The organism is Sphingomonas sp. Leaf242 (assembly GCF_001422045.1).
Taxonomy (GTDB): domain Bacteria; phylum Pseudomonadota; class Alphaproteobacteria; order Sphingomonadales; family Sphingomonadaceae; genus Sphingomonas.
Genome location: NZ_LMLW01000008.1, coordinates 474297 through 587502, shown reverse-complemented (window position 1 = coordinate 587502; position 113206 = coordinate 474297). Strand labels below are relative to the sequence as shown.

Annotated in this window: 109 protein-coding genes and 2 tRNA genes (2 of these 111 only partly in view); 68 read left to right on the top strand and 43 right to left on the bottom strand. The window is 66.4% G+C overall.

The genetic code is table 11. The annotated features are described in order from the left end of the window. Positions 1–434 carry the 3' portion of an RlmE family RNA methyltransferase gene (locus ASF09_RS10665; RefSeq protein ID WP_056053985.1) on the top strand. It extends 238 nt beyond the left edge of the window, so 434 of the gene's 672 nt are visible here — the last part of the coding sequence; its start codon lies off the left edge, out of view; it ends in the stop codon at positions 432–434. A 204-nt stretch (positions 435–638) separates the two neighbouring features. Here the strand turns inward: ASF09_RS10665 and ASF09_RS10660 are convergent, their stop codons facing one another. Then, positions 639–968, bottom strand: coding sequence for a PilZ domain-containing protein (locus ASF09_RS10660; RefSeq protein ID WP_056053983.1), 330 nt, complete (start codon positions 966–968; stop codon positions 639–641). Positions 969–1288: 320 nt separating this feature from the next. On the opposite strand from ASF09_RS10660, the gene sucC reads away from it, so the two are divergent. The 4 genes from sucC to ASF09_RS21075 all read left to right on the top strand — a co-directional run bounded on the left by sucC (position 1289) and on the right by ASF09_RS21075 (position 5696). After that, positions 1289–2491 carry an ADP-forming succinate--CoA ligase subunit beta gene (sucC, locus tag ASF09_RS10655; protein ID WP_056053980.1) on the top strand — a complete coding sequence of 401 codons (1203 nt, stop codon included), beginning with the start codon at positions 1289–1291 and terminating at the stop codon, positions 2489–2491. 245 nt (positions 2492–2736) lie between these two features. Beyond that, positions 2737–3483, top strand: coding sequence for an electron transfer flavoprotein subunit beta/FixA family protein (locus ASF09_RS10650; protein ID WP_056064107.1), 747 nt, complete (start codon positions 2737–2739; stop codon positions 3481–3483). A 90-nt stretch (positions 3484–3573) separates the two neighbouring features. After that, positions 3574–4503 carry an electron transfer flavoprotein subunit alpha/FixB family protein gene (locus tag ASF09_RS10645; RefSeq protein ID WP_060526168.1) on the top strand — a complete coding sequence of 310 codons (930 nt, stop codon included), beginning with the start codon at positions 3574–3576 and terminating at the stop codon, positions 4501–4503. A gap of 431 nt (positions 4504–4934) precedes the next feature. Further along, positions 4935–5696 carry an energy transducer TonB gene (locus ASF09_RS21075; RefSeq protein ID WP_060526167.1) on the top strand — a complete coding sequence of 254 codons (762 nt, stop codon included), beginning with the start codon at positions 4935–4937 and terminating at the stop codon, positions 5694–5696. Here the strand turns inward: ASF09_RS21075 and ASF09_RS10635 are convergent. Continuing rightward, positions 5682–6812 carry an acyltransferase family protein gene (locus tag ASF09_RS10635; protein ID WP_235529788.1) on the bottom strand — a complete coding sequence of 377 codons (1131 nt, stop codon included), beginning with the start codon at positions 6810–6812 and terminating at the stop codon, positions 5682–5684. The genes ASF09_RS21075 and ASF09_RS10635 overlap by 15 nt on opposite strands. 95 nt (positions 6813–6907) lie before the next feature. On the opposite strand from ASF09_RS10635, the gene ASF09_RS10630 reads away from it, so the two are divergent. Continuing rightward, a complete protein-coding gene (locus tag ASF09_RS10630; RefSeq protein ID WP_060526166.1) occupies positions 6908–8149 on the top strand; it encodes a dipeptidase in 1242 nt (413 codons plus the stop codon). Between the two features lie 161 nt (positions 8150–8310). On the opposite strand, the gene ASF09_RS10625 is transcribed toward ASF09_RS10630, so the two are convergent. The 5 genes from ASF09_RS10625 to ASF09_RS10605 all read right to left on the bottom strand — a co-directional run bounded on the left by ASF09_RS10625 (position 8311) and on the right by ASF09_RS10605 (position 13347). Beyond that, positions 8311–9546, bottom strand: coding sequence for an MFS transporter (locus ASF09_RS10625; protein WP_235529787.1), 1236 nt, complete (start codon positions 9544–9546; stop codon positions 8311–8313). 1 nt (position 9547) lies between these two features. Next, a complete protein-coding gene (locus ASF09_RS10620; protein WP_060526164.1) occupies positions 9548–10552 on the bottom strand; it encodes a histone deacetylase family protein in 1005 nt (334 codons plus the stop codon). 91 nt (positions 10553–10643) lie between these two features. Next, the gene (locus ASF09_RS10615) at positions 10644–11201 is read right to left on the bottom strand and encodes a 2'-5' RNA ligase family protein (RefSeq protein ID WP_060526163.1); all 558 of its coding nucleotides are present in this window, start codon (positions 11199–11201) and stop codon (positions 10644–10646) included. Positions 11202–11418: 217 nt separating this feature from the next. After that, entirely contained in the window at positions 11419–12984 is a 1566-nt protein-coding gene (locus ASF09_RS10610) for a lysine--tRNA ligase (RefSeq protein ID WP_060526162.1), read from the bottom strand. Between the two features lie 57 nt (positions 12985–13041). Continuing rightward, positions 13042–13347, bottom strand: coding sequence for a hypothetical protein (locus ASF09_RS10605; protein WP_056053958.1), 306 nt, complete (start codon positions 13345–13347; stop codon positions 13042–13044). A 291-nt stretch (positions 13348–13638) separates the two neighbouring features. Between ASF09_RS10605 and ASF09_RS10600 the strand changes: the two genes are divergently transcribed. Continuing rightward, on the top strand, positions 13639–16338 hold the full coding sequence (locus ASF09_RS10600) for an ATP-dependent DNA helicase (protein ID WP_060526161.1): 2700 nt from the start codon (positions 13639–13641) through the stop codon (positions 16336–16338). 8 nt (positions 16339–16346) lie between these two features. Then, positions 16347–16883 (top strand): SixA phosphatase family protein, encoded by a 537-nt coding sequence (locus tag ASF09_RS10595; protein WP_060526160.1) that lies wholly within the window; start codon positions 16347–16349, stop codon positions 16881–16883. 262 nt (positions 16884–17145) lie between these two features. On the opposite strand, the gene ASF09_RS10590 is transcribed toward ASF09_RS10595, so the two are convergent. Further along, on the bottom strand, positions 17146–17670 hold the full coding sequence (locus ASF09_RS10590; protein WP_060526159.1) for a YceD family protein: 525 nt from the start codon (positions 17668–17670) through the stop codon (positions 17146–17148). Next, positions 17667–18173, bottom strand: a complete 507-nt coding sequence (locus ASF09_RS10585) for a ubiquinol-cytochrome C chaperone family protein (RefSeq protein WP_235529786.1) — start codon at positions 18171–18173, stop codon at positions 17667–17669. The genes ASF09_RS10590 and ASF09_RS10585 overlap by 4 nt, the downstream gene beginning before the upstream one ends. 144 nt (positions 18174–18317) lie before the next feature. Between ASF09_RS10585 and ASF09_RS10580 the strand changes: the two genes are divergently transcribed. The 6 genes from ASF09_RS10580 (at position 18318) to ASF09_RS10555 (ending at position 25009) form a co-directional block, all read left to right on the top strand. Next, positions 18318–18827, top strand: a complete 510-nt coding sequence (locus ASF09_RS10580) for an outer membrane protein assembly factor BamE (RefSeq protein WP_121885801.1) — start codon at positions 18318–18320, stop codon at positions 18825–18827. 236 nt (positions 18828–19063) lie between these two features. After that, positions 19064–20494 (top strand): glycosyl transferase family protein, encoded by a 1431-nt coding sequence (locus tag ASF09_RS10575; RefSeq protein WP_060526158.1) that lies wholly within the window; start codon positions 19064–19066, stop codon positions 20492–20494. After that, positions 20491–21504: a hypothetical protein gene (locus ASF09_RS10570; RefSeq protein ID WP_060526157.1), complete on the top strand. Its 1014-nt coding sequence runs from the start codon at positions 20491–20493 to the stop codon at positions 21502–21504. The genes ASF09_RS10575 and ASF09_RS10570 overlap by 4 nt, the downstream gene beginning before the upstream one ends. A gap of 43 nt (positions 21505–21547) precedes the next feature. Beyond that, complete coding sequence (locus ASF09_RS10565; RefSeq protein ID WP_056053938.1) at positions 21548–22462, top strand: sulfite exporter TauE/SafE family protein; 915 nt, start codon at positions 21548–21550, stop codon at positions 22460–22462. 56 nt (positions 22463–22518) lie between these two features. Beyond that, a complete protein-coding gene (locus tag ASF09_RS10560) occupies positions 22519–23238 on the top strand; it encodes a TIGR02186 family protein (RefSeq protein ID WP_060526325.1) in 720 nt (239 codons plus the stop codon). 76 nt (positions 23239–23314) lie between these two features. After that, entirely contained in the window at positions 23315–25009 is a 1695-nt protein-coding gene (locus tag ASF09_RS10555) for an ATP-binding protein (RefSeq protein ID WP_060526156.1), read from the top strand. Between the two features lie 523 nt (positions 25010–25532). On the opposite strand, the gene ASF09_RS10550 is transcribed toward ASF09_RS10555, so the two are convergent. Next, positions 25533–27038, bottom strand: coding sequence for a M23 family metallopeptidase (locus tag ASF09_RS10550; RefSeq protein WP_060526155.1), 1506 nt, complete (start codon positions 27036–27038; stop codon positions 25533–25535). A gap of 198 nt (positions 27039–27236) precedes the next feature. Between ASF09_RS10550 and ASF09_RS10545 the strand changes: the two genes are divergently transcribed. The 6 genes from ASF09_RS10545 (at position 27237) to ASF09_RS10520 (ending at position 33003) form a co-directional block, all read left to right on the top strand. Next, positions 27237–29729, top strand: a complete 2493-nt coding sequence (locus tag ASF09_RS10545) for a helicase-related protein (RefSeq protein WP_060526154.1) — start codon at positions 27237–27239, stop codon at positions 29727–29729. Further along, entirely contained in the window at positions 29722–30030 is a 309-nt protein-coding gene (locus tag ASF09_RS10540; protein ID WP_060526153.1) for an RNA-binding S4 domain-containing protein, read from the top strand. Before ASF09_RS10545 ends, ASF09_RS10540 begins: the two co-directional genes overlap by 8 nt. 278 nt (positions 30031–30308) lie before the next feature. After that, a complete protein-coding gene (gene fdxA / locus ASF09_RS10535; protein ID WP_031393648.1) occupies positions 30309–30650 on the top strand; it encodes a ferredoxin FdxA in 342 nt (113 codons plus the stop codon). A 202-nt stretch (positions 30651–30852) separates the two neighbouring features. Continuing rightward, complete coding sequence (locus tag ASF09_RS10530; RefSeq protein ID WP_056053923.1) at positions 30853–31386, top strand: CarD family transcriptional regulator; 534 nt, start codon at positions 30853–30855, stop codon at positions 31384–31386. Between the two features lie 122 nt (positions 31387–31508). Then, on the top strand, positions 31509–32240 hold the full coding sequence (locus tag ASF09_RS10525) for a head GIN domain-containing protein (protein ID WP_060526152.1): 732 nt from the start codon (positions 31509–31511) through the stop codon (positions 32238–32240). 37 nt (positions 32241–32277) lie between these two features. After that, positions 32278–33003 (top strand): GIN domain-containing protein, encoded by a 726-nt coding sequence (locus ASF09_RS10520; protein WP_162237248.1) that lies wholly within the window; start codon positions 32278–32280, stop codon positions 33001–33003. A gap of 264 nt (positions 33004–33267) precedes the next feature. Here the strand turns inward: ASF09_RS10520 and ASF09_RS10515 are convergent, their stop codons facing one another. Together ASF09_RS10515 and mgtE are read right to left on the bottom strand one after the other, a co-directional pair. Continuing rightward, positions 33268–33672, bottom strand: coding sequence for a DUF1489 family protein (locus ASF09_RS10515; protein WP_060526150.1), 405 nt, complete (start codon positions 33670–33672; stop codon positions 33268–33270). A 31-nt stretch (positions 33673–33703) separates the two neighbouring features. Further along, positions 33704–35113 (bottom strand): magnesium transporter, encoded by a 1410-nt coding sequence (mgtE, locus tag ASF09_RS10510; protein WP_060526149.1) that lies wholly within the window; start codon positions 35111–35113, stop codon positions 33704–33706. Positions 35114–35221: 108 nt separating this feature from the next. On the opposite strand from mgtE, the gene ASF09_RS10505 reads away from it, so the two are divergent. Then, positions 35222–35680 (top strand): peptidylprolyl isomerase, encoded by a 459-nt coding sequence (locus ASF09_RS10505; protein WP_060526148.1) that lies wholly within the window; start codon positions 35222–35224, stop codon positions 35678–35680. Positions 35681–35801: 121 nt separating this feature from the next. Here the strand turns inward: ASF09_RS10505 and ASF09_RS10500 are convergent, their stop codons facing one another. Continuing rightward, positions 35802–36686, bottom strand: coding sequence for a LysR substrate-binding domain-containing protein (locus ASF09_RS10500; protein ID WP_060526147.1), 885 nt, complete (start codon positions 36684–36686; stop codon positions 35802–35804). Between the two features lie 281 nt (positions 36687–36967). Between ASF09_RS10500 and ASF09_RS10495 the strand changes: the two genes are divergently transcribed. Together ASF09_RS10495 and ASF09_RS10490 are read left to right on the top strand one after the other, a co-directional pair. Beyond that, positions 36968–39241 carry a CDC48 family AAA ATPase gene (locus tag ASF09_RS10495; protein WP_060526146.1) on the top strand — a complete coding sequence of 758 codons (2274 nt, stop codon included), beginning with the start codon at positions 36968–36970 and terminating at the stop codon, positions 39239–39241. Positions 39242–39408: 167 nt separating this feature from the next. Beyond that, positions 39409–39699 carry a hypothetical protein gene (locus ASF09_RS10490; protein WP_060526145.1) on the top strand — a complete coding sequence of 97 codons (291 nt, stop codon included), beginning with the start codon at positions 39409–39411 and terminating at the stop codon, positions 39697–39699. A 102-nt stretch (positions 39700–39801) separates the two neighbouring features. Here the strand turns inward: ASF09_RS10490 and ASF09_RS10485 are convergent, their stop codons facing one another. The 3 genes from ASF09_RS10485 to ASF09_RS10475 form a co-directional block, all read right to left on the bottom strand. Continuing rightward, the gene (locus ASF09_RS10485; protein WP_060526144.1) at positions 39802–40596 is read right to left on the bottom strand and encodes a DUF72 domain-containing protein; all 795 of its coding nucleotides are present in this window, start codon (positions 40594–40596) and stop codon (positions 39802–39804) included. 121 nt (positions 40597–40717) lie between these two features. Further along, positions 40718–40792: transfer RNA gene (locus ASF09_RS10480), tRNA-Gly, on the bottom strand. Positions 40793–40983: 191 nt separating this feature from the next. After that, positions 40984–43953: a TonB-dependent receptor plug domain-containing protein gene (locus ASF09_RS10475; protein ID WP_060526143.1), complete on the bottom strand. Its 2970-nt coding sequence runs from the start codon at positions 43951–43953 to the stop codon at positions 40984–40986. Positions 43954–44312: 359 nt separating this feature from the next. On the opposite strand from ASF09_RS10475, the gene ASF09_RS10470 reads away from it, so the two are divergent. The 7 genes from ASF09_RS10470 (at position 44313) to ASF09_RS10440 (ending at position 52733) form a co-directional block, all read left to right on the top strand. Then, entirely contained in the window at positions 44313–45110 is a 798-nt protein-coding gene (locus ASF09_RS10470) for an ImuA family protein (RefSeq protein ID WP_060526142.1), read from the top strand. Continuing rightward, positions 45079–46548 carry a Y-family DNA polymerase gene (locus ASF09_RS10465; protein ID WP_235529806.1) on the top strand — a complete coding sequence of 490 codons (1470 nt, stop codon included), beginning with the start codon at positions 45079–45081 and terminating at the stop codon, positions 46546–46548. The genes ASF09_RS10470 and ASF09_RS10465 overlap by 32 nt, the downstream gene beginning before the upstream one ends. Further along, a complete protein-coding gene (locus ASF09_RS10460; protein ID WP_060526141.1) occupies positions 46545–50075 on the top strand; it encodes an error-prone DNA polymerase in 3531 nt (1176 codons plus the stop codon). The genes ASF09_RS10465 and ASF09_RS10460 overlap by 4 nt, the downstream gene beginning before the upstream one ends. A 324-nt stretch (positions 50076–50399) precedes the next feature. Beyond that, positions 50400–51296 (top strand): tetratricopeptide repeat protein, encoded by an 897-nt coding sequence (locus ASF09_RS10455; RefSeq protein WP_060526140.1) that lies wholly within the window; start codon positions 50400–50402, stop codon positions 51294–51296. Next, entirely contained in the window at positions 51293–51934 is a 642-nt protein-coding gene (locus tag ASF09_RS10450) for an LON peptidase substrate-binding domain-containing protein (RefSeq protein ID WP_060526139.1), read from the top strand. Before ASF09_RS10455 ends, ASF09_RS10450 begins: the two co-directional genes overlap by 4 nt. After that, on the top strand, positions 51931–52119 hold the full coding sequence (locus tag ASF09_RS10445) for a Trm112 family protein (RefSeq protein ID WP_060526138.1): 189 nt from the start codon (positions 51931–51933) through the stop codon (positions 52117–52119). The genes ASF09_RS10450 and ASF09_RS10445 overlap by 4 nt, the downstream gene beginning before the upstream one ends. Then, positions 52119–52733 (top strand): DUF2238 domain-containing protein, encoded by a 615-nt coding sequence (locus ASF09_RS10440; protein ID WP_060526137.1) that lies wholly within the window; start codon positions 52119–52121, stop codon positions 52731–52733. The genes ASF09_RS10445 and ASF09_RS10440 overlap by 1 nt, the downstream gene beginning before the upstream one ends. On the opposite strand, the gene ASF09_RS10435 is transcribed toward ASF09_RS10440, so the two are convergent. Beyond that, entirely contained in the window at positions 52723–53937 is a 1215-nt protein-coding gene (locus ASF09_RS10435; RefSeq protein WP_060526136.1) for a UbiH/UbiF/VisC/COQ6 family ubiquinone biosynthesis hydroxylase, read from the bottom strand. The two genes, ASF09_RS10440 and ASF09_RS10435, sit on opposite strands and share 11 nt — an antisense overlap. A 143-nt stretch (positions 53938–54080) precedes the next feature. Here ASF09_RS10435 and ASF09_RS10430 point away from each other — a divergent pair, with 143 nt between their 5' ends. The 6 genes from ASF09_RS10430 (at position 54081) to ASF09_RS20595 (ending at position 61526) form a co-directional block, all read left to right on the top strand. Continuing rightward, positions 54081–56393 carry a DNA translocase FtsK gene (locus ASF09_RS10430; RefSeq protein WP_060526135.1) on the top strand — a complete coding sequence of 771 codons (2313 nt, stop codon included), beginning with the start codon at positions 54081–54083 and terminating at the stop codon, positions 56391–56393. 220 nt (positions 56394–56613) lie between these two features. Then, on the top strand, positions 56614–57999 hold the full coding sequence (locus ASF09_RS10425) for a carbohydrate porin (protein ID WP_060526134.1): 1386 nt from the start codon (positions 56614–56616) through the stop codon (positions 57997–57999). Between the two features lie 220 nt (positions 58000–58219). Continuing rightward, positions 58220–58849, top strand: a complete 630-nt coding sequence (locus ASF09_RS10420) for a LolA family protein (protein WP_060526323.1) — start codon at positions 58220–58222, stop codon at positions 58847–58849. A gap of 342 nt (positions 58850–59191) precedes the next feature. Continuing rightward, complete coding sequence (locus ASF09_RS10415) at positions 59192–59974, top strand: exodeoxyribonuclease III (RefSeq protein WP_060526133.1); 783 nt, start codon at positions 59192–59194, stop codon at positions 59972–59974. Further along, a complete protein-coding gene (gene ribA, locus ASF09_RS10410; RefSeq protein WP_060526132.1) occupies positions 59971–61017 on the top strand; it encodes a GTP cyclohydrolase II in 1047 nt (348 codons plus the stop codon). Before ASF09_RS10415 ends, ribA begins: the two co-directional genes overlap by 4 nt. Before the next feature lie 32 nt (positions 61018–61049). Next, a complete protein-coding gene (locus ASF09_RS20595) occupies positions 61050–61526 on the top strand; it encodes a YdcF family protein (protein WP_060526131.1) in 477 nt (158 codons plus the stop codon). Positions 61527–61734: 208 nt separating this feature from the next. On the opposite strand, the gene ASF09_RS10400 is transcribed toward ASF09_RS20595, so the two are convergent. Next, a complete protein-coding gene (locus tag ASF09_RS10400; RefSeq protein ID WP_060526130.1) occupies positions 61735–62409 on the bottom strand; it encodes an HAD family hydrolase in 675 nt (224 codons plus the stop codon). Then, positions 62406–63080 carry a YggS family pyridoxal phosphate-dependent enzyme gene (locus tag ASF09_RS10395; RefSeq protein ID WP_060526129.1) on the bottom strand — a complete coding sequence of 225 codons (675 nt, stop codon included), beginning with the start codon at positions 63078–63080 and terminating at the stop codon, positions 62406–62408. Before ASF09_RS10395 ends, ASF09_RS10400 begins: the two co-directional genes overlap by 4 nt. 22 nt (positions 63081–63102) lie before the next feature. Between ASF09_RS10395 and ASF09_RS19800 the strand changes: the two genes are divergently transcribed. After that, positions 63103–63660 (top strand): thiamine phosphate synthase, encoded by a 558-nt coding sequence (locus ASF09_RS19800; RefSeq protein ID WP_235529785.1) that lies wholly within the window; start codon positions 63103–63105, stop codon positions 63658–63660. A gap of 131 nt (positions 63661–63791) precedes the next feature. Here the strand turns inward: ASF09_RS19800 and ASF09_RS10390 are convergent, their stop codons facing one another. Further along, a complete protein-coding gene (locus ASF09_RS10390; protein ID WP_200912557.1) occupies positions 63792–64499 on the bottom strand; it encodes a hypothetical protein in 708 nt (235 codons plus the stop codon). A 312-nt stretch (positions 64500–64811) separates the two neighbouring features. On the opposite strand from ASF09_RS10390, the gene ASF09_RS10385 reads away from it, so the two are divergent. The 4 genes from ASF09_RS10385 to holA are packed head-to-tail and all read left to right on the top strand — an operon-like array spanning position 64812 to position 69490. Then, entirely contained in the window at positions 64812–65243 is a 432-nt protein-coding gene (locus ASF09_RS10385) for a DUF3576 domain-containing protein (RefSeq protein ID WP_056053843.1), read from the top strand. A 10-nt stretch (positions 65244–65253) separates the two neighbouring features. Then, positions 65254–67947 (top strand): leucine--tRNA ligase, encoded by a 2694-nt coding sequence (leuS, locus tag ASF09_RS10380; protein WP_060526128.1) that lies wholly within the window; start codon positions 65254–65256, stop codon positions 67945–67947. Further along, positions 67944–68474 (top strand): LPS assembly lipoprotein LptE, encoded by a 531-nt coding sequence (gene lptE / locus ASF09_RS10375; RefSeq protein WP_060526127.1) that lies wholly within the window; start codon positions 67944–67946, stop codon positions 68472–68474. Before leuS ends, lptE begins: the two co-directional genes overlap by 4 nt. Further along, positions 68471–69490, top strand: coding sequence for a DNA polymerase III subunit delta (holA, locus tag ASF09_RS10370; RefSeq protein ID WP_060526126.1), 1020 nt, complete (start codon positions 68471–68473; stop codon positions 69488–69490). Before lptE ends, holA begins: the two co-directional genes overlap by 4 nt. 279 nt (positions 69491–69769) lie before the next feature. Here holA and ASF09_RS10365 read toward each other — a convergent pair whose 3' ends face one another. From ASF09_RS10365 to ASF09_RS10340, 6 genes are read right to left on the bottom strand one after another with little or no spacing between them, the layout of a single operon-like run. Next, complete coding sequence (locus ASF09_RS10365; protein ID WP_060526125.1) at positions 69770–70669, bottom strand: ParB/RepB/Spo0J family partition protein; 900 nt, start codon at positions 70667–70669, stop codon at positions 69770–69772. Continuing rightward, on the bottom strand, positions 70666–71448 hold the full coding sequence (locus tag ASF09_RS10360) for a ParA family protein (protein ID WP_055874932.1): 783 nt from the start codon (positions 71446–71448) through the stop codon (positions 70666–70668). The genes ASF09_RS10365 and ASF09_RS10360 overlap by 4 nt, the downstream gene beginning before the upstream one ends. Then, complete coding sequence (gene rsmG / locus ASF09_RS10355; protein WP_060526124.1) at positions 71445–72065, bottom strand: 16S rRNA (guanine(527)-N(7))-methyltransferase RsmG; 621 nt, start codon at positions 72063–72065, stop codon at positions 71445–71447. The genes ASF09_RS10360 and rsmG overlap by 4 nt, the downstream gene beginning before the upstream one ends. Beyond that, complete coding sequence (mnmG, locus tag ASF09_RS10350; RefSeq protein ID WP_060526123.1) at positions 72062–73897, bottom strand: tRNA uridine-5-carboxymethylaminomethyl(34) synthesis enzyme MnmG; 1836 nt, start codon at positions 73895–73897, stop codon at positions 72062–72064. The genes rsmG and mnmG overlap by 4 nt, the downstream gene beginning before the upstream one ends. A gap of 54 nt (positions 73898–73951) precedes the next feature. Continuing rightward, positions 73952–75229, bottom strand: a complete 1278-nt coding sequence (gene mnmE / locus ASF09_RS10345) for a tRNA uridine-5-carboxymethylaminomethyl(34) synthesis GTPase MnmE (protein WP_060526122.1) — start codon at positions 75227–75229, stop codon at positions 73952–73954. A 7-nt stretch (positions 75230–75236) separates the two neighbouring features. Continuing rightward, a complete protein-coding gene (locus tag ASF09_RS10340; RefSeq protein ID WP_056053820.1) occupies positions 75237–75470 on the bottom strand; it encodes a DUF6489 family protein in 234 nt (77 codons plus the stop codon). A gap of 56 nt (positions 75471–75526) precedes the next feature. Here ASF09_RS10340 and ASF09_RS10335 point away from each other — a divergent pair, with 56 nt between their 5' ends. Then, entirely contained in the window at positions 75527–75997 is a 471-nt protein-coding gene (locus ASF09_RS10335) for a methylated-DNA--[protein]-cysteine S-methyltransferase (RefSeq protein WP_060526121.1), read from the top strand. Further along, complete coding sequence (locus ASF09_RS10330; RefSeq protein ID WP_060526120.1) at positions 75994–76695, top strand: dienelactone hydrolase family protein; 702 nt, start codon at positions 75994–75996, stop codon at positions 76693–76695. Before ASF09_RS10335 ends, ASF09_RS10330 begins: the two co-directional genes overlap by 4 nt. 182 nt (positions 76696–76877) lie before the next feature. On the opposite strand, the gene ASF09_RS10325 is transcribed toward ASF09_RS10330, so the two are convergent. The 4 genes from ASF09_RS10325 to hemE all read right to left on the bottom strand — a co-directional run bounded on the left by ASF09_RS10325 (position 76878) and on the right by hemE (position 80841). Beyond that, positions 76878–77597, bottom strand: coding sequence for a TerC family protein (locus tag ASF09_RS10325; protein WP_060526119.1), 720 nt, complete (start codon positions 77595–77597; stop codon positions 76878–76880). Between the two features lie 231 nt (positions 77598–77828). Continuing rightward, on the bottom strand, positions 77829–79085 hold the full coding sequence (gene rho / locus ASF09_RS10320) for a transcription termination factor Rho (RefSeq protein ID WP_031395107.1): 1257 nt from the start codon (positions 79083–79085) through the stop codon (positions 77829–77831). Between the two features lie 266 nt (positions 79086–79351). After that, entirely contained in the window at positions 79352–79813 is a 462-nt protein-coding gene (locus tag ASF09_RS10315) for a CopD family protein (protein ID WP_060526118.1), read from the bottom strand. Further along, positions 79810–80841: a uroporphyrinogen decarboxylase gene (gene hemE, locus ASF09_RS10310; RefSeq protein ID WP_060526117.1), complete on the bottom strand. Its 1032-nt coding sequence runs from the start codon at positions 80839–80841 to the stop codon at positions 79810–79812. The genes ASF09_RS10315 and hemE overlap by 4 nt, the downstream gene beginning before the upstream one ends. Before the next feature lie 346 nt (positions 80842–81187). On the opposite strand from hemE, the gene ASF09_RS10305 reads away from it, so the two are divergent. The 11 genes from ASF09_RS10305 to ASF09_RS10255 all read left to right on the top strand — a co-directional run bounded on the left by ASF09_RS10305 (position 81188) and on the right by ASF09_RS10255 (position 88660). Then, on the top strand, positions 81188–82021 hold the full coding sequence (locus ASF09_RS10305; RefSeq protein ID WP_060526321.1) for a pyruvate, water dikinase regulatory protein: 834 nt from the start codon (positions 81188–81190) through the stop codon (positions 82019–82021). Further along, positions 82018–82608, top strand: a complete 591-nt coding sequence (locus ASF09_RS10300) for a Maf family protein (RefSeq protein WP_082444227.1) — start codon at positions 82018–82020, stop codon at positions 82606–82608. Before ASF09_RS10305 ends, ASF09_RS10300 begins: the two co-directional genes overlap by 4 nt. 245 nt (positions 82609–82853) lie before the next feature. Further along, positions 82854–83666, top strand: a complete 813-nt coding sequence (locus ASF09_RS10295; protein ID WP_060526116.1) for a shikimate dehydrogenase family protein — start codon at positions 82854–82856, stop codon at positions 83664–83666. Next, a complete protein-coding gene (gene coaE, locus ASF09_RS10290; protein ID WP_060526115.1) occupies positions 83663–84238 on the top strand; it encodes a dephospho-CoA kinase in 576 nt (191 codons plus the stop codon). Before ASF09_RS10295 ends, coaE begins: the two co-directional genes overlap by 4 nt. A 15-nt stretch (positions 84239–84253) precedes the next feature. Beyond that, positions 84254–84946, top strand: coding sequence for a DNA polymerase III subunit epsilon (dnaQ, locus tag ASF09_RS10285; RefSeq protein ID WP_060526114.1), 693 nt, complete (start codon positions 84254–84256; stop codon positions 84944–84946). A gap of 60 nt (positions 84947–85006) precedes the next feature. Further along, a complete protein-coding gene (gene hpf / locus ASF09_RS10280) occupies positions 85007–85606 on the top strand; it encodes a ribosome hibernation-promoting factor, HPF/YfiA family (protein ID WP_056053797.1) in 600 nt (199 codons plus the stop codon). Between the two features lie 101 nt (positions 85607–85707). Beyond that, complete coding sequence (locus ASF09_RS10275) at positions 85708–86175, top strand: PTS sugar transporter subunit IIA (protein ID WP_060526113.1); 468 nt, start codon at positions 85708–85710, stop codon at positions 86173–86175. A gap of 137 nt (positions 86176–86312) precedes the next feature. Then, on the top strand, positions 86313–86780 hold the full coding sequence (locus ASF09_RS10270; RefSeq protein ID WP_060526112.1) for a PaaI family thioesterase: 468 nt from the start codon (positions 86313–86315) through the stop codon (positions 86778–86780). Next, the gene (locus tag ASF09_RS10265; RefSeq protein WP_060526111.1) at positions 86777–87103 is read left to right on the top strand and encodes a DUF1491 family protein; all 327 of its coding nucleotides are present in this window, start codon (positions 86777–86779) and stop codon (positions 87101–87103) included. The genes ASF09_RS10270 and ASF09_RS10265 overlap by 4 nt, the downstream gene beginning before the upstream one ends. A gap of 375 nt (positions 87104–87478) precedes the next feature. Then, positions 87479–87916, top strand: a complete 438-nt coding sequence (locus tag ASF09_RS10260; RefSeq protein ID WP_231420586.1) for a cell wall hydrolase — start codon at positions 87479–87481, stop codon at positions 87914–87916. A 234-nt stretch (positions 87917–88150) separates the two neighbouring features. After that, positions 88151–88660 carry an MmcB family DNA repair protein gene (locus ASF09_RS10255; RefSeq protein ID WP_060526319.1) on the top strand — a complete coding sequence of 170 codons (510 nt, stop codon included), beginning with the start codon at positions 88151–88153 and terminating at the stop codon, positions 88658–88660. A 141-nt stretch (positions 88661–88801) separates the two neighbouring features. On the opposite strand, the gene ASF09_RS10250 is transcribed toward ASF09_RS10255, so the two are convergent. Further along, entirely contained in the window at positions 88802–89410 is a 609-nt protein-coding gene (locus ASF09_RS10250) for an ankyrin repeat domain-containing protein (RefSeq protein WP_060526109.1), read from the bottom strand. 79 nt (positions 89411–89489) lie between these two features. On the opposite strand from ASF09_RS10250, the gene ASF09_RS10245 reads away from it, so the two are divergent. From ASF09_RS10245 to ASF09_RS10235, 3 genes are read left to right on the top strand one after another with little or no spacing between them, the layout of a single operon-like run. Continuing rightward, positions 89490–90083 (top strand): SCO family protein, encoded by a 594-nt coding sequence (locus ASF09_RS10245; protein WP_060526318.1) that lies wholly within the window; start codon positions 89490–89492, stop codon positions 90081–90083. Further along, on the top strand, positions 90080–90514 hold the full coding sequence (locus ASF09_RS10240) for a YcgN family cysteine cluster protein (RefSeq protein WP_055874881.1): 435 nt from the start codon (positions 90080–90082) through the stop codon (positions 90512–90514). The genes ASF09_RS10245 and ASF09_RS10240 overlap by 4 nt, the downstream gene beginning before the upstream one ends. Positions 90515–90529: 15 nt before the next feature. Continuing rightward, positions 90530–91204 carry a M48 family metallopeptidase gene (locus ASF09_RS10235; RefSeq protein ID WP_060526108.1) on the top strand — a complete coding sequence of 225 codons (675 nt, stop codon included), beginning with the start codon at positions 90530–90532 and terminating at the stop codon, positions 91202–91204. Here the strand turns inward: ASF09_RS10235 and ASF09_RS10230 are convergent. The 6 genes from ASF09_RS10230 to ASF09_RS20305 form a co-directional block, all read right to left on the bottom strand. Further along, on the bottom strand, positions 91180–93345 hold the full coding sequence (locus ASF09_RS10230) for a transglycosylase domain-containing protein (protein WP_060526107.1): 2166 nt from the start codon (positions 93343–93345) through the stop codon (positions 91180–91182). The two genes, ASF09_RS10235 and ASF09_RS10230, sit on opposite strands and share 25 nt — an antisense overlap. 45 nt (positions 93346–93390) lie before the next feature. After that, entirely contained in the window at positions 93391–93801 is a 411-nt protein-coding gene (gene msrB, locus ASF09_RS10225; RefSeq protein WP_056053779.1) for a peptide-methionine (R)-S-oxide reductase MsrB, read from the bottom strand. Positions 93802–93855: 54 nt separating this feature from the next. Next, positions 93856–94944, bottom strand: coding sequence for an NAD(P)/FAD-dependent oxidoreductase (locus ASF09_RS10220; RefSeq protein ID WP_060526106.1), 1089 nt, complete (start codon positions 94942–94944; stop codon positions 93856–93858). Next, entirely contained in the window at positions 94923–95615 is a 693-nt protein-coding gene (locus ASF09_RS10215; RefSeq protein ID WP_060526105.1) for a methyltransferase domain-containing protein, read from the bottom strand. Before ASF09_RS10215 ends, ASF09_RS10220 begins: the two co-directional genes overlap by 22 nt. Continuing rightward, positions 95612–96700: a type III polyketide synthase gene (locus ASF09_RS10210; protein ID WP_060526104.1), complete on the bottom strand. Its 1089-nt coding sequence runs from the start codon at positions 96698–96700 to the stop codon at positions 95612–95614. The genes ASF09_RS10215 and ASF09_RS10210 overlap by 4 nt, the downstream gene beginning before the upstream one ends. 192 nt (positions 96701–96892) lie before the next feature. Then, on the bottom strand, positions 96893–97069 hold the full coding sequence (locus ASF09_RS20305) for a hypothetical protein (RefSeq protein WP_156359310.1): 177 nt from the start codon (positions 97067–97069) through the stop codon (positions 96893–96895). 379 nt (positions 97070–97448) lie between these two features. Between ASF09_RS20305 and ASF09_RS10205 the strand changes: the two genes are divergently transcribed. The 6 genes from ASF09_RS10205 (at position 97449) to ASF09_RS10180 (ending at position 106312) form a co-directional block, all read left to right on the top strand. Then, complete coding sequence (locus ASF09_RS10205; RefSeq protein WP_056053772.1) at positions 97449–97910, top strand: hypothetical protein; 462 nt, start codon at positions 97449–97451, stop codon at positions 97908–97910. 355 nt (positions 97911–98265) lie between these two features. Then, positions 98266–99270, top strand: coding sequence for a hypothetical protein (locus ASF09_RS10200; RefSeq protein ID WP_156359309.1), 1005 nt, complete (start codon positions 98266–98268; stop codon positions 99268–99270). A gap of 11 nt (positions 99271–99281) precedes the next feature. Next, entirely contained in the window at positions 99282–99755 is a 474-nt protein-coding gene (locus ASF09_RS10195) for a DUF11 domain-containing protein (RefSeq protein ID WP_060526102.1), read from the top strand. A gap of 50 nt (positions 99756–99805) precedes the next feature. Next, positions 99806–100951, top strand: a complete 1146-nt coding sequence (locus tag ASF09_RS10190) for a DUF11 domain-containing protein (RefSeq protein ID WP_060526101.1) — start codon at positions 99806–99808, stop codon at positions 100949–100951. Between the two features lie 69 nt (positions 100952–101020). Then, the gene (locus ASF09_RS10185) at positions 101021–106036 is read left to right on the top strand and encodes a DUF11 domain-containing protein (RefSeq protein WP_235529784.1); all 5016 of its coding nucleotides are present in this window, start codon (positions 101021–101023) and stop codon (positions 106034–106036) included. A gap of 18 nt (positions 106037–106054) precedes the next feature. Beyond that, the gene (locus ASF09_RS10180) at positions 106055–106312 is read left to right on the top strand and encodes a hypothetical protein (RefSeq protein WP_060526100.1); all 258 of its coding nucleotides are present in this window, start codon (positions 106055–106057) and stop codon (positions 106310–106312) included. A 118-nt stretch (positions 106313–106430) separates the two neighbouring features. On the opposite strand, the gene ASF09_RS20705 is transcribed toward ASF09_RS10180, so the two are convergent. From ASF09_RS20705 to ASF09_RS20300, 4 genes are all read right to left on the bottom strand, one after another. Next, positions 106431–106583: a hypothetical protein gene (locus tag ASF09_RS20705; protein ID WP_165886441.1), complete on the bottom strand. Its 153-nt coding sequence runs from the start codon at positions 106581–106583 to the stop codon at positions 106431–106433. Between the two features lie 94 nt (positions 106584–106677). Then, positions 106678–106764: transfer RNA gene (locus ASF09_RS10175), tRNA-Leu, on the bottom strand. A 161-nt stretch (positions 106765–106925) separates the two neighbouring features. Then, positions 106926–107702, bottom strand: a complete 777-nt coding sequence (locus tag ASF09_RS10170) for an MJ0042-type zinc finger domain-containing protein (RefSeq protein ID WP_060526099.1) — start codon at positions 107700–107702, stop codon at positions 106926–106928. Then, the gene (locus ASF09_RS20300) at positions 107699–107872 is read right to left on the bottom strand and encodes a hypothetical protein (RefSeq protein ID WP_156359308.1); all 174 of its coding nucleotides are present in this window, start codon (positions 107870–107872) and stop codon (positions 107699–107701) included. The genes ASF09_RS10170 and ASF09_RS20300 overlap by 4 nt, the downstream gene beginning before the upstream one ends. On the opposite strand from ASF09_RS20300, the gene ftsE reads away from it, so the two are divergent. From ftsE to ASF09_RS10150, 4 genes are read left to right on the top strand one after another with little or no spacing between them, the layout of a single operon-like run. Further along, positions 107855–108583, top strand: coding sequence for a cell division ATP-binding protein FtsE (gene ftsE / locus ASF09_RS10165; RefSeq protein WP_056054749.1), 729 nt, complete (start codon positions 107855–107857; stop codon positions 108581–108583). The two genes, ASF09_RS20300 and ftsE, sit on opposite strands and share 18 nt — an antisense overlap. Next, entirely contained in the window at positions 108580–109479 is a 900-nt protein-coding gene (locus ASF09_RS10160; RefSeq protein ID WP_327196570.1) for a cell division protein FtsX, read from the top strand. The genes ftsE and ASF09_RS10160 overlap by 4 nt, the downstream gene beginning before the upstream one ends. Further along, complete coding sequence (locus ASF09_RS10155; RefSeq protein WP_056053750.1) at positions 109476–110012, top strand: YdcF family protein; 537 nt, start codon at positions 109476–109478, stop codon at positions 110010–110012. The genes ASF09_RS10160 and ASF09_RS10155 overlap by 4 nt, the downstream gene beginning before the upstream one ends. Continuing rightward, positions 110009–110689, top strand: a complete 681-nt coding sequence (locus tag ASF09_RS10150) for a lysophospholipid acyltransferase family protein (RefSeq protein WP_060526098.1) — start codon at positions 110009–110011, stop codon at positions 110687–110689. Before ASF09_RS10155 ends, ASF09_RS10150 begins: the two co-directional genes overlap by 4 nt. A 159-nt stretch (positions 110690–110848) precedes the next feature. Here ASF09_RS10150 and ASF09_RS10145 read toward each other — a convergent pair whose 3' ends face one another. Next, entirely contained in the window at positions 110849–111757 is a 909-nt protein-coding gene (locus tag ASF09_RS10145) for a prephenate/arogenate dehydrogenase family protein (RefSeq protein ID WP_060526097.1), read from the bottom strand. Then, a complete protein-coding gene (hisC, locus tag ASF09_RS10140; RefSeq protein ID WP_060526096.1) occupies positions 111757–112854 on the bottom strand; it encodes a histidinol-phosphate transaminase in 1098 nt (365 codons plus the stop codon). The genes ASF09_RS10145 and hisC overlap by 1 nt, the downstream gene beginning before the upstream one ends. Positions 112855–113128: 274 nt before the next feature. On the opposite strand from hisC, the gene metX reads away from it, so the two are divergent. Then, on the top strand, positions 113129–113206 hold the beginning of the coding sequence (metX, locus tag ASF09_RS10130) for a homoserine O-acetyltransferase MetX (protein WP_443024989.1). The gene runs 1089 nt beyond the window's last position; only the first 78 of its 1167 coding nucleotides appear in the window; the start codon lies at positions 113129–113131; its stop codon lies off the right edge, out of view.

Here is a 113206-nt window from a genome sequence, read left to right as displayed (position 1 = left end):
TGATTCGGCGGCGGATTCCCAAGGCTGCGGTGGTCGGGATCGACTTGCTGCCGGTCGATCCGATCGAAGGCGTGACGATCTTCGAGATGGATTTCCTCGACGATGCCGCACCGGGCAAGCTGATCGAGGCCTTGGGCGGCGCGCCGGATCTGGTGTTGTCCGACATGGCGGCGAACACGGTCGGACATCCGCAGACCGATGCGCTCAGGACGATGGCGCTGGTCGAGACCGCTCTGCATTTTGCATGCGAGGTGTTGGAGCCGGGTGGCACGTTCGTATCGAAGGTGTTCGCGGGAGGCGCCGATTCGGAGCTGGTCGCGGAGATGAAGCGCAACTTCAAGACGGTGAAGCACGCCAAGCCGCCCGCGAGTCGCAAGGGGTCGGTGGAATGGTTCGTGGTCGCGCAGGGGTTTAAAGGCCGAGACCCAAAATAGCGCAGCTATTTCGGATAAGTCGAAAGCCCGGCCAGCGTCGCACAGCGACGACTGACGACGTGGCTTTGCCACGGCGCGACCTGCTTTGCTCTGCTTCTTTCGACAAGGCCGCCGGCAAAGCCGTCGTCGGATGGGATCGCCAACGCGACCCACCGGCCGAGCCAGCGATTGCGCGTTCGCGCATCGGCTCGGGCGTCGCCGAGCCTATCGCTGGCTTAGCGCAACAATATGATCGAACACTGCCGGATGCAGCGGCTTGGCAAACGCGCAGCCATATTTGAACTTGTCGCGCCACGCCACGACCGCCTCCAGCGCGGCGAGTCCCGGCAGCGTCAGCCACACCACCGTTCCCGGCCAGAGCGTGAAGCTGGTTTCCGCGCGAAACCCCGAGAGCGACAGGTCGGTGACCTCGATCTCGAACCGTGTCTGACCACGATCGCGCAAATGCGCCCGCATCTTCACCGCTTTGCGGAGCGACTGACGGAGCTCTTCGCTGGTCAGATCGTGGGGCAATGGAGTCGCAGGCTGTGTCATGCGAGGATAATGCCCTGAAAAGGGTTACTTTTATGCAAACGCGATCGCACGCCGAACATATCTGCGTTTTAGCGATACTTCTGGGCAATCTTAGGACGTCACGATCGAAACGCGACATAAAGCTTGAGCTGTAGCTAGGGCTAACGCGGCCAACGCCGGCACCCAAAAACTACCTAAAACTCAATGCGCATGGTTAGACAAGCCAGTCTATTGCGAACGAGACGCAAGTGCATATGCCTTAAGGGTGGATTTGCAGCCCGCCCTGTGCTTTACGCCCAACCAATTCCCGAGTTTCCTAAAAATTGCGTGGAGCCTTCCCGATGAACATCCATGAATACCAGGCCAAGGAACTGCTGGCCAAGTTCGGCGTCCCCGTGCCTGCCGGTTTCGCGGCACTGACCGTCGAGGAGGCCGTCGAGGCCTCGAAGAAGCTTCCCGGACCGCTCTATGTCGTCAAGGCGCAGATCCACGCCGGCGGCCGCGGCAAGGGCAAGTTCGTCGAGCTCGGCCCCGATGCCAAGGGCGGCGTCCGCCTTGCCAAGACCGAGGACGAGGTTCGCGCGGCCGCGACCGACATGCTCGGCAACACGCTCGTCACCATCCAGACGGGTGACGCGGGCAAGCAGGTCAACCGCCTGTACGTCACCGACGGCGTCGACATCGACAAGGAATTCTACCTCGCGCTGACGCTCAACCGCACCACCGGCCGGGTGATGATGGTCGTCTCGACCGAAGGCGGCATGGACATCGAAGCCGTCGCGCACGACACGCCCGAGAAGATCCAGTCGATCGACATCGACCAGGCGACCGGCTTCATGCCGCATCACGGCCGCGCCGTCGCTGCCGCGCTGAAGCTGACCGGCGATCTCGCCAAGCAGGCGGCGAACACCGCATCGAAGCTGTATGACGCGTTCATGGGCACCGATGCCGAGCAGATCGAGATCAACCCGCTCGCGGTCACCAACGACGGCAAGCTGATGGTGCTCGACGCGAAGGTCGCGTTCGACGGCAACGCGCTGTTCCGCCACAAGGACCTGCTCGAACTGCGCGACGAGACCGAGGAAGATCCCGCCGAGCTCGAGGCGTCTAAGTACGACCTCGCCTACATCAAGCTCGATGGCGACATCGGCTGCATGGTCAACGGCGCCGGCCTGGCGATGGCGACGATGGACATCATCAAGCTCAACGGCATGTTCCCGGCCAACTTCCTCGACGTCGGCGGCGGCGCCAACAAGGAGAAGGTGACGGCGGCGTTCAAGATCATCCTCGCGGATCCGAACGTGAAGGGCATCCTCGTCAACATCTTCGGCGGCATCATGAAGTGCGACATCATCGCCGACGGCATCGTCGCCGCGGCGAAGGAAGTGAACCTCTCGGTGCCGCTCGTCGTCCGCCTCGAGGGCACGAATGTCGAGAAGGGCAAGGAGATCCTGGCCAATTCGGGTCTCGCGATCGTTCCGGCGAACGATCTCGGCGATGCGGCGAAGAAGATCGTCGCGGAAGTGCAGAAGGTCGCGGCGTAACCGCTGTCGACCTCGCATACTGATTCTGCGAAAAGAGGGGCTCGGACGGAAACGTCCGGGCCCTTTTTCGTTGATGTCGTAAGCTACTTGGCAGGTGGTCCGATCGGCATCTCGCCGTGACGCTACGGCATAGCGATGTTTCCATACCGGACTTGCGAAAACGACGCGAAACCGCCATCTGTCCGGCCAACGCCGCCGGGTAACCAGCGGGCGAAACGAATAGATTCACCTTGGAAGGAACCCCGATGAAGGTGCTGGTGCCGGTCAAGCGCGTGCTTGACTACAACGTGAAGCCTCGCGTGAAGGCGGACGGAACGGGCGTCGATCTGGCGAACGTCAAGATGAGCATGAACCCGTTCGACGAGATCGCGGTCGAAGAAGCCATTCGCCTCAAGGACAAGGGCGTCACCGAGATCGTCGTCGTCTCGATCGGCGAGCAGAAGAGCCAGGAAACGCTCCGCACTGCGCTCGCGATGGGTGCAGACCGCGCGATTCTCGTCGTCAGCGAGACCAAGGTCGAGCCGCTGGGCGTCGCCAAGATCCTCGCCAAGATCGTCGAGGAGGAAAAGCCCGACCTCGTGATCCTCGGCAAGCAGGCGATCGACGACGACAACAACCAGACCGGGCAGATGCTCGCCGGCCTCCTGAACTGGGGTCAGGGCACGTTCGCGTCGAAGGTCGAGATCGCCGACGGTTCGGTCAACGTGACGCGCGAAGTCGATGGCGGCGCGGAGACGGACACGCTCAAGCTGCCCGCGATCATCACCACCGATCTTCGCCTCAACGAGCCGCGCTATGCCTCGCTGCCGAACATCATGAAGGCGAAGTCGAAGCCGATGGCGCAGAAGACGCCGGCCGATTTCGGCGTCGACGTGACGCCGCGCCTGACCACGCTGAAGGTGGTCGAGCCCGCCAAGCGCTCGGCCGGGATCAAGGTCGCCGATGTCGACGCGCTGGTCGGCAAGCTCAAGGAAATGGGCGTCGCCAAGTAATCTCCCGTTCGCCCTGAGCGAAGTCGAAGGGCATGCCCCATGGACTTCGACTTCGCTCAGCCCGAACGGAATTTTGGAAAAGGTTTTGTCATGAAGACATTGGTTTGGGTCGAACATGACGGTCAGGCCGTCAAGGATGCCACGCTGTCGGCGGTTACGGCCGCATCGCAGCTCGGCGAAGTCCATCTGCTGGTCGTCGGCCAGGGCGTCGATGGCGTCGCTGCCGCGGCTGCGAAGATCGCTGGCGTCGGCAAGGTGCATGTCGCGGACGACGCGGCATTCGCGCATGCGCTGGCCGAGAACGTCGCGCCGCTGATCGTCGAGCTGATGGCCAGCCACGATGCGTTCGTCGCGCCGTCGACCACGCATGGCAAGAACATCGCCCCTCGCGTGGCAGCGTTGCTCGACGTCATGCAGATCAGCGACATCCTGTCGGTCGAGAGCGAAGACACGTTCACGCGGCCGATCTACGCAGGCAATGCGATCGCGACGGTGCAGTCGACCGACGCGAAGAAGGTCATCACGGTGCGCGGCACGGCATTCGCCAAGGCCGCTACCGAGGGTGGTTCGGGCGAGATCGAGGCGGTCGCATCGACCGGCGACAAGGGTCTGTCGACCTTCGCCGGCTCGGAGATCGCCAAGAACGAGCGCCCCGAACTGACCAGCGCGAAGATCATTGTCTCGGGTGGCCGCGCGCTCGCTTCGAGCGACCAGTTCCACGCGATGATCGATCCGCTGGCCGACAAGCTCGGCGCCGGCGTCGGCGCATCGCGCGCCGCGGTCGACGCAGGCTATGCGCCGAACGACTATCAGGTCGGCCAGACCGGCAAGATCGTCGCCCCGGAAGTGTATGTCGCGGTCGGCATCTCGGGCGCGATCCAGCATCTTGCGGGGATGAAGGACTCGAAGGTCATCATCGCGATCAACAAGGACGAGGACGCGCCGATCTTCCAGGTCGCGGACATCGGCCTGGTCGGCGATCTGTTCAAGATCGTGCCGGAATTGACGGCGAAGCTGTAGGCGAATGCCGCTGCGCGGGCGAAGCCTCGCGCAACAGCAAGCCCGGCCGGCGGCGCTGCAGCGCCGACCGACGACGCGGGATTTACTCCCGCGTCGCGCGCCACGAACGGGCGGTGTGACTTCGGTCGTACCGCCCGTCCAGTGTCTACCGAACGTACAGGTCGGCCGACGTCGAACCGATACGCTTACAAACCGCGGTCTATCTGACCCAAGTGAGCACCTCCCCGGCGAAGGCCGGGGCCCAATTGGGAAAAGGAGGTAACGGCGGGCGGTCCTTCGTTACATCGACCTTTCCACTTGGACCCCGGCCTGCGCCGGGGAGGTGCATCTGTCGAAGCGGGATAAGTACCGAACACGTCCGGAGTACTGAGATCGTCATCGCGCCCTCATGCGCAGTTGCCGCACAATGCCCGCCTCCCCAATTATCCAGCATGTACGGCGTCCACTCGAACCCGCGCGACCGCCTGATATCCGCCGTCGGCGCCGCGACACTCTGCGCCGTCATCGGCTACGCGCTGATCCTCGGGCTCGGCGTCAGCATTCCCACCGCTATCCCCGACGCGCTGAAGACGTTCGCGGTTAGCCCGAAATCCCCTCCACCGCCGCCGCCCGAAAAGATCGTCCCCCGCCCCGCGAAAAGCTACCGTCCCGAAGGTGCGGCGTCCCCCGCGAACCTCCGCTCGAAGGCGACCGAACTCGTCGTCCCGAAGCCGATCGTCCCCCCGATCGTTCCACCGCCCCCGGTTATCGCCACGCTGAACCCAGGCCCCGGCAACGACGCCACGACGGGCGCCGCGCCCGTCCCCGGACCCGGCACGGGCGCAGGCGGCGAGGGGACCGGCACCGGCAGCGGTCGCTCCGGGAGTGGCGACGGCGACGGTGGCGACGAGACTCCACCCCGTCTTTTGAAAGGTCGCTTCAAGAACAAGGACTTCCCCAACGCCGAAGCCGTGATCGGGGCGGGCGGGGTCGTCGGCGTACGCTACACCGTCGAGACCAACGGCAGCGTCACGCACTGCATGGTCACGCGCTCGAGCGGCAATGCGGTGCTCGACGCGACCACCTGCCGCCTGATCGAACTGCGCTTCCGCTACCGCCCCTGGCTCGACGCCACCGGCCGCCCGGTGCGCTCTACCGTCGTCCATAACCAGGAATGGGTGAACCAACTCGATCCGCCGTCACGCGGTAATTGAAGCCGATCGCCCCAGCCGCCCGCCACTGAGCACCCGCGCGACGGTCGGCGAGAGCGCCATCAGCACTCGCCCCAGCACGACCGTGACGCCGAGCACCAGCAACGGCTGGACCAGCAGATATACCGGATACAGCCCCGCCCCCAGCGCGCCGGTCGCCAATCCGATCACCGGCCCGAACAGCCACAGCAGCACCAGGTGATCGCAGAATGCGAGAAACCCGTAGCGCTCAATCCCGCGCAACCGGTCCGCAACGTCGCTCCCCGCCAAGCCCCAGGCCAGCCGCCAGAACAGCACCGCGGAGGCCAATCGAAACACGATGTCGAATGCCGCCATCAGATGCGGATGTGCATCGAAGAACGCGTTCCCGAGCAGCGCGGTCCACAGCCGCGGCGCGATCAGTACGGCGAATGGCAGCGCGCATAGGGCGACAGGCCACCCCGCCACCCGCTCCGCCACGCCAGATCGCCGCGCGGCGATCCCAGCGGTGAAGAAGAGCAGTATCTGCGGTCGCAGCAACAGCGGAACGTGCACACCGGACACGCTCCACACCACCGCGATCAGCGCGACCACCGCCAGCCACGCGCTCGACGCGCGTACCAGCAGCGGCGCGATCATCATGCAGACGAACAGATCGCGCAGGAACGGCATCTGCACGTTGATATCGTCGGCATGCACCATCGGAACGAGTTCGTTCAACGTCCATCCGATACTCGACGGCGTGGGCGCCTTCAGATCGCCGAACGTCGCCGCCGCCCCGACCAGCACCAGCGCGATTGCGTTCCATAAGACCATCGGCAGCAGGATCGTGCGCGCCTTGCCACGCAGGAACGCGCCGTACGGTTGCCTCGTCGCGGTCGACACGACCAGCCAGCCCGAAATCATCCCTAGCAACGGCACCGCGCTCCGTCCGAACACTTCGCCGAGCAGCGTTCGTAGCACCGCCTGCCAGCTGAACGCCACCGCAGCCAGTTCTTCCGCGGTGCGCCCGGTCCAGGCGTGAACGTAGACGATCCCCATGATGCCGATCAGCCGCGCGATCGCGATCGCAGTGGACAGGCGCGCGTCGTTGGTCCGGGCACTGCTGCTGGCGCCTATATCGATCGATCTGGTGCTCAAGTCTGCTACTTCGCTCTGGTTCGGCGCGGCGTACCCGGCTTGTCGCGCGCGAACACCTCCTTCAGGATGAAATGGACGTTACGGGGGACCAAGAGATGATCGCCGCCTTCCTGCTCATCGCCGCGCAGTCGAGCCCGGCCGCTGCGCTCGACCCGAAGATCGCGCGGCGTGTCGAGCGTGTGCTGGAGCGCAGCCCAGTGATCGACGGTCATAACGACCTCGCCTGGGAGATACGCGAGCTGCACGACGCGAAGGTCGAGGTGGTCGATCTTTCCGTGGACACCGCGCGGCTGCCGAACCCGTTGCAAACCGACATTCCCCGCCTGCGCGAAGGTCGTGTCGGCGGGCAGTTCTGGTCGGTCTACATCCCTGCCGATGCGCCGCGCGCGGTCGAGATGACGCTGGAGGAGATCGACATCGTCCACCGCTTCGTCGCAGCGAACCCGGCGACGTTCGAACTCGCCACTACCGCCGCGGACATCCGTCGGATCGAGAAGGCGGGGCGGATCGCCTCCCTGATCGGCGTCGAGGGTGGGCACCAGATCGATGGGCGGTTGTCGGTGCTGCGCCAATATCGCGCGCTCGGTGTGGCGTACATGACGCTGACGCACGGCAAGAGCCTGAACTGGGCGGACAGCTCGACCGATGCACCGCGCGCCAACGGGCTCAGCGATTTCGGGCGGCAGGTGGTCGCGGAGATGAACCGGATCGGGATGATAGTCGACGTCGCCCACGTCTCGGACGCAACGATGGCGGCGGCTTTGGCGGCGACCAAGGCGCCGGTGATAGCGTCACACTCCAGCGCACGGGCGATCGCGGATGCGCCGCGGAATATCCCCGACGACCTGCTCCGCGCGATCGGCGCGAACGGGGGCGTGGTGATGGTGAACTTCTATCCGTCGTTCCTGGCGGGCGAGTGGCGCGCCTGGGATCTCGCACGCTCTGCCTATGCGAAGTCGGTCGGCGTGCCCGCGAACGTCTACGGCGCGAAATCACCTGCGCCTCTGGTAGCGTGGGACGCGGCGCATCCGGAGCCGCAGGTCACCGCCGCGACGGTCGCCGATCATATCGAGCATATCGCGAAGATCGCCGGTCACGATCATGTCGGTATCGGCGGCGATTTCGACGGTATCCAGGGAACCGGGCCGATCGGTCTAAAGGGCGTCGACGGTTATCCGCTACTGTTCGCCGAACTGGCGCGGCGCGGGTGGAGCGATGGCGATATGGCGAAGCTGTCCGGCGGCAACGTCCTGCGCGTTATGGAACGGGTCGAAGCAGTCGCTAAGAGCATGGCGGGTATGCCGCCCATCGACGCGACCGACGTGGCGTCTCGGTAGAGCGGGCCCGTTCCCAAGTCTGAACGAAGCCGGACTTCTTCTCCCCTCCCTGGAAGGGAGGGGGCGGGGGTGGGTCGGGTTCCGCGAATTCCAGTGCTGGTGACTCAAACTGGCCAACCCACCCCCAGCCCCTCCCTTCCAGGGAGGGGAGAACCTATCGATCAAGGATCCGGCATCCGCTGCGGCACAGGCGGCTCGACCATCAGCGGCGGCACCGTCCGCAGCACCAGCCCGATCACCAGCGCGGCCACGCCGAGCAACAGGCAGAACGCCGTCACTCCCGGCCAGCCGGCGTGAGTCCAGGCGAACCCGCCGGCGGATCCGAGCACGCTCGATCCCATGTAATAGAAGAACAGATAGAACGCCGCCGCCTGCCCACGCGAGCCGCCGCCGCCTGCAACCTGCGCGCGCCGTCCCACCCAAGCGCTCGCGATCGAATGCGCGCCGAAGAAGCCGATCGTCACGACCGCGATCCCTGAGATTACCAGCACCAGCGGCGTCATCGCGGTCAGCGCGACGCCGGCGATCAGCAGCACGACGGGTATCCAGAAGACCTTCCGCCGCCCGAGCTGTCCCGCCAGCGTCCCGAACTTCGCCGAACTGACGGACCCGAGAACATACAACAGGAATACTGCGCCGACCGCCGCCTGGCTGAGGCCATAGGGCGGGCTCATCAACCGGAAGCCTGCATAGTTATAGATCGTGACGAACACGCCCATCAGCAGGAACGCCTCGACATACAGCAACGGCATCGCGCGATCGGTGAACAGCGCGCCAGCACTCCGCAACAGCGCGCCCGGTCGTCCGACGCTTGGCGTGAAATTGCGCGAGAGCGGCGCGAGCCGGCGGAATGCCTCCGCCATTGCGAGGCCAGCGACGCCGACCGCAGCGAGCGCCCAGCGCCAGCCTTCGAGATCGGCGACGATGCTGACGACCAGTCGCCCGGCCATCCCGCCGAGCGCGCTGCCGGCGATATACAGCCCCATCGCCGCGCCGACCGAGCCCGAATCGACCTCCTCAGCGACATAGGCCATCGCTACCGCCGGCACGCCCGCGAGCGCGACGCCGGTCAGGAACCGCAACAGGAGCAACCCGCTCCACCCCGGCACGACCGCCGCCGCCAGCGTCAGCCCACCAGCTGCAAACATCGCCACGATCATCAGTGAGCGCCGGCCCACGCGATCCGATACGAACCCGGCGAACAATATGCCGATCGCCAAGGGCCCGGTCGCCAGCGACACCGCGAGCGATGCGCCCTCCGCGGTCAGCCCGAACTGCGCAGCGAACAGCGGCAGCAAAGGCTGTACCGAATACAGCAGCGAGAAGGTCGAGAACCCTGCGAACAGCATCGCCAGCGTCAGCCGACGATAGGCGGGCGTGCCCAAGGCAATTGGCACGTCAGAACCCATTGAGGAAGCTCGTGACATTATGGCCTAGCGCATCGACCGCGTATCCCCCTTCCATGACGATGACGGTCGGCCAGTTGCATGCCGCAATATCGCGCGCGAGGACCGCGTAATCTGGCGTGGTCAACTTGAAGTGCGAGATCGGATCGCCCTCCCACGTGTCCGCGCCGAAGCTGACGACGAGCAGGCCGGGATTAAACGCGTCGATCGCGTCGAGCGCGGTGGTCTGCGCGGCGCGGAAGGCATCGATCTGGGTGCCGTGGGGGAGGGGAAGGTTCAGCGTAGTGCCGACTCCTTCGCCCTCTCCAGTCTCGTCGGCATGGCCCCAGTAGAACGGGTAGTCGGTCTTGGTATCCGCGTGGACCGAGGCGTAGAACACGTCGCCGCGAGCGTAGAAGATGTCCTGCGTGCCGTTGCCGTGGTGATAGTCGATGTCGAGGATCGCGACGCGCGCGACACCGGCGTCGCGCGCGGCCTGTGCGGCGATCGCGGCGGTGTTGAGGTGGCAGTATCCGCCGCAATAGTCTGCGCCGGCATGGTGGCCGGGCGGGCGGCACAGTGCGAACGCGGCGCGGTCGCCGTCGAGGACCGCGTGCGTCGCGGCGAGCGCGGACTGTGCGCTGCCATAGGAGGCGGGCCAGGTCTCGGGCGTGATCGGCGTGGTCGCGTCGAAGCTGTGTGCGCCGATCAGCGCGTCGATCCGGGTGAGGTCGAGCGGACGGCGGCCGCGGATCGGGAAGGTGTAGGGGATCGCGTCGCCGTCTCGCCCCGCCTCGCGCCACAGTCGCGCGGCGTCTTTCAGGAACGCTACATAGGCGGGGGAGTGCACGGCAAGGATCGGTCCTTCACCACGATCCTCCGGCGTCTCGACCGGACCGATCGCGTGCAGGATCGCGTCGATGCGCGCGGGGGTCTCCGCATAGGCGGTGAACGCGCCGTTATGGAGTTCGCGCTCGGGGGAGTGGGTTCGCTGGGCGTCGTCGAAGAACAGCCGCATTGTTGCTCCTTGGTGCGCGGTCACGAGGGAAGAACCAACCGGTCGCTTCCGGGGTCCTACGGTATCGTGCGGGTACGGCAAATTCGAAGGCTCAGAACAGCGCCAGTTGCCGATCGTCGTCGCCGCTCAGCAGCCAGCGGCCGAGTACGTCGTGTCGCGTTCGCCCTACATGGCTGTGGACCAGTACGAACGCATCCGCCGTCCAGCCGATCGGCGCGATGTCTTGCGTGAACGGCGCGCCGTCGCGGTAGCCGAGCGTCATGTGAGCACTCGAGCGAAAGCCAGCGCGGGCGCGTAGCCCCGCCGCCTCGCGCGCTACGGCGATCCGCTGATACAAGGCGGCGAAGGATGCATTTTTGCGGCGCGGCCGCAGAGCGATGGATCGATCGCTGCCGACCACGGTATCGAACTCGATCGCGAACGGCGCTGCCTCGACCGCATCGCCGATCGCCTTCAGGTCCCGCTCCAGCGCGGTCGATACGCGGTCTTGGTCGTCGAGGATATCGATCGTGACGTGCAGATGCTCGGGGCGCAGCTTGTCCCCGTCGGTCTCGAACCACGACGCCGCAGCGGTGATCTGGCGCGCGAGCGGGAGTGGCGGGCGGAGCGCGAAGAACAGGCGATGACGGGCAAGCGGTCGATGAAACATGCCGGTTTCCGAATCGGGGGAGGCAGGCCTGTTGCTAATATGTTCCACTGCTTTCGTCTAGTTGGCGCGCGCGATCGTACGGCTCGAACACCACCCCGGCGAAGGCCCGGGCCCAATTGGAAAGGTCAGAGTAACGACACGCTGCGCTCCGTTAAGCGCGTATCCCAGTTGGGCCCCGGCCTCCGCCGGGGTGGTGCATCGTTGCTAGTTCGCCCTTCTACCGCGCCAACGCCTCGGCGATCAGTTTCCGCGAGTTCGCCACGCCGTACAGCGCGATGAAGCTGCCCATCCGCGGCCCCTGCTCGGAGCCCAGCAACGTCTCGTACAGCGCCTTGAACCAGTCGCGCAGATTGTCGAACCCGCCGGTCTTGCCGATCTCGTAGACGATGTTCTGGATATCCTCCGCGCTCGCCTCCGTCGGCAGCGCGGCGAGTTCCGCGTCCAGCCGCTCCAGCGCCGCGACCTCGACACCCTCGGGCGCGCGGCGCTTCAGCGTCGGCGCAACGAAATCGCGGCTATAGGCGAGCGCATAGCCGATCAGCCGGTCCAACTCGGGGTACTTGGCCGCCGACGCATCCGGCACGTAATTGGCCAGATAGCCCCAGACCTGCTCCTTGCTCGCATCGCCCATCACCCCGACAAGGTTGAGCAACAGTCCGAACGTCACCGGCAGTTCGCCGGTAGGCAGCTTGCTGTCGTGGATGTGATGGACCGGATTGCCGAGCTTCTGCTTCAGATCTTGACCCGCATAATTGCCGCGGAACTGCCAATATTCGTCCACCGCGCGCGGGATCACGCCCATGTGCAGAGACTTCGCCTTCTTGGGCTCGCGGTACGCATAGAACGCCAGCGATTCCTCGGGACCATAGGTCAGCCACTGCTCGAGGCTCAGGCCATTACCCTTCGACTTCGAGATCTTCTCGCCATTCTCGTCGAGGAACATCTCGTAGTTGAAACCCTCGGGCGGGCGCCCGCCGAGCACGCGCGCGATCTTCGACGACTGCGTCACCGAATCGATCAAGTCCTTGCCCGCCATCTCGTAATCGACGCCGAGCGCGACCCAGCGCATCGCCCAGTCGACCTTCCACTGGAGCTTGGCCTTGCCGCCAAGCACGCTCTGCTCGATCCGCTGACCGCCATCCTCGAACGCGATCAGGCCCGCGTCGGCGTCGATCACTTCGATCGGTACCTGCAACACGATCCCGCTGGTCGGCGAGATCGGCAGCACCGGCGAATAGGTCGCGCGGCGCTCGGCCCGCAGCGTGGGGAGCATCACGTCCTGGATACCCTGGAAGTGGCGAAGCACACCCTTCAGCGCCTCGTCGAAGCGGCCGGACGTGTAATATTCGGTCGACGACGCGAACTCGTAGTCGAAGCCGTAGCGATCGAGAAATTCGCGCAGGATCGCGTTGTTATGCGCGGCAAAGCTCGAATGCGTGCCGAACGGATCCGGGATCTGCGTCAGCGGCTTGCCGAGATGCTCACGCAGCATGTCGCCGTTGGGAACGTTGTCCGGGACCTTGCGCAGGCCGTCCATGTCGTCCGAGAACGCGATCAGCCGCGTCGGCGTATCGCTCAACGCGTGGAAGGCGTTGCGCACCATCGTCGTGCGCAACACTTCGTTGAACGTGCCGATATGCGGCAGGCCCGACGGTCCGTAGCCCGTTTCGAACAGCACCGGATCGCCCGACTTGCCGTTCGGATACCGCTTGAGGAGTTTGCGCGCCTCCTCGTACGGCCAGGCTTTGGACTCAAGGGCGGCGGTGCGGAGTTCGTCGGTCATGATACAGCGCGACTAGCGCGTGCATTCGTGTCCGTCACCCCCACCGCCGCTCGCGACTCAGCGGCAACGATCCTTCGCGGTGATCGTCCGGTCGACCGCACGGCCACCGAGCGCACCCGCTGCGCCGCCTGCCAGCGTGCCGAGCAGCCCGCCGCCGACCGCATTACCGAGTACCGCGCCGCCGACGCCGCCTGCGACAAGGCCGGTCGTGCCGCTCGAATGGCGGCAACGCTTGGCGCGGTAACGACGGTCATGCCCGCGATACTCACGCTTCGAGCGAGCCTCGGCCTTACCCGTAGGAATCACGGCAGCCGCCGGAATTGCGAGCGACAGCGCGCTCAGCGCCATGAGAAACTTCCGCATGATGATCGTCCCTGTTGATGTCGGTAAAGTTCGGTATCGATACGTGCGCAACGCACGTGAACCGTGCCGGTTGCGTAACCGGCGATGCGGACACCGATCTATAATCCTCCCCCGCAAGGGGGAGGTGGCGCCGTAGGCGTCGGAGGGGGAGGACACGGAACGTGGGTCGCCGCCTCAGGCTGCGCCTGCCCCCTCCCTCTGGCGGGGAGGATTGGTTTGACATTCAGATTCGAAGCACCCTTGGCTGCACAAAAGGTTGCCCTTTCGTTCCCCGTCACGCAAGGTCGCGGAGTGCTTCGCTATCCTGCCCTCCACGCCAGCCACGCCGGCATCTGGATCGCGAACGCCGATGGCGCGCGTCCTATAGGGCGAGGCGAGGCGATCCGGATCGCCGCCGATACGCCGGTCATCATGCTCAACGCGCCGCTGGTCGGGCAGCGACTCGGCTATCCCGATCTGTCGGGGCTCGATCTGCTCGAACTCTACGCGTTCCTCCGCCCCGCGCAGTTCGCGGTGCCGACGCCGAAGGGGATCGCGTGGGTTACCGGGCTCGATGTGCCGACCGAGGATGCGGAGGTCGCGCCGTTCCTCCTCCGCGCGGCCGAAGCGATGCTGGCGCTCACCGATACCGACTGGCCCGAGCGCGAAGGCGCGTGGACGGCGGCGCAATCGCTGTTCCGCCTGCGCTGGCCTTGGGCGCCCGTCGTTGCCGAGCGGCTGAAGAAGCCCGCGGTCAACGAACGCTGGCTGTTCTCGTCGCTCCCCGAATGGGAGGAGCACGCGCCGCGACCCGCCCCGCGTACCGTCACGATCGAGCCCGGCGATGCTGAGGCGCGCCTCGTCGACCTCACCGGCCACGGCGCCGAGGAACGCCCCGGCCAGCGCGCCTATGCCGGCGCCGCCACCGCTGCGTTCGCGCCGCGGGCGATGCGCGACACGCCCAATCTGGTGCTCGCCGAGGCGGGGACCGGGATCGGCAAGACATTGGGCTATCTCGCGCCCGCCTCGCTCTGGGCGGAGAAGGCCGGTGGCGCGGTGTGGATCTCGACCTACACCAAGACGCTGCAACGCCAGCTCGGCCAGGAAACCGCACGGCTTTATCCCGACGCCGCTATCCGCAAGGCGAAGGTCGTCACGCGCAAAGGTCGCGAGAATTACCTCTGCCTGCTCAACCTGGAGGACGCGCTGCAAGGCGGGTTCGCGGGGCGCGCGGCGATCCTCGCGCACCTCGTCGCGCGCTGGGCCGCGTATAGCGCGGATGGCGACATGGTCGGCGGCGACCTCCCCGGCTGGCTGCCCACGCTGTTCCGCCGCAACGGCTCGACCGCGCTGACCGACCGCCGCGGCGAGTGCGTGTACGCGGGCTGCCCGCACTACCGGAAATGCTTCATCGAGCGCGCCGCCCGCGCCTCGTCCGACGCCGACATCGTCATCGCCAACCACGCACTGGTGATGGTCAACGCCGCGAGAGGCCGCGAACTCGCGACCCGGCCGACTCGCTACGTGTTCGACGAAGGCCATCACATCTTCGACGCCGCCGATTCGATGTTCGCGACCGCGCTGACCGGTGCGGAGACGATCGAACTGCGCCGTTGGATCCTCGGCCCCGAGTCGAGCGGTCGCGGGCGCCGGCGGGGGCTCGCCGCACGCCTGTCCGATCTCGCCAGTTATGACGAACAGGGTGCGCGGGCGATCAGCGACGCGGTGACCGCCGCGGGTGCGCTGGCGTCCGACGGCTGGCTGCAACGGCTCGGCGAGGGTGCGCCGTTCGGGCCGATCGAGACGTTGCTTGCCGCCGTCCGTGGCCTCACCTACGCGCGGGCCGAGCAGCCGGGCGACGCGGGGTACGGCCTCGAGACCGAACTTGCCGAACCCGACGCGACGCTGATTGAGGCCGCCGCGCCCGCCGCCGCCGCGCTCGACGCACTCGTCCGTCCGCTCGTCACGCTCGGCCGTCGCCTCGAAGCCGTCCTCGCCGAAGCCCCTGACTGGATGGACGCCCCCGCCCGAGCCCGAGTCGAAGGCGCGATCGCCTCGATCGGCTGGCGCGCCGAGACGGTGGCGTCGTGGCTGTCGCTGCTCGCGCGCGTCGGCGGCCCGGTAGACGCCGATTTCGTCGACTGGCTCGCCGTCGACCGCATCGAAGGCCGCGAATTCGATATCGGGCTGCATCGCCACTGGCTCGACCCGACCCGGCCGTTCGCAGAGATCGTCCTGAAGCCCGCACACGGTGCACTGGTTACCTCGGCGACGCTGACCGGCGGCGGCGATTGGGAAGTCGCCGAAGCCCGCACCGGCGCGCCGCATCTGCTGCGTCCCGCCGCACGGTTCGAGGCGAAGAGCCCGTTCGACTACACGCGGCAAGCCGAAGTGCTGATCGTCACCGACGTGAAGCGCGGCGATATCGGTGCACTTGCCAACGCCTATGCGCAGTTGATCGTCGCCAGCCGCGGCGGCACGCTCGGGCTATTCACCGCGATCCGGCGCCTGCGGGGCGTGCATGGTCGCATCGCCGATCGACTCGCGCGTGAAGGCCTGCCGCTCCATGCGCAGCACGTCGATCCGATCGACACCGGCACCTTGGTCGACATTTTCCGCGATGATCCGGGGGCGTCGCTGCTCGGTACAGACGCGCTGCGCGATGGCGTCGACGTGCCCGGCGAGTCGCTGCGACTGGTGGTGATGGAGGGCGTGCCTTGGGCAAAGCCTTCCGTTCTGCACGCCGCGCGCAGGCTTGCGGGCGGCGGTTCGGCGTATGACGATCGACTCGTTCGGGCTCGTCTGGCCCAGGCATTTGGCCGGCTGATCCGCCGCGCCGACGATTCCGGCGTTTTCGTGATGCTGTCTGCGGCGATGCCGTCGAGACTGCTCAGCGCGTTCCCGCCGGGCGTGCCGATCGCCCGCGTGACGCTCGAAGAAGCGGTGGCCCGAGTCGCAAGCCGGCTTTCCTCGCGAGCGCCGGTAGGGCATGAACGCCGCGAACCCGCTTGAGGATTGCCATGAAGACGTTGACGCTGTTGCGCCACGCCAAGTCCGGCTGGGACGATCCGGTCGCGCGCGATTTCGACCGCCCGCTGAACGCCAAGGGCAAGCGCGCGGCGGTGATGGTCGGGCGGCATATGCGGTCGCTGGGATTGGCGTTCGATCATGCGATCGCCTCGCCGGCGGTGCGGGTGTCGGAGACCTTGGAGCAGATCGAATCGGGCTATGGCCGGACGATCGCGCCGGCGCTGGACCGTCGGGTGTATCTGGCGTCTGCGGCGACGTTGCTGGATGTGGTGCACGGGTTTCCCGCCGAGGCGGAGAGCGCGTTGCTGGTCGGGCACAATCCTGGGTTGGAGGATCTCGTCCTGATGCTGGTCGCGGATGGGGCCGATCCGCTGCGCGATGCGGTGGAGGACAAGTATCCAACGGCGAGCATTGCCGAGCTTCAGTTCGAGGGGGAATGGGGGGATGTCGCGACCGGCACCGCCCGCCTGACCCGCTTCATCCGACCCCGCGATCTCGATCCGACCTTAGGTCCCGACGCGGACTAAAAAGTTGTTTCCCCGCGAAGGCGGGGACCCAGCCTGGGCTCCCGCCTTCGCGGGAGAACAAGAGAGCCGCAGCGCGCCGCCAGACACGCGCCACTCGAGTAAGCCGCCACCCCGGCGGAGGCCGGGGCCCAGTTGGGGGACGTCGCTAACGAAGGCAATCACTTCGTTATTCCCACCTTTCCAACTGGGCCCCGGCCTTCGCCGGGGTGGGGCGGGTGTGTGGATAGGCTAACCCTTACCCCTTACTACCCAGCAGGCCTGATCAGCTCTTTCCCGCCATCCTAGCCTTCAAATCCGAGAACGCATTCGCCGGACGGAACTCGTCCTCGCTGATCACCCCCGCCGCCGCCAGCGCCGCTGCCGCGTTCGGCCCGCGCGGGAACGGATCGATCGCCAGCGCCAGCGTGTCCGCTGCCGCTTCGCCCAGGTCGATCGTGCCACCCTCGATCGCGACCGTGTCGAGCGCGTCGTCGGACAGTTCGACCTCGTCGCCCTCCGCTACCAACTGCGTAACGAACAGAAGCGCGACCGGCTCGTCGATCTTCGTATCGAGCGGTTCGTCGGTCACCGAGCACGCCTGCACCGCCGCGCCGGTGACGCGGCCCTTCACGACGATGCCGCTGTCGGTGCGCTTGATCCCCAATCGCGCGTCCAGTCGTGTGATCGACAGCAGCGCGAACCGCTTCGCCAGCGCGGCGCGCTCGTCCTCGGTCGCGACGATCTCGACGATCCGCTCGCGTTCGCCGATCGTGTCGAGGCGTTCGGGGCGGCTGAACTCGGGCTTCACGGCAATTCTCCAGATAACAGATTCGGTAACGGCATCGCCGCCAGCCGGGCATGAAACGCCATCACCGACTCGCGAACATGCGCCAGCGCGGCGGCGTCGGGCGTCACACCCCGGTACAGGTTCCGAACCAGGGCCGGCGCGATATCGCCCGCCGCCAGCCCGTCTCGATAAGCCCCGAGACGGCCGCCGAGCATGCTCATCATCTTGCCGATATGCTTGCCGACGATGATGTCGCCGATCCCGATTTCCCGGAGCTGCCCGTCCATGTCGTCGACGAACCGTTCCGCCAGACGCGCGGCGGGCTCGCCACCCGCCGGTTCGGTCTCGAGCCGCAGCATCACGATCGCCAGCAACGTCGCGATCATGTCGAAGCGCCCGTCGACCGTGTCCGGCACCGCGCCCTCGACATACCAATGTTCCGCGCGCGCCCGACCGACCACCGCATTGTACAGCGGCAGCGCCTCGTCCGGCTTCTCGCCGAGCAGTCTTCCGAACCAGCCCAATCCGTCGTCCTTCAGGTCGCAACCGCGCTTCGGCTTGTTTGCCCGCGCAACCTCGCATATCGAGGCGATCGGCGGCCGATGCAAATGCGTTCGCTCGTGTTCCGCGTGACCCAGTCTCGGCTTAGTATGGCCCCGGGAGAGTATATGAGCGTCGTTTCCACCCGTATCGTCCAAGTCGCGGCCATCGGCCTCGTCGCGCTGGCGAGTGCGGGCTGCACCCAGTTGCGCTCGCACCAAGGCTATGTGGTCGATACCGACCTCGTCAACTCGGTCCAGCCGGGCGTCGACAACCGCCAGTCGGTGCTCGCGACGCTGGGCAAGCCGACGATCGCCGGCCAGTTCGACCAGGGCGACTGGTATTATCTCGCGCGCGACAGCCGCAACCTCGCGTTCCGCAATCCGCGCCCGAACGCGCAGATCACGTTGCAGATCAGCTTCGACCAGAAGGGCACCGTCACCGCGATCCGTCGCGGTGGGCTCGATCAGGTCGCCTCGATCAAGCCGTACGGCAAGAAGACGCCGACGCTAGGTCGCGAACGCGGGTTCTTCCAGGATCTGTTCGGCAACATCGGCACGGTCGGCGCGGCGGGGGCTGGTGGCGGTGGTGCGGGCAATGGCAGCAATACCGGTGGCGGCGGTCGCGACCGGCCGTAACGCGGTCTGATTCGCGCGTCTTAAGGCCGGTTTGGCCGCGCCGCGTGCTACGCATCGGCGCGGCCGGCCCGATAACGGTTCGGCGCCGATCCCGAAAGGGGGGAAAGGGATCGGCTGGTTAACGCGCAAGGTGCGCGAAGGTTCTCCCATTCCTGCGCGCGGCAAACATTCGATTCGGATCAGGTTGAGACCGAAACGGATACAACCTCCTATACCCTCCACGCCGGGGGTGCGATGTGCGCGAGTCGTTGTGGATCGTCGACGCATTCGCGCACGAGACCTTGCTGTTTGCCGGAGTCGGATTGCTGCTCGGCGGCATCGACGACCTGCTGATCGACCTTGTCTATATCGTCAGACGCATCCTCTATGGGCGACGGCCACGCCTGACGCTCGCCACGCTGGCGCCGCCGCACACCGTCGGTCGGATCGCGGTGTTCGTCGCCGCATGGGACGAAGTGGCGGTGATCGGTGGCATGTTGTCGGCAGCGGTCGAGCGCTACGAGCATGACGACTATCGCATCTATGTCGGTCTCTATCCCAATGATCAGGCGACGATCGACGCGGCCGCGGCAGTAGCGGAGCGCGACCCGCGGATACGCCTGGTCATAGGGCCGCGTGACGGCCCGACCACCAAGGCGGACTGCCTCAACACGCTTTGGAAAGCGCTGCGCCGCGACGATGCGCGCGACGACGCCAGAACCAAGGCGATCGTCCTCCACGACGCCGAGGACGTCGTCCATGCGCAGGAACTGCGCGTCTTCGACAGCCTGATCGACCGATACGAGGTGGTGCAACTGCCGGTGTTGCCGCTGGTCAACCACGGGTCGCGGCTCGTGTCCGGCCATTATGCCGACGAGTTCGCGGAATCGCATGCCAAGCAGATCATCGTGCGCACGTCACTCGGTGCGGGGATGCCGCTGGCGGGGACGGGCTGCGCGATCGCGCCCGAGGTTTTGGCGATGATCGCCCAGGCGCGCGGCGGCGAACCGTTCGATGCGACCAGCCTGACCGAAGATTACGAGCTTGGCCTGCGCCTCGCCGAACTCGGCGCACGCGGCATTTTCGCGCGGGTGGCGACGGACGATGCCGGCGGCGTGGTCGCGGTCCGTGCGTATTTCCCGGGGACGATCACCACATCGGTTCGGCAGAAGACCCGCTGGATGACGGGTATCGCGCTGGCCGGCTGGGATCGTACCGGCTGGGCATCCCCCCGCGCGTTCGCCGATCACTGGATGCGGATGCGCGACCGGCGGGCGCCACTCGCCGTCGTCGTCCTCGCGGTCGCCTATGTCGCGATTCCGGCATGGGGCACGGCGCTGTTGCTGCACTGGCAGATCGGCGCGGCCATGCCCTACCCCGCGCCGCACCCGATCGCCTTCGTCCTGCTCGTCGCCAACGCCGCGCTGCTGGTCTGGCGGCTCGCGATGCGGATGATCTTCACCGCACGAAGCTACGGCCTGCGCGAGGCCCTGTGGTCGCTGCCGCGCTTTCTGGTCGGCAATCTCGTCTCGCTGATCGCGGCACCGCGCGCGGTCATCGTCTATATCGGCATGCTGCGCGGCGCGGCGCCGGTCTGGGACAAGACCCGCCACGAGTTTCCCGCCGGGCCGGCCGACACCGATCCGCTCCCGTCAGATCGGCCGCAGTCCATCGCCGCCGCGGGATGACGGGCGGTCGTCCGCTGCGGTTCCTGGCAATGGCGCTGGGCGGGTGGACGATGATCAGGATCGCGTTCGTGTTGTCCGATGGGCGGGCGTTGCCCGTTGGCGGCGCCCTTCCCGCGGTGATCAGGATTCTGGTTCCCGATGCCGTCGCCACGGTGTTGGTGCGGACGGAAGGACGGCGCGAGGCCGGCAGCCGCATCGCCGCGCCGAGTAACGCACCGATCTTCACGACGAACTTGCCCGTCCCCGCCCGGACGCGGACATCCGGCATTCCTGAACGGACCGATCTCCGGTTTCTAGCGCCCCCGCCCCCGACTCCCCCTGAGTGGAAGCGGCAAATCGTCCCGCTACCGTCTCCGTTCGCACCGCCAGTGCGCGCGCGCGATGCAAAGCGATTGAACGGCAGCGCGTGGCTGCTCGTCCGCGGCGGCCCCGCAGGCACGGTGTCGGGCGGTCAGCTCGGCGCCTCGCAAGGCGGGGTGCGGTTGACCTACGCGCTAGGAGGACGCCGCCGGTTCGCGCTGGCCGCGCGCCTTGCGGCGCCATTGCGCGGAAAAGGCCGCGAAGCCGCGCTCGGGGTCGAATGGCAACCCACCACGCTGCCGATCCGCCTGATCGCCGAGCAGCGGTTCGTGCTCGACGGCGGTCGCGGCGGCCCGACCCTGGGGATCATCGCCGGCTATGGCCCAGCCGACATCGCGCCCGGCGTCCGCATCGAGGCTTACGGCCAGGCCGGCGTCATAGCTCGCGATGGCGTCGAAAAGTTCGTCGACGCGTCCGCACGGATCACGCATCCGCTCGGCCATGTCGCGGGCGCCCGGATCGATATCGGGGTCGGGATCTGGGGCAGCGCGCAACGCGGCACCGAACGCCTCGACATCGGCCCGTCGCTGGTCGTCGGCGTGCCGATCGCGGGCAAATCGCTGCGCCTCACGCTCGACTGGCGCGAACGCGTGGCGGGCGCCGCGCGTCCCGGTTCCGGCCCTGCCCTGTCGATCGGCAGCGACTTTTAAGACAGCCTAGCCCCGCCGCCGGGTTCCGGTGTAACGCGTGTGCGTGGACCTGTATCTTCCCGTCGCCAACCTGTCGGTCAACGCACTCGTGATCATCCTGCTCGGCGGGGGAGTCGGGCTGTTGTCGGGCATGTTCGGGATCGGCGGCGGGTTCCTGACCACCCCACTGCTGATCGTCTACGGCATCCCGCCGACCGTCGCCGCCGCCTCGTCGGCCAGCCAGGTGACCGGCGCCAGCGTCTCGGGCGTGTTCGCGCATTTCCGCCGCAAGGGCGTTGACACCAAGATGGGCGGAGTCCTCGTCGCGGGCGGTATCCTCGGCTCGTTCTTCGGCGCGTGGCTGTTCCGCCTGCTCCAGCAAAGCGGCCAGATCGATACGGTGATCGCGATCGTCTACGTCGTCATGCTCGGCTCGATCGGCGGCCTGATGGCGAAGGAATCGATCGGCACGATCGGTCGCGCGCGAACCGGCCGCCCGCCGAAAGCACGCAAGCGGCGTCATCATCCGCTGGTCGCCGCACTGCCGCTGCGCACCCGCTTTTATGCGTCCGGCCTCTATATCTCGCCGCTCGCGCCGCTGCTGCTCGGCTTCTGTACCGGCATCCTGACGATCCTGCTCGGGATCGGCGGCGGCTTCATCCTGATCCCGGCGATGATCTACCTGCTCGGGATGGCGACCTCGGTGGTGGTCGGCACCTCCTTGTTCCAGACGCTGTTCGTGACCGCGGTCGCGACGATGGTCCACGCAACGACGACCAAGGCGGTGGATATCGTGCTCGCCGGGCTGCTGCTGCTGGGCTCGGTCGTCGGCGCACAGATCGGCGCGCGGTTCGCGACCAAGTTCAAACCCGAATATCTTCGCCTCGCGCTCGCGGTGATGGTGTTGCTGGTCGGCGCCCGTATCCTGCTCGGCCTGGTCTGGCGGCCCGAGGAGATCTTCTCGGTCACGCTTTCGTGAGGGTTGGGACCCGAGCGCTGAAGCCGGCGTGGCTGGTCCTGCTGACGCCACTGATGATGGCGCAGGCCAAGCCGGTGCTCGTCCCCGACGTGTCGCAGCGCAACATCGAGATCGCCTACAGCTTCACCGGTGCCGAGCTGCTACTGTTCGGCGCGATCCTGTACCCTGGCGGGCGCCTGCCGAGCGGCGAGCATCCGACCGATATCGTCGTCGTTGTGAAGGGCCCGACCCAGTCGATCCTGATGCGCGAAAAGGAGAAGGTCGCGGGCATCTGGGTCAACGCGTCGCGGCTGCGCTATCGCTCCGCCCCGAGCTTCTACGCGATCGCCTCGTCCAAGCCGATCGAGCGGCTGGTCGACGATCGCACGCGGGCGATCTACGAACTCGGGCTCGACAGCCTCCAGCTGTCGCCTGCGTCCAGCGCGCCGACTGATACGCAGGACCGGTTCCAGAAGGGGCTCGTCGACCTGAAGCGCCGCGCCGGCCTGTATTACGAAGCGCCGCGCGCGGTCGAGATCACCGACGACGTGCTGTACCGCGCGCGCGTCACGATCCCCGCCCGCGTCCCCGTCGGTCGCTTCACCGCGGAGACGTTTCTGATCCGCGACGGCCGCGTGCTGGCGGCGGCGGTGCGCGATATCGACATCCGTAAGTCCGGGTTCGAACGCTTCGTCGCGCGCGCCGCGGAGCGTTCGTCGGTCGTCTACGGACTGGTCGCGGTCGCGCTGTCGGTGTTCCTGGGCTGGGCCGCTGGGTGGATCGCGCGCAAACTGTAAGGAATTTCTCCATCCTCACCGGATATTTACGCCTTTGACGACATAACGTCGGTGCGATGTGCGGGGTCCAGGAACAATGACGGAAATGCCGGGCTCGAACGCGTTTCACGATGCCTCACCTTTGGCCGGGCCTTTCGCCGGTACGCAGCTAAACGACCTGTTGGGCAGCGTGCAGGCGACCGCCCCGATCGGCGTGGTCTACGCGATCGCCGGATCGAGCAGCCGGGTACTCCTGGATCGCGCGTCGATCGTCGCATTGTCCGACGATTCCGATCCCGTCGTCGCCGCCGCGGGCCAGGTCGGCAGCCAGATCAAGATGCGGATCGGGGCGTCGTGGCTGGTCGCCAACATCCGTTCGCTCAAGCTGGAGGATAGCGCCGGCACCTGCATCGCCGCGGAGATCGACTATCTCGGCGAGGGCGACGAGGAACGCCTGACCGGCAAGCTCTACACCTTCCGTCGCGGCGTCACCCGCTATCCGATGCCGGGGTGCGAGGTGTTTCCGGTCACCAGCGCCGACCTCAAGCAAATCTACGCCGCCGGCGACCGCGCCAATATCGAGGTCGGCATGGTCTATCCGACCAAGGACATCCGTGCCGCGCTGTACGTCGATGCGATGCTCGGCAAGCATTTCGCGCTCGTCGGCTCGACCGGCACGGGCAAATCGACCGGCGCCGCGCTGATCCTGCACCGGATCTGCGAACTGGCGCCACAAGGCCACGTCGTGATGATCGATCCGCACGGCGAATATGCCGCGGCGTTCAAGACCAACGGCGCGATCTACGACGTCACGAACCTGCAGATGCCGTATTGGCTGATGAATTTCGAGGAGCATTGCGAGGTCTTCCTGACCAGCAGCGGCTCCGCGCGGCAGTTCGACGCCGACATCCTCGCCAAATGCCTGCTGATGGCGAAGGCGAAGAGCCGGCTCGGCCAGGAGATCGCCAAGCTGACGGTCGATGCGCCGATCCCGTATCTGCTCAGCGACCTGACCAACATCATCAGCCTGGAAATGGGCAAGATGGATCGTGCCGGCGACACTGCCCCCTACCTGCGCCTCAAGACCAAGATCGACGAGATCAAGGCCGATCCGCGCTATGGCTTCATGTTCTCGGGGATGCTGGTCGCCGATACGATGGCGGCGTTCCTTGGCCGGATCTTCCGGCTGCCCGGCGACGGCAAGCCGATCTCGATCATCGACGTCTCGGGCGTCCCGTCCGACATCACCGCGGTGGTCGTCGCGGTGCTGGCGCGGATGACGTTCGATTTCGCGATCTGGTCGCGCAACGAACCGCAGCGCCCGGTCCTGCTGGTGTGCGAGGAGGCGCATCGCTACATCCCCGCCGGCCAGGACAGCGACACCGCGGTCGGCCGGATTCTCGGCCGGATCGCCAAGGAAGGCCGCAAATACGGCGTGTCGCTCGGGCTGATCACGCAGCGCCCGTCCGATCTCGCGGAAGGGGTGTTGTCGCAGTGCGGCACGATCATCGCGATGCGGCTCAACAATGATCGCGATCAGGCGTTCGTCCGCGCCGCGATGCCCGAAGGCGCGCGCGGGTTCCTCGATTCGATCCCCGCGCTGCGCAACCGCGAATGCATCATCTGCGGCGAAGGCGTGACGATCCCGATCCGCGTCTCGTTCGACGATCTCGAGGACGCCAAGCGCCCCGCCTCGGGCGACCCGCTGTTCTCCGAACTGTGGCGCGACGTCGGCGGCGAGGAGCAGATCATCGCCCGCACGATCCAGCGCTGGCGTGCGCAGGGGAAATAGCGACGTCTCGTTAGGGACGTATGGCGTTGAAAACCGGACAGGGCGGCTTCGGGTATGAAGGTCGAACACGACCGATTAATTCGCGTGGGATGCAGAACTTGTGCGTTTTGCATTGCTAACGGCTGGACCGACTGGTTTGCAGAAGGTTCGCTTCAACTCGGAGACGAACGTCCTTTACGAGAACGTCGTTCTCCAATGAAGGACGCAATCAATAGCAAAGCACCGCCTGCGGCGCCCAAGCTCCAAATCACCCAATGCATCCTGTCCGAATGCCAAAAAAGAGGCATTACCGCGAGAGGCACGATCAACGGAGCCAACCGGCGCATCCACGTCCAACGCGGCGCTGTCGCTTGCAACATGGTTCCAGCGTTCCTCACTGCAAAACCCCTAACAAAGCGCCATGCCGGGATCGTCTCACGAGGCATGAAAGGCTGCAAGTGGGACATTTGCCGACCGCACTGCTTTTGCCGCGGCGCTGATGCAAAACTTGTGACTTTCGCATCAAGTGCATCATGAACGTACGCTACCCGCCGACCCGCACCGCCAACAACCGAGCCACCTTGGCGCTGAACGCACGCAACTTGCCACCGGACAGTTGCGCGACGCTGGCGAACGAGACCGTGCGCGGGTTGATCGCCGCGCCGTTTTTCCACACTTCCCAGTGCAGATGCGGGCCGGTCGACATGCCCGTCGAGCCGACATAGCCGATCACCTGGCCCGCGCGGACGCGCGTCCCCGACGTCACCGCGATCCGACTCATGTGACCATAGCCGCTCGCCATCCCGCCGCCGTGGACCAGCTTGACGAAATTGCCGTAGCCGCCGGTGCGCCCTGCGAACGTGACGATGCCGTCGGTCATCGCGTGGATCGGCGAACCGTAGGGCGCGCCGATATCAAGGCCCTTGTGCATCCGCGTGAATCCCAGCAGCGGGTGCACGCGCAGACCGAAATTCGAGGTGATGCGCCCGATGACCGGCATGGCAGACACGGCGCGTCGCTCGGTCTGTCCGGCTGCGTCGAACCAGCCGCCGCGGCTGCTTTCGTCGTCGAGGTCGCCATTGCCCGCATCGGGGGCGAAGCGGACGAGCTGCACTTTATGGCGCCCCTGGTCGATCCCGGCGAACAGGAGGTCGCCGACCCGGGTCTCGCCGGTCGCAGCGCGCTGTCGCTCGACGATCAGGTCGAAACGGTCGGCGGCGGTGACGTCGCGACCGATCGACAATCGCGTCGAGATCGCCTTGATATACGACTCGACGGCCTTGGCCGGGACGCCGGCCGCGCGCGCGGAGCGGTACAGGCTTGAGCCGACCAGCCCCTGGATCCGCAACGGGGTGGAGTCGATCGCGATCGGTTTGCGGTCCACGGTCAGCCCGCCCGCACCGCGCACGAGCGACAGCGCCAGATCGAACCGCGCGCGGAAATCGAGCTTTTCCAGCGGCCGCGCGACGGTCCGGTCCGGCCGCCGTCCGAGCGTCAGTGCGATCCGCGTGCCCGCCGGGATCGCCTTCGGATCGACGGATTGCGCGACTAGCGCCGCGGCGGCCTCGGCATCGTTGCGACCGACGCCCGCGCGGATCAGCGCCCGGTCGAAGCTGTCCCCGTCGCCGAGTGTCGCGGAGAGGTCGATGCTGGGGCGCTCGGGCACGTCGGCGAGCGGCGCGACGAGATCGTTCGCCGCCATCCGCCGCCCGGTCGTCGCGCCCTGCGCCAAGGACGCGATGCCCTGAGCGCGCGTCTCCTCCCACTCCGCACCGGCGAGCGGCGACGGCACGGCACCGACGAGCGGCTTGAACCCCGGCGACAGCATCCAGGTCGCGACACACAGCGCGGTGCAGGTCGCGAACCCGCGCCACCAGTCGACACTGCCGACTCGCGCACCCAGATCGGGCACCCAGTCGATCCGCGTCGCGCGGTCGCGCAACAACGCCCGCGTTGTCGGCTGGGGCAGAGGCGACGCGAGGGCGCGACCGAACACCTGGCCCGGTGCCGTGCCCGCCAATTCGAAGCCCTGATCGTTACGAAGATACACGCAGGCCCGCCCCGATGGTGCCGGTCCCCCCGGCGTCAGGCGGTCGTTGTGGTCGCAACCTGCTAAAGTCAAATTAACCGGTGTGTGCGCATCGCCAGGATCGCGGCGAGATGTGCGGTCTTGGCGCCGGATCGTTAATACCGAGGAAACTCTGCGCAGGTCATTGCGCACGCAGACTTTACCCCCGATGTTGCTGCAATGAACGACGGCGCGAACGACGGGATCACGGCGGTTCTCGGCCCGACCAACACCGGCAAGACGCACCTCGCGATCGAGCGGATGTGCGCGCATTCCAGCGGCATGATCGGCTTTCCTCTGCGCTTGCTCGCCCGCGAGGTTTATGACCGCGTGGTGGCGATCAAGGGCGCGAACCGCGTTGCGCTGGTGACGGGCGAAGAGAAGATCGTGCCGCCCGACGCACGCTGGTTCCTGTGCACCGCCGAGTCGATGCCCGATCGCGACGTCGCGTTCGTCGGGCTGGACGAGGCGCAACTGGGCGCTGATCCCGAGCGCGGCCATGTCTTTACCGATCGCCTGATGCGCGCGCGGGGGCGCGAGGAGACGATGATCCTCGGCTCCGAAGCGCTGCGGCCGATGATCAAGAAGCTCGTTCCCGGCGCTGAGATCGTCAATCGGCCGCGCTTTTCGACGCTGACCTATGCGGGCGCGAAAAAGATCAGCCGGTTGCCCAAGCGTTCGGCGATCGTCGCGTTCTCTGCGGAGGAGGTGTACGCGGTTGCCGAGATGCTGCGGCGTCTGCGCGGTGGCGCAGCCGTCGTGATGGGTGCGCTCAGCCCTCGGACTCGCAACGCGCAGGTCGCAATGTTCCAGGCGGGCGAGGTCGATTATCTGGTCGCGACCGACGCGATCGGGATGGGGCTCAACATGGACGTCGCGCATGTCGCGTTCGCCAGCCTCAACAAATTCGACGGCAAGCGCCAGCGGCGCCTGACGGTGGCGGAGATGGCGCAGATCGCGGGGCGTGCGGGGCGACACCAGCGCGACGGCACGTTCGGCGCGCTGTCCGACGATGGGCCGGGCGCGTTCCTCCCCGAGGAAGTGCTGGCGATCGAGGAGCACCGGTTTCCGCGACTCGAGAACCTCTATTGGCGGCAGGGCGAGCCCGATTTCTCCAGCATCGATGCGCTGGTCGCGAGCCTGGAAGCGCGTCCGCCCGCCGGCGTTTTGCGCGCCGCGCCGCAAGCCCTCGATCTGGGGGTTTTGAAGCGGCTTGCGGAGGAGGGCTGGGTCCGCGAACGCGCACGGCACCCGGCGATGGTCGCGCGATTATGGGCAGCATGCGGCGTTCCGGATTTCCGCAAAGTCGGCCTCGATCCGCATGCGCGTTTCGTATCGCGGCTGTTCGGGCATCTGAGCGAAGGCCGCGGGCATATCCCGCACCAGTGGTTCGCCGACGAGATCGCGCGGCTCGATACGGTGGCGGGCGACGTGCCGGTGATCGCCGGGCGGATCGCCGCGACTCGGATCTGGGCATATATCGCACAGCGCGCCGACTGGCTGGCCGAGCCGACCTTGTGGGCGGCGCGTACCGCCGCGCTGGAGGAACGCCTGTCGGATGCGCTCCACGCCAGCCTGACGCAGCGGTTCGTCGACAAGCGCACGACCGCGCTGATGCGCCAGATCGGCGCGGATGCGGGCGCGCTGCCGGTGGTGATCGGGCCCGAGGGCGAGGTGATGGTCGAGGATCATCCGATCGGTCGGCTCGACGGGTTCCGGTTCACCGTCGCAGCTGATGCGCGGGCGAGCGACAAGCGGCTGCTGCTCGCGGCGGCGGAAAAGCGTCTCACCGGCGAGCGGTCGCGGCGCGGACAGTCGCTGGTCGATGCGCCGGACGCCGATATCGCGCTCGACGATGCGGCGCAGATCATCTGGGCGGGTCACCCGGTCGCCAAGCTAGGCGCGGGGCCGTCGTTCGCGCGGCCGAAGCTGATTCTCGACCGCTCGCTCGAATGCCTCGACAAGCCTGCGCGCGATCGGATCGAGGCGCGGCTGGCGCTGTGGCTTGCGGGAATGCTGAAGCGGCGGATCGCCGTGCTGGTCCACCTCGCCGAGTTGAGCCGGGATCCGAACGCCACGCCGGCGTTGCGCGCGGTCGCGAGTGCGATCGAGGAGGCCGGCGGGATCCTGCCGCGGTTGCCGATGCGGCTGGCGCTCGACGCAATCGATCCCGAGGAGCGCAAGCGGTTGCGCAAGATCGGGATTACGGTCGGCGCGCTCGACCTGTTCGACGCGCGGTTGCTCAAGCCCGAGTCGGCGCGCTGGCGGCGCATCTTGGCGGTGGCTCGCGGCATGACGATCACCGCCCCGCGCGAGGGCGCGACCGTGCTGGCGCGTGGCAGCGAGGGTGCGGTCCTGGAGGCCGGCTTCCGTCCGCTTGGGCTCCAGGCGGTCCGGATCGACCTGATCGAACGCATCGCCCGTGCCGCGCACGATTCGCGGCAGGGGCGCACGCCGTTCGCGCCCGATCCTGCGCTGGCCACCTCGATCGGCGTTGACCAAGCGTCGCTGGAGCGATTGATGGCCGAACTCGGGTTCAAGGCGCTGGCGGGGGACGCGCCGCGCTGGGTCTGGCGCGGTCGTCCCCCTGCACGGGCCGTCGCGCCTGCTCCGATCGATCCGTCGCGGCAGAACGCGTTTGCCGGGCTTGCCGCACTGGTCCGCCATGGTTGAAGGCGCGATGCGGATCGATCGGTTCCTGTGGTTCGTGCGGCTCGCGAAAACGCGCAGCGCCGCGCAGGCGATTGCCGAGAAGGGGCATCTGCGCATCGACGGCCGCCCGATCGATCGCGCGCATTGCCCGGTGCGGATCGGGAATGTGCTGACATTTGCAGTGGCCGATCAGGTTCGGGTGATCCGGGTCGAGGCATTGCCTGCGCGGCGGGGGCCAGCGCCCGAGGCGCAAGGATGCTATCAGGATCTGATTGCGGGGAAGACGCCGGCCGGTACCATCCGCGATCCGGCTTCCGAGTGAACTAGCCGTATCGACAACCGCGATCAATAAATCGAACGACGCCGCAACCTCCGTCATCCTGACGAAAGTCAGGACTCAGGATACCAAAGGCAGCGCCTCGTGGCTCTGGGTCCTGACTTTCGTCAGGATGACGGAGGAGGGCTTAAGCAGTGTGGGATCGGAACGACAAAGCGTGATAACGTCTCGCAGAAGGCTTGCTATGATTGACGCGAGGGGCAGGCGCGCATAGTCGCTGGCGCGTTCGTCGCCGGAAAGGAATCCGGCCCAGGAGTTCTGCAATGACCTACGTCGTCACCGATGCCTGCATCCGCTGCAAGTACATGGACTGCGTGGAAGTGTGCCCGGTCGACTGCTTCTACGAAGGCGAGAACATGCTGGTGATCAATCCCAGCGAGTGCATTGACTGCGGCGTGTGCGAGCCGGAATGCCCCGCCGAAGCGATCCTGCCCGACACCGAGAGCGGGCTGGAACAGTGGCTCGAGCTCAACACGACCTTTTCGGCGCAATGGCCCAACGTCACGCGCAACGACAACCAGACGCCGCCGGACGCCGACGCGATGAAGGGCGTCGAGGGCAAATTCGACAAGTATTTCTCGCCCGAGCCCGGCGCAGGCGACTGATAAGAGGCGGCGAATCCCGAAAAGGGCAAGCCGCCTGCCACGTTCGGCTGGTAATTTTGTTGCAAAGCTGCTAGAAGAGTCCGCGACGGGCGCGATGATTCACGTCATACGCCTGACGTGTAGACCTATCCCTCCCCCGATGCAGCAGCGACGAGTCCTTCGTCGAGGCGTCGCGGCGAGGCTTGATCCGGAAAGGCCCCAAATGGCTGCCAAGGCACTGTCCTTCGATGTCGGTGATTTCGTCGTTTATCCCAAGCACGGAGTCGGCCGTGTGATCGAGCTCCAGCGCTCGGAAATCGCCGGCATGACACTGGAACTCTACGTCCTCCGGTTCGAGAAGGAGCGCATGACGCTCCGCGTGCCGACCAACAAGGCCGAAAGCGTCGGCATGCGCAAGCTGTCGTCCGACAAGACGATGCGCGAGGCGATGGACACGCTCAAGGGCAAGCCCAAGGTCAAGCGCACCATGTGGTCGCGCCGCGCGCAGGAATATGAAGCGAAGATCAATTCGGGCGACCTCGTGTCGATCGCCGAAGTGGTCCGCGATCTATTCCGTGCCGACGACCAGCCCGAGCAGAGCTATTCCGAGCGCCAGATCTTCGAAGGCGCGACCAGCCGCCTCGCACGCGAACTGGCGGCGATGGAAGAGCTCGACGAGCCCAAGGCGCAGGAGAAGATTCTCGACATCCTCCGCGCCGCGGCCGCGATCTACAACAAGGACAAGGTGCCGGCGTAACTGCCCTCGCACTCGATCCGAGTATGAAAGGGCGGTCCTGCGGGGCCGCCCTTTTTCGTTAGATTCCGGTTTGCAGATGCCGCGCGCGAGTGTATTGCATATACAACACACAGGGGGATGCGATGAACTTTCTTGCGCTCGGACTGATCATTCCTCTCGCGGCCTGCTCGTTCAGCTGGGATGGCGATAGCGAAGGCTCGGGGGCTGCGGCGGCGGGATCGGGAACGACCCGTACCTATCAGGTCACCGGGTTCGACGGCATCGACCTGCGCGGCTCGGACGATATCGATGTACGGGTCGGCACCGGCTTTTCGGTCCGGGCGGAAGGGCCGTCGGATCAGCTCGACCGGCTGACGATCGAGCGCACCGGCGAGACACTGAACGTCGGCCGCAAGACCAATTCCAGCTTCGGCTGGAACAAGAGCGGCAAGGTGAAGGTGTACGTCACGCTGCCACGGCTGACCGACGCGACGGTTTCGGGATCGGGCACCATCGCAGTCGACCATGTCGAGGGCGCGAAGTTCGCGGGCGGGATTCCCGGCTCCGGCAACCTCAACATCGCCGCGATTCGGGTCGAGGATGCCGCATTCTCGATCGCCGGATCGGGCACCGTGCGCGCCTCGGGTACGGCCAGGATGCTCGCGATCGACATTGCCGGCTCGGGCGCGGTCGATGCGCCGAAGCTTCAGGCGCGGTCCGCCAAGGTCGACATTTCCGGCTCGGGCAAGGTCCGCGCGATCGTCGACGGCCCTGCCTCGGTCGGCGTGTCGGGCTCGGGCGATGTCGATCTCGGCCCGAACGCGCGCTGCACCATTTCGAAGACGGGCTCGGGGTCGGTGCGCTGCGGGAACTGACTTGCCGGCGGGCGCGGAAGCGGCGACGGTTGCGGGCATGAGATATCTGCTCGCTCCGCTGCTGCTACTGTCCTCGCCCACGCCTGCCGGTGCGGCGCCGGTCGCGAGCCGGACGGTCTCGGTCGGCAGCTTCGACCGGATCCGTGTGGAGGGCCCGTTCGAGGTACGCGTCTCGATCGGTTCGCCGCGCGCGACGATCGCCGGCGACGTGAACGAGGGGGTGGCGGTGCGCGTCGACAGCACGACCTTGTCGGTCCGCAAGGGCACCGGCGGCTGGGGCGAGCAACCGCGTGGCGCGAGCGGCGGCGGCGGGCCGATCGTCGTCACACTCTCGACTCCCGGTCTCGTCTCGGCGAGTGTCGCTGCGGGCGGGCGGCTGACGATCGCGCGAATGCGCGGGATGAAGCTCGATGTGACGGTCAGCGGCAATGGCAGCCTCGCGCTGACGGCGGCGGACACCGACCAGCTGAACGCGACGCTGATCGGCACCGGCGAGATGACGCTCGCCGGCCGCGCCGGCCGCGCACGCCTCATCGCCAGCGGCCCGGGCGCGATCGATGCCACCGGGCTGGCGGTCAACGACCTGACCGTGCACCTCGACGGCGTCGGCGACGTGAAGGCGGCAGCGCGCTACACGGCGCAGGTGACGAACAGCGGGCTGGGAACGGTGACGGTCGCGGGCAACGCGAAATGCCGGGTGGATGCGGCGGCTGGCGGACCGGTGGTCTGCGGGAAGGCGGCGGCCGGGGTCTATGCTCCGTAGAAGGGGATGCCGCGTTTGCTGCCCCATCCACACCGGCCCCTCCCGACCGAAATCCGCATGTCGGTCGAGCCGGTCACCCAATCTGTATTGGCCCTCAAACCTTCCGAACGTGTATCGTCATTCCCGCGGAGGCGGGAACCCATACTGGCTGACCTCACGCTGAGATCGCTATCCTCTGAGGATATGGATCCCCGCCTGCGCGGGGATGACGATGGAATTTATCGTCGGGTGGGATGAACCTCGACGAGTTCTGGGCCCTACCCCTTAAATGAGCGCCAGTTCCGCCAGCTTGGTCATCAACGCCGGCGGCATCACGTCCAACCCGGTCGCATCACCGCCCAGATCGAGCGGCGCATCGGCCCCCTCCAGATATCGCCACCCCTGATGCGCACGCTTGGGTCGCGCCTGCACCAGCACCAGCTTCGGATCGATATGGATCGCGACGCGCCCCTCCTCGGCCTCGCCGAACCCGAGGATCGGCGAGCGCGCGATCAGCTGATGCTTGAGGATCCAGAACATCGAACCCTGACCAGCCACTTCCTCGTGCCGCTTGGGCAGATACCGCGTGGTGAGGAACACCGGCCCCCCCTCGCCGCGCAGGCGGAGCCGCTCGGCGAGGTGATCGACGCTTTCCGCGCCGAACGCGACTTTGGTGAGGTGGAGCGGCATGGCGTTGGAAATGGGCGCTAAACGCTGCAGATCAACCGTGCAGACCCCAAAGACTCGCCAGCCCGAGGAACGAGAAGAACCCCATCGTGTCGGTCATCGTCGTCACGAACACCGCCGACGACACCGCCGGATCGATCCGGAACTTATCGAGCGTCACCGGCACCAGCACGCCGCTGAGCCCCGCCGTGATATTGTTCACCAGCATCGCCGCGGCGATCACCAGCGACAGGTCGGTGTTGCGGAAAATGACATACGTCCCGCACCCGATCAGCGCGCCCAGCATCACGCCGTTCGCCGCCGCGATGCGGAACTCCCGCCCGATCATCCGCGCGGTATTCGAACTCGTCAGCTGGTTGGTCGCGAGCGCACGCACGACCACCGCCAGCGTCTGCGTGCCCGCATTGCCGCCCATCCCCGAGACGATCGGCATCAGCACCGCGAGCAACGCGAAGCTCGCGATCGTCCCCTGGAACAGCCCGACGACCGACGATGCGACCATCGCGGTGCCGAGATTGACCACCAGCCACGTGAATCGCGTGCGTACCGTCAGCCGGATCGGCTCGTTGATGTCGCCGTCGCCTGCGCCTGCCAGCCGCAGCGTATCCTCGCCCGCCTCTTCGGAGATGATGTGGACGATGTCGTCGACCGTGATCATGCCGACCAGCCGGCCACCATGATCGACCACCGCGGCCGAGATCAACGCGTATTTCTGGAAGCGCAGCGCGACCTCCTCCTGGTCCATATCGACCGGGATCAGCGTCTGTTCGCGCTTCATCACGTCGGCGATCGCGATCCCGCGCGGGGTGCGCAGCATCCACGACAGCTGGCACGTGCCGATCGGCTTGTGCGCGGGGTCGACGACGAAGATTTCCCAGAAATCGGTCGTCAGTTCTTCATGGCCGCGCAGATAATCGATCGCGTCGCCGACCGTCCAATGCTCGGGCACCGCGATCAGCTCGCGCTGCATCAGGCGGCCGGCGGATTCCTCGGCGTAGCTCAGCGCCTCCTCGATCGCGGCGCGATCGTCGGGATCGAGCGCGCGCAACACCGCGCGCTGCTCGTCCTCGTCCATGTCCTCGATGATCGCGACGGCATCGTCGGTATCGAGTTCGGACGCGAGATCGGCGACCTGGTGCGGCTCGAGCGCATCGATCAGGTCCTCGCGGACGTAATCGTTCATCTCGGCGAACACGTCGCCGTCGAGCAGGTCGGTGACCGCCCGCGCGAGGGCTGCGCGATCCTCCTGCGGGGTCAGCTCGAACAGATCGGCGATGTCGGCCGGGTGCAGCGGCTCGACCAGCGCGCGCGCCGCCTCGTCGTTGCCGTCCTCGACCGCATCGAGCACGGCCCGGACGAATTCGGGCCGCAGGTGGTCGTCGCGATCGAGCTGGGTCTCGGGCGCGGTTTCGGTTTCGGGCTCGGGAAGCTCGAGTTCGCTCATGGCTGCCTCCCTTAAAAGATGGTCGGTTGGGCCCTAACGCGACGCGCATGCATTTGCCAGTCGGAGTGCGGCTCCCTATCTGCCGCGCATCAATTCAGGAGACGATGAATGTCCGATACCCCCGAAACGCTGACGCTGACCCTCGACGGCGGCGACGTCACGATCAAGTTCCGCCCCGATCTGGCGCCCAAGCATGTCGAGCGGATCGCCGAGCTGGCGAACGAAGGCTTCTACGACGGCGTCCCCTTCCACCGCGTGATCCCGGGCTTCATGGCACAGGGCGGTGACGGTGGTAACGGCGACGGCACCGGCGGCTCGACCAAGCCCAACCTCAAGGCGGAATTCTCGGCCGAGCCGCACGTCCGCGGCGTCTGCTCGATGGCACGCACCAACCAGCCCGACACGGCGAACTCGCAGTTCTTCATCGTGTTCGACGACGCACGCTTCCTCGACAAGCAGTACACCGTCTGGGGCGAAGTCACCGACGGCATGGACCTGATCGACGCGCTGCCGAAGGGCGAGCCCCCGAAGACGCCAGGCAAGATCGTCAAGGCACGCGCTGCATAAGCTGAATTCCCCTCCCGCTCGCGGGAGGGGCTAGGGGAGGGCGCGACGTACGTACTGGCGTCCGGTCAGTGAGGCACGCCCCTCCCCCGACCCCTCCCGCAAGCGGGAGGGGAGTAGCGGGTCAGACCTCCGCCACCGTCCGTATGAGCCAGTCGTGGAACAGCTTCACCGGCTTGGTCTGCAACGCCCGCGGGCGGCAGACGAACCAGTAGCTGTACGGGCTCTCGACCTCGATATCGAACAGCCGAACGAGGCGCGGATCGTTTGCGTCCTCGAAGTGGCTCGCATGCATGAACGCGACGCCAAGCCCCTGTGCCGCCGCCTCGAGCATCAGCGCGCCCGAATCGAAATGATCGATCGCCAGCGGCTCGATATCGTCGAGCCCCGCCGCCGTCCGCCATGCCGTGAACGTATCCGTCATGTCGCGGTGCACCAGCGCGGTCAGCGTCGAGAGCTGTTCGGGCCGCGTGACCGGATCCGCGCGCTCCAACAGGCTCCTTGCCCCGATCACGTACACCGAATTGCGATCGAGCCGTCGCGCGTAGAACGCCGGATCGATCTCGCGTGACAGCGCGATCACCGCATCGAGCCCGTCGCCGAGCCGCGACACCAGATGCGCCGCGGTATCGATATCGAGGTGTAGTTCGGGATGCGACGTGCGCAACTCGCCCAGCTTGGGGAACAGCTTCTGCGACGCATAGAGCGGCAGGATTCCGAGACGCAGCCGCAGCACCTCGGTCGTGCTGGTCAGCGATTCGACCGCGTCCGACAGCGAATCGAGCACGGGTGCGATCTGCGCGAGCAGCCGTTCGCCATCCGCATTGAGCACCATCGCCTGATGCCGCCGCGCGAACAGCGGCTTGGCGATGAAGCGTTCCAGGCTCTGCACGCGCCGGCTGAGCGCAGGCGCGGACAGTGCCAGATCCTCGGCCGCGGCCTTGATCGAGCCCAGCCGCGCGACCTGCACGAACGCCTCGATAGCCCCCAGTGGCGGCAGCCTGCGCATGTTTCCTCTTTCGACTCGACGAGTGTGACAATGACCGCTGGACGCATTCAGCCATACGATTGCAGTGAGCGCAATCGTAGCTGATCCCTTCGCACTTGCAACATGAACCGTCTCGCCGCAAAAAGACCTCGCCTTTCAGGCATCCTCTCCTAAAAACTTTCACGGGCTGGCCTTCATTGGCCGGCCCTTTTTTTGTGCGTTTTCGAATGCGCGAACAGGGCCGGTCCTCGAAACCGCGTGGTGCACCCCCCATTTGATCCTTCGAGTTCGAAGGAGTCGAGATGCCCGATAGCGAAATCCCCACGCGGAAAATCCAGGTCGCCAATGCGCGTCCCGAGGATAGCGGCCGCGGCCTGGCACATTTGCCGCGCGCTTTGATGGCGACGCTCGGCATCGGCGAGGGCGACGTGATCGAAATCCTCGGCAAGCAGAACACGCCCGCACGAGCAGTCGGTCCGTATCCCGAGGACGAAGGTCTCGACATCCTCCGCATCGACGGCCTTCAGCGTGCCAATGCCGGTGTCGGCTCTGGCGATTTCGTCGAGGTGCGGAAAGCTGAGTCGAAGCCGGCAACGCGCGTCGTCTTCGCCCCCGCACAGCAGAATCTCCGCCTCCAGGGTTCGACTAATGCGCTCAAGCGCACCTTCCTCGGCCGGCCGATCTGTCAGGGCGACATCGTCGCGACCGCAGGGCATCAGCGCGTCGGCAACATGCCACCCAACGTCCAGCAGTTCATGAACGCGCCGGCGTATGCGCTCCAGGAGATCCGCCTCGCGGTGATCGCCGCCAGCCCCAAGGGCGTCGTGCACATCGACGAGAACACCGAGATCGAACTCCGCTCCGAATATGAGGAGCCGCAGGCTGCTCGCCGCGCCGACGTCACCTACGACGATATCGGCGGCATGGCGCAGACGATCGACCAGTTGCGCGAGATGGTCGAACTGCCGCTCCGCTATCCCGAACTGTTCCAACGGCTCGGCGTCGATCCACCCAAGGGCGTGTTGCTGCACGGCCCTCCCGGCACCGGCAAGACGCGGCTCGCGCGCGCCGTCGCCAACGAATCGGATGCGCAGTTCTTCCTGATCAACGGCCCCGAGATCATGGGCTCCGCCTATGGTGAGTCCGAGTCACGCCTCCGCGAAGTGTTCGAGGAAGCGGCTAAGGCAGCGCCGTCTATCGTGTTCATCGACGAGATCGATTCGATCGCGCCCAAGCGTGGCCAGGTGTCGGGCGAGGCGGAAAAGCGTCTCGTTGCGCAGTTGCTGACGTTGATGGACGGCATCGAATCGCGTGCGAACCTTGTCGTGATCGCCGCCACCAATCGCCCCGAGGCGATCGACGAAGCGCTTCGCCGTCCGGGCCGGTTCGACCGCGAGATCGTGGTCGGCGTGCCGGACGAGCGTGGCCGTCGCGAGATCCTCGGCATCCACACGCGCGGCATGCCGCTCGGCGACCGCGTCGATCTCGACGAGCTGTCGCGCACCACCTACGGCTTCGTCGGCGCCGATCTCGCCGCGCTGACCCGCGAGGCAGCGATCGAGGCTGTCCGCCGGATCATGCCCAAGCTCAATCTCGAGGAGCGGACGATCCCGCCCGAAGTGCTCGACGAACTGTCGGTCACGCGCGAGGATTTCCTGGGGGCGCTCAAGCGCGTCCAACCGTCGGCGATGCGCGAAGTCATGGTGCAGGCGCCGACCGTGCGCTGGGCCGATGTCGGCGGTCTCGACGATGCGCAGATGCGGCTGAAGGAAGGCGTCGAACTCCCGCTCAAGAACCCCGACGCGTTCCGCCGTCTCGGCATCCGCCCCGCCAAGGGCTTCCTGCTTTACGGCCCCCCCGGCACCGGCAAGACGTTGCTCGCCAAGGCGGTCGCGCGCGAGGCGGAGGCGAACTTCATCGCCACCAAATCGTCCGACCTGCTCAGCAAATGGTACGGCGAGAGCGAACAGCAGATCGCCCGCCTGTTCCAGCGCGCACGCCAGGTCGCACCGTGCGTGATCTTCATCGACGAACTCGATTCACTGGTGCCTGCGCGCGGCTCAGGCGCGGGCGAACCACAAGTAACCGAACGCGTCGTCAACACGATCCTCGCCGAGATGGACGGGCTGGAGGAGTTGCAGTCGGTCGTCGTGATCGGCGCGACCAACCGGCCTAACCTGATCGACCCGGCGTTGCTCCGTCCCGGCCGGTTCGACGAACTCGTCTATGTTGGCGTGCCGGACAAGGCAGGCCGCCGCCGCATCCTCGGCATCCAGACCGAGAAGATGCCGCTGGCGTCGGACGTCGACCTCGACCGTCTCGCAGACCGCACCGACCGCTTCTCAGGTGCGGACCTGGAGGACGTCGTCCGCCGCGCCGGCCTGGTGGCCTTGCGCCGCTCGATTGATTCGACCGACGTGACGATGGCCGACTTCGAGGGCGCGCTGAAGGAGTCGCGCGCCAGCATCACGCCGGAAACCGAGCGCGAGTACGAACAGATGGCCGCGCGCCTCAAGCAGGATGCGACGGCGATCCAACCGTTGGGCTTTGCCTTCCCGCCGAGAAAAGACGACTGAATTGGGCGTTACCCATCGCCATCCCGGACCTGCCCCTATCGCGAGACGGGATAGGCTCCGGGGTGGTTGGCCCTCGCTCCGCCTCGTACTGGCCGCCTGGCCACGACCGAAAGTGAACCCTTCGTCGCGACGGGCGTTTGGCGAACGGAACGAGAGAAGGACATATCATGAAGATTCAGCATGCTACGGCTATCGCAGCCGCTCTGACGATGATGTGCGGCACGCCAGCGCTCGCCCAGACGACGCGGGAAACCAAGGTGGATCACGACACCAAGGTCCATGACGGCGTCGCCACCGCTACGACGAAAGTCACCACGACCAGCAAGCGCAAGACGCATCGGCCAAAGAAGATCCTCGGCGTGAAGGTCGGTCACAAGACCGTCGAGCACAAGACGGTCCGCGAAAGCTCGGTAAGCTCGGACGGCGACCGCAGCGTCAAGGTCAAGACCTCGCATTGATCCGACACGGGCACTGGCGCTGATCGCGTCAGTGCCCGGCAAGTAGAAGCGGCCGCAGGTTCGTGCGCAGGCTCGGTGTGGCCGGCGGCAGACGGACGATTGCTACCCCGATACGCGTTCGATCAGCGCCATCGCAGCGTGGGGCGCCCTGACCTTGGCGCCGTTGATGAAGAAGACGAACGTCTCGCGCGGATGATTGGGCGGTAGCGCCTCTTCGACATAGGGAAGCTTCTCGGGTCGACCGCCCGCCGCCCAGAGCCTCGCCTTCGCCGCCCAGTCGTCCAGCGCGGCCGGCGCATAACCAGCGACGAACCGCTCCTCGGCGTCCTCCAACCGCACGTAGACGAAGTCGCCGGTCAGATCGGCGATCGCGGGATAGTCGGCGGATTGTGCATAGACGATCGCCACCCCCGCCGCGCGGCACATCGCGACGAACGCGGGCACCGCGAAGCTCGCGTGCCGGACCTGGACCGCGTGATGCAGCGCGACGCCATCCTGCTTCCCCGGCAACAGCTTCAGGAACGCGGCGAAATCGTCCGCGTCGAACTGCTTGGTCGCCATGAACTGCCACAGGATCGGCCCGAGCCGGTCGCCGAGCTCGACGATGCCCTGCCCGGTAAACTTGGCGATCGACTCGCCCGCCTCGGCCAGGACCTTGCGGTTGGTGCAATAGCGCGACGCCTTCAGGCTGAACACGAAGCCGTCGGGGACCGCCTTGGCCCAGGACGCGAAGGTCGCGGGCTTCTGGCTGCCATAATAGGTGCCGTTGATCTCGATCGCGGTAACGTGCGCGGCAGCATAATCGAGCTCGCGCTTCTGCGGCCATTTCTCGGGGTAGAACGTCCCGCGCCACGGCTCGTAGGTCCAGCCGCCAATACCGATTCTCATATCGCTCATCGCCGAAGTGTAGCGCGCGCGAAGCCGTTTTGGCGATGGGCCATTCGGGTGGACATAGCAGGAGATGGAGAAGGGATTGTGCAGACCGCATCGGCAAAGTCGCTGCCGTCCTGGCAGCGACTGGAGCGGGCGAAGGGATTCGAACCCTCGACCCCAACCTTGGCAAGGTTGTGCTCTACCCCTGAGCTACGCCCGCTCTGGCGCCGTAGTCTCCGGTCTGAAGCGACACGGTGACTGGGTGAGGCGCGCTGTTAGCCCGGTGTTTGCGGAACGGCAAGCGCCTTTCGCACTATCGTCGCGATATTTCGTCGAACCGCTGTGTGCAGCGCACAAAAAAGGGGCGGACGTTGCCGTCCGCCCCTTCCTAGCCATGCGTCAGGAAAGCGATCAGAACTGGAAGTTCGCCCCCACGCGCATCGTCCGGCCGACCGCACCGATCTGCGTGTAGGTCGGGTTGTAGTTGACCGCGGCATAGTTGCCGGCGTTCAGCGGCGCCTTCTGGTCGAGCAGGTTGATGACGTTGAAGTACAGCTTGAACTTGTCGTTCACCTTCACGCTGCCGGTCAGGTCGACATCGACGAAGTGCTTCACGTGGCAGTTGAAGTTCGGGTCGGTGCCGCCGTACGTGCTGCCGCCGTTGCAGTCGGTGGTGCCGAACTGGTCGTACGCGACCGCCTTGTAGCCCGACGTGTAATACGCCGTCGCGGTCAGCGTGTACGCCTTGTAGTCGACGCTGTTCTGCCAGTTGCCGCGCCATGCCGGCGTGCCTGCGCCCGACGAGGTGACGTAGGGCGCCTGCGTACCCACATAGTCGACGAACGGATCGGCATCGCTCGACTTGAAGTCGTAATGGAGGATGTAGGTCGCCTCTGCGCGGCTCGAGAAGTGGAAGTCGTCGCTCGGCTTGAGCTGGACCAGCGCCGAGAAATCGAGCCCCGAGGTCTTCAGCGCCGCCGCATTGGCAAAGGGCGAGTTGACGAACAGGGCGCGCGGTTGTGCGTTCGGGAACGACGGATCGATCGCGTCGGGCGTCACGCTGTAGCCGGTCGGCAGCGCGGTGCCCGCGTAATAGGCGGCGAGCGCCTGGTTCGAGAGCGGGCCGCCGGTGATCACGCGGGTCTTCTTGATGTTGTAGTAATCCGCGGTGAAGCTCAGCCACGTGGTCGGCTGGACGACCACGCCGCCGGTGAAGCTGCGCGACAGTTCGGGCTTGATGTCCGGGTTGCCGGCGGTGTTGAAGCCGATCGAATAGGACTGGTTATACGCACTGCCGCCCGAGCACGTCGTGCCGGTGAGCGTGGCGCCATGCTGCGCCTGAAGCGAGCAGGGCGGCACGGCGGCGGTGAAGCCGACGACCGAACCCGACGTCTCGGCGAAGCTCGGGGCCCGGAAGCCCTTTGAGAAGGTGCCGCGCAACGCCACCTGGCGGATCGGCGTGAACTTCACCCCGATCTTCGGCGAGAAGTGGCTGAACCCTTCCGAATAATGATCGAAGCGGCCCGACCCGTCGATCTCGAGGCTGGTCAGGATCGGCGCGTTGACCTCGAAATAGGCCGATTCGACGGTCCGGTTGCCGACCGCCGAGAACTGGTTGAGGTTGATCGTCGTGAAGTCCGGGTTCTGGCTCGGATCGTTCTGCGCCTCGTAGCGGACCGAGCCGCCGACGCCGACCTGGAGCGGACCGCCGGGAAGCTGGAACAGGTCCTTGGTGATGACGCCCTGGATCATGTCAAGGTCGCTGGTGGCCTGCGAACGGACCGTCGGCGAGATCGCGGCGCGGACGGCTGCGGTGTTCAGATCGGGATTGGCGAAGTTGTAGCTGCCGGTGGTGATCGCGGTCTGCAGTCCGGCGAGGTTGAGATAGCCGTTCTGCGTGATGTCGAGCCACGCATGCGCTGCGGTGATCGAGGCCGAATAGCCCCAGCCCTCGCCGAACTGGCCGTCGATGCCTGCCGCCGCGCGGATCACGTGGTTCTTGTACTCGGAAGAGGCGGGGATGTCGCCGAACCGATAGCGGATCGCCGCCGCCAGACCCTGGGTCGCGAACGGGTTGTTGGTGGTGTTGAGCGTGCCGTTCGCCAGCACCGCCGGCAGGACGATGTTCTGCGTGTTGACCGGATTAGCCGAGCGGATCAGCGCAGGACTGCCCTCCGACTTCACGTCGTTCTGGAAATACGACGCGATCAGATAGGCCTGCGTCTTGTCGTTGATCTGCGCGGTACCGTGGGCGGTGACGCCGAAACGAGTCTGCTCGGGCTGGATCTGGCCGTAGTCGGAGACGAGGTTCTGTTCGCAACCCTGGTCGATGAAGGTCGAGCCCGACCGCGGCGTGGTGACGAGCGTCTGCCCCGCGGCGCACCCATTGGGGTTGAGCACCTGGAAGGCACCGGTCGCGAGGCCGGTACCCGACAGGATGTTCCCGGGCGTGGTCTGCGTGGTGGGCGCGACGACCGCGCTGGTGGTCTGGCTTGGCGCGACCGAGCCGGGGTTGTTGTTGTCGCCGCCGATCGAGGTCAGATCCTGCGTGTTGTACGGGAAGCCGCGATTGCGATTGTAGATCGGGTCGTCATGCTGGTATTCGCCGCTGACGTAGAAGTTGAAGCCCTTCTCCTTAAGGCGGCCGGTGCCGAGCGTCAGCGTCGCGCGCTGTTCGCCGCCGTCGCCGCGCTGGGACACGCCGCCCTCGACCGTGCCGTACGCGCCGACGATCTCCTTCTTCATGATGATGTTGACGACGCCGCCGATCGCGTCGGCGCCATAGCTCGACGAGGCGCCGTCCTTGAGCACTTCAACGCGGTCGACGATCGCGTTCGGGATGGTGTTCAGATCGACGAACGAGCGCTGGCCGTCATCCGAAAGCGGATAGTTGGCGGTGCGGACACCGTCGATCAGCGTCAGCGTCGAGCTCACGGTCAGGCCGCGCAACGACACGCCCGACGAGCCGGCGCCGAAGCCGTTGGTGAACGAGGTCGGGACCGAGCCGCTGCTGTCCGCGGAGATCGACCGCACCGCGTCCGACACGGTGGTGATGCCGGCCTTGGCGAGCGAATCCGAGGTCAGCACGGTAACCGGCGACGGCGTCTCGGTGTCGGTGCGGCGGAACAGCGTGCCGGTGACGACGATGTCCTGCGGCTGGCCGGCATCGGTGCCGGGCTGGGCGGTGCCGGACTGGGCGGCAGTGGCCTGCGCTGCCGGTGCGGGCGAGACGTCACCCTGCGGCGGGGTCGATACCGACGTGCCCGGCTGGACCTGCGCATCCTGCGCGAACGCCGGCGCGGTGCCGATCAGCCCGACCAGGGCGAGCGCCGAAAGCGCAGAGCTCCGCAGCAAAGCCGGCCGGAAAGCGATTTTAGTCATGATGAAGCGATCTCTTGCAAGGCTCCTCCCTCCCCCCTTGGGAAGACAGTGAGCGCGTTCCGGAACGGCCGCGTCATCCGAGGAGGAATACGGCACGGCGCAAGGCTGCAACGCTGTCGTAAAACTGTAAATAACCGCGAGGATCGGGGGAATCTTCGGTACGGCGCTGTCACGAAATAGACACTGTTCCTGACGCATTTTTCATGTGGGAGCGTGGCCGAGCGACGAAGCGTGCCCGCGCCGCGAGCAAATGAATGAGCGTGTCATTAAGACTGAAAGACGCAATTTCCGGCACCTGGACGCGCTCGAAAAAAGATTCCGCTTGGCGACTCACCCGTCGGAACATTACAAGAACAATTGTGAACGAGTCGTCCGCCCTGATCGCCCGCCTGAAGCGGATCGCCACGACGGGGATGCCGACCCAGGGGGATGGCCGTGCCGACGATGCGTGGCTGACGCAGGGCATGGCCAAGGCGCAGCTGCACGAAATTTTTACCGCCATCGACGATTCGGCGAGCGGCGCGGGGTTCGCGGTCGCCTCTGTTCTGGCGGCGCGCGCGGCGCCGGTGATGTGGTTGCGCACCGAGGCGAGCGAGCGCCAGGGCGGGCGACTGCATGCGACCGGGCTGGTCGAGATGGGGCTCGACGTGACATCGCTGGTGCTGGGGCTGGTCGAGGACGAGGCGGACTTGTTGCGCGCCGCCGCCGATGCCGCGCGGTGTCATGGGCTCGGCACGTTGCTGATCGAATCCTGGGGACGCGCGCCAGGACTCGACCTGACCGCGACGCGGCGGCTGATGCTGGCGGCCGAAGCCTCGGGCGTCACCATTCTCAGCCTGCGCATCGGTGCCGAACCGGTGCCGAGTGCGGCTGCATCGCGCTGGCAGGTGGCCGCGTGTCGGTCGCGGCCGCTGGAGGCCGACGCACCGGGCAAACCTGCCTTCGACATCGAATTGCTGCGTCGACGCGGAGGCCAGGCCGGGCTTCGCTGGCGTGTGGAGTGGGACCGTGACGCGTACATCTTCGACAATACCGCCTTCGACCAGATCGCCTTCGCCTCTGGTGATTCCGCGACGCTACCTGGCGCTGGTGTTTCCGTGGCTGCCGATCGAGCGGCTGCAGACGATGCGGCCGCATCTGTTCGTCGGACGGGCTGAGACGCCGATCGCGTTCGTCGAGACGGTCTCGGGCGGAATCCGGCTCAAGGCGCTCGACCGTGAAGCCATGCGAGCAGGTCTCCGGCCCGGCCTGACGCTGGCGGATGCGCGGGCGCAGGTACCGGAACTCGAGGTCTACGAGCACGATGCGCATGCCGATCACGAATGGCTCGAGCGGCTCGCGGACGGGTGCCAGCGCTACACGCCCTCGGTCGCGCTCGACGAGCCCGATGGCCTGATCCTCGACATCGCCGGGTGCGTGCACGAGTTCGAGGGCGAACGGCGTCTGGCTGCCGATCTCGAGGAGCGTCTTGCGCGCCGGGGTGTGCTGGTGCGGCATGCGTTCGGCGACACGCCCGACACGGCGCGTGCGCTGGCGCGGTATGCGGGGGCGCCGGCGCCGGATGAAAAGCGTGCGGTGAAGCGGTTGCCGGTGGCCGCGCTCGGTCTGGACGAGGATGCGACGACGGCACTGTCACGCGCGGGGCTGAAGACGGTCGGCGACGTGATGGCACGACCGCTCGCGACGATCGCGGCACGGTTCGGCGAGCAGGCGGCGATGATGATCCGCCGGCTCGACGGCTCGGTGAAGGGGCCGATCGTCGCGCGCCGCACGGTGCCGAAGATCGGCGTCGAACGCCGCTTCGCCGAACCCATCGCACGCACCGAATACGCGCTGGAAATGCTCGCCGAACTCGCCACCGAAGCCGCAGCTCAGCTCGCCGACCGTCACGAAGGCGGCCGCCGCTGGGAGGCGCGTCTCTTCCGTGCCGACGGCCTCGTCCAGCGGCTGCGAATAGAGACCGGTCAGCCGACACGTGACGTGACACTGCTGATGCGCCTCTTCCGCGAACGGATCGACAGCCTCGCCGATCCGCTCGATCCGGGGTTCGGCTATGATCTGGTGAGGCTCGACGTCGCGTTGGCCGAGAAGCTCGACGCGTCGCAGTTGAAGCTGGAGGGCGGCGAGGCGCAGAAGGGGGAGGTCGCGCAGCTCGTCGACCAGCTCGGTACGCGACTGGGTCGGACGCGCGTCCGCCGGTTCTCCCCACGCGACAATCATATTCCCGAACAGGCCGAGCTAATGCTGCCCGCCGCCGAGGCGCCCGCCCCAACGCCGTGGATCGCGCCCGAAACCGACGAACCGCCGCTACGGCCGATCTACCTGTTCGACCCGCCACAACCGATCGAATCGATGATGGCCGAGGTCCCCGACGGCCCGCCGCACCGGTTCCGCTGGCGCCGCACCGTCCACGACGTGGCCCACAGCGAAGGCCCGGAACGGATCGCGGGCGAATGGTGGCGACGCCAGGACATACCGACGCGCGATTACTACCGCATCGAAGACCGCCGCGGCCGCCGCTTCTGGATCTTCCGCCACGGCCTGTATTCCGAGATGGAGGCACCCCGCTGGTACCTCCACGGCGTCTTCGCGTGAGCACGCCGGCTGCCCCTGCATTCGCAGAACTGGTCGCCGCGACCAACTACTCGTTCCTCGATGGCGCCAGCCATGCCGAGGATATGGTCAGCGAGGCGACCAGGCTGGAGCATGCGGGGATCGGCATCGCCGATCGCAACACAGTGGCTGGCGTGGTGCGTGCGCACAAGGCGTTGCGCGAAAAGCTGGCAGACCTCGATCTGCTCGGCCTTCCAGATCTTGATTTCAAGCTCGTAGTGGGCGCCCGTCTAGTCTTCGCAGACGGCACACAGGACATTGTGGCCTATCCCCAAACGCGTGCCGGATGGGGCAGGCTGACGCGGCTGCTGACGGTCGGCAATCTCCGCGCGGAAAAGGGTGGATGCATTCTCGGCCTTGGCGATCTGCTGCGGCATGCCGATGGTCTGCTGCTGATCCTGTTGCCCGAAACCAGCGCACGCAATTCGACCCCGCTGAAGGCGGGTTTGTTGCCGCCGCCGCGAAAGAATTCGAGTTTAAAATCGACCCTGGCCATACTCGCGAGGAACCTGCACGGCCGGCTTTGGCTTGGCGTGTCCATGCCGCGCGGCGGTAGGGATCGTAGGCGGCTCTGCAGGCTCGCGCGGATCGCCGATCCGATGGGCGTGCCGCTGCTGGCGACGTGCGACGCGCTGTATGCAGATCCCGACGACCGCCCGCTGCATGACATCGTCACCTGCATCCGCGAGGGCACCACCTTGCAGAACGCTGGCAAGCTGGTTGCTGCCAATGCGGAACGGCATCTTAAACCCGGCAGGGAAATGGCGCGGCTGTTCGGAGACCGGCCAGATGCGGTGGCCGAGAGCCTGCGCCTGCTTGAACGGATCGATTTCGATCTTACCCAGCTCTCTTATGAATATCCGCACGAGCCAATTCCCGAAGGATGGGAGGCGCAGGACTGGCTCGAGGAGCTCAGCTGGTCCGCGGCGCGCGAGAAGTTTCCTGACGGCGTTCCCGATCGGCTGACGCGCCTGCTGACCGAAGAACTGCCGCTGATCCGGGAGCGGAAATACGCGCACTATTTCCTGACCGTGCACGACATCGTTCGCTATGCGCGGTCGCTCGATCCGCCGATCCTATGCCAGGGTCGGGGGTCCGCCGCCAATTCTGCGGTGTGTTGGCTACTCGGCGTCACGTCGGTCGACCCGATGAAATACGATCTGCTCTTCTCCCGGTTCGTATCGAGTGAACGCGACGAGCCGCCCGATATCGACATCGATTTCGAGCATGAGCGGCGGGAGGAGATCATGCAGTATATCTACGGTCGCTATGGGCGCCATCGTGCTGCGATCGCCGCGACCGTCATCCATTATAGGTCGCGCAGCACGGTGCGCGAAGTCGGCAGGGCGCTGGGGCTGACCGACGACGTGACGCAGCGGCTGACGAGTACCGTATGGGGCAGCTTCTCTGACAAGTTCGATGATCGCCGATTTCGTGAGACCGGGTTCGATATCGAGAATCCCGAGATCGCGCGTTTGCGGACGATGGTCACCGGATTGCTGAAATTTCCCCGGCATCTGTCGCAGCATGTCGGTGGGTTCGTTCTGACGCAGGGGCGGCTCGACGAGACCGTGCCGATCCATAATGGCGCGATGAAGGACCGCACGTTCATCGAATGGGACAAGGACGACATCGATGAACTGAAGATCATGAAAGTCGACATTCTCGCGCTCGGCATGCTGACCTGCATCCGCAAGAGCTTCGACCTCATGCGCCAGCACCAGCTTGGCGATCATCTGCTGAACACGGTCGCCAACGACGAGAATCCGGCAGTTTATGATATGCTCTGCAAGGGCGACAGCATCGGCGTATTCCAGGTCGAAAGTCGTGCACAGATCAATATGCTGCCGCGGCTGCGACCACGCGTGCTGTATGATCTGGTCGTGCAGGTGGCGATCGTGCGGCCGGGGCCGATCGAGGGCGACATGGTGCATCCGTATCTGCGTCGGCGGAGCGGCAAGGAGGTGGTCGAGTTTCCCTCACCCGATCCGAAGTTCGGCCCGCCCGACGAGCTGCAGCAACTGCTCCGCTTCACCTACGGCGTACTGCTGTTCCAGGAGCAGGCGATGAAGCTGGCGATTGTTGCAGCGGGGTTCACGCCGAACGAAGCGAACCAATTGCGCAAATCGATGGCAACGTTCCGCAAAGTCGGGGGGATGGACAACTTCCAGGCCAAGCTGGTCGGCGGGATGGTCGCGCGCGGGTATCAGGCGGAGTTCGCAGAGCGCTGTTTCAAGCAGATCGAGGGGTTTGGATCCTACGGGTTTCCGGAGAGCCATGCGTTGTCGTTCGCGCGGCTGGTGTATGTGTCGTCGTGGATCAAATGTTTTCACCCAGCGGTGTTCTGTTGCGCGTTGCTCAATTCGCAGCCGATGGGGTTTTATGCGCCGGCGCAACTGGTGCGCGATGCCGTGGAGCACGGGGTTACCGTGCTGCCGGTCGATGTGAATGCGAGCGGGTGGGATAACTCGCTCGAATCCTCCCCGGTACGGGGAGGGGAACCGCGCGAAGCGGGGTGGAGGGGGGCTTCCGCGAACGTATCGCTGGCGGGTGTCCCTGTCCCAGGCGGCGCGGATGGGGGCACCACCCTTTCAGGCGGAGCGTCTGCGGCGGCCCCCCTCCACCATCCTGCGGATGGTCCCCCTCCCCGTGCCGGGGAGGATGTGCGGCTCGGGTTTCGGCAGGTGGATGGGTTTCGGAAGGATTGGGCCGACGAGATCGTTCGCGTTCGGACCACACCTTTCGCGAGTATCGAGGACCTCGCGCGGCGCGCGAACCTGCCGCAGCGGGCGATGAACCTGCTGGCCGATGCGGATGCGTTTCGATCGGTGGCGAAGGAGCGGCGCGAGGCTTTGTGGGATGTGCGCCGGACGCCGCCCAAGCAGCTTGCGCTGTTTGCGGCGGCAGAGGTGCCCGAACTTGGTGCGGAGCCCGATGCGCATCTGCCGGCGATGCCGCTGTCCGAACAGGTCGCGGCGGATTACCAGACGACGCGGCTATCGTTGAAGGCGCATCCGATGCAGTTCCTCCGCGAACGCTTTGCGGCCGAGGGGATCCTGTCGAGCGCGCAGGCCAACGCGACCAAGGACGGGCGCCGCGCGAAGGTGGCGGGTGTCGTCCTGGTCCGCCAGCGGCCGGGCAAGGGCAATGCGATCTTCGTGACGATCGAGGACGAGACCGGGATCACCAACGGACTGATGTGGGCGCGCGACTTCGAGGCGAACCGCCGCGCGGTGATGGCCTCGCGGCTGATGGTGCTGGAGGGCGTGATCCAGCGCAGCGAGGAAGGCGTGACGCACCTGATGACGTCGCGCGTGCAGGACCGCAGCGACATGCTGCGGCTGTTGTCGGAAGATCAGGCGCTGGAGCCGCCGCTCGCGCGCGTCGACGAGGTGATCCGTCCCGTCCTCCCACGCGGCCCTGACGGACGGACACCGCGCGCCCAGCATCCGCGCGCCCAACATCCCCGGGATGTCCGCGTCCTGCCCAAATCGCGCGACTTCCATTGACGCAGACCCGGGCTCTATGGCCTGATTAGACATATCGCCAAAAGCTCCGTCACCCCGGGCTGGTTCCGGGGTCCACCGTTCCGCACATCCAGTTCTATCGATCTCGCGGAACCGTGGATGCCGGAAACAGTCCGGCATGACGGATAGAATTGGACGCCTTGATCCGACGCTGAAATTCCGGGTCGAGCTCAAGGCTGCGAGCGATGTAGGGGAAAGCGCACGTTTGTCGTGAATACCGATCCATCCTAGAGGTGGCATTCGCCGCGGGGGCGCCCCAAATAGCACGCGAGAATTACACGGGAGTTGAACTTGGCCACGCTTGGAATGTCCCCCGCGGAGAAGGACGCCGTCGAGGCGTTCCGTCGCGATGTCGTCGAACCGTCGATGACCAGCCTCGTGATCATTGATTTCTGGGCGGAATGGTGCGGGCCGTGCAAGGCGCTGACACCGACGCTGGAGAAGGTCGCGGCGGATTATGCCGACAAGGGCGTCGTGCTGGCGAAGGTCGATACCGACAAGAACCAGTTCATCGCCGCGCAATTCCAGATCAAGTCGATCCCGACCGTCTACGCGATGTTCCAGGGCCAGCTGGTCGCCGACATGACCAGCGCGCGCACCGAATCGCAGTTGCGCGTGATCCTCGACCAGTTGCTCAAGCAGCTGCCGATCGAGGCCGGGCCGGCGGATGCGGCGGCCGATGTCGAGCCGCTGATCGCGATCGGTGAAGAGGCACTGGCGGCGGGTGACGGCGAGCGCGCGCTGGGGATTTTCCGTGAGATCGCCGAGATCGCGCCCGAGCATCCGCAAGTCCATGCCGGGTTCGTCCGCGCGCTGGTCGCGACCGGGCAGCTGGACGAGGCGACCGACTGGCTGGCGAACCTCGATCCGGCGATCGCCAAGGACCCGGCGATTACCCGCGCGCAGGCTGCACTCGCACTCGCGCAGTCGGCCCCGCCGGTCGCGGATCTGTCGCCGCTGCTCGCTGCGGTCGAGGCGAACCCCGACGATCTGCAGGCCCGGTTCGCGCTCGCCAACGGCCAGATGGCGGCGAACGACCGTGATGCGGCTGCCGACACGTTCCTGGGCATCATCGCCACCGAGCGCGACTGGAACGAGGGCGCGGCGCGGACGCAGTTGCTGAAATTGTTCGAGGTCGTCGGGCTCGAGGATCCGTGGGTGTCTGGACAGCGACGCCGCCTGTCTGCGATCCTGTTCGGATGACCACCGAGTCCGCCCCCCCGCGCGCCACCACGCGGCTGTCGATCTTCCCGCTGCCGGGGGCGCTGCTGTTCCCGGGCATGCACCTGCCGCTGCACATGTTCGAGCCGCGCTATCGGGCGATGATCAGCGATGCGATGGCGCGCGACCGGCGGATCGGGATGATCCAGCCGCGGGGTGGACCGCATGACGACGCGGATGCGCTGTACGACATCGGCTGCGTCGGCAAGATCGCCGAGGTCGAGGCGCTCGACGACGGGCGGTACAACGTCGTGCTGGAGGGCATCGCGCTGTTCCGGATCGTCCGCGAGTTGGATGTGACGACCGCGTTCCGCCAGGTCGAGGCGGAGTTGCTGCCGTTGATCGAGGACGACGCGCTGTCGCTCGGGCGGCGATCGTCGCTGGAACTGGAGTCGCGTCGGTTCGCGGACATGCAGGGCTATGCGGTCGATTGGGATGCGGTCGGACGGCTCGACGACGAGAGCCTGGTCAACGGCATCGCCCAGATCGCACCGTTCGATGCGGCCGCAAAGCAAGCGTTGCTCGAGGCGCCGGACATCGAACAGCGCGCCGAGCTGACCATCCAGCTGATGCAGTTCTTTGGGCGGCATGACGGCGACGAATCGGTGACGTTGCAGTGAGCGCGCTCGATCCGTGGTTGCTCGAACGCCTCGTCTGCCCGATGACGCGAACGCAGTTGCGCTATGATGAAGCAGCACAGGAGATAATTTCGGATGCCGCCCGTCTGGCCTATCCGATCAGGGACGGCGTGCCGGTGATGCTAGTCGAGGAAGCCCGGCAACTCGACGGACACGCATTCGACTGATGCCAACGACCGACCGCCGCCTCTCGATTCTCGGCGTGGTTTGGGGAATCGGACTTGTCGCATCGGGATGGGCGCCGTTCGACCGTACGACGTGGTGGATGGAGATCGCCCCCGTCCTGATCGCCTTCCCGATACTGATCGCACTGCACCGCCGTTTCATCTTCACGAACGTCGCGCTGTTGCTGATCGCACTGCACGGCTTCGTCCTGATGCTCGGCGGTGCCTACACCTACGCTCGCGTACCTATCGGTTTCGCGGTGCAGGACTGGCTGCATCTCGCGCGCAATCCGTATGATCGGTTCGGACATCTGATGCAGGGGTTCGTGCCCGCGATCGTCCTGCGCGAGATTCTTATCCGGACCGGCAGTATCGCGTCGCGCCGACTGCTGACGGTCACCGTCCTCGCCTACTGCCTATCCGTCAGCGCCTTGTACGAACTGATCGAGTTCGGCGCCGCCGTCGCGCTCGCCCAGGGCGCGGACGCGTTTCTCGGGACGCAAGGCGACCCCTGGGATACGCAGTGGGACATGCTGATGTGCCTGGTCGGCGCCATACTCGCCTTGCTCCTGCTATCCCGCGTTCACGACAGGCAGATTGCCGGCCTCAGATCTTGAGACCCTGTAACAGCTTGGGCAGATCGCCGCTTTCACCGCGTGCTTCGGCCATGAAGCGATCCTTCAGCGGCGGGATCGCGTTGACGGCGCTGATGCCGAACCGGCGCACGGCGCTGGCGGTCTTGCCGGGGAGGCCGAACAGACGGGTGAGCGTGTCGGTGGCCGCCGCGGTCATGAACGTGTCGAGCCCGCGCCAGCGCTGGTAGCGCGCGAGCAGCGCGGCGTCGCCGAGGTCGAGTCCGAGGCGCTTGCCCTCGACCAGCACTTCGGCGAGCGTCGCGACGTCGCGGAAACCGAGGTTGAGGCCCTGCCCGGCGATCGGGTGGATGCCGTGGCCAGCGTCGCCGACCAATGCGAGCCGCGCGTCGGTGATCCGCGCAGCGTGGTGGAAGCCGAGCGGGTAGCTCGACCGCGGCGTCGCCATTGACAGCGTGCCGAGGAAGCCGCCCATGCTCTTTTCCGCTTCCGCCAGGAACGCGCGGTCGCCGAGCTTCAGCATGCCGGGCGCGTTCTTCGCGTCGACGGTCCAGACGATCGCCGAGCGGTGACCGTCCGCATCATCCGGCAGCGGGAGCAGCGCGAACGGGCCGCTCGCGTAGAAGATCTCGTACGCGACGTCCTCGTGCGAGCGTTCGTGGTGGAACGCGGCGATGATCGCGGTGTGCTCGTACGACCAGCGCGCGATCGTGATTCCGGCGGCCTCGCGCGTCGGCGAGTTGCGGCCCTCCGCGGCGATCAACAGCGGCGCGCGGATGACGTCGCCCGAGTCCAGCGTGGCGGTGACGCCCGATTCGGCGCGGTCGACCGTCGTCGCGCGCGTCCGCATGCGGAGATCGACATGCGGCGCGGCGGTCGCGGCGTCGAACAGCGTGCGGCGGAGCAGCTTGTTCTCGTACATCGTGCCGAGCGCGCCATCGTCGGCGGCGGGGACGAAATCTAGTGCGCCGGGTTCGAGGCCATCGCTCACCCGGATCTGCCGGATCGCACAACCCTGCCCCGCCAGCGTCGCGCCGATGCCGATCGCGTCGAGCATGCGGTGGCTCGCGCTCGCCACCGCCGACGCGCGGCCGTCGAAGCCGGGCACCAGCGTCACCGCGGGGTCGGCGGGGTCGATCACGATCGTCGAGATGCCGTGCACGTCGAGCGCCACGGCGAGCGTCGCACCGACCAGCCCGCCACCGAGGATGATTACATCTGTGTCCATGATCGCGCTTTATCCCGGTAGCCGGTCGCTGCCAACGACGATCCGGGCGCAGCTTAACCCGTGTTGTCGCGTGGTTACCTTGACGTTGAGGCCGCCTAGCGCGATGCATTTCCGCATTATACTGCAACTGGAGAATACGGGTCATGGCCAGCCGCGCGCAGCCAGCCTTGTGGCGTGAGACGGTGAAGGCGGGCGCCGTCCGCAGTGGTGCGCTGATCGCGGCGATCGCTTTGTTCGTCGGCACGCTGCTGATGGCGCTGGCGCTGGCGAGCTATCACCCGAGCGACGCTGCGCTCAACACAGCGTCGGGCGCCTATCCTGACAATCTGGTCGGCCCGCCGGGCGCGTGGTTCGCCGACATCGCGCTCACCCTGTTCGGGCCTGCGGTGGCGCTGTTGCTGCCGATCGGACCGATCCTCGGCATGCGGCTGTGGCGCGATCTCCCGCTCGGCCACTGGCTGCGGATGGTGCGCGGCGCGACGATCGGCGTCGCGCTGATGGCGAGCGCGCTGGCGTTCGTCTCGGGCACCTCGGTATTGGCACTGCCTGCCGGATGGGGTGGGATCATTGGCTTGTCCGTTGCGAGCGCGGTGCATTGGGGGCTGAGCTTTGTCGGTCAGCCGGTTGCGGAACTCTGGACCGCCCGCGCGATTGGGCTCGTCGCCGCGATTGCGGGCGCGATAGTATGGGGCAAGAGTATCGAGATCGATCTCGGCGAGCGCAAATGGCGCCTTCCCCGCCGCAATCGCACCGAGGCGCTCGGCTATGACGGCTTTGCGGAGATCGACGAGGACGACGACGAGCCGCTGACGCTGACCCGGAAGCCGGTCGAACCGCGTGCTGTAGCCGAGCCAGACCCCCGCCCTGCCCCGGTGATCGCGGATCGCCAGAATGCGCCATCGCAGGCGAAACCCAAGGAGCGCCAGTCGTCGCTCGACCTGCGCGACAATTTCACGCTGCCGAGCCTCGACCTGCTCACCCCGTCACCACCGAGCCAGGGCAATGTGATCGACAAGGCAGGGCTCGAGCGCAACGCGCGGCTGCTGGAGAACGTGCTCGACGATTTCCACGTGAAGGGGTCGATCATCGAAGTGCGGCCCGGCCCGGTCGTGACGATGTACGAACTCGAGCCAGCGCCCGGCATCAAGGCGAGCCGCGTCATCGCACTCGCCGACGATATCGCGCGCAACATGTCCGCGATCTCGGCGCGCGTCGCGGTGATCCCGGGGCGCAACGTGATCGGGATCGAGCTGCCGAATGCGCGGCGCGAGGCGGTCAGCTTGCACGAACTCGTCGGCAGCCAGACGTTCGAGGACCAGTCGGCGCAGTTGCCGATCATTCTCGGCAAGAACATCGCGGGCGATTCGGTGATCGCCGATCTCGCGCCGATGCCGCATCTGCTGGTCGCGGGCACCACCGGCTCGGGCAAGTCGGTCGGCCTGAACAGCATGATCCTGTCGCTGCTCTACAAGCTGACGCCGAACCAGTGCAGGATGATCATGATCGATCCGAAGATGCTCGAACTGAGCATGTACGACGACATTCCGCACCTGTTGTCGCCGGTCGTCACCGATCCCGCCAAGGCGGTGCGCGCGCTGAAATGGGCGGTCGAGACGATGGAGGATCGCTATCGCCAGATGTCCTCCGTCGGCGTGCGCAGCCTCGCCGGCTTCAACGACAAGGTGCGCGGTGCGAAAGCTAAGGGGCAGCCGCTCGGGCGGAAGGTCCAGACCGGCTATCATCCCGACACCGGCGCGCCGATGTACGAGGAAGAGAAGCTCGAATACGATGTTTTGCCGCAGATCGTCGTGATCGTCGACGAGCTCGCCGACCTGATGATGACCGCGGGCAAGGAGGTCGAATTCCTGATCCAGCGGCTCGCACAGAAGGCCCGCGCGGCGGGCATCCACCTGATCATGGCGACGCAGCGACCGTCGGTCGACGTCATCACCGGCGTCATCAAGGCCAACCTGCCGACGCGGATCAGCTTCCACGTCACCTCGAAGATCGATTCGCGCACCATCCTCGGCGAGCAGGGCGCGGAGCAGCTGCTCGGCAAGGGCGACATGCTCTACATGCCCGGCGGCAAGGGCATCGTCCGTGTCCACGGTCCGTTCGTGACCGACGACGAAGTGCGGCTGGTGGCGGATCACTGGCGCTCGCAGGGGCTGCCGGATTACATCTCCTCCGTTACCGAGGAGCCCGAGGAGAGCTTCGCGTTGGAGGGCTCGCCGACCGGTGAGGATTCCGCCGAGGACCAGCAATATCGCCAGGCGATCCAGCTGGTGTGCGAGTCGCAGAAGGCATCGACCTCGTGGCTCCAGCGCCAGTTGCGGATCGGCTACAACTCCGCCGCGCGGTTGATCGAGCGGATGGAGAAGGACGGCATCGTCGGCCGCCCGGATCATGTCGGCCGCCGCGAAGTGCTGCGCGATACCGAGGGGCATGCGATCTAGCGTCACGGTGCTGCGGCGCTCCGTCCTTTGCCTCGCTGTTCCCTCGCGAACGCGGGGGTCCAGGAACCAAGAACGATATCGCCTGGAACCCAGTTCTCCCACCTTCGCGGGAGAACTGGGAGGGGCGCCCTTCACCAAGTGACGCACGCAGACCGGGGTTTCGATCAGCCGACGCCCGGTATACGGGGTTGATACAAGTTACGAAAAACAGGTGGGCGTAATGCAGTATCGGCGGTTGTTTGCGGCAGCGGTGGCGCTCGCCCTACCCGGTCAGGTCTCCGCACAGGATACCGCCAAGCAGATCCCCGGCAGCACCGCCACTGACACACAGCATCGCCCCCGCGCCGGCGTGCGTCGCGACAGCGATCTCTCCCCATCCGCGCTGACCGCCGATACGCGGCGCACCCCGCCCCCCGGTTTGTTCGCCGATTGGTTCGACATCCGCAAGCGCCTCGCGGATCGCGGTATCGGTGTCAGCGCCCGCTATGCCTCGGAAAGCGGCTATAACTTCTCGGGCGGCGACCGGAAGCTGTTGCGCGAGACAGGCCAGTTCGACGTCGGCGTATTGCTCGATCTCGACAAGGTGGTTGGACTGAAGGGCGGTGCGTTCCAGGCGACCGTCACCTATCGCCGTGGCCGCGATCTCGGCGCGGACGCCAATCTCGGCGTGCTGCAACAGGTCCAGGAAGTATACGGCCGCGGCCAGACCGTCCGCCTCACGCAATTCTGGTATGAGCAGAAGATCGGTGAGAAATTCGAGATCAAGGCGGGCCGGACCAACCCTGGCGAGGATTTCGCGGTCTTCTCCTGCTATTTCCAGAACCTCAGCTTCTGCGGCGCGCAGCCTGGTAATCTGGTCGGCGATTACTGGCAGAACTGGCCGGTCGGCCAATGGGGGGCGCGGCTGCGCTACGACGTCAACGACCATCTGACACTGAAGACCGCCGCCTACGAGGTAAACCCGCGCAACCTCGAAAAGGCCTTCGTGATCGGCCGGTTCCACGGCGCGACCGGCGCGCTGATCCCGGTCGAGGCCGAATGGCATCGCGGCGACAACGATGGCCGGGTCGGCGCGTACAAGGTCGGCGGCTGGGTCAACACCTCGAACGGCGACGACGTGTTCTACGATGTGAACCGCCAGCCGATCGCGATCACCGGGCTCGAACCCCTTCGCCGCAGCGCACGCTACGGCGTGTATCTCAATCTCCAGCAACAGGTCACCGGCACGTCGAAGGACGGCAAGTCGGTCACCGGTCTCAGCGTATTCCTCAACGCGACTCAGGCCGACCGCGCGACCTCGACCACCGACAATCAGGTTGCAGCCGGACTGTTCTACAAGGGGCTGGTGCCGTGGCGGCCGGGCGACATCCTCGGCTTCGGCGTGGCGCGGACCAACGTGAACGGGCGCGTCGCGAGGGGCGAGGCGCTCGATCCGACGCGGCCGGCGGTGCAGGATGCCGAATATGCGTCGGAGATTTACTACAGCGTGCATCCGACGCGGTGGCTGGAACTGCGCCCGAACGTGCAGTTCATCCACAACCCCGGGGGTGTGCATAACGCGAACGACGTCGGCGTGCTGGGCATGAAGGCTGCCATTACGCTGTAAGGGGGGGTATCGACTTTACACGTTGCCGACGTCCGCCTCCCCCGTCATCCTGACGAAAGTCAGGACCCAGAATAACACTCGCTGCCCTGCTTGATCCTGGGTCCTGACTTTCGTCAGGATGACGGATGCGGTTCAGTGCTGGCCGCACATCGAATGCCGTGTCGAATTCAGTGGCGGTTCAAGCGCGGGCGGGCAACGGTCGCGCCTTGAGGAGATTTCGATGTTCAATACCCGCCCCGCGGTGATCGCGACGATCGCCGCTTTGTCCGTTGCCGCCGTGCCCTCCCCGATCGCCGCGCAGGCGACTGGTGACTTGGCCGCCGTGCAGAAGCACCTGCAATCGGTCGAGACCATGACCGCGAACTTCTCGCAGGCGGATCGCAACGGCAAGGTGCTGACCGGCGTGCTGACGCTCAAGAAGCCCGGCAAGCTGCGTTTCCAGTACGAGAAGGGCGTGCCGATCCTGATCGTCGCGGAGGGCGGCGCGCTGACCTTCATCGATTATTCGGTGAAGCAGGTGCAGCGCTGGCCGATCAAGAACTCGCCGCTGGGCGTGCTGCTCGATCCCACCCGCGACATCACGCGTTATGCGAAACTCGTCCCCGGCTACGACCAGCGGATCGTGTCGGTCGAGGCGAACGATCCCAAGCACCCGGAATACGGCCGGATCACGCTGGTGTTCGTCCGCAACGCGAGTGCGCCGGGCGGGTTGATGCTGCAGGGCTGGGTCGCGCTCGACAGCCAGAACAACCGCACGACGATCCGCCTGACCAACCAGAAATTCGGCGAAGCGGTCAGCGACAATACCTTCCGCTGGAACGATCCGCGCCGCACGGGTGTAAGAAAGTAACCTAAAATCGGTGTCATTCATGCAAGCGACAGGTTCCGCCCCCTAGAGAGTGGTCTGCGGATGTGGGGCATTCGGGATTTTTCCCCCTGTTGCCCGGATGGTTTCCCCATTTCTTGCCTGCGTGACGAACGCTGAGTTGGCCCTCGCTCCATGCCCCCGGAGCGGGGGTCTTTCGCGTAGAGCGGCAGGCAAAAAGATTTGCCTGACTCGCTCAAGCGCGGCCGACGGGCAAAGCCCGGTCGACGACAGCGGCTTTGCCGATGGCGCCTTCTACCTTCTGACTTCTTCCGCACCCTAGCAGCGTTCCTTGTCCCCACCCCCCCGCAACGCTACATCGCGCCGGTGAAGATCGTCTCCTGGAACATCAACTCGGTCCGTTTCCGGATCGCCATCGTCGAACAGTTTCTGCGCGACGAGCAGCCCGACATCCTGTGCCTGCAGGAGACCAAGGTCATCGACGGCGACTTCCCGTTGGAGGCGTTTCGTGCGCTTGGTTACGAGCACATCGTCCTACACGGCCAGCGCATGCACCACGGCGTCGCGATCCTGAGCCGCGTGCCGATCGTCGAGGACGACCGCTTCGACTGGCAGGCAAACAGCGAGGCGCGCCACATCGGCGTCCGGCTGGAGAACGGCGTACGGCTCGAGAACGTCTACGTCCCCGCCGGCGGCGACGTCCCCAATCGCGAGGTGAACCCCAAATTCGGCCAGAAGCTCGACTTCATCGAGCGCATGACGACGTGGTCGGAAACCCTCCCCGGCCCCACCATCCTGGTCGGCGACTTCAACATTGCCCCGCTCGAATCCGACGTGTGGAGCCACAAGCAGTTGCTCGACGTCGTCAGCCACACCCCAATCGAGGTCGAGGCGCTCGGCAAGTTGCAGGCAGCGGGCGACTGGGTCGATCTCGGCCGCCATTTCCACCCCGCCCCCGCCCGCCTGTTCACGTGGTGGAGCTACCGCGCAAAGGATTGGGCAGCCTCGGATCGCGGGCGTCGGCTCGATCACATGTGGGCGACCGGTGCCGCCGCCGAAGCCGCGGTGTCGCACCACGTCTATGAACGCTGCCGAAGCTGGCTGAAGCCGTCCGACCACGTTCCGATCATGACCGAGTTCGCGTTTTGAGTAATCCTCGCGCAGCGGCACGCGCGGTGGACGCTTTACGGCGTGGCTGGCCGATCGCGATCGAGGGGCTGGTGCTGCTCGCGGTCGAGACGGCGGATGCAGAGCGGTTGGCGGCGTTCGATCCGGAGGCGAATGGCGGCGTGCTGATCTCGTCGGGTCGTGCGGCGACGTTGAAGCTCGCGAATCAGGTCGCAGCCGCGGATCCGACCGAGCCCGTGCTCGTCGATCGCGCCCCCTGGATCGACTTCGCCGCCGCGACCGCGCTGGCCGATCCACAGTTCGATCTTGCGACTCCGTTGAAGGGGCCGTTCCGCACGCTCCCGGTGACCGATCCCGAAGCAGCCGCCGCCGCGCTACGTCTCGCGAGGATCGCCGGATTGCTGCCCGCCTTCTTCCTCGGCACCGGCGAACCCGAAGTCGGCATAACTACCGCAGATATCGACGCACACGAGGACGCGAACCGCCTGACACTCGCGGCACGTGCGCGGCTTCCGGTCGAAGGCGCAGAGGATGCGGAGATCGTCGCGTTTCGCAGCCCTGAGAGCGCGGACGAGCATATCGCGCTGCTGATCGGCCAGCCCAACGGCCAGCCGCCGCTGGTCCGCCTCCACAGCGAGTGCCTGACGGGTGACGTGCTCGGCAGCCTCAAATGCGATTGCGGGCCGCAGTTGCACGCCGCGATCCACGCGATCCAGCATGGCGGCTGGGGGATCCTGCTGTATCTGCGGCAGGAAGGTCGCGGGATCGGGCTGGTCAACAAGCTGCGTGCGTATGCGTTGCAGGACCAGGGCTTCGATACGGTCGACGCGAACACGCGGCTCGGCTTTGCAGTCGATGCGCGCGATTTCGGGGTTGCGGCGCGGATGCTGACGCTGCTCGGCCAGCGCGAGGTGCGGTTGCTGACCAACAACCCCGCCAAGGTCGCCGGACTCGAAGCGGCAGGCGTGACGGTGATCGAGCGTGTGCCGCATTTCCTGCCGTCGAACCCGCACAATGCGCAGTATCTCGCCACCAAGCGCGACCGCACGGGGCATCAGTTCTGACCGATATCCCACCCTCACGGCGCCTGATCGTCGTGTTCGGCGCGGCGGTTCGCCCCGATGGCAGCCCGAGCCCGACCCTCGCCCGCCGCATCGCATTCGCGGCGGCGGCGGCGGCGCGCTACGTCGATGCGGACCTGTTCTGCTCAGGCGCGAAGGGGTCGCACGGGCCTTCGGAAGCATCGGTGATGGAGAATGTGCTGGCCGAGACAGTCGACCGGTCGCGGATCCACCTCGACGAGACGAGCATCGATACGCTGCAAAGCGTCGTTGCGGCGACCGCGTTCGCGCGCGCGGGCCAATATGCGCAGTGCATGATCTGCACCGACGGCTATCACCAGCCGCGCATCCGCATGCTGTTCGCGATGCTCGGCATGCCCGCAAGCGTGATCCACGTGCCGCATGGCGGGAGCCGGCGGTACCAGCTCAAGATGCGAACGCGCGAAGCGGCGGCTATCCCGTACGATCTGGTCGCGGGGATCGGCGCGGTCTGGCGACGGAAGCGGGGCTAGCGGTCGCAGCGGACGCGTTGAGTTTGCGCATTCCTCGAACGAGCCCCCCCGGCGAAGGCCGGGGTCCAGTCGGGAAGGACGATGTAACGAAGGTCCGTCCGCCGTCATTGCCGTCCCCCAGCTGGACCCCGGCCTTCGCCGGGGGGGTGTGGCTATCGGGGCGGAATACTGGCTGGCTTGTCCCTGACTTTCAGGACCGGGGTCTAGCTTACCCGATCAACCGCGCCACATCGTCGAAACTCTCCGCCAACGCATCGACGCCGATAGCCTTCAGTCGCGCGCCGTGCTCGGCGTTGCAATGCGACCCCGCCGATAGCCCGATGACGTAGCCGCCAGAGGCCACCGCCCCGGTCGCGCCCACCGGCGAATCCTCGACAATCGCCGTCCGCGCGATGTCGACACCGAGTTGCCGCGCGCCGAACAGATACAGATCGGGCGCAGGCTTCCCGTTCGTCACGTGTTCGCGACCGCTGTATAGATGGTCGCCGAACGCATCGCGCAGGCCGATATGCTCGAGATGCCGTGCGATCCAGCTGACCGGGCTCGACGAGACGATCGCCTTGGGCAGGTCGGCCGGCAGCGACCGCACGAACGCCACCGCGCCGTCGATCGCGTCGACCCCCGCCGCCAGTACGCGCTCGTCCTCCGCTTCCCGGGCGGCGTAGAAGTCCTCGGTCAGTGGCCGGTCGATCCAGCGCTCGATTGCATCGATGAACTGCGGCCCGGCGAGCCCCATGAAGTTAGCCATCGACTCGTCGGCGGTGGTCGGGTGACCGGCGGCGGTGAGCCATTCGGCGATGTGGCGGTTACCAACGGCTTCGCTGTCGATCAGCACGCCGTCGAAGTCGAACAGCAGCGCTTCGAACCGAACCGGAATGCTCATGCGCCCGTCCCCCGCGCGCCGAACAGCGCGCTGCCGATCCGGACATGAGTCGCGCCGATCGTCACCGCGGTTTCGAAATCGTCCGACATGCCCATGCTGAGGCCGGTCAGCCCGTGATCGCGCGCTAGCTTGGCCAGCAGCGCGAAATACGGCGCCGGCTCGATATCCGCGGGCGGCAGGCACATCAGTCCGGCGATCTGCAAACCGGCGGCGCGCGCCTGCTCCACCAGCGCGGGCAGGTCGGCGATCGCGCAGCCACCCTTTTGCGGTTCGTCGCCGATATTGACCTGGAGAAAACAGTCCGGCCGACGATCGCTCGCCTCCATCGCCTTGCCCAGCGCGGTGACCAGCGACGGGCGATCGACCGCGTGAATGCAGTCGAACAACGCCACCGCCTCGGCTGCCTTGTTCGACTGGAGCTGGCCGATCAGGTGCAGTTCGACGTCGGGATACGCCGCACGCAACGCCGGCCATTTCTCGGACGCCTCTGCCACGCGGTTCTCGCCGAACACGCGCTGGCCCTCGGCGAGCAGCGGTTCGATCGCCTCGACCGGATGCGTCTTGGAGACCGCGATCAGAGTCACATCGTCCGCGCGGCGATCCGCGATCTCGGCGGCCTTGGCGATCCGGGTGCGGATGCCCTGCAATTTGGTGGTGTCGTCAGCAATCATGCGGCGCGCTATAGGCAGCGGCGTGGCTCGTCGTAACCCCATTCCCACACGCTGGTTGATGACGGACGAGCGTATGGGCGATGCATTGTGGCGCGCGCTCACGCGATTGCCGCCGGGATCCGGCGTGGTGTTTCGGCATTATGCCACGCCCGAGGGGGAACGGCGGGCATTGCTGCGGAGGGTCAAGCGCATCGGACTTTCGCGGCGGCTTGTCGTCGTGGTGGCTGGAAAAGCTGCTGGCCGCGCCGATGGTGTTCATGGTCCTGCACGCACGTTCGGGATCAGAAGCTGGTCAGCGCATTCGAGAGGCGAGGCCTTGGCGGGCAAGTATGCAAGGGCCGATGCCCTGTTCGTATCGCCGGTTCATGCCACCCGTTCACACGAAAACGCGTCTGGGATCGGTCCCGCGCGGGCACTGGGGATCGGCCGGGGGCTTGGGATACCGATAATTGCGCTCGGCGGAATGAACGAGTCGCGCTGGCGGCGCATCCGGCGGTTCGGCTTCCACGGCTGGGCCGCGATAGACGCCTGGATGCCTACAATACGCCGTCATCCTGACGGAAGTCAGGATCCAGAGTAACCGATCGCTGCGTCTCATGGCACTGGATCCTGACTTTCGTCAGGATGACGGGAAGGTAGAATTGCGCACCACCCAGATCCAGCTAGCCACGATCAGTCTCGATTTCCGACGAACATCGCTCCGCCGGACGCTTAGAAGCGGAAGGCGGTGCCCAGATACACCGCCTGGCTGTCGCGGCGGTCATCGTCGACCTTCACGAAGCGCTCGCGGTCCGACCGATAGCGCACGCCCGCGGTCACCGCGAGGCTGCGCGTCAGGGCGTAGGAGCCACCGACGTCGACCGAATAGCTCGGTGCTTCCTCGACGAGGTGCGGCGCGTTGGCGAGCGGACGGTCCGCCACGGCCTTCACGGTGCCGCTGAACTTCTTGGCGCTGTAGCTTACCGCGAGGTCAGCTGCTTCACGGCCGCCCGGCATAACGCCGAGATCGAGCTTGTTCACGTCGCCCGAGATCGCGAACCGCTTCCAGCCGACCGACATGCCGAGGTTATACGCGATCGGCGCAATCCCAACGGTCGGCGTGGTCGAAGCAAGGCTGGCCGTGCTGGCGACACCGCGGTTGGTCTGCGCACGGACCGCAACGGTCACCGCACGGTTATCCTGGCGCGTTTCGGCAGGCGTAAAGCGGAAGCTGCCGGCGTCGAAGCCACCGCGCGCGAACATCGCGGCAAGGCGGGGGTCGGCGGCGGCGGGCGTGAACGAACCGATACCGCGAACCGCGGCGACGTTGTGCTTGGCGATCCGGGCGGGCTGTTCGCTGGCGCCGAAGGCAGGCGCGACGATTGCGGCAGTGGCGACAAGCGCCCCGGCAACCACCCCGAAAATTCCCCCACGCGTCATCACAACGAATCTGTCCTTCGAATCCCGTAATCGGATCCTCGTGAAACTGCGTCTATCACGAATTGATCCACCGCAAAGGCCGCAGACCCGGCGGATTGCCCTCTTCGTCGCTGATTTGTCGGACAGTGTTGCAATCAGCACACAGATCGCTGCGTTAGCGCTACCGGATCGGTCCTAACCGACTCGTTTTGCCGCGCGAATATCGTCCCGTCCGGCGCTCGCTCAGCCTATGGCTGGGATACCCGCGTCTGCTTGCGGGCGCGCGGGCTCGCCTGTAGAGCAAGGGCTGATTTTCTTGCCAGGATGATGCCCATGTTCCGCCGCTCGCGTATCGCAGTCGTGCTGTTTGCCCTGCCTCTCGTCGCTTGCGGCGGCGGTTCGGCGCGTCCCAAGGCGGATCTCGCCGCATCGAAGATCACGACGATCGGCGTGAACAGCTATCTGTGGCGCGCGAGCCTCGACACGCTCGGCTTCATGCCGCTGCTCCAGACCGACTCCAATGGCGGCGTGATCGTCACCGACTGGTACATCAATCCGCAGACGCCGACCGAGCGCATGAAGGTCACCGTCTCGATCCTCGACCAGGATCTGCGCGCCGATGCACTGCGCGTCGCAGCGCTCCGCGAAGTCAACCGCAACGGCCAGTGGGTCTCGTCGCCGGTCCAGGCCGCGACCACGCAGAAGCTCGAGGACATCATCCTGACCAAGGCCCGCGACCTGCGCCGCGCCTCGATCGCGGGCTGAGGACGACATAATGGCGTCGCGTTTCAATGCGTTGAAGGCGGACGCGGCGTGGCAGAAGGTCTGGGACGAACGCAAGACGTTCGCCGCGGACGACCTGTCGACCAAGCCGCGCTCGTACGTGCTCGAGATGTTCCCCTATCCGTCGGGGCGCATCCACATGGGGCATGTCCGGAACTACACGATGGGCGACGTGCTCGCGCGGTTCCGTCGGATGAAGGGCATGGAAGTGCTCCATCCGATGGGCTGGGACGCGTTCGGCATGCCCGCCGAGAACGCCGCGATGGAAAAGGGCGTGCATCCAGGCAACTGGACGCGCGCCAACATCGCGACGATGAAGGCACAGCTGAAGCGGCTGGGTTTCGCGCTCGACTGGACGCGCGAGCTGGCGACGTGCGAGCCTGAATATTACGGGCACGAGCAAGCGCTGTTCCTCGACCTGTTCGCGGCGGGGCTCGTGTACCGCAAGGAATCGGCGGTAAACTGGGATCCGGTCGACATGACCGTGCTCGCCAACGAGCAGGTGATCGACGGTCGTGGCTGGCGCTCGGGTGCGCTGGTCGAGCGGCGCAAGCTGTCGCAGTGGTTCCTCAAGATCACCGACTTCGCCGACGAGCTGGTCGACGGTCTCGGCGCGCTCGAGCATTGGCCCGACAAGGTCAAGCTGATGCAGGAAAACTGGATCGGCCGCAGCCAGGGCCTGCAGTTCAAGTTCGCACTCCTCCCCGGCACGGGGAGGGGGACCGCCGGCGAAGCCGGGGGTGGAGGGGGCGCGCCACATACGGCAGCGGCCGCCGACAGCCCCCTCCCCCATCCTGCGGATGGTCCCCCTCCCCGTACCGGGGAGGAATTCGTCGAGGTCTTCACTACCCGCCCCGACACGATGTTCGGCTCCAGCTTCGTCGCGGTCGCCGCCGATCACCCGATCGCGCGCGCCATCGCCGAGACGAACCCCGACGCCGCGGCCTTCATCGAACTCTGCAAGCGCGGTGGCACTACTGCGGCGGAACTCGATACGCAGGAAAAGCTCGGCTTCGACACTGGTCTGCGTGCGGTGCATCCGCTCGACAAGACGTGGCACCTCCCCGTCTACATCGCGAACTTCGTGCTGATGGAATACGGCACCGGCGCGGTGTTCGGCGTGCCGGCGCACGACCAGCGCGATCTCGATTTCGCACGCAAATACGACCTGCCGGTCAAGCGCGTCGTTAGCGAAGGCGATGACGAAGCCCCCGTGTTCGTCGGCGACACCGCCTGGACCGGCGCCGGCACCATCGTGAACTCGCACTTTCTCGATGGGCTCGACATCGAGGACGCCAAGCGCGTCGTGATCGAGCGCGCCGAGGGCGAAGGCTGGGGCAAGGGCACGACCGTGTTCCGCCTGCGCGACTGGGGCGTCAGCCGCCAGCGTTACTGGGGCACGCCGATCCCGATCATCCACTGCGACGCGTGCGGTGCGGTGCCGGTGCCCAAGGACCAGCTGCCGATCGTACTGCCCGAGGACGTGTCGTTCGACATCCCCGGCAACCCGCTCGATCGCCATCCGACCTGGAAGCACGTCCCCTGCCCGTCCTGCGGTGCGAACGCGCGGCGCGAGACCGATACGCTCGACACGTTCGTCGATTCGTCGTGGTATTTCATCCGCTTCGCCAGCCAACCGGACGCCAAGCCGTTCGACCGGACGGGCGCGGAGAAGTGGCTGCCGGTCAACCAGTATATCGGCGGCGTAGAGCACGCGATCCTGCACCTGCTCTACGCGCGCTTCTGGACGCGCGCGCTGAAGCATATCGGCATGCTCGACATCGCCGAGCCGTTTGCGGGGCTGTTCACGCAAGGGATGGTCACACACGAGACGTATAGCCGAGGCGACGCCGGCGACGCGCAGCCGGAGGTCGACACCGACGACGACGATTCGAGCGACGCGCCCATGAAGACGAAGTGGCTGTCTCCCGATGAGGTCCGCAAGACCGATACGGGGTATATCGAGATCGCGACCGGCGGCCCCGTGACGGTCGGTCGCGTGACGAAGATGTCGAAGTCGAAGAAGAACACCGTCGATCCCGAGCCGATCGTCGACCAGTATGGCGCCGACGCGGTGCGCTGGTTCGTGCTCTCCGACTCGCCGCCCGAACGCGATCTCCCCTGGAGCGAATCCGGCATCGAAGGCGCGTGGCGGTTCGTTCAGCGTCTCTGGCGCCTGATCGAGTCCGACGACGCAGCCAAGGCCGAGGGCGACGACATCGCCCTGCGTAAACTCTGCCACCGGACGACCGTCGGTATCGAGAGCGATATCAACGCCTTGCAGTTCAACAAGGCCGTCGCACGGCTCTACTCCCTGTGCAGCGCGATCGAGAAGGCCGCGCCCTCCGCAGACCGCGAGCAGGCGATCCGCACGCTGCTGCTGCTCGTGAGCCCGATGGTCCCGCACGTCGCCGAGGAAGCCTGGGCGACCGCGGGAAACGACGGCCTGATCGCCGACGCCGCCTGGCCGATCGTCGATCCGGCGATGTTGGTCGACGACGAGGTCACGATCGCGGTGCAGGTCAACGGCAAGCTGCGCGACACGCTCGTCTTCCCCAAGGGCGCGCCGAAGGACGAGGTCGAAGCCGCCGCGCTCGCCTCCGAAAAGATCGTCCGCCTGCTCGAGGGCAAGCCGCCCCGGAAAGTGATCGTCGTGCCCGACCGTCTCGTGAACATCGTCGCATGAAGCGCCTAGCGATCCTCGGCGCGCTGGCGCTGGCCCCCGTGCTGTCCGGCTGCGGCCTGCACCCGCTCTATGCAGGCGGCAGCAGCGGCCCGGTCGCAGGCGCGCTCGGCCAGGTCGAGATCGCACCGATCGCGGGCAAGAACGGCTGGCTGATGGCCACCGCGCTGCGCGACCGCCTGCCCTCGAACGGCGCACCGGCGCTCTACCGGATCGACATCCGCCTCGACGACCAGATCAGCGGCCTCGGCGTTCGCACCGACGACAGCGTCTCGCGCGAACGCCGGACTCTGCGCGCGCGCTATCAGCTCGTGCGGATCGGCGACAACTCGGTGCTGCTCGACGCGACCGCGGGCTCCGACGCCGGCATCGACGTCGTCCGCTCGGAATATGCGACGATCGCGGCGGAGAACACCGCGCTCGAACGCCTGTCGCAGATCGTCGCCGACCAGATCGTCGCGCGCGTTGCGCTGTACGCGCGCAACACGCCCGCGGTCGCTGCGGCGCAGGCCACTACGCCCGCCAAGTGAAGGCCAGCGTCGGCCAGATCCGCGGTGCGCTGGCCAAGCCGGGTGGCGACATCCGCCTGTACCTGCTCCACGGCCCCGACGAAGCCGGCGCAAGCGACCTCGCCCGCGTGCTGGCCAAGGCGATGGGCGCGGATGCCGAACGCGTCGATCTCGACGGCTCGACGCTCAAGAGTGACCCTGGCCGGCTGACCGACGAAGCCGCCTCGCTATCGTTGTTCGCCGGGGCCCGGTTCGTCCGCGTCGCGTCGGCCGGCGAGGAAAGCCTCGAAGCCTTCACCAACCTCCTCGCGGCGGAACGCGTCGGCAACCCGGTCGTGGCAATCGCCCCGACCGTCAAATCGACTGCCAAGATCGTCAAGCTCGCGATCGACTCCCCGCGCGCGATGGCGTTCGCCTGCTACGCCCCGACCGCGCAGGACGCCGAACGCCTCGCCACGACGATCGCCAACGAGAACGGCCTCCGCCCCGCCCCCGGCGTCGCCCGCCGCCTGGTCGATACGACCGGAGGCGACCGCGCCGTCATTTCGCGCGAGATCGAGAAGCTTGCGCTATACCTCGACGCAGCGCCCGATCGCCCCGCGGACCTCGATCACCACGCACTCGATGCCGTCGGCGCAGACCTCGGCGATGCGGAAATGAGCCGCGCGATCGACGCCGTGATCGAAGGCCGGGTCGACGATCTCGGCGCCGAACTCGCCGTGCTCGAGGAAGCCGGCACGTCGCCGATCCCGTGGCTCCGCCAACTCGTCCGCCGCCTGATCGCGCTCGCCGACATGCGCGGCGAAATCGACCGCGGCGAAGCGGTCGACGCCGTGATGAAACGCCACCGCGTGTTCTTCAAGGAAGAGGCCAGCACGGCTAGGTCGCTACGCCGCTGGTCACCGGTAATGCTTGCCACCGCGATCCAGCGCGTCCGGACCGCCGAGCGGGCAATCATGGCGTCGGGGAATGCTGGCGGGGTTGTGGCGGAAGCGGCCGTAGTGGCGCTATCCCAAGCGATCGCCCGGCGAAACTAACGCGCACCCGCGTCTGCAACCGCATTCGCGTCTGCCTCCGCTTCCCTCTTCCCGACCCCCCACCTTCCGTCATCCCGGCGCACGCCGGGACCCATGGACGCGGGACGTTGGCTCATGAAGCGCACCGCAACCGTGGGTCCCGACTTCCGCCGGGATGACGGAGACAAGCGGTCCCCCCCCTATCACCCGTTCGTCCTGAGCGAAGTCGAAGGAGGCTCCGGGATGCAAGTGCTTCGCCCACGCTGAGTACGAACGGGCGGTACGTGCGTAGCGTGCGCTCTAGATCGCCCCGCCCGTAAGCCGCTGACAAACCATATCCAGCTGGTCCAACGTCGAGTAATTCAACGTCAACGTCCCCCCAGTATCGGTATGCGCCACCTTCACCTGCAGCCCGAGCAGATCCGCCAACTGCCGCTCCAACGCCGCAATATCCGCATCCGGCACCCGAGGCTCGGACGACCCACCGCCACTCCGGCTCCGCCCAGGCTTCGCATCGCGCGCCAGCTTCTCGGTCTCGCGCACCGACAGCCCACGCGACACGACTTGGTCCGCGAGCGATTCCACATCGGGCGATCCGAGCAACGCGCGGGCATGTCCCATCGACAGCGATCCATCGACCACCTGCGACTGGACCTGCGCCGGCAGTTCCAGCAGCCGCAGCAGGTTCGCGACATGACTGCGCGACTTGTGGACGATCTTGGCAAGCACCTCCTGCGTATGCCCATACTCCCCCGCCAGCCGCTGATACGCCTGCGCCTCTTCGATCGCGTTGAGGTCCTCGCGCTGGATGTTCTCGATCAGCGCGATCTCGAGCGTCTCGGCGTCGTCGAAGTCGCGAACGACGACGGGTACCTCGTGTAGTCGCGCCCGCTGTGCGGCCCGCCAACGCCGCTCGCCCGCGACGATCTGGAAGTCATGCCCGTGCGGCCGCACCACGATCGGCTGGATCAGCCCCCGCGAGGCGATCGACGCGGCAAGCTCGTCGAGCATCGCCTCATCGAAATGCCGCCGCGGCTGATCGGGATGCGGCGACAGCGAACTGACCGGCAGCATCCGCACGCCCGACGATTGCGGTGCAGACGCGCCATCGGCCGACACCGGCGTATCGCGCGCCATCTCGCCGAGCAGTGCGTTGAGGCCCCTGCCCAACCCCGGACGGCCGCGCTTGTTCTCGCTCATGCCGCGGCCTGCGCGGTAGCGGGAAGCCGGCCGATCAGCTCACGCGCGAGCGCGATATACGCCTGCGACCCCGAACAACGATGATCGTAGATCAGCGCAGGCAATCCGTGGCTCGGCGCCTCCGACAGCCGCACGTTGCGCGGAATGACCGTCTCGAACACGACCTTCCCCAGCACCGCGCGAACGTCCGCCGAGACCTGGTCGGTCAGTCGGTTACGCCGATCGAACATCGTCAGTGCAACCCCCAGGATCGACAGACCCGGATTGAACCGCTGCCGGATCCGCTCGACCGTACTCAACAACTGCGACAACCCCTCGAGCGCGAAAAACTCGCATTGCAGCGGCACGAGCAGCGAGTCCGCCGCGACCATCGCGTTGATCGTCAGCAGCCCCAGCGACGGCGGGCAATCGATCAGCGCGATATCCCACGGCCCCTGCGCCGCCTTCACCGCACGATCGAGCCGGTGGGTACGCGCGTCGAAATCGACCAGCTCGATCTCTGCGCCCGACAGGTCGACCGTCGCCGGCACGATATCGAGCCGCGGCACGCGCGTATGCACCACCGCTTCCTCGATCGACGTCTCACCGACCAGCACATCGTAGCTCGACCGCTCGCGCTGCGAATGGCCGATGCCGAGCCCGGTCGACGCGTTGCCCTGCGGATCGAGATCGACCAGCAGCACGCGCATCCCCGTCGCCGCGAGCGCGGTCGCAAGGTTGATGGCGCTGGTGGTCTTGCCCACCCCGCCCTTTTGATTGGCGACCGCGATGGTGATCATCGCGCGCTTACCCGATCCAGAACCACGATCGACGACTCCGGGTTCGTGACGCTTTGTTCCACGTGGAACATAAACCGCCAATGCTGCTTGAGCGCGGCTAGCTCCTCCTCGTCGAAACGCCCCCGAGGAAGCAACCACCGCGTCTTCGTTGTGGCGCAGTGCGCCGCGCCACGCAAAAGGTTTTGCAACGACGCGACCGCGCGGGCGGAAATGATGGAAGCGTCCGCAGTCGCATTCTCGACTTTGGAGGCATGAACGCGAACCTGCTCGCCAAGCCCAAGCCGAGCGACACAAAGCTGGAGGAAGTCCGCACGCCGGCGCCGGGGCTCGACCAGATCGACCGGCCCCTTGCGAACCAGCGCGACGACCATACCGGGAAACCCCCCGCCGGTGCCGATATCGAGCCACCGCTTCGACGACGTATCCGCGCCAGCCAGCGCAACCAACTGAAGCGAATCCACCACATGCCGATCCCAGATTGTCGGGATCGTCGACGGTGCGATCAGATTCTGATGCGGCGCTTCCTCGACGACCATCGCGACGAACGCTGTCAGCCGCTCGGTAGCCTCCGCCCCGAACCGCTCCGTCGTCCAGCTCTGTGCATCGTCTTCGGTCATGCTGGCACTCGTTTCGTATGCAATAATACCGCGGACAAAGCCGCCGGTGTGATCCCTCGCACTCGCGCCGCCGCCGCCAGGGAGGTCGGCCGCGCAGCACTCAAGCGATCGATCATCTCGTTCGACAGGCCCGGCACGCCATCATAGGCAAGGTCCTCCGGCAAACGGATCGCCTCGTCGGCCCGCAACCGCGCGACCTCCTGCGCCTGCCGCTCGATATACGGAGCGTAGCGCGCGTCCTCTAACACTTCGTCAACGACTGCCGCCGGGATGCCTTCAGCAGCATCCGGCGCGACATGCGAGAGCGTCACGCCCTCGAACCGGAGCCAATCGAACGCGGTCCGCCGCGCACCGTCTCTACCAATCGCCACGCCCTGATCGGCCACATGGGTCGCCGTCCGCTCCCCGTCGAGCGCCGATCGGAAACGAGCACGGTCCTCGGCCAGTGCATGCTGATGCACCAGCCGCTCGGGTCCAAGACACCCAGCCGCCTCCGCAATCCCGCCCAGCCGCGTCTCGGCATTGTCCGCACGCAACGACAACCGGAACTCCGCCCGCGCCGTCAGCATCCGATACGGCTCGGTAACACCCTGCAGCGTCAGGTCGTCGATCATCACCCCGAGATAGCTCGACGCGCGATCCAGGATCACCGGCGCCAGATCGCACGCATACGCCGCCGCGTTGAGTCCAGCGACGAGCCCCTGCCCCGCCGCTTCCTCATACCCCGTCGTGCCGTTGATCTGCCCCGCGCAAAACACGCCCTCGATCGCCCCCAGCGCCAACCGCGTATCGAGCGCACGCGGGTCGATATAATCATACTCGACCGCATACCCTGGCATCGTCATCGTCACGCGCTCGAGCCCGGGAATGCTTGCCAGCATTGCCGCCTGAACCTCGACCGGCAGCGACGTCGACAGCCCGTTCGGATAGACCGTCGCGTCGTCGAGCCCCTCCGGTTCGAGGAAAACCTGATGCCCGTCCCGGTCGCCGAACCGATGCACCTTGTCCTCGATCGACGGACAGTAACGCGGCCCCGCCGCCTCGATCGCGCCGGTGAACAGCGGCGACCGATGAAACGCATCGCGGATGATCGCATGCGTCCGATCAGTCGTACGCGTGATGGCACAGGCGATCTGGGGCAATGGACGTGTTCGAGCCATCGGCGACATCGTCCAGGGATCGAGGTCAGACGGCTGCTCGGCAAGCGCACCCCAGTCGATCGTGCGCCCATCGAGCCGAGGTGGCGTCCCCGTCTTCAGTCGCGCCATCGGCAAGTCCCGCGCGCGCAGCTGGTCCGCAAGTGGCTTGGCGGCACGCTCGCCGATCCGGCCCCCTTCCTCGCGGTCATCCCCCCGGAATATACGTCCGCCTAGGAACGTGCCGGTCGCCAATACGACCGCTCGTGCTGCGACGATCGAGCCATCCGCCAGCACGACACCCGCCAAGCGATCGCCGTTAAAGTGCAACGCCGTCGCCTCGCCCTCGACGATCGAAAGCCCCTCGGTGGCCGCAAGCATCGCCTGAATCGTACGTGAGTAGAGACGCCGATCGGCCTGGACTCGAGGCCCCTGCACCGCCGAACCCTTGCTGCGATTGAGCATCCGATAGTGGATCGCGGCAGCATCGGCCGCGCGTCCGATCAGCCCGTCGAACGCATCGACCTCGCGAACCATGTGCCCCTTACCGAGCCCACCGATCGCCGGATTACACGACATTGTGCCAATATGCGCTGCGTCGAACGACACGAGCGCGGTACGCGCGCCCCTCCGCGCCGCCGCGGCTGCGGCTTCGGTTCCGGCATGGCCACCGCCAACCACCACTACATCGAACATGTCACGGCCGTAGAACGCCGCGACCGACGCGTCAAAGATGTTCCACGTGGAACATCACTTGCCGATGCAGAAACGTCCGAACAGCGCGTCGAGCATTTCCCCCGTCGCGTCGAGCCCAAGCACGCCAGCAAGGATTGCACGAGCCTGTCGAAGGTGTTCCGCAATGACAAGCGCATCGGAGCTTCGATACCGAAGAGCCTCGACCGCCGCAGCGCACTGCCGGCGCTGGTACTGCTTCAATGCGATCTCATCGCCACGCGGCAGCATCGCAATCGCTCGACGGTGCAGTTCATCCCAAAGGGCATCGAGCGATCCCAGGTCGTTTTGCGAGACCGCCAATGTCCGGTCGGCGGGCAACTCTCCCCGCCCCGGCAGATCGGCGCGCGCATGAATCCAGATCGCATCCCCGCGGGGCGGCACGGTATCAGCCAGCCACATCACGATGTCCGCTGCGGCGAGCGCACCTTCCGCACGCGTGACCCCGATCGCCTCGATCGGGTCGAGCGTATCGATCAAACCCGCGGTATCGGTCAGCACATAGGCGACACCGTTCCGCGTCACCGGAACATCGATCCGGTCGCGCGTCGTTCCCGAGATCGGCGAGACGATCGCCGCATCGCGCTCGCCCAGCAGGTTGAGCAACGTCGACTTGCCGCTGTTGGGTGGGCCACCAATGACGACCCGTAGCCCGTCCTTCAGCCGCTCGACCGGCGGGGTATCGACCACCGCCTCGATCTCCGAGGCGAGTGCGTCGATCTCAGAAACGATCACGTCGAACGCTGCAGTATCGCTCGCCACGTCGTCCTCGTCGGCGAAGTCGAGCATCGCCTCGACCCGCGCGGACAGCATCGCGACCGAATCCATCCAGCCTCGCACCGCCCGGCTTACCCGCCCCTCCGCCGCCGTCATCGCCGCGACACGCTGGCTCTCCGTCTCGGCTTCGAGAAGATCGGCGAGCCCCTCCGCCTCGGTCAGGTCGATCCGCCCGTTGGTCAAAGCACGGCGCGTGAACTCCCCCGGCTTGGCGTGCCGCAACCCTGGCATCCCCGACAGCACACGCTCGACCACGGCGATCACCGCACGACCACCGTGGCAATGAAACTCGACCAAGTCTTCGCCAGTCGCCGTCGCGGGTCCCGGAAACACGATGACCAGCGCGCGATCTAGCAACGCCCCATCGGTGTCCCGCAGTCCCCGGAGGCTAGCGTGGCGCGGCGCCGGCAAAGGTCCCGCGAGCATCTCGGCCGCGGCAAACGCCTGGGGCCCGCTCACCCGAACCACGGCAATCGCCGCTGGCGGTCGTCCGCTCGATACCGCGAAAATCGTCTTCACGGGAAACTCAGCCGCTTTTCGTCGCGCTGTCGAACAGGCGCTTCCACATCGCCATTCCCGCCTCGCCCATCGGCTGCCAGCCGCGCATCATCGATTCGAGCATCTCGGGCTTCATCTGGCCGTCCGGGATCGCCTCCATCATCATCGCGATATAACGGTCGTGGATCGGCGTCAGGTCGGGCAGCCCGACCGCGCGGCGCGCTTCTTCAGGCGTGCATTCGATCTCGATATTCATCTTCATGTGACGCACCCTCGATGACGCTTGAGCGGTCCATCGCGGCGCTGCATAGCGGGTGAATGTATGCGCGCGATGCCGCCTCGATCGCAACGCCTATCGGTCTGGTCCGCGTGACCGCCACCGGGGACCGGATCGACGCGATCGATATCGGCGTCGAGGATGGTTCGACCAGCGATGCCCCCGCGATCCTGGAAGCGCTGCGTCAGCTCGACGCGTATTTCGCCGGACGGCTGACCGAGTTCGACCTGCCCCTCGCGCTCTCCCCTACCCCACGCGGTGCCGACCTTCGCCAGGCGATCGTCGACATCGCCTACGGCACCACGGCCAGCTACGGCGCGCTCGCCAGGGCGATCGGCTCCAGCCCGCGCGCGATCGGCCAGGCCTGCGCACGCAATCCTTTTCCGATCATCGTCCCCTGCCACCGAATCCTGGGAGCCGGGGGCAGGCTTGGTGCGTACTCCGCGGGGGAAGGCCCGATCACCAAATCCCGGCTGCTCGACCACGAGCGGCCGCAAGGAGGACTGTTATGACGAACACTGCAAAGATCGCCACGCTCGCGGGCGATGGCGAATTCACCGCGTATCGCGCGACGCCGGCGGGTACGCCAAAGGCGGCGATCGTCGTGATTCAGGAAATCTTCGGCGTGAACGCCGGCATTCGCCGCAAGTGCGATACGCTCGCCGAGGCCGGCTATCTCGCGATCGCCCCCGACCTGTTCTGGCGTCTGGAGCCGGGCATCGAGCTCGACCCGGACATCAAGCCCGAGATGGATCGTGCGCTCGGTCTGATGGGCCAGTTCGACCAGGACAAGGGTATCGCCGATATCGAGGCAAGCATCCGCGCGGCGCGCGCCGAACTGGGCGACGACGCCAAGGTCGGCGTGGTCGGCTACTGCCTCGGCGGGCGCCTGGCGTTCATGACCGCGGCACGAACCGACGTCGATGCGAGCGTCGGCTATTACGGCGTCGGGATTGACGGCCTGCTCGGCGAGAAGCACGCGATCGCACACCCCGTGCTGCTGCACGTGCCCGAGGACGATCACTTCGTCGACAAGGACGCGCAGGCGGCGATGCACGCCGGACTCGACGATCACCCCAAGGTGACGATCTACGATTACGCGGGCGAGGACCACGGCTTTGCGACCGAGTTCGGCGAGCGTCGCTCGGATGCATCGGCCAAGCTGGCGGACGAGCGGACAGCCAAGTTCTTCGCGGAGAACCTCGCCTAAAACCCCTCCGTCACCCCGGACTAGTTCCGGGGTCCACGGTCCCGCGCAATCACGACTATCGAGCGTGCGGAACAGTGGATGCCGGAACGAGCCCGGCATGACGGGGGTATGGACGGAGACGTGAAAAAGGCCTCGCCGGACGATCCCGGCGAGGCCTTTTTCTTATCCCAACCGCACCGCGATCAGCGCAGCAGCGAGATGATCCCGAGCGTCTCGCCGGTGCCGACCCAGCCCTCGTAGATCATCTTCAGCGCGACCACGAGGATCACCGCGAGCCCGATATATGCGATCCAGCGATACTTGTTGATGACGCGCGCGATGTAGTTCGCCGCCAGACCCATCATCGCGACCGACAGCAGCAGGCCGATGACGAGGATGCCGGGATGCTCGCGTGCCGCGCCAGCGACCGCCAGGACGTTGTCGAGGCTCATCGACACATCGGCGACAGCGACGGCCCAAGCCGCGCTCGCAAAGCCCTTCGAGGAGCGGATACCCGAACGCTCGTCGCCCTCGATTTCTTCCGAACCCGCGTTCTCCGCACCCTCGCGGATTTCGCGCCAGAACTTCCAGCTCACCCAGAGCAGCAACAGGCCGCCCGCGAAGATGAGCCCGACGATCCCCATCAGCCAAGTGACGATCAACGCGAAGAAGATGCGCAGTACCAGCGCCGCGCCGATGCCGATCAGGATGACCTTCTTGCGCTGGTCGGTCGGCAGTCCGGCAGCGAGTGCGCCGACGACGATCGCGTTGTCGCCCGCGAGGACGAGGTCGATCATCAGGACCGATCCGAACGCGGCGAGCGCCTTCGGGTCGCCGAGGTTGGAGAAGTCGGCGACGATGTGCTGCCAAATCTCCAGCGGCGAGCCGGGTCCGGCTACTCCCGATGCGGCGGCGGCCAGCATGGCGATGATACTCAAGATGTCAGCTCCCGGTGACGTGGCCACGCCGCGGGCGGAGTGGCGGTTTTCATATTGATTAATAGCAAAGCGGCACGCGAAAGCCATGCTCTCGCGTGCCGCTTTGGTCTGTTTGGCCGGACATGGGCAAAGCCCATGTCGTCGGTCGGGAGGCTCGCGCCCCCGCCGGCCGAACCGGTGCGAGTCCTGCGCCAGCTTGGCGCAGGCCGCACTCGGTTATTGATTCATGCTGTCGAAGAAATTCTCGTTGGTCTTCGAATCCTTCATCTTGTCGAGCAGGAACTCCATCGCGTCGATCGTGCCCATCTGCATCAGGATGCGGCGCAGGACCCACATCTTGCTGAGCTTGGCCTTGTCGACCAGCAGCTCTTCCTTGCGCGTGCCCGACTTGCCGACGTCCAGCGCCGGGAAGATGCGCTTGTCCGCGACCTTGCGATCCAGCACGATTTCCGAGTTGCCGGTGCCCTTGAACTCCTCGAAGATCACCTCGTCCATGCGGCTGCCCGTATCGATCAGCGCGGTCGCGATGATCGAGAGCGAACCGCCCTCCTCGATGTTGCGCGCGGCGCCGAAGAAGCGCTTCGGACGCTGCAGCGCGTTCGCGTCGACACCACCGGTCAGGACCTTGCCCGACGACGGCACGACGGTGTTGTAGGCACGACCCAGGCGCGTGATCGAGTCGAGCAGGATCACCACGTCCTTCTTGTGCTCGACCAGGCGCTTGGCCTTTTCGATCACCATTTCAGCGACTTGCACATGGCGCTGCGCGGGTTCGTCGAAGGTCGAGCTGACCACCTCGCCCTTCACGCTGCGCTGCATGTCGGTGACTTCCTCGGGGCGCTCGTCGATCAGCAGGACGATCAGGAACACCTCGGGGTGATTGTCGGTGATCGCCTTGGCCATGTTCTGCAACATGACCGTCTTGCCGACGCGCGGCGGTGCGACGATCAGCGTGCGCTGGCCCTTGCCCTGCGGCGAGACGATGTCGATCACGCGCGCCGACTTGTCCTTGACGGTCGGGTCGGCGGGATCGAGCGTCAGCTTGCTCTCGGGGTAGAGCGGCGTGAGGTTGTCGAAATTGACGCGGTGGCGGACGACGTCGGGGTCGTCGAAATTGACCGCAGTCAGCTTCACCAGCGAGAAATAGCGCTCGCCATCCTTCGGCCCGCGAATCTCGCCCTCGACCGTATCACCGGTACGCAGGCCGAACTTCCGCACCTGGTTCGGCGAGATGTAGATGTCGTCGGGACCGGCGAGATAGTTCGACTCCGGCGAGCGCAGGAAGCCGAAGCCATCGGGCAGCACTTCGATCGTGCCGAGCCCCATGATCTGGTCGCCATTGTCCGCCTGGACCTTCAGGATCGCGAACAGCAGGTCCTGCTTGCGCAGCGTCGAGGCGCTCTCGACCCCCAGTTCCTCGGCCAGCTGGACCAGCTCGGCGGGCTTCTTTTTCTTCAGGTCTTTGAGATGCATGGGGATTTCCGGATAGCAATCAACGGGAGAACGCTCGGTCGGCGGTGCGCTTGGAAAGCGGAACTGGGCGAGACGAGTCTGGCAAGACACGACCGGGCAGGACGCCAGGAGGCCGTGTTGGGAGAAGGGGTTAGAATTGGGGGGCGGGTTAGTCAAGCGAGGACGGGAGAACCACTCTGGCCGTTCCCCTGCGAACGCAGGGGCCCAGGATCACAAACGCGATCGCCTGTAACCCTGGGCTCCTGCGTTCGCAGGAGAACACGCGTTCAGAACGGCTTTACGATCACCAGCACGACGATCAGCGTCACCGCCAGCGCAGGCACCTCGTTCAGCATCCGCAACTGCTTACCCGCCAGCGTCGGCTTCCCCGCGGCGAGCTTCTTCGCATAGCCGACCGCCCAACCGTGATATCCCGTCAGCAGGAACACCAGCACCAGCTTCAGGTGCAGCCACCCGAGCCCCGGCGCGCCGTCCGCCAGCCCCAGGTTCAGCGCCAGCGCGATCCCCAGCACCCACACGACGATCATCGCCGGCGTCAGTATGATGTGGCGGATCTTGCTCTCGCGCTCGACCCAGTTCGCCGCCTCGCTCGTGTTCCCGGCCGCCAGCGCCTCCTGATGATACACCAGATAGCGCGGCAGCATGAACAGCCCCGCCATCCAGAAGATCACGAAGATCAGATGCGCCGCCTTCACCCAGTCGTACGCAGCGCCAAGAAATCCGCTCATGTCGTGCTCCTTACACGGGCGATCAGCTGCTCGACATGCGCGATGGGCGTGTCGGGAAGGATGCCGTGGCCGAGGTTGAAGACGTGCGGGCGCTCGACGAACGCCGCGAGGATCCGGTCGATCGCCGCATCGAGATCCGCCCCGCCCGCGATCAACGCCAGCGGATCGAGATTGCCCTGCACCGGCATGTCCGCCGGCAACGATGCGTGCGCCCACACCGGATCGACGGTCTCGTCCAGCCCGATCGCATCGACGCCCGTCTCGCGCGCATAGGCCGGCAACTTGCCCCCGGCCCCCTTCGGAAAGCCGATGATCGGCACGCCGGGGCAGCGCGCGTGAAGCCGCTCGACGATCGAAGCCGTCGGCGCGATCACCCAGCGCTCGAACTGCGCAGGCGATAGCGAGCCCGACCAGCTGTCGAACAGCTGCACCACGTCGACACCCGCCTCGACCTGCCGCGCGAGATACTCGACGGTGTTGTCCGCAATCGCATCGATGATCGCACCGAACGCCTCGGGGTCGCGATAGGCGAAACGCCGCGTCTCGGACTGATCCTTGCTCCCCTTCCCCGCCACCATATAGGTCGCGACCGTCCAGGGAGACCCCGCAAAGCCCAGGAACGTCGTCTCGGGAGGCAGTGCAGCCGCGACCTTCGAGACGGTGCCGTAGACCGGCTCCAGCCGCCCCATCACCGGCTGCAACCGATCAAGCGCATGGTCGACCAACGCCGGCTCGAGCCGTGGCCCCTCGCCGACCCCGAAGCTCAGATCCTGCCCGAGTGCCCATGGGATCATCAGGATGTCGGAGAACAGGATCGATCCATCGAACCCGAACCGGCGGATCGGCTGGAGCGTGACTTCGGCCGCCGCCTCCGGATCGGTCGCGAGCGCGAGGAACCCGCCCTTCTCCGCGCGCAGTTCGCGATACTCGGGAAGGTACCGCCCCGCCTGCCGCATGAGCCATAGCGGCGGCACGGCCTGACGCCCTCCGCGAAGGGTCGCCAGGAGCGGCTTGAAGGCAGGCGTAATGGAGGTCTGATCGGTCAGCGGAGCACCCTTCTTCTACTATAAGAAGATTCAAGAAATAGGTTGTTGCAGTGGTTGGGCGGTTGAACCCGGGACTTATGCGGTGATCCCGGAAATGCCAACAGCTTGACCCCTCGGCACGCCCACAAACGCGCTGATTCGATTCAAGGCTCCCCATTACCCACAGCCTGTGGATAAAATCAGCCCCTGTGCGCGGCGGTGTGGATAGAATGGGTGTTATCCACGGCAAACCCGTCGCTTGGCGAGGGGGATGAGTTACGCTAGCCCTTCTCCCCATGTTATCCACAGATTCACGCCCAGGGACCCCGCCGATGGGGACAAGATGCCGATGATCCGGCTCCACCTTCACCTGCTGTCGGACTCGACCGGCGAGACGCTGGAGAACATCGCGAAGGCGGCGCTGGCGCAATATGACGACGTCGAAACCGTGCGCCATTTCTGGCCGATGGTCCGCACCGAGGCGCATCTCGAGCGCATCCTCCAGGAGATCGCGCAGAACCCGGGGTTGGTCGTGTTCACCCTAGTGAACCCCGCGACGCGGCGGATACTGGAGCAACGCTGTCTCGCGCTGGGACTGCCCGCGGTGGCGCCGCTCGACCCGGTCAACGACGCACTTTCTGGCTTGCTCGGGCAGCAGGCAAAGGCACGACCTGGCCGCCAGCACGTCCTCGATGCAGCGTATTTCGCGCGCGTCGATGCGATTCAGTGGACGATCGCCCATGACGACGGGATCGCCTCGGAAGAATGGGAGGAGGCCGATATCGTCCTGGCGGGCGTATCGCGTTCGTCGAAGACGCCGACCTCGATCTATCTCGCCAACCGCGGCTACAAGACCGCGAACATCCCGATCGTCGTGGAAAGCCCACCACCGCTGAACCTCTACAAGCTCGCCAACCCACTGATCGTCGGCCTCACGACCAGTGCGGACCGGCTGATCCAGGTGCGCCGCAACCGGCTGCTGTCGCTCAACCAACAGCCCGACACGTCGTACGTCGAGGAGGAAGCGGTGATGCGCGAACTCGCCTTTGCGCGCCGGATGTTCGCCGACAATGGCTGGCCGGTGATCGACGTTACGCGCCGCTCGATCGAGGAAACCGCGGCGGCGATCATCGCGCTGTGCAACCAGCGGAAGAGCGACACAGTGACGCCGGAGGAAGCATGAGCCTGATACTCGCCTCGCAAAGCGCCTCGCGCCGCGCCATGCTGACCGCCGCTGGCGTACCGTTCGAGGCGACCTTCGCCGGCGTCGACGAGGATGCAGCCAAGGCGGCGCTGCGCGACCTGTCCCCGCGCGATCTCGCCGATGCGCTGGCCGAACTGAAGGCGCTGAAGGTTTCCGCGCGGATGCCCGGCTATCTCGTCCTCGGCAGCGACTCGCTGGTCGCGCTGGAGGACGGCAGTATCCTCGACAAGCCCGTCGACCGCGCAGATGCGGCGGCACACCTGCGGCTGATGTCCGGCAAGCGCCACGACCTGTGGAGCGCTGCGGTCATCGCCGAGAACGGCCAGGCGATCTGGCGCCACGTCGAACGAGCCAAGATGCACGTCCGCCCGCTGTCCGACGCGTTCATCGAGACGTATCTGGATGCGGAATGGCCCGCGATTTCCGGCTGCGTCGGCTGCTACCGCATCGAGGGCCCCGGCGCGCAACTGTTCGCCAAGATCGAGGGGAGCCAGTTCACGGTACTCGGCATGCCGCTGCTCAACGTCCTCGACTTCCTCCGCGCGCGCGGCGAGCTGCCGGTCTGATTTAAAACAATCCTCCCCCGTCAGGGGGAGGTGGCTGGCTCTTGCCAGACGAAGGGGGAGGCAGGCGGAACTTCGGTTCGTATCCTCCCCCTCCGTCACCTTCGGCGACACCTCCCCCTTGCGGGGGAGGATTGAATGCACCGTCGCGCGTGGCAATCCGCGCACGCTAGACTAAACCTTGTTCACCCGCGAAGGCGGGTGCCCAGACTGGATCCCCGCCTCCGCGGGGAAACACGGAGCCTCGAATGACCCGTCCCTATGCAGAAGTGATCGGCGATCCGATCGCACAGTCGAAATCACCCTTGATCCACGGCTTCTGGCTAGACGCGCTCGGGATCGACGCGGAATACCGCCACAAGCTCGTTACCGCCGACGCCCTCCCCGCTTACTTCGCCGAGCGAAAGGCCGACCCGGCGTGGCGCGGGTGCAACATCACCATGCCGCACAAGCTCGCTGCGCTCGACCACGTCTCCGACCCCGGCAACGTTCGCGGGACGATCGGCGCGATCAATACCGTGTTCCGCAACCAGGCGGGCGATTGCATCGGCACCAACACCGACGCCGCCGGATTCTGGGCGCCGATCGATGACCTCGACATCGCCGGCCAGCCCGTCACGGTGATCGGCGCCGGCGGTGCCGCCCGGGCGATCCTGTTCGCACTGTCGCGAATGGGTGTCGGCTCCGTCACCATCCTAAATCGCAATCCGCTGAAGGGCGCGGCGTTGCTGTCGGCGTTTGGCCTCAAGGGCCAAGCACTCCCGATCGGCCCCGCCGCCCCGCCCTCGCGCCTGCTCGTCAATGCCAGCGTGCTCGGCATGGCCGGCCAGCCACCGCTCGATATCGATCTCGGCGCGCTCGATCCGGACTCGCTGGTCTACGACATCGTCTATTCCCCGCTCGAAACCGGTCTCCTGAAAGCGGCGCGTGCGCGCGATCTCGAAACCGTAGACGGCCTGGAAATGCTGATCGGCCAAGCAGCGGTCGCGTTCGAGATATTGTTCCACGTGGAACCACCGCGCGATCGCGACAACGAACTCCGCACGTTGCTGATCAAATGATCATCGGCCTCACCGGATCGATCGGCATGGGCAAATCAGCCGTCGCCGCAATGTTCGCCGACGAGGCCGTCCCCGTGTTCGATGCCGACGCGACCGTCCACCGCTTGCAAGGTGTCGGTGGGCGACTAGTTCCCGCCATCGAAGCCGCCTTCCCCGGCACCACCGCCAACGGCGCGGTCGACCGAACTAAACTCGGCGCCGCGGTGTTCGGCGACGACGCCGCGATCAAGCGCCTGGAAGCGATCGTCCACCCCGCCGTCGGCGAAGAGCGCGCCGCCTTCCTCGCCCAACACGCCGGCCAGCGAGTCGTCTTCGACGTCCCCCTGCTGTTCGAGACCGGCGGCGACCGCAACGTCGACGTGATCGTCGTCGTCTCCGCCGCCCCCGACATCCAGCGCGCCCGCGTCCTCGCCCGCCCCGGCATGACCGCGGGGAAGTTCGCCGCGATCCTCGCGCGCCAAACCCCCGACGCCGAAAAACGCGCCCGCGCCGATCACATCATCGACACCGACACGAGCTTCGACGCAACACGCGCGCAAGTCCGGGCGGTGCTTGCATCCTTGGAAATCTGAGCCGATACCATCGGGATGCGTGAGATCGTCTTCGATACCGAAACCACCGGCCTCAGTTTTTCCGGCGGCGACCGCATGGTCGAAATCGGCTGCGTCGAGATGCTCAACAGGGTCGAGACCGGCCGCACCTTCCACGCCTATTACCACCCTGAACGCGACATGCCGGTCGAGGCGTTCAACGTCCACGGGCTGAGCGCGCTGTTCCTCTCCGACAAGCCGAAGTTCGCCGACGCGGTCGAGGACCTGCTCGAATTCGTCGGCGACGCGCCGATGATCGCGCACAATGCCGGCTTCGACTTCTCGTTCCTCAACGGCGAGCTGACCAAGTGCGGCCGCCAGATCATTCACATGAAGCGGATGGTCGACACGCTGCAGATCGCGCGCAGCCGTCACCCCGGCGCCAAGCATTCGCTCGACGCGCTCTGCTCGCGCTTCGGAATCGATCGCAGTCACCGCGTCCTGCACGGCGCACTGCTCGATGCGCAGTTGCTCGCGCAGGTCTATGTCGAGCTGATGGGTGGTCGCCAGATCGGCCTCGGCCTGCTCGGCGATACCGGCAGCACCGCCGCGACTCCGATCGTCGCACAGGCGCCTCGGGTCGTTCGCCCAGCCCGCGTTTTCGCGGTGAGCGAGGGAGACCTTGTGGCCCATGCCGCGTTTATGAAGGGGATCAAGGATCCGATTTGGGGGGCCGTGGCGTCCGGATGACGCTGGCAGGGCGGAGCCAATAGGACCGCCCGAGACTGTAACGCCGACAAGGAGACGATAATGGATATCCGGATTTCTGGTCATCAGGTTGACACTGGCGAAGCACTCAACAGCCACGTGGAAGACCGACTCCAGGGTATCGCCGACAAGTATTTCTCGCGCGCCATCTCGGCCGAGGTCACGTTCGGCAAGGGCCCGCACGACGCCGGCTTCAAATGCGACATCGTTGCGCATGTAATGAAGGGCCTCGTGATCAAGGGTCACGGCGACGCTTATGACGCGCGCGCCGCCTTTGATGGTGCCGCCGCCAAGATCGAGACTCAGCTCCGCCGTTACATGCGCCGCCTGAAGGATCGCCACGCCGGCGAAGCGGTCGCGATCGCCGAGAGCAACGGCTACGACAATGCCGGCTACACGTTGTTCCAGGAAAGCATCGAGGAAGACGATGTCGCGGATGCACCGCTGATCATCGCCGAGACTCGCGTCGACATCCCCGAGGCCAGCGTGTCCGACGCGGTGATGATGCTCGATCTGCGCAACACCGCGGCGTTGCTCTTCATGAATGCGGGAACCGGCGCGCACAACATGGTGTACAAGCGCGGCGACGGCACGATCGGTTGGGTCGAGCCACAGCGCGCGGCGGCCTCCCCCCCCCAGTAAAGAAGGGTCCATAAAGGCGCGGGTCTCAAGGCCGCGCCTTTACGCCTCCGCGCAACCCGCTAAGGCGGACGCGCGCGGGGGCGCTTGAGACATTGAACACCATGACCGATTTCAGCGATTTGCTGCGTCCCGACGCAGTGCAGACGGGCGTCATCGCCACCAACAAGAAGGCGGTGTTCCAGCATCTCGCCACGACCGCGTCGGAAATACTCGATGCCGACCCCAAGCTGATCGCGGACCGGCTGGCGGCGCGCGAGAAGCTTGGCTCGACCGGGTTCGGCGGCGGCGTCGCGATCCCGCATGCCAAGCTCGAAGGCCTTGCGCAGGTCACCGGTGTCTTCGCCCGGCTCGCGCAACCGGTCGATTTCCAGGCGGTCGACGATCTCCCCGTCGATCTGGTCTTCATGCTGCTGTCCCCTACCGACGCCGGCGCGGTCCATTTGAAGGCGCTCGCCCGCGTCTCGCGGCGGTTGCGCGACAAGGCGTTCCTCGAGAAACTGCGCGGTGGCGGCTCGCCCGACGCGGTCTACGCGCTGTTCACCGCCGACGAGGTCCGCGATGCCGCGTGATCCCCGCCCCGCGTCCGTGCCCGCCCCGGTCATCCTGACGAAAGTCAGGATCCAGAGCCACGAAGGGCTTCCATCGGTTACTCTGGATCCTGACTTTCGTCAGGATGACGGAGCGGGCTTGGTCTGGCGGCGTTTGCATGTCTGATACCCCGAACACAGCAGGCGCAGACGCGCATTTCCGCGCGCTGGAATCGCTCTACGCCCAAGCGCCGATCAACCGCTTCTTCGACTCCTCGCTGGAAATCCCCGAAGCCGGCGTCGCACGCATCCATTTCACGATCGACGCGCGCCATTACCACGCCGGCGGCGCCGCCCACGGCACCAGCTATTTCAAGATGCTCGACGACGCCGCGTTCTACGCCTGCAACAGCCTGGTCACGGACCGTTTCCTGCTCACCACCGCATTCAACCTGCTCCTCACGCGTCCGCTGAAGGTCGGCCCGGTGATCGCCGAGGGACGCTGGATCAGCGGCAAGCGACGCGTGTTCGTCGCGGACGCGCGGCTGATCGATGCGGACGGCGAAGAAGCGGCGAGAGGCACAGGCACCTTCATGCGCTCGCGCATCGCGCTCGCTGGCCTCCCCGGATACCGCAGCGCAGCATGAGTGGCCGTCTCCCCAGCGGAATGCTCGTCAGCGCCCTGCTGCGGCGCGTCAACGATGCCGGCGGCTTTGGCGCGGTGATGGCGAAAGGCGACCCGCAAGGCGGCGCGATCCTGGTCATCGCGATCGACAAGGGCGTCCCGCCCCGCCTGCTGGAACGCGGCATCGGCCCCGACGGACGGACCGCGCTGATCGACTCGACTCCGGCCGAAAACCTTGACGGCTATTGGCAACGCAGGCGCGCAAGCGACCCGGATCTATGGGTAATCGAGGTGGACATCGCAGCGGCGGAACGCTTCGCCGCTGAAACGATCCTCGACGATTGACTCGAAAGCCCCCCCAATAGAGGGGGATTGCAACATTGATTGGCGTTGTGCTGGGACGGGTGCGATCCGGATCGGTTACGCAGTCGGGGGGATGCCCGGACGATCGGCTCGTACGATTGGTTCCGTGGTCCAACCGCATCTGAACAAGTTTGAATGACGATTCTTCAGCGGGCTGCAACGATCGCAGTCATGACATTTTCTCTTGCGGGCCTGCTTGGCAACAGCGCACCAGGTCATGCTACTGGCATCGACCGTCCAGCGGTCAACCTCACCGCTCTCGCAAATCTAAACGTCCTCTCCCCGCAGAATGTTCCGCAGATCGCTCCAGCCGCAACGCCTGTTGCACCCGTTGAGCAGAACAGCGTTGAACCTGCCGTGGACACGGCGAAGTCCGAAGCCGAAGAATTCGATACCCTCGCCCAGGCCGTTGCCGCCCAGGATAGCGCCGCCGCCAGCGACGCGCTCCAGTGCCTTGCCGGTGCGATCTATTTCGAGTCGAAGGGCGAGCCGCTGACCGGCCAGCTCGCGGTCGCCGAAGTCATCATCAATCGCGCCAAGTCGGGTCGTTTTCCCGCCGACGTCTGCGGCGTCGTCAAGCAGCGCGGCCAGTTCAGCTTCGTTCGTGGCGGCGAAATCCCGTCCATCAACGCCGGCACCGCCTATCGTACCGCGATCGCGGTCGCCAAGGTCGCGCTCGCCAGCGCGTGGAACAGCCCCGCCGACAAGGCGCTGTATTTCAACACGCCCGATCGTCGCCCGTCGGTCCGCGCGGTCAAGGTCGCCTCGATCGGCAACCACGTCTTCTACCGCTGAGATCCAGCGGGCGTTCCAGGTCAGCGTCTACCCTGACCCCTTCTTTCCGTTTCGCCGTCCTCCTTCCGTTCGCCGTGAGCGAAGTCGAAGGGTGTGTTGCAGGCTAAGGCGCTTCAACCTCGCCGAGCACGAACGGAAATGGAGACAGCGATCTGGCCAGTCGCTTCTCCCCAGACCACGATCACAATCCGTGAATGAGCTTGCCTCGTTCGCGGATTGTTCTATTTCCGGGGCATGCTCGATATGCCGCCGGACTCCTGCATCGACAAACCCGGATCCCCCCAGGATTCAACGCTGTGCGCCGCCGATGTAGCGCGCGGCGTGATCCGGATGTTGCTGCGCCACGACCTCACCGCAATGACCGAGGTCCCGCTCGATGGTGGCCGCCGCGCCGACCTGATGGCGGTCGACGCACGTGGGCAGATCGTGATCGTCGAGATCAAGGTGTCGCGTGCCGACCTGCTCGGGGACGGTAAGTGGCCCGATTACCTGGGGCATTGCGACCGGTATTTCTGGGCGGTGCCGGCGGGGTTCGACGTCGGACCGCTGCACGGCCCTGCGTTTCTGCCCGAGCGCACCGGGATCATCGTCGCGGACCGCTACGACGCGGCGATCGTCCGCGAGGCGCATACCACCCCCCTGCCCGCGCATGTCCGCAAGCGCGGTACGCTGGCGTTTGCCCGGCGCGCGGCGCGCCGGTTGATCGCGCAGATGGATCCGGATGCGGACGGGTTGGCGTTCTAAGTCCGTCATCCTGACGAAAGTCAGGATCCAGGGCCATCAAGGATAGCGCTCTGTTACTCTGGATCCTGACTTTCGTCAGGATGACGGGGTTGGGCCAAATGCGTTTTTACGAAGTATGGCGATGGCGGCCCCGGGGAAACTTCAGAATTTCGGGCCCGACACGGCCTTGCGCACCTTTTTAGGCGCGTCTTCCAACAGCTTGCTGACGATCGGGTTGCGTCCATCCTGCTTGGCATAGGCGCGCGCCGACATGCCCGCGATGATATCCGCCTGGTCGGGATCGGCCCCTTCGGTCAGCAAAACCCGGATCATCGCAACGTCGCGCCGCTGCACCGCCCGGATCAGCGGAGTCTCGCCGGCCGAATTAGCCAGGTTCGGATTCGCCCCCGCCGCGGTCAGGATCGGGATCATCCCCGTCTGCCCCAGCGTCACGGCCAGCAGCAGTGGCGTATTGCCCTTGCCATCGCGCAAATTCGCATCCGCCCCCTTTTGCAGCAGGAAGCGCAGATACACCTCGTCGCTGCGCTTGATGACGATGTGGAGCGCGCCCTCCCCACTCGTCACGTCGCGCGTGTTGATGATGTTGCTGCCGGGCCTGCCGAGCATCTCCAGCACGTCGTTGTTCTTCGCGTCGCGCACCGCGGACAGGAACTTGTACCCCTCCGACTGGCCTTGCGCGAACGCGGGTGCCGTGACGACGGTCAGAGCCGGCATGACGAGGGTGGCGGCGAGCATCAGGCGAATACGCATCGAGAGACTTCCTTGGTTCGTCCTGGATATGGGGCAACGCTTGCGCCGCAGTAGCGAACAGATCAAGGCTAGCGGCACCATGACCCGACGTTTCATCCTTTGCGCGCTCGCTCTGCCCGGCTTGGCCCTGACGGCCTGCACCGCCTCCGCCCCCCCGGCCAAGCCCCCGCTCGAAGGCGCGCGGATCGGCGGCGCCTTCACGCTGACCGACCAGAACGGGCAGACCGTCACCGAGCGCAACTTTGCCGGAAAATACCGGATCATGTATTTCGGCTACACCTTCTGTCCCGATGTGTGTCCGACGGATGTCCAGGCGATCGGCGCCGCGGTGAAAAAGCTCGAATCGAGCGACCCCGCGCTCGCCGCGAAGATCGTGCCGGTGTTCGTGACGGTGGATCCGGCGCGCGATACGCCCGTGGTACTCAAGCAGTTCGTCTCGGCGTTCCACCCGCGCATGGTCGGCCTCACCGGCAGCGACGACCAGATCGCCAAGATCAAGACCGAGTACGCCGTCTATTCGAGCAAGGGCGACGCATCGCCGGGCGGCGGCTACCTCGTAAACCACTCGCGGCAGGCCTATCTGATGGACCCGGACGGCAAGCCCCTCGCTTTGCTGCCGCAGGAACAAGGGCCCGACGCGGTGGTGACGGAAATCAAGCGCTGGGCTCGATGAGCGCGCGCTTCTGGGAAGATACGCCGATCGACCAGCTCGACCGCGGCCAGTGGGAAGCGTTGTGCGACGGCTGCGGCAAATGCTGCATCCACAAGCTCGAGGATGAGGATACCGGTGAGCTCGTGCCGACCAACGTGTCGTGCCGCCTGCTCGATCGCCGCAGCGGGCAATGCTCGGATTACCGCCACCGCCATGCCTATGTCCCCGAATGCGTCCGGCTGACGACCGGCAACGTCCGCGGGATCGACTGGCTGCCGTCGACCTGCGCGTACCGCCTGCGCGCGGCCGGCGAGCAACTGCCCGAATGGCACTACCTCGTCTGCGGCGACCGCGAGGCGGTCCACCGCGCCAAGCAGTCGGTGCGCGGCTGGACGATCAGCGAGGACGAGGCCGGTGAGCTCGAATATCATGTGATCGAGCGGGAACTCTGACGCGGTGATAGCCCGGTGATCGAAGGCCTGGAGATTGTCCGTCACCCCCGCGCACGTCGCGCGCGCCTGTCGATCGATCCCGCAAGTGGCCGGGCGCGTCTCGTCCTCCCGAAACGCGCCGCGCTGAAGCAGGCACTGGCCTGGGCCGAGGACAAGGCGGGCTGGATCGCCGAACAGCGCGCGTTACTCCCGCAACCCCGCCCGTTTGTGCCCGGTGCGGTCCTGACCGTTGCCGACGAACCGCTGACGATCGACTGGACGCCCGGTAGCCGCCGAACCGTGGTCTGCGAAGGCTCGGTCCTGTCGTTGTCGGGTCCGCCAGAAACGATCGCGCGTCGCGTCGAGGCCTGGCTGAAGCGCACCGCACTTGCCGTGCTGGAGATAGAGACCGCCGAATACGCCGCCAAGGCCAAGGTAACCGTCGCGCAGGTCGCGGTCGGCGATGCCAAAGGCCGCTGGGGCAGTTGCGCGTCGAGCGGCGTCATCCGCTACAGTTGGCGGCTGATCCTGGCGCCAAGCTGGGTCCGCCGCGCCACGGTCGCGCATGAGGTCGCGCACCGCGTCCACATGAACCACGCGCCGGTCTTCCACGCGCTGGTCGAGCAGCTGTACGGCGAAGACCCGACACCCGCGCGCGTCTGGCTACGCACGCACGGCGCCGAACTTCACTGGTTCGGGCGGTCGTCCTGAGAGCGATCCTGACGCGTACCGTCGCGCGTTAGCGGCTGGCGTCCTGCCGGCTGTTCCTGACGCGGCTGGTCTCGCCCGGTGACCCGGTTGATCCAGTCCTGGTTGAGCTGTTGCGGCGGTGCGGCCGGAGCAGCAGGCGCCGGCTCGGGCTGATCCGCATCGGGCCGCGGGATCGTATCGCCGGTCTGCGCATCGGTCGGCACCGGCGGCTGGCCCTGCTCGATCGGATTGCCGTCCGCGTCGACCGCCATCTGGCCATTGTCGGGCTGCCCGAAATAGCTCTGCTCGTCGGGCTCCAGCTGCCACTCGGGCAACGTCACCTGCGTATCGAACTGCTCGATCGGCCGGTTCGCGGTCGCGGGCTTCATGAACGCCGCCCAGGCCTTGGCGGGCGCGGTGCCGCCGTGGAGGCCGGCAATCGGCTTGGCGTCGTCGCGGCCCATCCACACGCCGGTGGTGATGCCGCTGGAGAAGCCCAGGAACCAGCCGTCCTTCGACGCGGTGGTAGTGCCGGTCTTGCCCGCGACCGGGCGGCCGATCTGCGCGGCACGCCCGGTGCCGGTGTTGACCGCGGTCTGCAGCAGATCGGTCATCTCGGCGGCGACATACGGCGCGACGAGCACGTGGCTGCGGTCGACCTCATGCGTGTAGATCGTCTGGCCGTTGGCCGTGACTCGCGTGATCCCGTACGGCGTCACCGCAACGCCCTTGTTGGCGACGCTGGCGAACGCGCGCGTCATGTCGATCACGCGGACTTCGGACGTGCCCAGCACCATCGACGGGTGCACATTGACCGGCGTGGTGATGCCGAATCGCCGCGCCATGTCCGCCACCGTGTTGAAACCGACCTCCTGGCCGAGCTTCGCGGCGACGGTGTTGAGCGAATAGGCGAACGCGGTGCGCAACGACACGGCACCGGAATTATGCCGCGAATCGTTGCGCGGGCTCCAGCCCTGGATCGTCACGGGTTCGTCGACGATCGAATCGTCGGGCTTGTGACCGGCTTCCAGCGCGGCGAGGTAGACGAACAACTTGAATGCCGAGCCCGGCTGGCGGACCGCCTGCGTCGCGCGGTTGTAGATCGACGACACGTAATCCTTGCCGCCGACCATTGCGCGAACCTCGCCGCCACGATCAAGCGCGACCAGCGCGCCCTGTGCGCCGGGTGGTGCATTCGCCCGGATCGCGTCGTCGGCCTGGCGCTGCATCGTCAGGTCGAGCGTCGTCCATACTTCCAGCGGCTCGGTGGTCTCGTCGATCAGCGTATCGAGCTGCGGCAGCGCCCAGTCGGTGAAATACCGCACGCTGTTCTGCTTGGGCTCGGGCGCGAGTTTCAGCCCACTGACATTGGCATCGGCGGCCTGCTCGGCGGTGATCGCGCCGGTCTCGCGCATCGTCTCCAGCACCACGCCCGCACGGCCGACCGCGGCCTCCGCGTCGGCGGTCGGCGAGTAGTTCGACGGCGCCTTGACGAGGCCGGCGATTACCGCCGCCTCGGCGAGGCTCAGATGATCCGCGCCATGCCCGAAGAATTTCCGCGACGCCGCGTCGATCCCATAGGCACCGCCGCCGTAATAGACCTTGTTCAGATAGAGTTCGAGGATCTGGTCCTTGCTGAACTTCCATTCGAGCGCGAACGCGAGGATGCCTTCGCGAAATTTGCGGCCGAACTTCTTCTGGTTGTTGAGGAAAACCGTGCGCGCGAGCTGCTGCGTGATCGTCGAGCCGCCTTGCGTCCAGTGGCCGCGGTCGAACCGCACCTTCAGCGATCGCGCAACGCCAACCGGATCGATGCCGATATGCGACCGGAAACGACGATCCTCGACCGACACGGTCGCGTCGCGCATCACCTGCGGGATCTGCGAATACGGGAGCCACTCGCCGAAGCTCGGCCCCATCGACACGATCACCGTGCCGTCGGCGGCATGGACGCGGATCATCTGGCCGTTGGGCGACGATTTCAGGCTGTCGAAGCTCGGCAGTTGCGACATCGCGACATAGACCGCGATCGCCAGCGCACCGAGCGCGAGCAGACCCAGTCCGATGCAGACCTTCAGGAAGACGACCAGCCGCCGACGCCAGCGAGACGCCGGGGTAGACGGGGGCCGACGGGACGGTGAAGCAGAACGCGTACTGGCCATGTGACCGCGAGAATTACGCGTTCCGCCCGCGCCCTACAAGCGCGATCAGGCCGCGACGTTCGCTTTGCGCGGCCGGAATTCCAGCGACAGCGAGTTCATGCAATAGCGCTGGCCGGTCGGCGGTGGGCCGTCGGGGAAAACATGCCCCATATGGCTGTCGCAGCGCGCGCACCGCGTCTCGACGCGGGTCATGCCGTGGCTGCGATCGGTGTGGTCGGTGACCGCATCGGGGCCGATCGGCTGCGTGAAGCTTGGCCAGCCCGATCCGGAATCATATTTGTCCGCGCTGTCGAACAGCTCGTTGCTGCACGCCGCGCACCGATAGATCCCATCGGCCTTGTTGTCGTTGAGTGCACCGGCGAATGCCCGCTCGGTGCCTGCCTCGCGCAGCACGTGATATTGCTCGGGGGTGAGGCGCTGGCGCCACTCGGATTCGGAAAGGTTCAGCTGGTCCATGGGTTTGAATCTCGTGCTGGCGGGACGGATTTCAAGGTGGCCTGACACCGAACGCTAAGTGTGCCCTATTCTGGTTGCATTCGCGATCACCTGGATCAAGGCGGGGCGCAGCAATGGCAGCAGCCACGCCGCACGCGTACTTTCGGCGACCTGGCGGACGATGCCGGCGATGCCGATCGGGCGTGCAAGGCGGCGCGCGAAATCTTCCTGCCAATGCGCGGCAGTGTCGGGGCCACCTCGGATATAGGCGTTGGCCGCGGCGACTCCGCTCGCTAGCGCGATGCCCATGCCCTCGCCCGCCAGCGACGGGATGACGCCGGCCTGATCGCCGAGCCGGAAAATCGCTTCCACCCCCTGACGCTGCCGCCACCCATAGGGGACGTTGGCGATCGCATCGATCGTCGCGGCGCCGTCGACCAGCGCGACCCATTCGCCGAGCGCCGGCATCTCGCGGCCGAGCGCGTCGAGCAACTGCGCGGGCGATCCTGCCGACTGGAGGCGCGAGCGATGGACCGCGAGGCACAGGTTCGCGGTGCCGTCCTCCTGCATCGCCAGCCCGGCATAGCCGCGATCGAACAGATGCAGCTCGATGCCTCCCTCGAGCGACCGGCGCAGCGCGGGAGATGGGGCGATCCGCACGCGCAGCCCGAGCGTCGGATCGGCGCCGCGCGCCGCCTCGGGGCGTACCATCCCGCGAACGTCGTGCTTGCCGCTGGCGAGGAACAGCGCGTCGGGCGCGAAGGTCGCGCCATCCGCGGTGCGGACCGTCGTGCCGTCGATCTCGCGCACCGTGACGCCGCGTTCGACCGGCGTGCCGAGCCGGATGGCTTCGGCGAGCAGCACGGTATCGAGGCGTCGGCGCGTCACCGAAACCGCCGGATGCGGCAGCGCGGCCTCCGCACGCCGCGCGCCGGCGTAGATCCGCGCGCGCGTCACCCGCGCCGGGTTGAGCGCATCGGGATCGATCCCGAGCCCGGCCAGCGTTTCCAGCGTCCGCCAGCTCAGGAACCCGCCGCAGATCGCATCACCCGTCTCGCGCGATCGTTCGACGAGCAAGTGCGGCAAGCCGGCGCGCGCGAGCTGAATCGCGGTCGCGGCGCCGGCGAGCCCGCCGCCGACGATCAGCGCAGGCGTTCGACGCATAACCGGAACGGAAAGACGCGACGGACCTTCGCCTGGGACATCCCCGCCTCGGCGAGGATCGGTGGCCATTCGTCGGGGCGATAGCTGCGCGCGATCGACAGCGTGCCGTCGTGCCGGACGATCCGGTGCCAGCGCGCGAGCGTGGCGAGGATCGGGAACCCCCAATGCGCGAACCCGTGGCGGTGGAGATCGTTGACGAACCACCCCGCGCTTGCATGCGCTTCCATGAACCGCAGGAACGCGACTAGTTGGTCGTGCGTCATGTGATGCGCGACGAGACTGCTGACGATCACGTCCCAGGGTTCGTCGGCGAGATCAGCATAGTCCCCGGTGACATAACGGATATCGCCGCCGATGGCGGTGTCATGCGCGCGCGCCGCCTGTTCGCTGCGCGGGTTGAGATCGACGCCGACGAGGTCCGCTTCGATCCCTTTCGCCTTGGCCCAGCGCGCGATCCGCCGCAGCATGTCGCCATCGCCAAACCCGACATCGAGCACGCGGACGCGCTTGCGCCCTTTGGTCGCGCGGTCGAGGAAATCGAGCGTCGGCCGCCGCGCCATCGTCACGGTGTTCACGGTGGCGAGATCGCCGACCACGTCCGCATAGGTCGCCGCGTCGAGATCGTCCGCGTCCATCAGTTCTTCGGCCTGGCTGCGCGTGGCGAGGCTCATGCCGCGCTCCGGAATCCGAAGCCCTCCGCAGCAAGGCCCGGACCGAACGCCAGCGCGACCCCGTGCCCGATCCGCGGTCCGGCCAGCAGGCGTTCGAACACGAACATCAACGTCGCCGACGACATGTTGCCGTTCTCCGCCAGCACCTGCCGCGACGCGTCGAGCGCCTCGGGTTTGAGCTGCATCGCATGCTCGACCGCGTCGAGGATCGAGCGTCCGCCGGCATGCACCGCCCAGCCGTCGATCGCCTCGGGCGGGTGGCCATCGCTGACGATCGTCCGGAACGCGGTATCCGCCAGTGCCGTGGCGATCCGCGCGGGCACCTCGCCCGATAGGTGCATCGCGAATCCTGCGTCAGTGACGTCCCAGCGAATCAGCGCCTCGGTATCGGGCAGCGCGGCGGCGAACGGCGTGCCGAGTTCGATCCCGCTCGCGTCCGCGGTGACCAGCGCAGCGGCAGCGCCGTCGCCGAACTGCAGCATCGCGAGCAACGGTTCGATATCGGTGGCGGGCTGGAGATGCAGCGTCGAGAGCTCGACCGTCACGACCAGCACGCGTGCGTGACGTTCGGAGCGGACGATGTGGCGCGCGTTGCGCAATGCGACGACCGCCGCGTAGCACCCCATGAAGCCGATCAGCAGTCGTTCGACGCTCGGCGACAGCCCGAGTCGGCGGGCGATGATCTGGTCGATGCCGGGCGCGACGAAGCCGGTGCAGCTCGCCACCACCAGATGCGTGATTCCCTCGACCGCGATTTTCGCGCGCAACGCGTCGATCGCACGGATCGCCAGGTCGGGCGCATATTCGGCGTACAGCGTCATCCGCGCCGCAGTGCCGGGATGCGGTTCGGTCGCATAGAAGCCCGCAGCGTCGACCGGCGAGCCACCGTCGGGGGTCGGCGGCAACACCGACCAGCGATGCGCGATCCCCGACCGCGATGCCATCCGGTCGAACACCCGCGTCGCGCGCGCCTCGGTCCGCGCACGCGCCCAGGCGATGAAGGCGTCATGGATATCGTGATCGGGCACCGCGGTGCCGACGGCGTTCAGGAAGGCAGCGGGGCAGGCGGGGGAAGAAGCAGGCATGTCAGCGGGCACGACGTCCTTTGGTCCGTGCGGGATGGCACGCGATTCGATCACTATACGCACAGCGAGCGATTATAGACGTCGCCGTCGCGGATAATCCGCATGGTCCCACACGGTTATCGCTGAATGATATCGTGAAATGACGTCGCCGACCGCGTCCTTCGCCGTCGCGCGAGTCTGCGGTGGTCCGCCTCAGCGCGGTGGATCGGTCTCGGCGGGGGCATCGATCGCGTCGGGCGCCACGCCATATTTCTCGGCCATCAGCGTCATCGCCCATTCGACATAGGCGGCGATCGCGTGATCTTCCGCGGCGTCCAGCGCCCGGCAGGCATCCTGTAACTGCGCATATACGCTGAACGCGTTCATCATCGAACTTCCACTATCAGGCGCCATGCCATGACGAACGCCAAGGCACGCCCCGATAGCCGAAAACCGGCAAGTCCGCCAGAACCGTATAATATCCCCGATTCGGAGCGAAGTTTCGAAATGGTACGATTAAAACCAAAACAAAACCAATTTGGATATAGTGCCGCAACACTACAGATTGATCCGAAATGAAGTTCAAACAGAGCTATTTTTGTATGTATTTCTCACATGGTTACCTATTTTCAAAGGATTAGGTTGAAAAACCGCGAGGGAAGGAGACAATGTCGTCAGTTCGATCTGTCATGCCGCGGTGGTTCCGCATTGCGAACAGGGCGGGTCGGCCGATGATGTCTCATCCTTGGTGAACGGCGGGAGTCTTTGAGTGAAGAACGAGTCGGTGGTCGAGCTAATCAAGGATCTCACGGCCAAGCTGTCCGCCGTGGCGGAGGAATTCAACGGGCGCGTCGCGCATGCCGCCGAAGAGGCGCCCGTAGGCGAGGAAAACGACGAAGCCGCGCTCGTCGATTATGCCGAGACGGTGCTCGAGCAACGGCGCATGCGGCGTCAGTTCCTGCCGGGCGAACTGTTTCACGAACCAGCTTGGGATATGCTCCTCGCGCTGTTCGTCTCGCGCGACGCTCGCCTGCCGATGAACATCAAGGCACTGGTCAGCATGTCGGACGCGCCGGTGACGACGTCGCAGCGCTGGATCGAACATCTTCACAAGCTCAAGCTCATCGATCGCGTCATCGATCCGACCGATCGCCGCCGCGTCGAGATTTCGCTCAGCCATACCGGCGACCAGGCGATGAAAGCCTATCTGCGGGCGCTCAAGCACCAGTGAACCGCCAGAAGCCGGGCTTCGTAAAGGCACCGGACTTTCTTGCGCGCGTTTATCGATGACCAGAGCAGGCATGCCCGTCGGGCGCGATCTAAAGCTGCGTCCGATGCCCGAATCATGATCGTATACTTGCTACGATTGCTATCGCGGAGCAACGATACAACCAGAAGACAGTTAACGGTCCATTTTAGTGTAAATTTGCGACGAACAAATCACCATTTTCGTTGGAAAAACACGAAAAATATTGCCGCTGTTTGTCGTTTTGATTTAGTAGGTTTTAGTTAAGCGATCCAACGCAATTTTGTTCCCTAACAAAGGTCAGGGGGACAAATTGGTTCGGCAAAATCAAGCATTTGCAATGAGGGCAGGGTACCGATCGGTCTCCGTCACTGCGTTGCGTGCGTTGATCGCCGGAGCAGCGGGCCTGCTCGCGCCAGCGCCCGCCTGGAGCCAGGCCGCTGCTCCGACGCCTGCCGGTACGCCGATCGTCAACACCGCGGCGCTGGGGTTCGACCTGAACGGCGCGACCCAGTCGACCGTCTCCAACACCGTGACGATCATCGTCGCCGAACGGCTTGACGTGAGCCTGGTCCGCACCGGGCAGGGTGCCGTCGTCGTCACGCCGCAGCCCAAGGCGGTGCCGTTCACGCTGACCAATCGCGACAACGGCAATGAATCCTTCGCGATCGCCGCCACCGTGTCGGCCGGCGTGTTCGGCGTCCAGGCGCTGGTGATCGATGCGGACGGCGACGGGCTCTACGATCCGGTCAAGGATCTGCCCCCTGCCGATGGCAGGACTCCGGTCCTGTCGCCCGGCCAGTCGATCAAATTGCTGGCGATCCTGGTTAGGACCGATTCCTCGGGTGGCGCCGCGACCGCAACACTGACGGTCACCGCGCAGTCGACCACAGGATCGGGCCAGCCGGGCAGCTCTTATGCCGGGCTGGGCGATGGCGGTGGGGATGCGGTCGTCGGCCCGACCGGGGCGATCGCCAGCGTCGTCGTGCCGATCACCACGGGCATCGCCGGCCCGTCGCTGTTCAAGAGCCAGTCCGTGCTGGCCGCCGACGGATCGCAGAACGCGGTGCGCGATGCGGTCATCACCTACACGCTCGAGGCGCGGTTCACCGATGCGGTCACCGGCGCGCGGATCGTCGATCCGATCCCCCAGGGCACGGTGTTCGTTCCCGGCAGCCTCACGCTCGACGGCACGCCATTGACCGATGCCGGCGACGGCGATGCGGGTGCCTTCGATCGCAACGCGTCGGCTCCCGGCGGGGCTGGCGGCGGCATCGCCGTCGCACTCGGTCAGGTCGCCGCCGCTGCCGTCCACACCGTTCAATTCAAAACCAAGATCCAATGAGGAGTCCAAGCATGATCACGCGTCCCATGATTGCCGCCGTCCTGATGGCGACCACCGCCTCCGTTTCCGCCGCCGCGGGCCCGCTGCAGGTGACGAGCAGCATCCTCGTCGAGAGCCGCAGCGCGGCTGCCGATGGCACCACGCGGATCACCTTGGTCAAGCCGGGCAAGGTGACGCCGGGCGACAAGGTCATCTTCGTCCTCGCCTATCGCAACACCGGCAAACAGCCGCTGGCCAACGTCGTGCTGGCCAACCCGTTGCCGGCGGCGATCTCCTATCGATCCGCAAATCCCGGCTCGCCTGCACCCGACGTGTCGGTCGACGGCACGACGTACGGCGCGCTCGACGCGCTCCGCGTCCGCAGCCTCGACGGCAGCACGCGCGCGGCGAGCCCCAGCGATGTCACCAGCGTCCGGTGGCGCATTGCGAACCCGATACCGGCCGGTTCGCAAGGCCAATTCGCGTTCCAGGCCGTCCTCAAATGATCTCCCCCCACCACCAAGCCTGACTAATCACACATAAGGAAAATCAAGACATGTTCGCCAAAGGGGTACTACGCACGCTGTTGGCCGGTACGGCCGCCATCGTGTCCGCCGGCACGATGGCCGGCACCGCCAACGCACAGGCACCGGGGCCCGCCGGCACCGCCGCCGGCACGACCGTCACCAACACCGCGCAGGCGAGCTACACCGTCAACGGCGTCCAGCAGAACGCGACGTCGAACGCGGTGAGCTTCGTGGTCGATCGCAAGGTCAACCTGACCGTGATCGCCAACCAGCCGAACAACACGCAGGTCGCGATCGGCCAGACCGCTGCGGTGACGACGTTCAAGGTCACCAACAACACCAACGGCACGCAGGATTTCCTGCTGTCGTCGAGCCAGACGCCGATCCAGGGGCTGTTCAACGGCGACAATTTCGACGTGACCAACATCCACATCTACGTCGATTCGAACGGCAACGGGACCTATGACGCCGGTACCGATACCGCGACCTACATCAACGAACTCGGCGCCGATCAGTCGGCGGTCGTCTTCATCGTCGCCGACATCCCCAACAACCAGGCCAACGTCCTCGCCGGCATCACGCTGATCGCCCAGGTCGCGGCTGGTGGTGATACGGCTGCGCAGGGCCTGCCGCTGGCGCCGAGCGTCGCCCCGAACGACGATAACGTCGTCGACGTGGTCTTCGCCGACAACGACTCGGACGGCCTTGGTCCCGATATCATCTATAACGGACAGGGCCGCGCGGCGCTCGGCTACGAGATCACCACGCGCAACGTCGCCTTGAGCGTCGCCAAGTCGCAGCTGGTGCTGACCGATCCGATCAACCTCGCCGTCGCACCAAAGGCGATCCCGGGCGCGGTCGTGCAATATTGCCTGGTCGTCAACAACAGCACGGTGGGGACGCCGGCGTCGAACGTCACGCTGACCGACGTCGTCCCGCCCAACACCACCTATGTCGCCAACTCGATGTCGATCGGCGCGATCGCGCTCGGCGGCACGTGCCTGCTGACGGGTATCGTCGACGGCGTTTCGCTGGCCGACGATGGAACGGTGACCGTGCCGCTGGTCAACTACACCGGCTCGTTCAACGCCACCACGAAGACGGTGAACGCGCGGATCCCGGTCCTGCTGGGCGGGACATCGGTCGCGGCGACCTTCCGCGTGACGATCAACTAAACCCACCTCGCATCCGAAAGGACCGACCGATCCCGGCGCGTGGCGACGCGTGCCGGGAAAGGATCCCTTATGTCCAGCTCCCGTCGCCTCTCGCGCCTTGGCGCCCTCATTCCGATGCTGTTGCTCGGGCCCGCCATCGGCGCGGCACCGGCGATGGCGCAGACGATCCGTGTCCAGAATACCGCAACGCTGTCGTTCGACGACGCGGGTAGCGACTCCGGCACACGGGCCGTTCCGTCCAACACGGTCGCGCTCGACGTGAACCGTGCCAAGCGTCCGACGACGCTCTCATTCCGTCTGGCCCCGATCAATTACGCATTCACCGGCGCGACGTGTCAGACCGTCCCGACCTATCTGTTTACGCCTGCACCGATCGATGCACCGACCTTTGCCGCGGCGCCCAACGTTGCGGCGCTCGACGTCAAGGAAGACATGATCCTGGTGCTCGACAACCAGGCGGGCAATCACGATCCGGCGGTCCGTGAGACGGCGGTGATCACCGCAAATATTGGCGAAACCAAGGTTCCGCTGACGCTGGTCGAAACTGCCGCCAACAGCGGCATCTTCGCCGGCGGCGTTCCCTCGACCGAAACGGGCCGATATCCCGATCTCGAACCGTGTGAAGTGCGTACGCGCGGCACACCGATCACGCTCAGCTTCGCCGAAGACGAGTTCAGCTACGCGTCGACCGCGTCGATCCTGATCGATCCTGCCGGCTACACCTTCGATTCGCGCACCGGCGCACTGGTCGATGGCACCACCGTGTCGCTGGTCGACGAGAGCGGCCAGCCAGCCACCGTTTTCGGCGACGACGGTGTCAGCCGCTACCCCTCGACGATGATGACTGGTGCGACCGTCACCGACGCCAGCGGGCGCGTCTATCCCGGCGAAACCGGCCGCTATCGGTTCCCGCTGACGACGCCGGGCCGCTATGCTTTGAAGGTGGTCCCGCCGGGTGATTATGTCGCCCCGTCGACCGCCGACCGTGCTGCGCTGGCCGCGCTCAAGGATCCGGACGGCGCACCGTTCATCCTCAAGGATGCAAGCTTCGGGGACGTGTTCACGCTGGCCAGGCCTGAGCCGTTCACGGCGGATATTCCGCTCGATGGCCCCGGTCCCGGCAAGCTGCTGCTGACCAAGATCGCGTCGGTGCGCGAGGCATCGCCGGGCGATTTCGTCCAGTATCTGCTGCGCATCACCAATCGCGATTCGGTGCCTGCGCGCGGACTCCACGTCGCCGATACGTTGCCGAGGGGGCTGCGCTACGAACGCAATTCCGCGCGCGGCGGTGACGAGCCGACCGTGTCGAGCGATGGCCGCAACCTCGATTTCGCGATCCCGCTGCTGGCTGCCGGCGCCTCGACCGAACTGAAATACGTTGTCAGCATCGCGCCGGGCGCACCCGTCGGCGAGGCGCTGAACCGCGCGCGCGTCGCCGGGCAGGGCGACGTCTCCAGCAACGAGGCTGCCGCCTCGGTGCGCCTCCGTCCGCTGCTGTTCACCGATGCGATGACGATCATCGGCCGCGTGACCGAGGGGAATTGCGGCGATCCGGTCGACAAGCGCAAGGGCGTGCCCGGAATCCGCCTGCTGATGGAGGACGGCACGTTCGTCTCCACCGATCGCGACGGGCTCTACCATTTCGAGGGCGTCCGCGCCGGTCGTCACGTCGTCCAGATCGATACGTCGAGCATCCCCGTCACGCATGCGCCGGTCGCCTGCGACATCGACACCCGCCAGGCCAACAGCCCGATCTCGCGCTTCGTCGAGGGCGACGGCGGTCTGCTCAAGCGCGTCGATTTCCAGCTGAAGCCGACCGGCAAGGCCGCCGCTGTCGACGCCGCGCTCCCCGTAACCATCCTCGACGCCGCCACCGCCGCCGGCAGCCGCGACTGGCTGGCCGGTGGACAGACGGCGGGCATCGACTGGCTGTTCCCGCTCGCCGACCACAACCCGCGCGCGCCGATCGTGCGTGCGGTCGTCAAGCACATGCCCGGTCAGCGGGTGGCGCTGACGATCAACGGCAAGCAGGTCGAAGCGCTCGCGTTCGACGGTACCGATCAGCGTGACGGCACCGACATCGCGGTCTCGCGCTGGACGGGTATCCCGTTGATCGACGGCGACAATCGCCTTCAGGCGCGCGTGCTGGCCGCCGACGGCAGCGTCGTGAAGACGCTCGATCGCTTAGTGCATTATTCCGGCGCAGGCGTGCGTGCGGTGTTCGACGCCGCCAGCAGCCGGCTCGTCGCCGATGGCCTGACCCGTCCGCTGATCGCGGTCCGCGTCACCGACAAGACCGGCCGTCCGGTTCGCGCCGGAACGCTGGTGCCGTTCACCGTCGACCAGCCCTACACCGCCGCGGTCGAGGCCGAGCTCGAACAGGGTCGCCAGCTTGCCGGCCGCGAGCGGTCCGCCACCACCGCGCTGGTGGTCGGCGACGACGGGCTCGCCTTCATCACGCTCCAGCCGACCACGCAGGCGGGTGCCGTCCACGTCGTCGTCTCGCTGACCCAGGACAAGGTCGTCCATGCCAACGAGGTTCGCGCCTGGCTCGCCGCCTCCGCCAAGCAATGGGTCGTGGTCGGGTTCGGCGCGGGCTCGCTCGGCTACGACATGCTCAGCAAGCGCCAGTCCGGCCTCCCGCGGTCGCAGCGCGGCAGCGTGGTCACCGACGGCCAGCTCGCGTTCTACGCCAAGGGTCGCGTCAAGGGCTCGTGGCTGGCGACGATCGCCTATGACAGCGACCGCAAATACGATCCCGATCGCGGCCTGCTCGGCACGATCGATCCCGATCGCTATTACACCGTTTATGGCGACGGCTCGCGCCAGGGCTATGACGCCGCCACCAAGCGCAAGCTGTACCTGCGGCTCGAGCGTCGCGAATTCTACGCGCTGTTCGGCGATTTCGAGACCGGCTTCACCGACACGCAGCTGACCCGCTACAACCGCACGCTCAACGGCGTGAAGGCCGCCTATGAAGGCAAGCGGATCCGCGCGACCGGGTTCGCCGCCAACACCGACACGCTGTATTCGCGCGACGAGATCCAGGGCAACGGCCTGAGCGGCCCATACCGGCTGTCGGGGCGCGATATCGTGCCGAACAGCGACAAGCTGCGGATCGAGACGCGCGACCGGTTCCGCTCCGAGCTGATCATCGCGACCACCCAGCTGACACGGCACATCGACTACGACATCGACACCTCGATGGGCACGGTGCGCTTCCGCCAGCCGATCCTCAGCCGTGACAGCAACCTCAACCCGGTCTTCATCGTCGCGGATTACGAGGTCGAGGGCGGCAAATCGTCGAAGCTCGCCGCCGCCGCGCGCGTCGCGACCAAGCTGGCGAACGGCCGGGTCGAGATCGGTGCCGCGGTCATCCGCGACGAGACCGTCGGCAAGGCCACCGTGCTCGGCGCCGATATCAAGGCACACGTCACCGCCAATACCGAACTGCGCGGCGAGATCGCCAAGGGCGGTCGCGGCGGGCTGGGACAGGGCCTCGCCTATCTGGCCGAGGTCGATCACCACGGCACCAAGCTCGATCTGCTCGCCTATGCCCGCCAGCAGGATACCGCGTTCGGCGTCGGCCAGCAGAACCTCGTCGAGGCGGGGACGCGCAAATTCGGCCTCGACGGCAGGCTGCGGCTGACCGATCGGCTGAGCGTGACCGGGGTCGCCTGGTACCAGCAGCAGCTGAGCACCCCCGGTACGCGCGCCGCCGGCGAGGCCCGTATCGAATATCGCCGCGACACTGGCACGATCTTCGTCGGCGGCCAGTTCGCGTCGGACCGCGGCAGGGACGGCAAGGACCGCGACAGCCGTCTGCTGACGGTCGGCGGCACGCAGGCGCTGTTCGGCGACAAGCTGACGGTCACCGGCCAGACCCAGTTCGCGCCTGGCGGCGACAGCGACAGCGTCGACTTCCCGGTCCGCCACCAGATCCAGCTGGCCTACCGGATCAAGCCCGGCATCCGCCTGATCGGCGGCTACGAGATCGCCAACGGCGACGGCTATGTCGCGCATACCAAGCAGTTCGGCGTCGACGTCGCGCCCTGGACCGGCGCCAAGCTGATGAGCACGCTCAACCAGCAAGCGATCGGCGAGAACGGCGCGCGGACCTATGCGCAATACGGCCTCAGTCAGTCGGTGCCGCTCGGCAAGCACTGGACCATCGACGGGACGCTCGACGCCAGCAACACGCTCAAGGGCAAGATCCCTGAAGGCGCGGTCGTCAACGCGTTCCAGCCGGTCACCTCGGGCGGCTATGTCGGCCAGGACCAGACCAACGGCGATTACGCGGCGGCAACGTTCGGGGCGACCTACCGCCAGGCGCGCTGGTCGGTGAACGGGCGACTTGAATATCGCAACGCCGACAGCGGCGATCGCTGGGGCATCACCACCAACTTCCTCCGCACGCTGGGGCAGGGCAAGACGCTCGCGTCGAGCATCAAGGCCTACACGATCAAGGACCGGACCGGCGCGGTCGCGACCTATGCCACCGCCGATCTGGCGCTCGCGCTGCGGCCGCTCGACAGCCGCTGGTCGGTGCTCGAACGGCTCGAACTGCGCCACGAGAGCGCGGATGCCGGGTTCAGCGACTCCAACGCGCTCGGCGTCCCCGCCTATGGCGCAGGCGATCAGGTCACCTCGCGGATCATCAACAACCTCGCGGTCAACTATCGGACCGGTCCGGAAGGGCTCGGACACGGCACCGAGGCGACGGTGTATTACGGTGCGAAATACGTCGCGGGGCGGTTCGCCGATGATACCTATGACGGGTATATCGACGTCACCGGGTTCGAGCTGCGCCAGGATATCGGCACGCGGTTCGATATCGGCGTGAGCGGATCGGTGCAGCATGCGTGGTCGCGCGGCGCCTGGTCGTGGAGCGGCGGGCCATCGGTCGGCGTATCGCCCGCACGCAACACGTGGATCACCGCCGGTTACAACATCTCGGGCTACCGCGACCGCGATTTCGAGGACGACCGCTACACGCGGCAGGGGCCGTACGTGACGATGCGCCTGAAGTTCGACCAGGCGACGATCGGCGGCGCGACGCGCGCGCTGTTCGGTGGTCGCCGATAATCACAGGGAGAGAAATCTATGCCGATGTCGATGCCGATGCCGAGTCCGACGATAATGCCGCCGCGCGACTTCACCGATCACGGCCCCTGCGTGGAAGAGCTGGCACGCGAGTTCGCAAAGCAGGACGCAACGACCAGCGAGGCGCTGATCGAGACGCTGGCGACGCAGGCGATCCGGCAATGGCGGCTCGACGACGCGACCTTCTGGCAGCGCGTGAAATTCCAGGCGCGAATGATCCGGGCAAGGCAGGGGGCGGGGCGTTCGGGGAAGCACTGACGTCTCCCCTCCCGCTTGCGGGAGGGGTCGGGGGAGGGCATGGCCGCGAACGCCTCGGCCTACGATAGTCCAGCCCCTCCCCTAACCCCTCCCGCAAGCGGAAGGGGAACAGCCACCGCTATTTCTCGTCGGTGGTCAGCTTCACCTTGTTGGGCAGCTTCTTCCCCTTGGTCCGCCGCGAGGGCAGCTGGACCGGGTTCTTCTTCTTCCACTGCGCAAACGTCATCGGCCCCTCGGGCGTGTCGATGATCGTGTCGTCGATCGAACTCATGCAAATTCCTCCACCCGGCCCAACGCATGAACGCGGCGGGAGTGGCAATCGAAGGGGTGGCCCTCGAAGGGGATGTTCATTTCATCGGGAAAAATGGTGCGGCCAAGAAGACTCGAACTTCCACGGGCTTTCGCCCACAACGACCTCAACGTTGCGCGTCTACCAGTTCCGCCATGGCCGCCCATGAAACATCACCGGGCGGACCCGGCATCTGGTAGGCGAGCGCCACTAGCAAGGGTTTGAACGCGACGCAACGGCCTTTGCGAGAAAGTCGTAGGCGAAGACCGCAAACGCCGATTTTGCGACGCTCGGCCGCCGCTGCCAGATCGACGCGTGTCGCCGTTAGCGGGTCGACTCCCCTGCGAAACTCAGCTCGAGCCGCTTCGAGTTCGCCGGCACGTTCAGCGTCGCCGAATTGAAATCGATCGTCCCGCCGGGCGCGAGCGTGCGCTGCTGCGGGGTGATCGTCCAGCTATACACCAGCCGCCCCTGCGCATCGCGGAGTTCGGCCCGGATGTCCGGCACGCGCTGGCGCTGGTCCGAGGGGTTGCTCACCTGGCCGCTGACTGCGAACAGCTCGGAGCCGTTGTCGAGTTCGCGCCGCTCGATCGGGTTGTCGCGCAGCCGCAGCGGGCTGTCGTCGGTCGCGACGCCGATGCCGAGCTTGGCGGCGACACCCGGCGCGCCGAGATAGACGATCGCGCCTGCCGCGAGCAGCATCAGCAGCCCGGCGATGACCGCGACGATCGTCCAGCGCCGGGTCGTGTTGCGGCGCGGACGGAACGGCGGCTGCTCGGCGACCGCTTGGTAGGTCGGCGCGACGAACGCGGGTTCGGGCTCGGCCTGGGCAGGCTGCGGGGTCGGCGTCGGCGCTGGAGCGACCGCCGCGAACCGCTCGGATACGTCGGCGATCGGCGCGCGGGGCAGCGGGGCAAGCGGGGCGGGCGCTGGCGGGAGCGGGGTCGATTCCGGCATGTCGACCACGGCGTCGGGGGCCGCGGCGGGTCCCTGGAACCAGCTGTGCTTGCAATTGGCGCAGCGCACGGTGCGCCCCTCGGTCCCGATCGCGCTGTCGGGAACCAGATAGCGCGTGCTGCACTCGGGACATTGGAGGATCATGGATGCGCTTCACCAGCGGCCGCTGGAGCGCGACCGGTCTTGTGCCGAATAAGCACGCGGCCCGCATAGGTGGCAAGCTTGAAGCGGCGCGCGCTTTCATGCGAAAGCGCCGATACGGGCATCAAGCGGGCGAAAGCGGGCGCAACCACGTCATGGCGAATATCGTCCAATTCGAGAATGTCGGGCTTCGTTACGGCACGGAGTCAGATTCGGGACCGGACGCCGGGCCGGAGACGCTGTCGGACCTCAGCTTCACGCTGCGCAGCGGTGCGTTCTATTTCCTGACCGGCGCGAGCGGTGCGGGGAAGACGTCGTTGCTGAAGCTCCTGTATCTCGCACAGCGGCCGACGCGCGGCGTGATCCGGCTGTTCGGCGAGGACGCGGTGGTGCTGTCGCGCGACCGGCTGCCCGGGTTCCGGCGGCGGATCGGCGTGGTGTTCCAGGATTTCCGGCTCGTCCCGCATCTGTCGACCTGGGACAATATCGCGTTGCCGTTGCGCGTCGCCGGCATGCCCGAGGCGGATATCGAGCAACCGGTGCGCGAGATGCTCGCCTGGGTCGGGCTCGGCGACCGTGCCGACGCGCGCCCGGCGACGCTGTCGGGCGGCGAGCAACAGCGCGTCGCGATCGCCCGCGCCGTCATTGCACGCCCCGAGATCCTCGTCGCGGACGAGCCGACCGGCAATGTCGACCCCGACATGGCCGAGCGGTTGCTCCACCTGTTCGAATCGCTCAACAAGCTGGGGACGACCGTCGTCGTCGCGACGCACGACTTCCACCTGCTCGGGCGGATTCCGGGCGCGCAGATGATGCGGCTCGATCGCGGGCGGCTGCTCGATCCGACCGGCTCGCTGCGCTATCCACCGACGCGGCCCGAATGATGAGTCGCGCCATCAAAGCCCGGTCGTCGGCCGAACGCCGGGTGCTCGACGAAGCCGGCGGCCTGCGCGCGATGACGTGGGTGATGGCGATCATGCTGTTCCTGACGATGCTCGCCGCCGCCCTTGGACTGGCGACCGCGGGTGCGGCGCGGTTGCTCGATCGGCAGTTGGCGGGGCGGTTGACGGTGCAGGTCGTCGATGGCGATCCCGTGCGGCGTGACGCCGTCGCGGCGCGCGTGCTGGCGGCGCTGCGGACGATGCCGGCGGTCGCGACGGCGACGCCGGTCGATCGCGCCGAACTCACGCGACTGCTGCAGCCCTGGCTCGGATCCGATGGTGCCGACCCGCAATTGCCCGTGCCGGCGATGATCGACGTCGACCTCGCCGATCATGACAGGGCGGCGGCTGTGCGCGTCGCGGCGACAGTGCGGCGCCTGAGCCCGATCGTCCGCGTCGATCGCCACGAAAGCTGGATGTCCCCCGTCAACGATGTGATGCGCTCGCTGACGTTCCTCGCGCTGGCGCTAATCCTGCTGATGGCGAGCGCGACCGCCGCGGTCGTCGTGCTTGCCGCGCGCGCGGGGCTCCAGACGCATCACGCGACGATCGCGGTGATGCACATGCTCGGCTCGACCGATCTGCAGGTCGCGCGGTTGTTCCAGCGGCGGATCGCGCTCGACGCGACGATCGGTGGTGTCGGCGGCGGCATCACGGCGTTGCTGGTGATCGCGTTCATCGGCATCCGGTTGCACGGGCTGGGCTCCGAACTGCTTGGCGGGGTGACGCTCGGCGGAGTCGACTGGGTGGTGCTTGCGCTGCTCCCGATCGCGTTCGTCGTCCTTGCCACGCTCGCCGCGCGCGTGACGATCGTCCGCGCGCTGAGGCATATACTGTGATCGTCCGGCTGTTCGGCATCATGGCGCTCGCCTGGGCGTTCGGGTTCGCGGTGTTCATGCTGCTGTTGCCCAAGCCGCTCGACGGGTTCACCTCGGACGCGATCGTCGTGCCGACCGGTGGGGCAGGGCGGATCGACCGCGGGATCGCGCTCCTCCGCGATCACCAGGCGAAGCGGATGTTGGTGACGGGCGTCGCGCCGGGGGTGCGGCCGATTGATCTCGCACTGGAGTATCGGACGTCGCCCGCGTTGTTCGCATGCTGCATCGATCTCGGCGCGGACGCGGTCGATACGCGGTCGAACGCCGAGGAAACCGCGCAGTGGGTGCGCGTGCACAAATACCGGTCGGTGCGGCTGGTAACGTCGGACTGGCACGTCGCGCGTGCGCGGATGGAGTTGGCGGCGGCGCTCGACAAGAATGTCGTGATCCTTGGCGACGGTGTGCCGGGCACGCCGCGGCTCGGGACCTTGGTCAACGAATATAACAAGTTGATCCTTCGCCGGATCGCGTTGTGGATTGGATATGGCGGATGATCTGGCTGCGTAACTGGGCGTTCATGCTCGTTTTCTACACGATCTCGGTGCCGATCGTGGTGACCGTGCCGATCTCGGCGCTGTTCGGCTCGCGCGCGGTGATCGTGCATTCGACGATCTGGACGCGCTTCCATCGGTGGTGCGCGCGCGTGATCCTCGGCGTGCATATCCGCGTGGAAGGGACACGGCCGATCGAGCCGGCGTTCTACGCGTGCAAGCACCAGGCGATGTTCGAGACGCTCGAATTGCAGGCGTTGCTCGATGGCCCCGCGATCGTGTTGAAGCGCGAGCTTGCGGATATCCCGGCCTGGGGTTGGGCAGCGCGGCGCTACGGCGCGATCGTCGTCGACCGCGAGGCTTCGGCGACGGCGATGCGGAGCATGATGCGCGAGGCGACCGCGGCGAAGGCGACCGGGCGTTCGATCCTCATTTTTCCGGAAGGGACGCGGGTATCACCGGGCGAGCATCCGCCATTGAAGCCGGGGTTTGCCGGGCTGTATCGTGCGCTGAAGATGCCGACGGTGCCGATCGCGTGCGACAGCGGGCTGGTGTGGCCGAAAAAGGGGCCGAAGCTACCGGGGGTGATCACCTTCCGGTTCGGCGAAGTGGTGCCGCCCGGCTTGCCGCGCGAGGAGGCCGAGCAGCGAGTCCATGCGGCGATGAACGCGCTGGACTAACGTCGGGGGAGGCACCCCCCCCCAAGCAGCCCACCACCCCGGCGGAGGCCGGGGCCCAATTGGGGGACGTCGCTAATCTGCGTTGCGAGCCGTTACTCCGGCCTACCCAACTGGGCCCCGGCCTCCGCCGAGGTGGCGTGTAAGTGAGTGGAGAGCCCCTTACCCGTGCGTACGCCCGAAATCCTGCACGTCATCGTCCTGCCCCTGCTCGACAATACTCCGGCGGATCGCCCGGGTTCGCGTGAACAGGTCGAACAGCGCATCGCCATCGCCCCAGCGGATCGCGCGCTGGAGATGACTCAGGTCCTCCGAGAAGCGTTGCAACATCTCCAGCACCGCCTCGCGGTTGTTGAGGAAGATGTCGCGCCACATCGTCGGGTCCGACGCCGCGATGCGCGTGAAATCGCGGAAACCGCCCGCGGAATATTTGATGACCTCCGACTGCGTCACTTCCTCCAGGTCGCCCGCAGTGCCGACGATCGTATAGGCGATCAGATGCGGCAGATGGCTGGTGACGGCGAGGACGCGGTCGTGATGCTCGGGGGCCATCGTCTCGACCTGCGCGCCGAGCCTGCGCCAGAATTCGGAGACGCGCTCGACCGCGACCGGGTCGGCGCCCTCGGGGGGCGTGACGATGCACCAGCGGTGACGAAACAGCGTCGCGAAGCCAGCCTCCGGGCCGCTTCGCTCGGTGCCCGCGACCGGGTGCGCCGGGATGACGGTCGCGTTCGGTAGCGCTTCGGTCAGCGCACGGACGATCTCGGCCTTGCAGCTGCCGACGTCGCTGACGATCGCATCCGCCGGCAGTTCGGCCGCAAACTCTGCGGCGACCGCTCCCATGATGCCGACGGGCACGCACAGGATCACGAGGTCGGCGTCGATCACCGCCGCGCCGGCCGAGTCCGCAACGTCGTCACAGAACTGCAGCCGGTCCGCAGCTTCGCGCACGCTCGCATCTGCATCGTAGCCGGTGACGCGGACCGTCGGCATCGTCGCCTGCACCGCGCGCGCGACCGACGAGCCGATCAGACCCAGCCCGATGATCGTGACGCGCGCGAACGGCAGCATCAGGCGGCTTCGACCAGGTTGCGCAGCGCCGCGGTCACGCCGCGCGTTTCCGCCTCGGTACCAATCGTGATGCGGAGCGCGTTGGGCAGGCCCTGACCCGGCAGCCAGCGGACGATGTAACCCGCGTCCATCAGCCCGTGATACGCGGCGTCGGCGGTCAGCTTGCCCTCGAACAGCACGAGCACAAAGTTCGCCTTCGACGGTACGGCGCGAAGCCCGGCATTGCCCATCTGCCCGATCTGCTCGACGAACCAGCCGCGCCACGTGTCGTTGTGCGCGCGCGTCGCGTCGACGAAGGCGGTGTCGCCGATCGCGGCGACTGCGGCGGCCTGCCCCGCGGTGGTGACGTTGAACGGTGCGCGGATGCGGTGCATCGCGTCGATGATCGGCGCGCAGGCATAGCCCCAGCCGATCCGCTCGGCGGCCAGCCCGTGAATCTTCGAAAAGGTCCGCGTGACGAGCACGTTCGCCTCGGTCATCGCCAGGGCGAGGCCGGCATCGTCCTCCTCGGGCGAGAGATATTCGGCATAGGCCTGATCGAGCACGAGCAGCACCGACTTGGGCAGCCCCGCATGCAGCCGCGCGATTTCCGCGCGCGGCGTGAACGTGCCGGTCGGGTTGTTCGGGTTGGCGACGAACACGACGCGCGTACGCTCTGTCACCGCAGCGAGGATCGCGTCGACATCGGTGGCGTAGTCGCGGTCGTCGACGATCACCGGCTCGGCACCGACCCGTCGCGTCGCGATTTCGTAGACCGCGAAACCGTAGCGGACATGGATGATCTCGTCGCCGGGGCCCGCATAGGCGCCCGCGACCAGATGCAGGATCTCGTCGGAGCCGGTGCCGTAGATCACGCGCGCCGGGTCGAGGTCGTAATGCGCCGCCAGCGCCTCGCGCAGCTCGACCGCGCCCGCGTCCGGATAGCGTTCCAGCGTGCGGTCGGCGGCGTCGAATGCGGCCTTCGCGGCGGGGCTGGTGCCGAGCGGATTTTCGTTCGACGACAGCTTGATTACCGTGCGGCCATCGTCGGTCGTCGAGCGACCGGGCGTGTACGGCGCGATCCCCAGGATCCAGGGCTTCGGCGCGGGTGCGGGCATGATGTTTGTCATGGCGCGGGACATAGCGGGCGCGGTGGCGCGGTGGCAATCTTTGTGCGTGGGAGTGGGGGAGGGTGGCATAGAGCCGGACGCCACTCCCATCCGTCATCCTGACGAAAGTCAGGACCCAGAGCCACGGATGTCACCGCTCGTTACCCTGGGTCCTGACTTTCGTCAGGATGACGGTGTGGTTCGGACGGTCCGCGCCCGACAGGGGTAGGGGTAGGATCGTACCCAAGTCCGGACCACCGCGCTGGTATGACGGCGGCCGCTTATGGTAGCGCGCGGCATGCTCGACACGCCTGCCACTGACCCCAGCACCGGCCACGACACCGACCAGCGCTTCGGCCTC

What these genes read in the sequence shown, in the direction of transcription:
- ASF09_RS10340 (WP_056053820.1), bottom strand. Translation starts at nt 75,470, where the DNA reads ATGAAGATGAATATCGAGATCGAATGCACGCCTGAAGAAGCGCGCCGC.
- ASF09_RS10145 (WP_060526097.1), bottom strand. Translation starts at nt 111,757, where the DNA reads ATGCTGCCGTTCGCGCGCGTCACGATCATCGGGCTGGGTCTGATCGGC.
- ASF09_RS10475 (WP_060526143.1), bottom strand. Translation starts at nt 43,953, where the DNA reads ATGACTAAAATCGCTTTCCGGCCGGCTTTGCTGCGGAGCTCTGCGCTT.
- ASF09_RS10645 (WP_060526168.1), top strand. Translation starts at nt 3,574, where the DNA reads ATGAAGACATTGGTTTGGGTCGAACATGACGGTCAGGCCGTCAAGGAT.
- ASF09_RS10365 (WP_060526125.1), bottom strand. Translation starts at nt 70,669, where the DNA reads ATGAGCGAGAACAAGCGCGGCCGTCCGGGGTTGGGCAGGGGCCTCAAC.
- ASF09_RS21075 (WP_060526167.1), top strand. Translation starts at nt 4,935, where the DNA reads ATGTACGGCGTCCACTCGAACCCGCGCGACCGCCTGATATCCGCCGTC.
- ASF09_RS10395 (WP_060526129.1), bottom strand. Translation starts at nt 63,080, where the DNA reads ATGATTGCTGACGACACCACCAAATTGCAGGGCATCCGCACCCGGATC.
- ASF09_RS10385 (WP_056053843.1), top strand. Translation starts at nt 64,812, where the DNA reads ATGTTCCGCCGCTCGCGTATCGCAGTCGTGCTGTTTGCCCTGCCTCTC.
- ASF09_RS10545 (WP_060526154.1), top strand. Translation starts at nt 27,237, where the DNA reads ATGAACGACGGCGCGAACGACGGGATCACGGCGGTTCTCGGCCCGACC.
- rho (WP_031395107.1), bottom strand. Translation starts at nt 79,085, where the DNA reads ATGCATCTCAAAGACCTGAAGAAAAAGAAGCCCGCCGAGCTGGTCCAG.
- hpf (WP_056053797.1), top strand. Translation starts at nt 85,007, where the DNA reads ATGGATATCCGGATTTCTGGTCATCAGGTTGACACTGGCGAAGCACTC.
- ASF09_RS10265 (WP_060526111.1), top strand. Translation starts at nt 86,777, where the DNA reads ATGAGTGGCCGTCTCCCCAGCGGAATGCTCGTCAGCGCCCTGCTGCGG.
- ASF09_RS10465 (WP_235529806.1), top strand. Translation starts at nt 45,079, where the DNA reads ATGCGGCCGCATCTGTTCGTCGGACGGGCTGAGACGCCGATCGCGTTC.
- ASF09_RS10505 (WP_060526148.1), top strand. Translation starts at nt 35,222, where the DNA reads ATGTCCGATACCCCCGAAACGCTGACGCTGACCCTCGACGGCGGCGAC.
- ASF09_RS10390 (WP_200912557.1), bottom strand. Translation starts at nt 64,499, where the DNA reads ATGACGCGTGGGGGAATTTTCGGGGTGGTTGCCGGGGCGCTTGTCGCC.
- ASF09_RS10440 (WP_060526137.1), top strand. Translation starts at nt 52,119, where the DNA reads ATGCCAACGACCGACCGCCGCCTCTCGATTCTCGGCGTGGTTTGGGGA.
- ASF09_RS20705 (WP_165886441.1), bottom strand. Translation starts at nt 106,583, where the DNA reads ATGAGTTCGATCGACGACACGATCATCGACACGCCCGAGGGGCCGATG.
- ASF09_RS10540 (WP_060526153.1), top strand. Translation starts at nt 29,722, where the DNA reads ATGGTTGAAGGCGCGATGCGGATCGATCGGTTCCTGTGGTTCGTGCGG.
- ASF09_RS10240 (WP_055874881.1), top strand. Translation starts at nt 90,080, where the DNA reads ATGAGCGCGCGCTTCTGGGAAGATACGCCGATCGACCAGCTCGACCGC.
- ASF09_RS10210 (WP_060526104.1), bottom strand. Translation starts at nt 96,700, where the DNA reads ATGCCTGCTTCTTCCCCCGCCTGCCCCGCTGCCTTCCTGAACGCCGTC.
- ASF09_RS10315 (WP_060526118.1), bottom strand. Translation starts at nt 79,813, where the DNA reads ATGAGCGGATTTCTTGGCGCTGCGTACGACTGGGTGAAGGCGGCGCAT.
- ASF09_RS10325 (WP_060526119.1), bottom strand. Translation starts at nt 77,597, where the DNA reads ATGCTGGCCGCCGCCGCATCGGGAGTAGCCGGACCCGGCTCGCCGCTG.
- ASF09_RS10555 (WP_060526156.1), top strand. Translation starts at nt 23,315, where the DNA reads ATGACGGAAATGCCGGGCTCGAACGCGTTTCACGATGCCTCACCTTTG.
- ASF09_RS10500 (WP_060526147.1), bottom strand. Translation starts at nt 36,686, where the DNA reads ATGCGCAGGCTGCCGCCACTGGGGGCTATCGAGGCGTTCGTGCAGGTC.
- ASF09_RS10195 (WP_060526102.1), top strand. Translation starts at nt 99,282, where the DNA reads ATGATCACGCGTCCCATGATTGCCGCCGTCCTGATGGCGACCACCGCC.
- ASF09_RS10180 (WP_060526100.1), top strand. Translation starts at nt 106,055, where the DNA reads ATGCCGATGTCGATGCCGATGCCGAGTCCGACGATAATGCCGCCGCGC.
- ASF09_RS10660 (WP_056053983.1), bottom strand. Translation starts at nt 968, where the DNA reads ATGACACAGCCTGCGACTCCATTGCCCCACGATCTGACCAGCGAAGAG.
- hisC (WP_060526096.1), bottom strand. Translation starts at nt 112,854, where the DNA reads ATGCCCGCACCCGCGCCGAAGCCCTGGATCCTGGGGATCGCGCCGTAC.
- ASF09_RS10300 (WP_082444227.1), top strand. Translation starts at nt 82,018, where the DNA reads ATGAGCCTGATACTCGCCTCGCAAAGCGCCTCGCGCCGCGCCATGCTG.
- ASF09_RS10255 (WP_060526319.1), top strand. Translation starts at nt 88,151, where the DNA reads ATGCTCGATATGCCGCCGGACTCCTGCATCGACAAACCCGGATCCCCC.
- ASF09_RS10185 (WP_235529784.1), top strand. Translation starts at nt 101,021, where the DNA reads ATGTCCAGCTCCCGTCGCCTCTCGCGCCTTGGCGCCCTCATTCCGATG.
- coaE (WP_060526115.1), top strand. Translation starts at nt 83,663, where the DNA reads ATGATCATCGGCCTCACCGGATCGATCGGCATGGGCAAATCAGCCGTC.
- ASF09_RS10360 (WP_055874932.1), bottom strand. Translation starts at nt 71,448, where the DNA reads ATGATCACCATCGCGGTCGCCAATCAAAAGGGCGGGGTGGGCAAGACC.
- ASF09_RS10425 (WP_060526134.1), top strand. Translation starts at nt 56,614, where the DNA reads ATGCAGTATCGGCGGTTGTTTGCGGCAGCGGTGGCGCTCGCCCTACCC.
- ASF09_RS10275 (WP_060526113.1), top strand. Translation starts at nt 85,708, where the DNA reads ATGACCGATTTCAGCGATTTGCTGCGTCCCGACGCAGTGCAGACGGGC.
- mnmG (WP_060526123.1), bottom strand. Translation starts at nt 73,897, where the DNA reads ATGTTCGATGTAGTGGTGGTTGGCGGTGGCCATGCCGGAACCGAAGCC.
- ASF09_RS10495 (WP_060526146.1), top strand. Translation starts at nt 36,968, where the DNA reads ATGCCCGATAGCGAAATCCCCACGCGGAAAATCCAGGTCGCCAATGCG.
- ASF09_RS10455 (WP_060526140.1), top strand. Translation starts at nt 50,400, where the DNA reads ATGTCCCCCGCGGAGAAGGACGCCGTCGAGGCGTTCCGTCGCGATGTC.
- ASF09_RS10490 (WP_060526145.1), top strand. Translation starts at nt 39,409, where the DNA reads ATGAAGATTCAGCATGCTACGGCTATCGCAGCCGCTCTGACGATGATG.
- ASF09_RS10605 (WP_056053958.1), bottom strand. Translation starts at nt 13,347, where the DNA reads ATGCGGAAGTTTCTCATGGCGCTGAGCGCGCTGTCGCTCGCAATTCCG.
- ASF09_RS10295 (WP_060526116.1), top strand. Translation starts at nt 82,854, where the DNA reads ATGACCCGTCCCTATGCAGAAGTGATCGGCGATCCGATCGCACAGTCG.
- ASF09_RS10615 (WP_060526163.1), bottom strand. Translation starts at nt 11,201, where the DNA reads ATGTTTCATCGACCGCTTGCCCGTCATCGCCTGTTCTTCGCGCTCCGC.
- ASF09_RS10190 (WP_060526101.1), top strand. Translation starts at nt 99,806, where the DNA reads ATGTTCGCCAAAGGGGTACTACGCACGCTGTTGGCCGGTACGGCCGCC.
- ASF09_RS10245 (WP_060526318.1), top strand. Translation starts at nt 89,490, where the DNA reads ATGACCCGACGTTTCATCCTTTGCGCGCTCGCTCTGCCCGGCTTGGCC.
- ASF09_RS10230 (WP_060526107.1), bottom strand. Translation starts at nt 93,345, where the DNA reads ATGGCCAGTACGCGTTCTGCTTCACCGTCCCGTCGGCCCCCGTCTACC.
- ASF09_RS10200 (WP_156359309.1), top strand. Translation starts at nt 98,266, where the DNA reads ATGAGGGCAGGGTACCGATCGGTCTCCGTCACTGCGTTGCGTGCGTTG.
- ASF09_RS10630 (WP_060526166.1), top strand. Translation starts at nt 6,908, where the DNA reads ATGATCGCCGCCTTCCTGCTCATCGCCGCGCAGTCGAGCCCGGCCGCT.
- ASF09_RS10560 (WP_060526325.1), top strand. Translation starts at nt 22,519, where the DNA reads ATGGCGCAGGCCAAGCCGGTGCTCGTCCCCGACGTGTCGCAGCGCAAC.
- ASF09_RS10430 (WP_060526135.1), top strand. Translation starts at nt 54,081, where the DNA reads ATGGCCAGCCGCGCGCAGCCAGCCTTGTGGCGTGAGACGGTGAAGGCG.
- sucC (WP_056053980.1), top strand. Translation starts at nt 1,289, where the DNA reads ATGAACATCCATGAATACCAGGCCAAGGAACTGCTGGCCAAGTTCGGC.
- ASF09_RS10305 (WP_060526321.1), top strand. Translation starts at nt 81,188, where the DNA reads ATGATCCGGCTCCACCTTCACCTGCTGTCGGACTCGACCGGCGAGACG.
- ASF09_RS10515 (WP_060526150.1), bottom strand. Translation starts at nt 33,672, where the DNA reads ATGCCGCTCCACCTCACCAAAGTCGCGTTCGGCGCGGAAAGCGTCGAT.
- ASF09_RS10420 (WP_060526323.1), top strand. Translation starts at nt 58,220, where the DNA reads ATGTTCAATACCCGCCCCGCGGTGATCGCGACGATCGCCGCTTTGTCC.
- ASF09_RS10450 (WP_060526139.1), top strand. Translation starts at nt 51,293, where the DNA reads ATGACCACCGAGTCCGCCCCCCCGCGCGCCACCACGCGGCTGTCGATC.
- ASF09_RS10335 (WP_060526121.1), top strand. Translation starts at nt 75,527, where the DNA reads ATGTATGCGCGCGATGCCGCCTCGATCGCAACGCCTATCGGTCTGGTC.
- ASF09_RS10525 (WP_060526152.1), top strand. Translation starts at nt 31,509, where the DNA reads ATGAACTTTCTTGCGCTCGGACTGATCATTCCTCTCGCGGCCTGCTCG.
- ASF09_RS10595 (WP_060526160.1), top strand. Translation starts at nt 16,347, where the DNA reads ATGAAGACGTTGACGCTGTTGCGCCACGCCAAGTCCGGCTGGGACGAT.
- ASF09_RS10270 (WP_060526112.1), top strand. Translation starts at nt 86,313, where the DNA reads ATGTCTGATACCCCGAACACAGCAGGCGCAGACGCGCATTTCCGCGCG.
- dnaQ (WP_060526114.1), top strand. Translation starts at nt 84,254, where the DNA reads ATGCGTGAGATCGTCTTCGATACCGAAACCACCGGCCTCAGTTTTTCC.
- rsmG (WP_060526124.1), bottom strand. Translation starts at nt 72,065, where the DNA reads ATGACCGAAGACGATGCACAGAGCTGGACGACGGAGCGGTTCGGGGCG.
- lptE (WP_060526127.1), top strand. Translation starts at nt 67,944, where the DNA reads ATGAAGCGCCTAGCGATCCTCGGCGCGCTGGCGCTGGCCCCCGTGCTG.
- ASF09_RS10400 (WP_060526130.1), bottom strand. Translation starts at nt 62,409, where the DNA reads ATGAGCATTCCGGTTCGGTTCGAAGCGCTGCTGTTCGACTTCGACGGC.
- mgtE (WP_060526149.1), bottom strand. Translation starts at nt 35,113, where the DNA reads ATGAGCGAACTCGAGCTTCCCGAGCCCGAAACCGAAACCGCGCCCGAG.
- leuS (WP_060526128.1), top strand. Translation starts at nt 65,254, where the DNA reads ATGGCGTCGCGTTTCAATGCGTTGAAGGCGGACGCGGCGTGGCAGAAG.
- ASF09_RS10330 (WP_060526120.1), top strand. Translation starts at nt 75,994, where the DNA reads ATGACGAACACTGCAAAGATCGCCACGCTCGCGGGCGATGGCGAATTC.
- ASF09_RS20305 (WP_156359310.1), bottom strand. Translation starts at nt 97,069, where the DNA reads ATGATGAACGCGTTCAGCGTATATGCGCAGTTACAGGATGCCTGCCGG.
- ASF09_RS10580 (WP_121885801.1), top strand. Translation starts at nt 18,318, where the DNA reads ATGAGCGTCGTTTCCACCCGTATCGTCCAAGTCGCGGCCATCGGCCTC.
- ASF09_RS10170 (WP_060526099.1), bottom strand. Translation starts at nt 107,702, where the DNA reads ATGATCCTCCAATGTCCCGAGTGCAGCACGCGCTATCTGGTTCCCGAC.
- ASF09_RS10650 (WP_056064107.1), top strand. Translation starts at nt 2,737, where the DNA reads ATGAAGGTGCTGGTGCCGGTCAAGCGCGTGCTTGACTACAACGTGAAG.
- ASF09_RS10530 (WP_056053923.1), top strand. Translation starts at nt 30,853, where the DNA reads ATGGCTGCCAAGGCACTGTCCTTCGATGTCGGTGATTTCGTCGTTTAT.
- ASF09_RS10620 (WP_060526164.1), bottom strand. Translation starts at nt 10,552, where the DNA reads ATGCGGCTGTTCTTCGACGACGCCCAGCGAACCCACTCCCCCGAGCGC.
- ASF09_RS10150 (WP_060526098.1), top strand. Translation starts at nt 110,009, where the DNA reads ATGATCTGGCTGCGTAACTGGGCGTTCATGCTCGTTTTCTACACGATC.
- ASF09_RS10610 (WP_060526162.1), bottom strand. Translation starts at nt 12,984, where the DNA reads ATGACCGACGAACTCCGCACCGCCGCCCTTGAGTCCAAAGCCTGGCCG.
- ASF09_RS10215 (WP_060526105.1), bottom strand. Translation starts at nt 95,615, where the DNA reads ATGAGCCTCGCCACGCGCAGCCAGGCCGAAGAACTGATGGACGCGGAC.
- fdxA (WP_031393648.1), top strand. Translation starts at nt 30,309, where the DNA reads ATGACCTACGTCGTCACCGATGCCTGCATCCGCTGCAAGTACATGGAC.
- ASF09_RS10250 (WP_060526109.1), bottom strand. Translation starts at nt 89,410, where the DNA reads ATGCGTATTCGCCTGATGCTCGCCGCCACCCTCGTCATGCCGGCTCTG.
- ASF09_RS10485 (WP_060526144.1), bottom strand. Translation starts at nt 40,596, where the DNA reads ATGAGCGATATGAGAATCGGTATTGGCGGCTGGACCTACGAGCCGTGG.
- ftsE (WP_056054749.1), top strand. Translation starts at nt 107,855, where the DNA reads ATGGCGAATATCGTCCAATTCGAGAATGTCGGGCTTCGTTACGGCACG.
- ASF09_RS10160 (WP_327196570.1), top strand. Translation starts at nt 108,580, where the DNA reads ATGATGAGTCGCGCCATCAAAGCCCGGTCGTCGGCCGAACGCCGGGTG.
- ASF09_RS10570 (WP_060526157.1), top strand. Translation starts at nt 20,491, where the DNA reads ATGACGGGCGGTCGTCCGCTGCGGTTCCTGGCAATGGCGCTGGGCGGG.
- ASF09_RS10220 (WP_060526106.1), bottom strand. Translation starts at nt 94,944, where the DNA reads ATGCGTCGAACGCCTGCGCTGATCGTCGGCGGCGGGCTCGCCGGCGCC.
- ASF09_RS10520 (WP_162237248.1), top strand. Translation starts at nt 32,278, where the DNA reads ATGAGATATCTGCTCGCTCCGCTGCTGCTACTGTCCTCGCCCACGCCT.
- ASF09_RS10435 (WP_060526136.1), bottom strand. Translation starts at nt 53,937, where the DNA reads ATGGACACAGATGTAATCATCCTCGGTGGCGGGCTGGTCGGTGCGACG.
- msrB (WP_056053779.1), bottom strand. Translation starts at nt 93,801, where the DNA reads ATGGACCAGCTGAACCTTTCCGAATCCGAGTGGCGCCAGCGCCTCACC.